A 104,701-nucleotide genomic window follows, 5' to 3' on the forward strand; every position below is an offset into this window, starting at 1 on the left:
CCCCAACGGGGATAATCATGGAGGAGCCGGATGCGATGACCCGCACGTCCGGATCTGTGAGAGGCCCATGCAATTGCGCATGGGCCTACTCGATTGTGTTTTCATCATTTTCAAAACGAGGAGAAATAACACCTATATGAGCACCAACCCTAACGTCAACAATTCCTATTACCGGCGAATCGATCTGCCAGCAGGCGATCTGCACGTATTCGCCCATGATGATTTATTCCATGCCATGGGAGCCAAAGTGCTCGAGATGGCGAACAACAACCTGCAAATTCCGAATATCCGCTATATGAGCTACACCCCTGACGCCCATGTCGGCGTAGGCACCTGCATCGGCACGACTGCCGTGTGGGGCATGCGGGACGGCTTCGTATCGCCGTCGATTGTCGGCAGCGATATCGGCTGCGGCATGCGAGTGCATCTGACCAATCTGCAAGAGGAGGACCTGCAGGACGTGAAGCTGCGCCGCAAGCTGGTGAAGGCGATCGAGAAACGCATCCCGGTCGAGAATCACGCCCGAGGCTACTTCTCCGACATACGTCTCGAGGACGTTGTGCGCAAAGGGCTTCACGGTCTCCCGGGCAAATATGTGCCGGATTCCTACACGCCGAAGAAGGCGACCTCGCTCACGCATGTGGAATGCAGCCGATTCCGCTTCGACGAGGGCGAGCTCGATCGCTTGCCGGAGCAGGTCATTCACCGCGCTCACCGGCAGCTGGGCACACTCGGGAACGGCAATCATTTTATCGAGATTCAGGCACTGCGCATCCATGAAGACAACCGGCACATCGCCGAGCAATGGGGAATCCGCGACGGGCAGGTCGCCGTCATGATTCACTCCGGCTCCCGCTCGTGGGGCGGCTCGGTCAACCAGTACTGCATCTCGCAAGTCGCGAAGACGATGAGCAAGCTGAAGCTCGGAACGGCCGATCCGAAGCTGGTCTACGCGCCGCTTGACAGCGAAGCCGGCCAGACGTACATGAACCTCATGTACTCGGCGCTGAATTACGCGACGGTGAACCGGCACTTGATGGCTTTTGCCGTGCGCGATGCCTTCAAAGAAACGTTCGGCTCCGCGGCGGAGCTGAGCACGTTGTACGATCTCATGCACAACTACGCCTGTGAAGAGAGCTTTAGCTTGAGCCCCGGCTTCGGCGGATCCGGCGAAGAAGAAGAGCTTTTCATCCACCGCAAAGGAACGACGCGTGCGCTGCCGGCCGGACACCCGGACAATCCGGCGCCGTATCAAGCAACTGGCCACCCGGCGCTCATTCCCGGCTCCATGGGAACGGCATCGTACATCATGGTCGGTGCACCCGAGGGAGCGCGCAATTACCACTCCATCTGCCACGGTGCAGGCCGGGTCCGTTCGCGAAACGCGACGAAGCAGCTCGTCACAGTCGACGAGTTTGCCTCCTCGATGCGCATCGGGCAGGACGACGAAGTGGTGCTGAACCACCGGGGGCTGGAGTCGCTCATCGATGAATCGCCGCAAGCTTACAAAGATGTAGATCAAATTATCGACAGCGTCGTGGAGGCGCGGCTCGCTTCGGTTGTAGCGAAGTGCCGTCCGCTGGCGGCCGTCAAAGGGGTGTGACACATATGACGAATATGACGAATATGAGAGTGAAATCAGCAAAGCCGCCTTTTATCGTGAGTGGCGGAGGCGCGCGGGAGCAGAGTGAGTATTTTAACTATATTGCCGTCGTTCGGAAGATTACTTCATTCCTGACAGACAGGTTCGGGAGTGAAATTCAGCTCTATTACCAGGATGACAGCCACGAAGCGTGGAATGGGCTGGAGGAGGACCTGCGCCGGGGCTATGAGGGCGTGGAGCATGCCGCAAGCTTGTTCGACCTCGTGGAAACGAATGTATTCGTGTATAACACGGACAACGATCCGAAGAACAGCGGGTACAAGATCAGGCCAGCCGTCCTCAACAACTTGTTTATCTATATGAAGCACCAAGTGGCGTTCGCCAGAGTGCCGCGTACAACGGTAAATGGACTCGGATATGAAAATCTGATATTCGCTGCATCCGATGAAGGAATGCTCAGTTTCTTGCGCGAGATGCGGGAGCGGCAGCTGTCCGACCCGAAGATCATCATCTTCACCGATACGCGGGATGGTCTGGAGCAGGAGCGTCATAAGGTCACGGTGGAGGTCAGTCGGAGCGATGTGTTCATGGAAGAGGAGCTGAAGACGCAAATTTACCGCTCCATCGATGAGTTCTTCTCCAAGGACCGCTCGTTCTTCCAAACCTATGGCATCCCATACAAGAGGGGCATCCTGCTCTACGGCAAACCGGGCAACGGGAAGACGACGCTCGTCAAATCGATCTCGTCGACCACAAACGCGCCTGTCGCCTACTGGCAAATTACCGAGTACACGAGCAGCGGCTCCATCCAAGAGGTGTTCGCGGCAGCTGTCCAGATGGCGCCGATGGTGCTCGTGATCGAGGATATCGACTCCATGCCGGAGTCCTGCCGTTCGTACTTCTTGAACATCCTAGATGGAGCGACGTCGAAGGAGGGGATCTACCTCATCGGCACGACGAACTATCCGGAGAGGATCGATCCCGCGCTCATGAACCGCGCCGGCCGCTTCGACCGTGCATACGAAGTGAAGTCGCCGAATGAAGGGATGCGCAGGGACTACTTGCTCTATAAAGGCATGAGCCGCTTCATCAGCGACGAGGCGCTTATGCATACGGCACGCCGGACGGAGGGCTTCACGCTCGCGCAGCTGAGCGAGCTGTACGCTTCTGCCGCGCTGCAAATGCACTATGAGAACGAGGTGAACCTCGAGCACCTCATTGCCGAGATGAAGTCCGATTATGACAAAGGCCGCAGCAGGGAGTGGATGACCGATGGTCAATCGAAGAAGCTTGGGTTCGTGCTTGGCTAGGAAATGCCGAAGCGCTGTGCAGATGGATGATGTCTGTGCGGCGCTTTTTCCATTGTCCGCCTAATTGTACCGAAAGCAGGAAAGCGGTTAGAAAAAGAAGAATGTAGGGAGTGATGAAGTCCAACTGATTGGGTCAGATCGGAGACCGGATATTGGAGATTGAGAAGGAGGTTCCCGTGAACATTTACGTGCTTGTGAAACAAATCGGCAAACGGAAGCCTATTATCGGAGAACATGTGCTTCAGCTGCAAGCTCGCCCAGAGACGCTGCAGCAATTTATTCAGCAAGTCGTCAAAATCAATGTCGAGCAGTACAACAATCGAACGGTAGATGAGTTGCTTCTGCATGCTTTGACCGAACAAGATATCAAAGAACAGTCGGAGACCGGGAAGGTCGGCTTCGGCGTGCGATATAACCCGAATCAGCAAGACCTGGCGAAGGCGCTCGAGAATGCGGAGCTGAGCTTTCGGGATGGATTATACAAAGTGTTCATCAACGAAACAGAGGTCGAGTCATGGGATGCGCAGCTTGCGCTTCAAGAGAATGACCGCGTGCTGTTTCTGAAGTTAACGATGCTGGCAGGCCGTATGTGGTAATGAGGAGGAGATAATCAAGATGAGGGACTTCACGAAAGAGCAGCAGGACCGAATGGCACGGTACTATGCCGATCTTCGTCAGCGGCTTTCGAAGCTTGGCAAGCGGCACCGGCAGATCGCTGAACTAATCGTTCAGGACATGGAGAACGAATATGCTTGGCACAGGCATACAGAGGACGTGATCGCGCTTCTGTGGCGCGAGGGAACGCAGCATATCGAGCAGATTTTTGCGGGGGAGGACTACGAGCTTCTGCGTTTCCTGCTCGGTGATGAACACGCCGCCATCTTCAGGCAGCTGTGGGACCGTGCGACGCAATATCCGTACAGCCAAGGCTACTATCGCCGTTCCTTCCGGACTAGCGAACAGACTTTTGTACATATGGAAAGAAACATGACGCGCTTGTGGGCGGCCATTCAGTTTAGAGCGCTGGATCAGAAGTATGAGCCTTCGTTAATCGTCTCAGACATGGCGAACTATCCGTTCCTGTGCGATTACATGGCGTACGAGCTGGATAAGGGCAATGCGGAGCTTCTGGAAAAAGCTCGTGCCATCATCTACGAGGATAATAGCGCAGGGCTGCTGACTCGCAATATTGTGAAAGGCCTGCTCATGAGCAGCAGCGCCGAAGCTCATCGGTACGTAGGAGATTTGCTGAAAGCGGCGAAGCTGCAGGAGGGCCTGCGCCAAACGATTGCCGAAAGCATGGATGAGACGAGCCGGGAAGGCTTCATCTACATCCTCGGAATCATTATTGAAGAAGAGATGTGGCGCTTCTCCTCCATCGTGAGAGCTTTCGACGTATGGACGGGACTATCGCTGGACTCGCTTAAGCCGTCGGTCATCAAGAAGTGCTTGCAAGCGGCTTATGCAGGCTTGACCGATGACCAGCTTCGCGAACAATACTTGCAAAGCGAAGACAGCCAGCTGCTGTATATCGGGCTTTGGGCGGCCGCATTCAACGAAATGGTGCAGACGGTGCAGAAGATCATCGATATTGCGGAGCATGGTGCCAAGTATCAGCAGGTGGCTGCGCTCCAGTTCGTCATGCAATGCCAGGCATCGGATTTCCAGCAGCGGATCGCTGTTTACTTCTTGGAGAATTCCGATCTGGAAGTACTCGGCTGGGCAGCGAAAAATCTGTATGCCAACAGCAATATCTATCATATCCGATACTCGGAATTGAGCGACTTGAAGCTCGGGCAAGGGTCGGAGTCTGACTGGACGCTATTCGAGAAGTTAAGACAGCTGCTGGAGCGGATGCCAGGCAAGGAGCTTACGCTGCCAAGTCATGGCCTATTCCCGGATTCGGCGCTGACCGCCAATGAAATATGCGGCAAAATGCTCTCCGTTTCGTACAACTGCGGGGATATTTCCATGTGCAAGCTGCTGCTCGGCTATCGGGATAAAATGCAGCCGGATATTCGCGGCGCGGCCCTTAGGCTCAGCACGATAGGTGATATTGAGGCTGCCGATCGGGAGCTGCTGCTTGCGATGCTCGGAGATAAAAGCGCGGAGGTCCGAGCGGTTGCCAAGTCAGCGGTGGAGCGGCTTAAGCTTACTTCTCCCGAACTGAGAACCGTCGAGGATCTGCTCCAGTACAAAGCCGGCGACATTCGCAAGACAGCGATTCAATTGCTGCAGGGTCAGCCTCAGGGACAACTTGTGGCCTCCATTGAGCGCCTCCTGTCCGATAAGAAGGAAGATAAGCGGCTTGGCGGACTGGACTTGGTGTTGTCGCTGCAGCCGAATACGGCTGAGTATGAGGCATGCACGCAGCTTGTGGGAGAGATGACGGCGCCATCTGCGCGCGAACGCGTCTTGATGGAGCAAATTATCGGAACGGACACGGAGAGCTACGGTCCTGAGAACGGCTATGGACTCTATGATCCTTCACTCGAGTTCATTTCGTTCCCGGAGCAGCCGGAGGCTTCGCCATCGATGATCGGGCGATTGCTGGGCAAAGGGCCCGATTTCAGCGGGATTACGGATATCCTAAGCTCCACGCCTGCTGAGCTGCATGCACGGTTAAAGGAATGGAGCGAGCTGATCGGCGCATATCGCGATTTCGAGTATGAAGTCGACAGCTATGACGGCGGTCGGGAGAAGCTGCTGCTCGGATCGCTCGAATGGGGGCTTCGGCCTGTGGCCGGTACAACCAGCGAACGAGAAGATCGTATGCTTGACGATTATCCGCTTGCAGAGGAATGGCGCGCGCTAGCCCGCAAGCAACAGCTGACGCCGGCTCGGTTGATCGAGCTGCAGTATTATTTGAGTCTATCTCGGCCGGATCACTGGCATCATGTGGTTACGCTTGAGGCGTTCTTGAAGTCGTTCCCGATTCTTGCGGTGAAGAAGTGGCTGAATTCCTCGGCGATCGACCAGTTTGACCGTTTGAGAGAAGGAATGCCATACTTGCGAATGATTGGGCAACTGCTGGAACTCTTGTATGACGAGTGCGATAAAGAGGCGTGCTACGACATCGTTTATAAAGCCGCGGCGGATGTTTATGAGAGCCTGAAGCAAGGAATCGCCGATCATCATAAGCCGCTTGCGATTCAGGAAGTGATTTTCCCGCAGGAGCATTCCCGCGTCTACTACCATAACGAGAGGCAGAAGATCGAATTCACGGATGTGGTCAAAGCGCAGGAGGTTAGCTTCTGGATCAGGCAACTGAAGGAGTTCTATCAGCGGGACGATAAGCGGTTCGAGGAAGGCTTCAAGCTGCTGTACCGCTACGCAAGAATCCATGAATGGGAAGCGGATGAAGTTCTTGATCTGGCTGCATACGCGAGAGCGCTGGAGCTTGGCATCATTACGGAGATTGAGCTGTATAAGGAACTGCTGGGAAGGCCGGCTGGCGTTGACCACCTGCAGTCTATGCAACGTGAGCATATCAAGACTAGCCTGACCACGTATCCAAAAGCAGCGAAAGTGGTTACCAATGTCGCTCAGCGGGTTGTCGAGATCGAGCTGAAGCGGGGAGACAGCGACACGCCGGTCAGCCGTTTGGCGCAAAAGGTGGACCGCTACGAGGGCATGCGGCACATGGTCCAGTGCCTGCTCGGGCTCGGGCAGAAGGATTCGCTCGCAAGAGGATATTTCTACTCCTGGGGCAGCAAGTCGAAGAAAGAGATGATCAGCCACCTGCTGAAGGGCTGTTATCCTGCCGCCGGCGAGGATGCCGATACGTTGAAATCGCTGCTGCAAGGGCATCAAATCCATGATCAACGACTCGTTGATGTCGCCATGTATGCGCCGCAATGGGTAAGCATCGTCGAACAATATCTCGGCTGGGAAGGGCTGGCCTCGACCTGCTGGTATTTCCATGCGCATGTCAGCGAGATGTTCACGAAGGAGAAGGAAACGATCGTCGGCCGGTATTCGCCGATCTCGCCGATGGATCTGAACGAGGGCGCCTTCGACATCGCATGGTTCCTTGAAGCGTATAAGGCGATCGGCGAGAAACGGTTCCGATATGTCTATGAAAGCGCCAAGTATATCTCTGACGGCGCCAATCACAGGCGGTCGCAGCTGTTCGCGGATGCGGTGCTCGGCAAGCTGGATGCCGAGCAGGTCGGCGCCGAGCTTTCTTCGAAGCGGAACAAGAACCATGTGCTTAGCTTCGGACTCATTCCGCTGCCGGAGGACAACAGGCAGGGCGCGCTTATCCGGCGATACGAGCTGCTGCAGCAATTCGCGAAGGAGAGCAAGCAGTTCGGCGCGCAGAGACGGGACAGCGAAGGGAAGGCGGTTCGGCTCGCGCTCGATAATTTGGCGCGCGGAGCGGGCTTCTCGGACGTGACGCGGATGACATGGCGCGTGGAGGCGGAGCAATTTAAGCAGATCGCCGTCTATTTCGAGCCTATGACGGTGGAAGACTGGCAGCTCCAATTGGCGCTGGACGCTTCAGGCAAGACGATGCTGCAAGTGGCCAAGGCGGGTAAGCCTGTCAGCAAGCTGCCGGATAAGCTGAAGAAGAACGAGACGGTTCTGCAGCTGAAGGAAGTACAGAAGAAGCTGAAGGATCAGTACAGCCGTTCGAGGGAAGCGCTGGAGCGGGCCATGGTGACGGAAGAGCCGTTCACCTTCGAGGAGCTTCGCATCATTCAAGAGAATCGGGTCATTGCGCCGCTTATTCAGGCATTGGTGTTCAAGTCAGGCGAAGAGCTTGGATACTTAACCGGGGGCGGACTTCTCGATCCGGATGGCGTGGAGACGCAGCTTGGCGATAGCGATCTCGTCTGGGTGGCTCATCCTGTGCATCTCTTTATGAGCGGCACATGGGCGCTGTATCAGCGCGAGATGATGGCGCGTCAGACGGTACAGCCATTCAAGCAAGTGTTCCGCGAGCTGTATCTGCCGAACGAGGATGAGCTGCTCAAAGGCACAACGTCAAGCCGTTATGCGGGACATCAGATTCAGCCACGCAAGGCAGCAGCCTTGCTGAAATCGCGCCTTTGGACAGTGAGTTATGAAGAAGGCCTGCAAAAGGTGTTCCATAAGCAGGATGTCATTGCCACGATGTATGCGATGGCGGATTGGTTCTCGCCGGCTGAAGTTGAGGCGCCGACGATTGAATCCGTCGCTTACTACAGCCGCCGCACCGGAAAGCCGCTGCATGTATCGGAGATTCCGCCGGTGCTCTTCTCTGAAATCATGCGCGATATCGACCTTGTCGTTAGTGTTGCTCATGTCGGCGGCGTTGATCCGGAAGCAAGTCTGTCTACAGTCGAGATGCGCGCTGCATTAGTACGCGAATTGTTGCCGCTCTTGAAGCTCGACAATGTGACCATCAAAGGCTCGCAAGCTTTTATCGTCGGAGCGCTCGGCGAATATACCGTTCATCTTGGCAGTGGTATCGTCCACCGACAGGCAGCTGGCGCACTGAACATCATTCCGGTTCACAGTCAGCAGCGGGGAAGGCTGTTCCTGCCATTCGTCGATGAAGATCCGCGGACAGCGGAAGTGATATCGAAGGTGCTGCTGCTGGCAGAGGATCGGAAGATTAAAGATCCTGCCATATTGCAACAGTTGCAGGATCGAGTTACGAATTGATACACTAGAGAGCCTTGCCGTCCCATCGGTGAGGCTCTCTTCCTTTGATGGTTGAATTTCCCGGAATGCTTTTAACGAAACACGTCATTACAGTTAATCTTGCCTTCACAGGTTGCCCTTACACTAGAAAAATGCCGCACGAAAATTTACATGTGAGCGATCCGACTAGAGGGGGCATGGAATGGGAATTCATACGTACTTTCGATCGTTGAACGAGCTGGAGCGCATCATTCGCTGCCCGGGCAAATTCAAGTTTGAAGAACATAGCGTTGCCGCGCATTCCTGGAAAGTGGTTCAGTATGCGAAGACGCTTGCGGATATCGAAGAGAAGAACGGCGCCGTCGTCAATTGGAAGAAGCTTTATGAGATTACGAGCAGCCACGATTACGGCGAAATCTTCATTGGGGACATTAAGACGCCGGTTAAGCATTCGTCACGGCAGCTTCGTCTGTTAATTCAGCAGGTGGAGGAAGGAATGGTGTACAACTTTATCGAGGAGCATATCCCATCCATCGATATTAAGCGAATTACCGAAGAAGCACTGGCGCATGAAACGGAGAAGTAATCGCATTTGTCATAGCCAAGAAAGCTAAAGCCCAGGCGGGTCAACGTCTGGGCTGAATGGTGTCTGAATGAGGCGATTAGAGCAACTTGGCGCGTTTGGTCTCGCACAGCCTCTCCAGCTGCGTGGCTATAACGACTAATTCGTGCTGCGTTTGCAGCAGGCCGATCAAGGCGCGAACAAGCACCATACGCGGACGCTCATCAGCGGTTTCCTCTTTCAACAGATGAGCTGCTTCATGGAGCTCTGCTCGGCGCGCGTTCGTTACCTGCAGCTCTTGGATGGTACTCATTAGCTTGCCGAGCGTCATGTGCAGCTGCTCATCAGCCGGAACGTGGCAGCCATGCAAGCCGCTTTCGATAAACTGCGACATCGTCTCGGCATTCAGAATCGGCTCAGGCTTCGACTTCAGAATGCCTGCAGCCATCTCGTCCATACGGTCGACGACAAAGTTTGCCATCCGATTGTAATCGAACGGGCTCGTAATAAGCGTGGTCATAATCATATATTCCTTCAAAATGCCGGCGTACAGCGAGATGAGATCCCACTTGTTCTTCTCAACCTCAGGTCCATAGACATTGACGATCATCTCTGCAAAAGAACAAAGCATCTGCGAGCGCATCTGTTTAAGAAATTTGGAGAAGGCGCCGTCTTCGTTCATGGGCAGTTCATAGAAGTCCTTTATGCTGTACTTAAACTCCAGGAAGAACTCGAACTGGCGATGCGACTGCCGAATGAATCGTTCTCGCGGCGACAGCGACAGATCCGACTTGATCCGATCCGCTTCATCGAACATGGCCTGCGCCCGGTTCCGATACACCTCCACGAGCAAGTCTTCCTTCGATGCAAAAATTTTATATAAAGAACCTTTGGCAATACCGCAGTCGTTGGCGATATCTTGGATAGAAGTGGCAGCATAGCCCTTCTGCGAGAAGATCTGCATGGCTGATCCGATAATTTTATCTTTAAGCAAACTCAAAGTGATTCCCCTCTTCAAAAAAGGATTGACAACGGACTGTCTGTTGATGATATTATATGTCGTGACCGATGAGTTTTCAACAAAAACGATTGGTCACGAATCAAGAGAGAAGAATTACAGGGAGAGAAGGTAGAACGATGTCTCAACAAACAGCAACGGCATCATCAGCCGAATTCTCGATCAAGAGCATTATTGCCCCGCTTTTGGCCGTTATCGTCGGTATGATTATGGTTATTCTAGACAGCACGGTCGTTAACGTAGCGCTGACCAAATTCCAAACGGAGTTTAACGCGACGATTAATACGGTGCAATGGACATTTACGGGGTATACACTCGCACTGTCGGCGGTTATTCCGCTTGCCGGCTGGATGACCGATAAATTTGGCTCCAAACGCATATTTCTCATTACGATCACGCTATTCACGATCGGTTCCGTTCTTTGCGGAACGGCACAATCGGTTGAACAGCTGATCATTTACCGCGTCATTCAAGGTCTTGGCGGCGGTATGGTTATGCCGATTGGTATGGCGATTATTTTCCGTCTTGCTCCTCAAGATAAGCGCGGCTCGATTATGGGCATGCTAGGCATACCGATGCTGCTTGCTCCTGCACTTGGTCCGATTCTGTCGGGCTGGCTGATTGAAGCTGTATCTTGGCACTGGATCTTCTTGATCAACTTGCCGATCGGTATTGTCGGTCTTATCGTAGGTTCGAAATATCTGCCGAAATGGGAGTCCAATAAAGCGCCGGCTCTGGACATTGTCGGGATGATTCTGGCACCAATCGCATTCGCATCCCTGGCATACGGCGTAAGCGAAGGCGGCCGTGTAAGCTGGTCAGCCGAGAACACGCTCTGGGGTCTGATCGGCGGCGGTATTGCTCTGCTTCTGTTCATCTTCGTTGAGCTGCGTCACAAGCAGCCGCTGCTTGAGCTGCGCGTGTTCCGTTCTTCGGACTTTACGCGTGGCGCGCTGCTGGTCTGGATCGTTCAAATCGCTCTGTTTGGCGCGATGATTCTGATGCCGGTATTCTTGCAACAGATCCGCCACTACACGCCGCTTGAGACAGGTATTATTATGCTGCCGCAAGCCATTGGTTCCATGATCTTCATGCCAATCGGCGGTCGTCTGTTCGACAAGATCGGCGCGCGTCCGCTGGCGCTGGTCGGCTTGCTGCTCGTCGGAGGCGCGATGTTCCTGCTGCATAACATCACCCTCGATACGAAGCTCATCATGATCCTCATTCCGCTGTTCATGATCGGCTGCGGCATGGGTCTGTCGATGATGTCTCTGAACACACATGTATTGAACTCGGCGCCGCGTCGTTTGGTGACGCGCGTTACGCCGCTTACGACAGCGGCTCAGCAGGTTGTGACTTCGTTCGCAGTTGCCGGCCTTACTGGCTACATGACAACACGCACGACAGATCACATGAAGACGATCGGTGCCAACGGAAATCCGCTTGATGCTGCGGTCAACGCGTTTCACGATACGTTCTTCCTGTCATTCTGCATTGTGTTGTTCGGTATCGTGTTCAGTTTGTTCCTTCGCAAGCCGAAGCCGCAGATTGAAACTCCGGCTCCAGGTGCAGAGCAAGTGGATAAAGCAATGATGATGGGTCACTAATTATTGGATTGTGTAAGGTTGAGCAGAAGAGTTTCTCTTCTGCTCAACCTTTTTTGCTATCCCCGTGAGGCGCTTTTGCCGTATAATCGAAGTGATTAATAACCAATTATTGGAGCGCGGCTAACGCGATTGGAGGCGGAAGAAATGGGGCTGTTTTCCTTCTTGAAAGGCCAGTTTATTGAAGTCATCGAATGGGTGGAGGATACGAATTCGATCGTATACCGGTTCCCTGCGTATGATAATGCCATTAAGATGGGTGCACAGCTGACGGTCCGCGAAGGCCAGGCTGCCATCTTCTTGAATGAGGGCACGATCGCAGACGTGTTCGGACCGGGCATGTATAAGCTCAGCACGCAGAATATGCCTGTATTGACGGCGCTTAAAGCATGGAAGCATGCCTTCAACTCCCCGTTCAAAGCGGATGTGTATTTTGTAAATACGACGACGATTACCGATCAGAAGTGGGGCACGTCGAACCCCATCATTATGCGAGATAAAGAAATCGGCGTGATTCGCGCCCGGGGCTTCGGCAATTATTCGTTCCGAGTGACCGATCCGGCCCTGTTCATGAAGGGCATCTTCGGGGCAAAAGGAGAATTTCATCCCGACCAAATCGGCGGCTATTTCAAAACGATGATTGTGTCAGGCGTGAGCGATCTGCTTGCGGAATCCGATGTGTCGGTCATTGATCTGGCAAGGCAGTACGATGAGCTGAGCGCGCAGGCTTCTGCCAAGCTGCAGCTGAATTTCACGGCGATCGGGCTTGAGCTGACGGCGCTTGTGATCGAGAACATTTCGCTCCCTGAGGATGTAGAGAAGATGATCGACCGCAGATCGTCGATGAACATCGCGGGCAATCTGGATCAGTATGTGAAGTTCCAATCTGCCGAAGCGATCCGGGAAGCGGCGGAGCACGGAGGCGACGGTTTGGCGGGAGCGGGAGTCGGACTCGGAGCAGGACTCTCGATGGGCCAGTTGTTCACGCAATCGCTTGCTGGAGCGGCGAAGCCGGCTGAGACGCCGGAGGCGAAGGATGCAATGGCGAGCGAGGCGAAAGAAGCGAAAGAAGCGGTTCCCGCTGGGCAGGAGCAGGCTGGAAGTACGGTGCCATGCAGCAACTGCAGCCATCCGCTCGGGGAGAAGGATAAATTCTGCTCCGAGTGCGGAACTGCGCGTCCGGAGCTCATCTTCTGCGGAGAATGCGGTACGCCTCGGAAGGCTGGAATGAAGTTCTGTACCAACTGCGGCACTAAAATGTAAAGGATGATTCGATTATGGCGACCAATGAGTCCTTGAAGGCCGATGACCAATCGACGTCCTTTCCATGTCCTTCGTGCGGCGGCAAGATGCAGTTCGATGTCGACAGCCAGTCGTTGAAATGCGTCTATTGCGGCAGTGAGGCTGCGATTGAGGCAGAAGCTGGTGTAGAACCGGTTGAATATGAGCTTGATTTTGACGATGAGCATGATGCTCATTTGACGGATTGGGGCGTGGAGCAGCAGGTCGTCAAGTGCGACAGCTGCGGCGGCGAAATGCTGCTGCCCGAGAGCCAGACCGCGCTCGTCTGCGCGTTCTGCTCCTCGCCGAAGGTGCTGCCGCAAGGGGCGGCGGACAGTATCCGTCCGGAGTCGCTCATTCCTTTTCAGATTAGTAAGGATGAAGCTGTGACGGCCTTCAATGTGTGGCGGAAGCGGCGATGGTTCATCCCGAGCGCTTTTAAGAAGCAATCCGTTACTTCGAGCGTGAACGGGGTTTATGTCCCTTTCTGGACATTCGATGCGGAGTCGTATTCGACTTATCGGGTGGAGATCGGTACGTATCACTATCGGCATGAGACGCGCACAAGAGTCGTGAACGGCAAGACGGAGACGTATACGGAGCAGGTGCGCTACACCGTATGGCATTGGAGCAGCGGCGATTACGACCGTGTGTTCGATGACGTGCTCATCCCTGCCTCTGGGCAGTATGACAGCAAGCTGCTGAAGAAGCTGAACGACTTCGAATTGGAGGACCTGGTGCCGTACAAACCCGAGTATCTGAGCGGGTTCATTGCGGAGCGATACACCGTCTCGCTGAAGGAAGGCGCGCAGCAGGCGGATGAATGGATGGCTTCGGCGCTCCGAAGCGAAATTCGGGGACAGATCCACGGCGACGAGGTTCGCAATTTGGATATCGATACGAGGTATTCGAACCGGACGTATAAGCATATTTTGCTGCCGGTGTGGAATGCGAGCTATATGTACAAGAACAAGTCGTACCGGTACATGGTCAACGGCGAAACCGGCGAAGTCATCGGCCGCGTGCCGCGAAGCGCGTGGAAGATCACGCTGTTCGTGCTGTTCTGGGTCGCGGTAGCGGTGGGTATTGTTATTGCGGTGATGGGCGGATCGGGCTCGCCGCAATAGAGCCGGCGCGCGCCCCCTGCACGCTAAACGGTTGCCACGGGGGCTATCTGGCCGCAAGAGGCGATTTTGGAACGCTCACGGTTGCTGCGTCGGCTATTTGTCGATGTTGATAGCGAATTCGGCTGTTTTGGATCAAATAAGCGCTATGGCAACCGTTTAGATTTTAAGAAGGGCTGTTTCTGGGCAAATAGGCGCTGTGGTAACAGTTAGAAGCACAAAAAGCACAACCATCACAGGTTGTGCTTTTTCTCTATTAGTTTACCGGCGCAGCTTGGCGAGGTCGAACTCGGGGACGAGTCCTTCCTTGGCGGCGCGACCGAGCAGTGCTTCAACCGCTGCGTAACCGTCTTCGCCGAGATTCGCGGAGAACTCGTTGACGTAAAGTGCGATATGCTGCTTTTGCACATCGGGAGACATCTCTTGCGCGTGCTCCATGACGTAGCCTTGGGACACCTCGGGATGCTCCCAAGCATATTCAACGGAATCGCGAATCCAAGTCGTGAGCGACTCGATGTCGAGCGAGCGGCGGGCGATGATGGCGCCGAGCGGAATCGGCAGGCCTGTATCGGCTTCCCACCAGCTGCCGAGGTCGGCGAGCAGGTTCAGGCCGTAGTTCTGGTACGTGAAGCGGGCCTCGTGGATCACGAGGCCGGCATCGATCGTGCCTTCCTTGACCGCAGGCATAATTTCATGGAACGGCATGACGATGATTTCCATCTGGCCGCCGGCCACTTGCTGTGCTGCCCAGAGGCGGAACAGCAGGTAGGCCGTGGAGCGCTCGCTTGGTACTGCGACACGTTTGCCTGCAAGCGAAGCTGCCGTCGTGGAGCCGTCCTTGGTCAGGACGAGCGGACCGCAGCCGCGTCCGAGTGCGCCGCCGCAAGGCAGAAGCGCGTAATCGTCGAGCACCCATGGGAGTGCGGCGTAGGAAATCTTCAGCACTTCCGGGCCTGTCCGGTTCGCGGCGAGATTGTTGGTGATGTCGATATCGGCATAGGTGACGTTAAACTCCGGCGCACCTGGAATAAGCCCATGAACCAGGGCGTGAAAAACGAACGTATCGTTCGGGCAAGGCGAGAACGCTATATTCATCCTAAGAGCACCTCCGCAAGAAATGTACTAGCTTGTTCGAGCGCACGCAGCGCATCGCCGATGCGCCACGCATCGCGGTCACGCGGGCCGACCGCGTTCGAGATTGCGCGCAGCTCCAGCGCGGGAACCCCCGCTTGCTGCGCTGCTGTTGCGACGCCGAAGCCTTCCATCGCTTCGGCGGCCGCGCCGGGCACGCGCCGCTCATGCTCCGCAGCGGTGGCGGCGGTGCCCGTCGCCGTTGTGACCGTGAGCACAGGACCCGTGCTCACGGTCAGGCCGGCTTCGCCGCCGAGCTTCGCCGCCAGCGCGCTCGCGAGGCGGGCGTCGGCCGCAATGCGGGATGAGCCGAAGCCGAGCTCATCCACGCTTGCGAAGCCGTCCGGGGTCTCGACCCCGAGATCGGCGGCGATGATGTCGGTCGCGACGACGAGCGACCCGATAGGCGCCCGCCCAGGGAAGCCGCCCGCGATGCCGGCGCTGATCACGAGGCGGTACGCCCAAGCGCCGGCCCCCGTGCCCGCCGAGGCCAGCTTCGCGGCGGTGCCCGCCGCTGCTGCGGCAGGGCCAACGCCTGCAGCGACGACATCGAACCGGTCGTTGCCCTGCAGTCCGCGCAGCACGGCGTCCCGCTCCGCATCGACCGCTGTCACAATCAGAACGCGTCCAAGACAACTGGCAGTGCCTGCGATTTGCACAACTTCTTCACTCATTTGTAAATCCTCCTTCCAAGAAACACGAAACGGTATAAACACTTCCTTTTAATTGTACCGCCCTCATCGGGCAAGTTCAAATTGCGGAGGCTCCCGCCGGGTCGATCCCTCTAAGGAACCGTACGAGCACTATTTCGCCGAAAGCTCCATTCATGAATTTCTAAGGAACCGTACAGGCCTTATTGGGACAATCTTCAGGGAAAAAGGACCAATTTGAGACGAATAGTGTTCATACGATTCCTTAGCGCTCCAAATCGACTCAAAAGGCCGAATAAGGTGCTTTGAGTTCCTTAGCCAGGTGGGCGAGCGTGCTGAGCGTGAGGCATGTTAAGTGGATATGGGTTAAAAGCGTGCTGATAGAGTGCGCGAGTCGTGCTGCAAGCGTAAACTAGCCGCAAAGCGCCGACTTGAGCCGCAGCGCCCATAAGAGTAAGCTGGGAAGGTGATATTAAGGATGAGGTGACAGAATGAAAGCTTTAGTGTTTCATACATTCGGCGGGCCGGAGGTGCTGGCGCTGCAAGAGATTCCTGATCCGGAGCTCAAAGCAGGCACAGTAAAGGTACGCACGGGGGCGATCGGTCTGAACTATGCCGATATTTATCGCCGCCGCGGCAATTACCACTTGGTCGGCCAGCCGCCATACATACTCGGCTACGAAGGAGCCGGCGAAATCGTTGAAGTCGCATCGGATGTGACGGGCTTTGGGGTTGGCGATCGGATTGGCTTCGCCGATGTGCCGCATGCGAATGCAGAGTTCGTCGTCGTACCGGCTGACCGTGCGATTAAGCTGCCAGACGGCATCAGCTACGAGGCTGCCGCGTCCGTGCTGCTGCAAGGATTGACGGCACACTACCTCGTGAACGACAGCTACAAGGTGCAAGCCGGCGACATGGTGCTCGTCCATGCCGCGGCAGGCGGCGTCGGCCAACTTATGATCCAGCTGTGCAAAGCGAAAGGCGCGCGAGTCGTCGGTTTGACGTCAAGCCCGGCAAAGCGCGAAGCGGCGCTAGCCACAGGCGCCGACGAAGTATTCCTATATGGCGACGACTGGGTGAGCAGCGTGCTGGCATGGTCTCAGCAGCAGCAGGCTGAGGGCGTCGATGTCGCCTACGATTCCGTCGGCTCGACGCTGATGGATAGCTTCAAAGCCGTGCGCATGCGCGGCACGGTCGTCTTCTTCGGCATGGCGGGCGGCGACCCGCAGCCTGTCGATCCGCGCATGCTGATGGACACGAGCAAGACGTTGACGGGCGGCGATCTGTGGAACCATGTGACGACGGCGGAGGAGCGGAATCGCCGGGCGGGTTCGCTCTTTGCGGACATGCTTGAAGGCAAGCTCCAGCTCGTTGAACCGAAGACGTTCCCGCTTGCAGACGGTGCAGAGGCGCATCGATACTTGGAGAGCCGGGCGAGCACAGGCAAAATTTTGCTTATTCCGTAAGTGTGCTACAATGAAAGCACCTATTAAATCACGCACAGGAGATGACAACTATGAGCGAACAGATCAATATGAATGAGCTTATCTCGTTTATCGCAGGCAAGACGAAAGCGGATCCGGCCAGCATCGAGCAGGTGCTGAAGCATGAGCAAGCGTACATCAACAACGCGCCTGAAGATAAGAACGGCGAAGTGAACATCGACAGCGACGAGCTTGTCGACTACATCCTTAGCCGTCCCGGTCACAAGCTGGACGAGCCGACTGTCGAGCAAATTCTCGATGCAGAGATGGACTACTTGATGGACAAAGGAATTGCAGGCTACGCCGACTAATTCGTCCACCTGCAGAAGCATACGAAACATAAGGGACGCGTCACCTTCCGAGGTGACGCGTCTTTTCTATTTATTTCCACATACTTGCACGAATGCCGTTCCTCTTAGCGCTTGGCAAGCACATACATGAAGTAGTAGATTGCTAGATTGTCAGACAAGCATAAAAGCCGCTAAGGGGGACCCGTTCGATATGCCGCATACAGCGTTAGCCAATTGGTTCAGAGAGAGATATAAAGAAACGATGGGAGATGAAGATTGGCATTGGCGGGCTCCGCATCCGCTCGCTTCACGGCCTTCGAAGCGGCCCGCGCCTGTATCGCAAGCGGGACATGATCCTGCACCCAGCCGCGCTGCGTCCGCATCCCCGCGAATTGCGATCGTCGGAGCAGGCCTTGCCGGGCTTACGTGCGCCTACCGGCTTCAGCAAGCGGGCTATTCCGCGACGATATTCGAAGCGGATCATCGGCGCTTTAGCGGGCGCTGCGATTCGAAGCGGGGGGTTTTTGACGAAGGGCAAGTGATCGAACGGGGCGGCATGCTGATCGATACGGGGCATATGGCGCTGCGCGGGCTTATTGATGAACTGGGTCTGACGACGACGGATCTGATCGCGTCTCAGGCGGCGGGGACGGAGCCCCTTTACTATTTTGATGGACAGCCTTATACCCTTGAGGAGGCAGCCGCGGATTTCAGACAGGTCATTCCGAAGCTGAACGCGGATGTGCGGCAGGCGGGATTCCCGGCAACCTACAATCAGTATACGGCAAGAGCGCTTGAGCTGGACCAGATGTCGGTTATCGACTGGATTGAAGAGAGCGTCCCTGGGGGCACAAAGTCAAAGCTCGGGAGGCTGATCGATATCGCCTGCAATATCGAGTATGGGGCAGAGTCTGAGGAGCAGAGCGCGCTGAATTTTATCTATCTGCACGAACAGGTGGGGGAGGACGATACGTTCTCGGTCTTCGGCATATCGGATGAGCGGTTTCAGGTCAAGGGCGGCAACGACCAGATCGTGCACCGGCTCGTGGACAGGCTCGCGCCCGGCAATATTCGCAGAGGCACTCGGCTGATTGCGATTGAGGAGCGGCTGGACGGGACGTATCAGCTCACACTTCAGGACCGGGCGGGAATCTATAAAATCGAAGTAGAAGTGGTCGTGTTGACGCTGCCTTTCTCCATTCTGCGCAGCTCGGTCGATTACAGCAAGGCTGGCTTTCGTCCGTTGAAAATCGCGGCGATTGAAGAGCTCGGCATGGGGGCAAACAGCAAGCTCCATCTGCAGTTCAAGGAGCGCTACTGGACGAAGCTTGGCTACAACGGGGATACGATCGCGGACACGGGGTATCAAAATACGTTCGACGTCACTCGCGGTCAGGCCGGCGAGTCGGGCATTCTCGTTCAGTACACGGGCGGCCATGTCGCGGAGGGCATGCATCTGGGATCGCCAATCGAGAGGGCGCATCAATTCCTGCAGCAGCTCGAGCCGTTGCTTCCAGGCATCTCCGCGCAGTGGAACGGCAAGGCGGCACGCGATCATTGGGTGCATAATCCGTTCTCGCTCGGCTCCTACTCCTATCGCAAAATCGGTCAGTTTACGAAGTTCGCAGGCATCGAAGGCGAGTCGGAGGGCCAGCGGGGGAATTGTTATTTTGCCGGGGAGCATACCTCGGTCGTCTATCAAGGATATATGAACGGGGCGGTCGAGAGCGGCGAACAGGCTGCCGATCGCATTAAAAAAGGCGTCAGCCGGTCCATATAGGTCCTAAGCTGACGCCTTTCGTCTATTTATTCGTGCTATGCTGCTTGTTGGCGAGCTGCTTGGCCGGATTCTTGCCTTTCTTATTATGCTCGGCCTTATTCTGCGTGTCATTCAGCTTGTTTACAAAATCACTCGTTTGATCCACAGGTGTCCCTCCTTCTAGGCTCAGGTGCGCATATAGTCTGCCCATCTGCCGGCAGTAAACATGCAGGTTCGGCAGTCTATCCGGCTGCGGTTACGGTATAATACAAGTAGCTGTTGAAGTCCGCCGAACCAGCGGCTTCTTCTGCATGATTATCTCCCTCATAGTGGATATTTCCAATATAGAACGGCTCTTTGAGCAATATTTGCAAGCTATAATGGAAAAATCCACCCACTCCCGTCCGGTATAAGCGGAAATCGCGCTTTTAGCCGATAATGAATGGATAAATTCAATATAGCCGGGCAAAATCGCCGAAATCGGCTCAAATGATTGGAAAAATCCAATATAGCAACTCAAACTCAAACTCAAACTCAAACTCAAACTCAAACTCTAACTCAAACGCTGCCTGCCATTATTCTACTTTTTGGAAAAGAGGGTCTATCACTCGTGAATCCAGACGCCTTCATGTGGGACTTGCCCACAATGCTTGTCCTGTTCGTGCTCGGCCTTGTCGCTTCCACCTTCGGCGCTATCGTCGGGCTTGGAGGCGGCGTTATTCTCGTGCCCGCGCTGCTGCTGCTCGGCCCGTCTATGCTCGGCATGGATGTCGATACGACGCTCGCGGTCGGCGTCTCCCTCGGCGTACTCGTGTTCACGTCGCTGTCGTCGACGCTGACGTTCATGCGCGAGGGCAAGACGGACCTCCGCAGCGCGCTCTTCTTCGCCATCTCTAGCGGGCCGATGTCGATGGCTGGAGCAAGTCTTACCTCGCTCTTCAACCCGGACATGTTCCGCCGGGCGTTCGGTATCTTCATGCTGGTCATGGTCGTTCTGATGCTACTGCGCAGCCGGATCAAGCCGTATCGGGGGCGCTGGCGCTACAACCGCTTGTACGTCGATGACAGCGGGACTGTCAAGCACTACGGCTATAACGCGCTTCCTGCGCTGCTTATCGGCGGCATAGTTGGGCTTGTCGCTGGGCTGCTTGGCATTGGCGGCGGCGTGCTGCTTATTCCGGCCATGCTGCTGCTGTTCAGCTTTCCGCCGCATATTGCGACAGCGACCTCGATGGCTGTAATTTTCATCTCCGCCTTGCTCGGCAGCGCCGTCCACCTGTACCGCGGGGAGTGGGACTGGGTGCTCGTCCTATCGCTGGCGCCGGGTGCGCTCATTGGCGGTTGGCTAGGCGCAATCATCTCCCGCCGGATCGGCGGTGTGCTGCTCGTGCGGATTATGTGCGCGGCTTTGCTGTTATTTGCCTGCCGCATGATCATTACATAGGGGAGGGCTCTTATTTCATGGCTTCGATAATCGGTGTAAGTTTGCTGCAGCTCGCGCCTTATGTGCGTTATGTGCACTACAATGAGGGCGACGAGCACTACCGTGTACCTCGGCGAGTGATCTATGACTATGAATTCATCTATATTACGCGAGGCAGCGCGCTCTTCACGCTTGGCGAGGAGGAGCTTCTGCTAAAAGCAGGCGACCTGCACGTTATTCCTCCGTTCACCGTGAATGCGTGCCGAGTTACGCAAGGCGGCTCGTTCTCGTATTACGCCTGCCACTTTGATCCGCTCTATATGGGAGAGGAGCAGGATTTCTCTGATGATATCTACGTCAGCGTCGATTATGCCAATCTGCCCGAAGTGCCGGTGCAGGAAGAGCTGCTGGAGCGTCCTGTTCTGCGGTTCACGGACTTCGAGCTGCCGCCGTATGTGCACTTCGGCGCAGCGCGTGAAGTGACCGAGCGGTTCGCGGACCTGCTTGCTTTGTTCAGCACGCGGCCATTCGGCTACCAGGCGCGGATGCGCGCTTGCCTGCTCGATATTGTCGGCCTGCTGCTCGAGGAGACGCATACGGCGGAGGGGATCAAGCAGGACAGCCCGCATAAAGCGATGATCGCCGAGATGATCGGGCTGATGCAGCGCGGCGATGCAGACCAGGCCGAGCCCGATATCGACGGCGTTGCCCGCAGCTATGGCATGACGCCGAAGTATGCGCGGACGCTGTTCAAGCAAGCGACCGGGCTGTCCTTGACCCGCTATCTAGCGACGCTTCGGATGGAGCGGGCGAAGGAGTTGCTGCGCAGGGGCGGTCTGTCTATCGCCGAGATCGCCGCGCAATGCGGCTATGACGATCTCCATTACTTCAGCCGCCTGTTCAAGAAGCTGGAAGGGATGCCGCCGCGAGCCTATGGAGATTCGCTGCGCGGATCATCGTCCTTACTATTTTCATCGTCTCCATCGTCTTCGTCCTCTTCGTCGTCGTAGTTGGGTTCTTGTCGCCGTTTGTGCAAAAAGAAGCGCTTACGCTCCAAATACATCACCAACCCGGTTGATGTAGGATGAACCTAATAGAATCTTGAATTTTGAATCTGGATTCAATTCTCCGGGAGGGTATCAGCCGATGAGCAAACGGTATGAAGCAGCGGTTTACTATTTTCCGAACTATCATGTGGACCCGCGGAACGAAGCTTGGCACGGCAAAGGCTGGACGGAATGGGAGCTGACGAAGCGGGCAACGCCGCGGTTCGAAGGGCATGAGCAGCCGAAGGTGCCGCTGTGGGGTTACGAGGACGAGGCAGACCCAGCCGTGCTGGCACGAAAAATCGACGCCGCGGCTGATCACGGCATTGACGCGTTTATTTTCGACTGGTACTGGTACGAGGATGGTCCGTACTTGGACCGCGCGCTGGAGAAGGGATTCCTTGAGGCGCCGAACAGCGACCGCTTGAAGTTCGCGCTCATGTGGGCGAACCACGATTGGATCGATATTCACCCGGCTCAGCGGAGCAAGCCGCTCAATGTGCTCGCGGAAGGGACGGTCAGCCGGACGGCGTTCACGCAGGCAACGGATCATATGATTCAGACGTACTTCAACCGCTCGAACTACTGGCGCGTCGACGGCAAGCTCTACTTCTCGGTGTATGAGCTGATGAGTCTCGTGAAAGGTCTTGGCGGCATCGATGCGACGAAGGAAGCGCTGGACGACTTCCGAGATCGCGTGCGCGCGGCGGGACTTGGCGAGCTCCATCTGAACGGGGTCGTATGGGGCGTGCAGATTCTTCCGGGCGAGGAGCGCATCTCGAATCCGGCAGAGATGATTACGGCGCTTGGCATCGACAGCGTATCCTCGTATGTTTGGATTCACCATCAGGAGCTGCCGGTGTTTCCAGAGACGCCTTACGCAGAGATTGCGGAGAAGTCCGCCGAAGATTGGGAGAAATTCAGCGGCGCCTACGGCGTGCCGTACCTCCCGAACGTGACGATGGGCTGGGACTCATCGCCGCGCACGGTACAATCCGATGTCTATGAGAATCTCGGCTACCCGCATATGGGCATGCTGTCCGGCAACACGCCGGAGCTGTTCCGGCAGTCGCTTGAGCGGATGAGAGCTTTCCTGGACCGGGACATCAACGGGTTCAAGGCGTTCACGATCAATGCCTGGAATGAATGGACCGAAGGCAGCTATTTGGAGCCGGATACGAAGAACGGCATGGCCTACCTGGAAGCGGTCAAGCAGGTGTTTGGCTGATTGTAAAAAGGAGCGGGCACACTTGGTGTGCCCGCTCCTTTTGTTATCGTAAGTGATTCCCGCCCCGGCCGTTTACCACTTCGGACTTTGGATAAGTGCAAATAGGCACTTATTAAAGGTGGAATCACGGTAATGCGCCGGTATAAGTGCAATAATGCACTTATTTTCGGCAGAATAAGCGATTCCGCCGTGGTAGGCCAGAAATTAGTGTATATTTGCACCTATTCCGGGAGAAAGGAGACTAGGCAAGTGGAATAAGTGTATTTTTGCACTTATACGCGAGTATTCTTAGGAGCCTTCACTCAATCCAGCTCGCCTCAAGCAGCACCGCCTGCAGCTCCTGCTCCCCGTCGAGCAGCAGCGCGCTCGCTGCCTCGTGATCGTCAGCCTGCAGCGCAGCTTGCAGCTTCGCCATCAAATCGGCTAACCGGTCGGCGCCGATGTTGGAGGCGACGCCCTTCAGCGTGTGGACATGCAGCACCGCGTTCTTCACGTCGCCGGCTGCGATAGCTTCGCGCGCCTCTCGCAGGCCGATCGCGTGTTTGTTCGCGAACAGCCCGATGATCTGGCGGTACAACGCTGTGTTCCCGCTTAGCCGCCCAATCGCGGCGGCTTGGTCGAGATGCGGCGCAGCTTTGGCGGCCGCAGCTTCCGCCGCCCCGGCGGCCGTTTCTTGCTCCCGCGTCCGCTGCATATGGCGCTGAAGCATGCTGTACAGGTCGATCGGATCGAACGGCTTCGTCAAGTACCCGTTCATGCCGACCGACAGCACCTCGTTCTCCACGCCTTTCATTGCGTCGGCGGTCATGGCAATAATCGGGACTTCCGCGCGGCCTGCCACCGACTGGCGAATCGCCTTGGTCGCTTCGTAGCCATCCATCACCGGCATTTGCAGATCCATCAGAATCGCGTCATACCTTCGCTCTGCCGCATATTGCACGGCAATTTCGCCGTTATTCGCGACGTCGACGCCAATGCCGACTTCGCGGAGCAGCTCTCTGGCAACGAGCTGATTAATCTCGTTATCCTCAACGAGCAGCACGACGGCATCCTGGAGCGATGCGAATTGAATCGAGTAATCCGTCGTCGACCGCTTCGACGCAAAATGCGGCTGAAACAGCGTAATGATCTCGTTATAGAGCTGGGATTGGCTAATCGGGTGAAGCAGTGTTTTGGCTATGGCAGCCGACTGTGAAGCCATTTGGAGCTCCGCCTCATGGTAGGCGCTAATTAAGATGATCGATTGGCTCGGCGAAGTGAACATAGCGTGGATTGTGTCCGCAAGACGGAGCACATCCGTACCGCTCAACCTCCAGTCCAGCAGGATCAAATCATATATGCCGCCGCGGGATATATTTTGCAACGCATCCTCTGCACTTTGCGCAGTGCTGACGACGAACTGGAACTGCTCCAGCTGGCTGCACAGCACCCGCTGCATTTGGCTGTCGTCACAAATAATAAGGACGCGCAGAAATGTCAGCTGCGGACTAATTTCCTGTGCGGCAACGGCGGGAATTGCAGCTACCGTGAACGGCGCCTTGAATGTGAAGCTGCTTCCGCTGCCAACCTTGCTCTCGACATCAATTTTCCCTCCCATGAGCTCCGCCAAATTTTTGCTGATGATAAGTCCGAGTCCGGTTCCTCCGAATTTCCGTGTTGTGGTCATATCGGCCTGTGTAAACTCTTTGAATAAGCTGCCAAGCTGTTCTTCGTTCATTCCAATGCCGGTGTCGCGAATGTTGAAGGACAGCACCGACGTCTGATCCCGCTGCAAGATTCGATTGACGGAGATCGTAATTTGCCCCTGCGACGTGAACTTGATCGCATTATTGGCCAGATTGAGCACAATTTGGAGTACCCGGAAAGGATCGCCGACGAGCATCTGCGGCACATCGGGATGTACGAAGAAGTGGAACCGCAGGCCTTTCTCATTGGCCTTAAAGCTCATCATGCTCGATACATTGTACAGCACCTCGTACAGGTCGAACTCGACCTTTTCCAGCACGATTTTGCCAGCTTCAATCTTGGAGAAGTCCAGGATGTCATTTACGATGGTGAGCAAGCTCTTCGCCGCCGTTATGATCTTGTCGATGTAGCCCCGCTGCTGCTCGTCGAGCCGCGATTGCTGCAGGATATAATTCAGTCCCACGATGGCGTTGATCGGCGTCCGGATCTCATGGCTCATCTGCGCGAGAAACTGGCTTTTGGCGCGGCTGGCGGCATCGGCCTCCTTGCGTTTCTGCAGATCGGTAATATCGATCGCGTTGCCGATGATGTCTGTGAGCTGTCCGTTCTGAATGACCGGCTGCAGGGTGATATGTACGGCAATTCCAGCCATCATCGTCTCGTAGGAGACCGTCTCGTCGTTCGAGAATTTGGTGTGATTCTGGTCCAGAAAATCAATGAAGTCGTCTTTGAAAAGCTCGGTTTCGGCAAAAGACTTGTTATGCAGCATCGATGGCAGCAGTCCGATCTTCTTAAGCAGCTGCCCTTCCGCGAGATTGTAGTAGTACGTACCGTGCTTCGGCTGGAAGCGGAACGTAAGTCCGGGCTGCATGCGCAGCATGCCGATCATGTCTTGTTCCACTTGCGTGATGCGATTGCGGTTGTGGTGGTTGTGGACTAAGTAGTAGAGAAAGCCCGCGATTAAGAAGGAGTAGCAAGCTTGGCTGACGATGTATGCCCAAACGGTTTCTAGGGTGATTTGGCCTGCAAGCCATAGCACGAAGTAGTAGTAATTGAGCAGAAACAGGGAGCCGACGATCCACTTGACCCCGTATGATTTGATGCGAGTGAACAGATAGCCGGTACCGAAAGCAGCGGAGAAACCAATCGCCATCTGCACCAGATTAAGCGAGCCTTCCTTCAAATAACGTCCAATATAGACGACGATGAGCTCCGCAATGGCCCCGATTGGACCGCCGAAATAGGAGGCCAGCATAAGGGCGATGCCACGCATGTTCAGCGGTGTATTATTGGTCGTCGTAATGCTGAAGAACAGCAACATAACGCCCAAAAGGCCGAACACGGCGCCCGCTGTCAGCTTATATTTCCAGGTTGGTTGCGGATCACGTTCATCGCGAATGAAGAAGGGGGAGGCAAAGAAGAGATAGACCGACAAAATAGCGAAATTGAGGATAAGGTCCCTAAGCAAGCGCGATCACCTTCCGATTCTGTTGTCCTATCTAATGTAACGCATAACGGGATTAGCTGTATAGGACTATGTTTACAATTGATGGCAGATTTGATCGCAAGGAAGGAGCTGTTATCGATAAAAAAACCCTTCGCGGTGAAGGGATTTTGGTTCGAGCGTGTATAGGTTAGGAATTAGACTAAGAAGCTCTTGCCTGTGCTTTGCGCGCAAGCAGGAAGTAGAGCAGGAGCGCGCTGACATCCAGCGCAGCGATGATGATGCCCATCGGAATCGCCGTTCCGCTGCCGGCAATGCCGACGAACGGCGCAACGATCGAGCCGAACATGAAGGACATGAGCCCTTGCAGCGCCGATGCACTGCCGGCCGATTGCCCTTGACCCTGCATCGCGAGCGAGAAGCCCATCGTCGACACTATCCCGACGCTTGCGACGACGAAGAAGAGGGGGATAAGTACGAGCACCAGCTGGGCGTGAGCGAGCAGCATCGCAAGCAGGACGACGCCGCCAACCGCGGCGATGCTAAGGCCAGTGACGAGCAGCTTCACTTCGTTGAAGCGGCCAGCGAGGCGTCCCGCCAATTGGCTGGCGAGAATGATGCCAAGCCCGTTAATGGCGAAGCAGAGGCTGAACATCTGCGGCGATACACCGTAGATGTCCTGCAGCACGAACGGCGAACCGGAGATGTAAGCGAACATCGCCGCCATGACGAAGCCTTGCGCGAGGGCGTAGCCCATGAACACGCGGTCGGTGAGCAGGCGGCGGAACGTAATCACCGTGTTCAGTATGCCGCCTTTGGCTCGCCGCTCACGCGGCAATGTCTCTGGCAAGCCGAACAGTACGGCGACGAACATGATAAGTCCGATGGAGGCGAGTACGACGAACACGCCTTGCCAGGTCGTGAAGTGCAGCAGTTGCCCGCCTACAATTGGCGCGGCAATCGGCGCGATGCCGTTGACGAGCATGAGCAGCGCGAAGAACCGCGTCAGCTCTGGGCCGGTGTACAAGTCGCGCACGACGGCGCGCGCGATAACGATGCCCGCCGAGCCGGCGAGCCCTTGGATGAAGCGCAGCACGATGAATGTGCCGATCGACGGCGCGATAGCGCAGAGCAGCGAGGATACGGCGTACAGGATGAGGCCGGTCAGCAGCGGCCCTCTGCGGCCGCGCACGTCGCTGACCGGGCCGGCGAAGAGCTGGCCGATCGCGAGCCCGATGAGGCACGCCGTCAGGCTGAGCTGCGCGAGCGATGTGCTCGTATGCAGGTCGTTCGCGAGCTTCGGCAGCGCAGGCAAATACATATCGAGCGACAGCGGTCCGAACGCGCTGAGCGAGCCGAGCACCGCTGCGGTCCACAGCCGCCGGGAACGGGGCATGGCCGCAGGCAGGCTGGTAGCTTGATCGTTTATCATAGAGCGGATGATTCCTTTCTTTGTTGCGATTTTGTTGCATGAGATGACCTTAGAAGCCGGCCGATTATAAGATGAAACCCATTATAGAACCGCCCCCAAAGGCTGTCAACGAACAAGCCCGGTATTCTGGCGAACGGGTGGAAGCCCAGGAGGAATGAACCAACTGCGAAGCTGGCATACTATCCAAAGATAGGCAAAGGGAGGCATTTTTATGATCAATTGGCATTGGCGATCTATGCGAAATACGGGGCTCGCGGCAGTCGTGCTGCTGTCACTTACGGCATGCGGCAAGAACAATGATTCGGGAAACAATGTAGCGGAAGCTCCGGGCAAAACGACTCTGCTCGATTCCATCAAGTCCAGCGGTGAAATCAAGATCGGGACGGAAGGCACGTATGCGCCGTTCTCGTTTCACGATAAAGACGGGAAGCTGACCGGCTTCGATGTGGAAGTTGCGGAGGAAGTGGCGAAGCGAATCGGCGTGAAGCCGAACTTTGTGGAGACGAAGTGGGACGGCATGCTGGCGGGGCTTGATGCGAAAAGGTTCGATATGGTCGCCAACGAAGTGACGATTCGGGAGGACCGCCAGGCGAAATATGATTTCTCCGACCCGTATATCGTTTCGAAGGCGGTCCTCATCGTGAAGGACAGCAACAACGATATTAAGAAGCTGGCTGATTTGAAGGGCAAAAAATCAGGCCAATCCCTCACGAGCGACCTTGGCGATATTGCGAAGGGCAACGGAGCGGAGATCGTGCAGATCGACGGCTTCAACCAGGCGATCGACCTGCTCGTGTCGGGGCGGATCGATGCAACGATCAATGATAAGCTGAGCTATCTGGATCTGAAGAAGCAGAAGCCGGATGTACCGATCAAGGTCGTCGATGAGACGAATAACGCGTCGCAGAGCGGACTGCTGTTCCATAAAGGCAATGGGGAGCTGGTGACCGCAGTGAATAAAGCATTGTCGGATATGAAGGCAGACGGGAAGTACCTGGAGATATCGACCAAATATTTTGGCGAGGATGTATCGAAGTAGTGAAGGCGGTTAGTCCTTATGAGTGATCATTCAGAGCGGCTGTGGCAGATTTTTACCGATTCGTTTCTGCCTCTGCTGCACGCGGGAGTTGCTTTTACTGTACCGCTGACGCTCATCTCGTTCGTGCTCGGCCTGCTGCTCGCACTGGTGACTGCACTCGTGCGCCTTTCCGACATCCCCGTGCTGTCCTGGATCGCGCGCTTCTATGTGTGGATTATTCGCGGTACGCCTCTGATTGTGCAGCTGTTTATTATCTTCTACGGGCTGCCGAGCCTTGGCATTCTCATTAACGCGTTTCCAGCAGCGGTGATCGGCTTTACGCTTAGCGTCGGCGCTTATGGCTCCGAGATTATCCGGGCGGCGATCATCTCGATTCCGCGCGGGCAGTGGGAGGCAGCGTACTCGCTTGGGCAGACGAGGCTGCAGGCGCTGCGCCGGATTATTTTGCCGCAGGCTGCGAGAGTGTCTGTACCGCCATTGTCGAACTCGTTCATCAGCTTGGTGAAGGATACGTCGCTGGCGGCAACGGTGACGGTCATCGAGCTGTTCGCGAAGGGGCAGCAGATAGTGGCGGCGACGTATGAGCCCATGCTCATTTATTGCGAGGTGGCGCTGATCTATCTCATTCTGTGTACAGTGCTTGCGGTGCTGCAGCGCAGACTTGAGCGGTATTATGAGCGGTTTGATGTGAGGTAAGAAGGAGGCGGGTGGCGAGCAATGGCGATGATTGAGGTGCGTGGCCTGACGAAAACCTTCGGAGAGGTGGCTGTGCTGAAGGGCATCGACTTAACGCTGGAACGGGGCAGCGTGCTCGTCATTATTGGGCCGTCCGGCTCCGGCAAGTCGACGCTGCTGCGCTGCTTGAACGTGCTGGAGACGCCGAGTTCCGGCACGATTGCAATCGGCAATGCTGGCATTGCATTCGCGGGCGGCACTCGGGTGCGACAGGCGGATGTGCTTCAGCTGCGGCGGCAGTCGGGCATGGTGTTCCAGGCGTATCATCTGTTCCCGCATATGACGGCGCTTCAGAACGTGATGGAAGGGCAGATCACATCGCTGCGCCGGCCGAAGGAAGAGGCGCGGGAGAGGGCTATGCGGCTGCTCGCGAAAGTCGGGCTCGAGACGAGAGCGGACTCGTACCCGCACCAGCTATCCGGCGGTCAGCAGCAGCGGGTGGGCATTGCGCGGGCGATGTCGATCGATCCGCAGCTGCTCCTGTTCGACGAGCCGACCTCGGCGCTTGACCCGGAGCTTGTGCGGGAAGTGCTGAAGGTCATCCGCGAGCTGGCGCAGGAGGGGCGGACGATGATTGTCGTCACGCACGAAATGAAGTTCGCCCGCGAGGTGGCGGATCGGATCATTCTAATCGATGAAGGCGTCATCGTGGAAGAGGGACCGCCTGAGCAGCTGTTCGGCAGCCCGAAGCAGGAGCGGACGAGGCAGTTTTTGTCGCGAATTATGGGCGACTGAGCGGAGTCGTAGTGGTAATAAAGCAAGTGTAAACGGGAGCGGTATTTGTTGTTGCGGCAGAGCGAGGGCTCTGCCGCTTTTTCGTGTGTTGCGCGGCCGTGAGGGTGGGTGCTGAGAGAGCTTATATGGTCTCTCGCAGTTGAAAATGCGAGAGAAAGAAGCTGAGAGAGCCAAAACGGATTTCTCGCAGTCGAACCACCGGGAATAGGTTGCTGAGAAATCCAATATGGCTCTCTTAGCACCAGAAGTAGCTGGAATGGCATGTTGCGGTGAGCTGAGAGTCGGAAAATCCGTCTCTCAGGAGCAGATTCGCTGGAAAAACTCGCTGAGAGTCGGAAAACCCGACTCTCGCTCATCCGCCATCGACGAAACAGGTCACTGTGGAGCCTGAGAGTCGGAAAACCCCCAACCTAGGCGCTAGGCACCTATACACACCGTACAACTATCAATCAGAGATAGATATCAATAATTGATAGGAGATGGTTTTCATAGAGTTAGGGATATTGACCAGTACGAGCCATCCGCCGTGTACATATAAATACAGTACATCACTGCTATAGCAGGCAGTCGCAGGGAGGGAATCTATGAAAATTGCAGCACGAGGAAGGTAGCCATCCCGCAAGCTTAAGAAGGTTCCGAAAGGAGAATAGAAGATTAGAGAATCTTGAAAAGAGGGTAAAGCATGCACGACATCATGGACATTCTCACCGTATGTATATTCTTCCTGACGATCGGCTTCATCTTCTGGAAACCGAATATTAACGAGGCGATACCGGCGACCGTTGGCGCCGCGCTGGTGATGCTGACCGGCACCGTAACGCTCTCCGACCTCGGCGCAATTACAGAGACCATAAGCGGTGCCGCCATTACCATCATCGCGACCATCGTCATGGCGATCGTTCTTGAAAGCTTCGGCTTCTTCAATTGGGCAGCCGAAATCCTCACCCGCTCAGCCCGAGGCTCCGGCATTCGCTTGTTTTGGCTGACGAACCTGTTCTGTTTTCTAATGACGCTCTTCGTCAACAACGACGGCAGCATCCTCATTACCACCCCAATCCTGCTCATGATGCTGAAGAACATAGGGCTCAAAAATCACCAGAAAATCCCTTATCTGCTCTCCGGCGCATTGATCGCCACCGCATCCAGCGCTCCGATTGGCGTCAGCAACATCGTCAACCTCATCGCGCTCAAGATCGTCCACATGAGCCTCTACATGCAAGCGGCGATGATGTTTGTTCCGGCATCGATCGGGCTGCTGCTGCTCGCTTTCCTGCTGTTCGCCGTCTTTTACCGCACATTGCCGAAGAAGCTGCCCGAAATACCTTCATGGAAGCTGACACCCGGAGGCCATCCGCTCATGGGAGAAGCGCCGCCGAAGGCATACCGCGCCAATCTTATGCGAGGTATCTTGATCTTCGTTTTTTGCGTCAGAATTAGCCTGTTCGTTGCTTCATATCTGCATTTTCCGATATCGGCAATGGCTGTAATCGGCTCCGTGCTCCTGCTTGGATGGCGCTGGTTCCACCTCAAGGTACCGCCAATCGATATGCTGAAGAAGACGCCTTGGTATATTTTGATCTTTGCTTTTAGTATGTACGTCATCATCTATGGACTCAGAAATATCGGCCTGACCGAGTGGCTCATCCACTTCCTGCAGCCCCTTGTTACCGGCAGCCTGCTGCATGCGAGCGTGTTGATGGGCGGCCTGCTCAGCGTCTTATCCAATATGTTCAACAACCATCCGGCTCTCATGGTCGGCACGCTTACTTTAACGAATATGGGACTCGATCCTCTAACGCTGAAAGTCTCCTATCTTGCAAGCGTAATCGGAAGCGACGTCGGCTCGCTCCTGCTGCCGATCGGTACGCTGGCCACGATTATGTGGATGCACATCATGAGGAAAGGCGGCGTGAAGATCACCTGGGGCCAATATGTGAAAGTGACGATAGTGGTGATTCCGATTACGGTGCTGTTTACGCTGGTATTGCTGCACTACTGGGTTTCGTGGATATTTTGAACAATTCTATAAACAATTCTAAAACAGTGAGGGGGTACTAGTTTGAATGACTTCAAGTCGTTAATCGGTAACAAGGTCGTGATAGAAGTGTCGGGCAAGCGGATGCTGCCGGGCAAGCTGATCGACGTCGGTTCCGACATGGTTGTCCTCCTGCATCAGCTGCGGTATCTCTATATTCCGCTGGCGCATGTGCACAATCTGAAGGTGGATTTCTTGGGGGAGGAAGGAAGTGAGGGCAGCGACCAGGCTGACGAGCCATCCGTAGGACTTCAAGTGGAAGATATGAATGTAGCGAAAATATTACAGGAAGCCAAGGGTCTCTTCGTCGAGATTTATGTCAGCGGCAACAAGTCGATTCACGGGCATTTGAACGGCATTATGAATGATTATTTTACACTCTACTCGCCCATTTACGGCACGGTCTATATCGCGACGCACCATATGAAGTGGCTGATTCCGTATCCAACATCGCATGTTCCTTATGCCAAGTCGACAGGCACCATTCCGGCAGGACAAACACAGTCAAATAGTGCCAAGACATTGGGCGAGCTATTCAAGAAAGAGGAGGGCAAAATGGCGGTCATCGACCTGAGCAGCGCCTCCGAGAGAATCGGCGTCATCAAGCGCATAAGCGGCAGCGGCATGATCAATTTGATCGACGCAGAAGGCTATAGCACGCTGCACAATATCGTGCATGTGAAGACGATGGTTGTTCCGAAGTAGGGAGTTTGGGAGTTTAGGAGGCGGAGGGTATCATGAACGTCACGGCCCCACGCAAAAAAAGAGACCTTCGGTAGAAGGCCTGAAAAGAGATTCATGCACACCATAGTTTATGTATACGAGAGAGAGAAGGCGTGAGGAATTTGTCCGCGCAGACAAGCTTGCGTGACCAAAAATAGATAGATGCCGCGGGGCTGCTGAGAAAGCAACCTTTTTTGTGCACTCGTCCTTTCGAACTATGCATTTTCTCTTCCAAAGGCCTATATATTTTAATCATAAGACGAGAGGTGTGAGGTGCTGAAGGGATGCTGCATATTGTCGCCTGCATTAAGCAGGTGCCGGATACGAAGATCATCAAGATGAATCCGAAGACGAATACGATGGATCGTGCCAGCGCTCCGGCGATTCTGAATCCCTATGATGCGCATGCGGTGGAGGAAGCGGTTCGATTGAAGCAGCGCTACGGGGGCATCGTGTCCGTCCTGACGATGGGACCGCCGCCGGCTGTCAAAGCGATTCGCAAATGCATCGAGATCGGCGCAGACGAGGGCTATATGATTTCGGATCGGGCGTTCGCCGGCGCGGACACGCTGGCTACAAGCTACGCATTAACGAAAGCGCTTCAAAAAATCGGCAAGGAGCAGCCGATCGATCTTATTATTTGCGGCAAAATGACGATCGACGGCGACACTGGCCAAGTCGGACCTGGCATTGCGCGTCGACTAGACATTCCTCCTCTAACGAGCGTGAAGAAGATTGTTGAGATCGACAAGGAGAAGGGCATTGCGATTCTCCACCGCAAGCTGGAGGACGGCTATGAGGTCGTCTCTTCCACGCTGCCATGCTTGTTCTCCGTCGAGAAAGAGATCAACGAGGTGCCTTATTCATCGATGCCGAATATGCTGCGGGCGGCACGGTATAATCCGCATATTTGGTCGGTGAACGAGCTGGAGGATGTGGACCGTACTCAGCTGGGCCTTAAAGGCTCGCCTACGATCGTTTCCTCCGTCTGGGCGCCGCAGAAGCCGCAGGGCGGGCATATGCTCGAGGGCACAACGGGTGAACAGGTGAACCAACTGCTCGGCATTCTGCTTGCGAAGAAGGAATTGTTCGAAGCCTAGATAGGAGGCGAATCCTCTTGAATTTCGATGATTACCGCGGAACGTGGGTGTTCATGGAAGTGAAGGACGGCGCGATAGCGTCCGTCTCGCTGGAGCTGCTCGGCGCGGGCAGGCAGCTGGCGGATAAGCGGAGCAGCGAGCTCGCCGGCGTTCTGATCGGCGATGGCGTGACGTCGCTCGCGCAGGAAGTGATCGAGTACGGGGCGGACGTCGTGTACGTCTACGATGCGCCGATCTATAAACATTACCGCACAGAGACATATATGAAAGCGCTTTTAGCGTGCGTGGAGAAATTTAAGCCGGAGATCTTGCTCTACGGTGCGACCTCCACCGGCAAGGACCTGGCAAGCGCGGTGGCGACGGACCTGCCGACCGGTCTGACGGCGGATACGACGCAGCTCGATGTCGAAGAGGACACCGGCCTGCTGCTGGCGAGCCGTCCGGCTTTCGGCGGCAACATTATGGCGACGATTCTATGTAAGAAATACCGGCCGCAGATGGCGACGGTGAGGCCGAAGGTCGTGCGCGCTTTGCCGCGCGATAAGGAGCGTACGGGCGTTATCTTCGAGGAATCGATACCGATCCATGAGGACGATATCCGCACGAAGGTGCTTGAAATTGTGCGCAATACCATCCAGACGGTGCGCATTAGCGAGGCGGACATTATCGTGTCCGGGGGCAAAGGGATGGGCAGCGCGGCAGGCTTTCAGCTCATTCACAAGCTGGCGGAGGTGCTCGGCGGAGCGGTCGGCGCAAGCCGGGACGTTGTTGAAGCCGGCTGGGTCGGCCACCATCATCAGGTCGGACAGACGGGCGTAACGGTGACGCCGAAGATTTACTTCGCCATCGGCATATCAGGCGCCATCCAGCACATCGTCGGGATGCAGAACTCGGGGCTCATCATCGCGATCAACAAGGACCCGAATGCGTTAATCTTTCAATCCTGCCACTACGGCATTGTCGGTGACGCGTTCGAGATTATCCCGCTGCTCATCGAGCAGTTCAGGGGCGCGCTCGGCAAGCCGGCGCTGGCGACGTAGACGAAGGGAGAATTCACGATGCCTGAGAAGTTCGATTGTATCGTCGTCGGCGCGGGGCCGGCGGGCATTGCTTGCGCCTACGAGCTGGCGAAGGCCGGCGTCAAAGTATTGCTGCTCGAGCGGGGCGAGTACCCCGGCTCGAAGAACGTGATGGGCGGCGTGCTGTACCGGCAGATGATGGAGGACGTGATTCCGGAGTTTTACAAGGATGCGCCCGTGGAGCGCCCGATTGTCGAGCAGCGCTTCATGATGATGGATAAAGAATCGGCCATTACCTTCGGCTACAAAGGGCTGGAGTGGGCGCGCGAGCCATACAACAACTTCACCGTGCTGCGGGCCAAGTTCGACCAATGGTTCGCAGGCAAGGCCGTCGAGCAGGGTGCGCTGCTGATCAACGAGACCGTCGTTCTCTCCTGCATCGTCGAGAACGGTAAGGTGGTCGGCGTGCAGACCGACCGCCCGGACGGCCAGCTGTATGCAGACGTCGTCGTGCTTGCCGACGGGGTGAACTCGCTGCTGGCGAAGTCGCTCGGCTTCCACAAGGAGTTCAAGCCCGATGAAGTCGCGCTCGCGACGATGGAAATCTTGAAGCTCGATAAGAAGGTGATCGAGGATCGGTTCAATCTCGAAGAAGGGCAAGGCTGTACGATCGAGCTGTTCGGCGACGCGACCAAGGGCATTCTCGGCACAGGGTTCCTCTACACGAACAAGGATACGCTGAGCCTCGGCGTCGGCACGCTGCTCTCCGGCATGATCAAGCATAAGCTGAAGCCGCATCATCTGCTTGATTATGTGAAGAATCACCCGATGGTACGCCCGTACGTGCAAGGTGCGGAGCCGCAGGAGTATCTCGCCCATCTCATTCCGGAGGGCGGCTACCATTCCATGCCGAAGGTCGTCGGCGAAGGCGTGCTCGTTGTCGGCGATGCCGCGCAGCTCGTCAACGCGATTCACCGCGAAGGCTCGAACATGGCGATGACGTCGGGCCGTCTGGCGGCTGCCGCCATTGTGGAGGCGAAAGCGGCGGGCGATTTCTCGGAGGCGTTTCTGGACCGTTACCGGAAGGAGCTGATGGCGGGCTTCGTCGGCCAGGATTTGAAGAAATACAAAGACTCGACGCACCATTTTGACAAATTCCCGCAGTACTTCGAGCAGTACATCCCAATGATGAACCGCGCGATGAGCCAAATGTTCACCGTCGACGGCACCTCGAAGCGGGAGAAGCAGAAAAAAATATGGCGGGATCTCGGCTCAGCCAAGGAGAAGGTGAAAATCGCGCGGGATATGTACCGGGCGTGGAAGGTGATGAAGTGATGAGCGATGAGGCGAAAGCGCAATCCATTGAAGAGAAGCAATATTTGCTCAGATTCAACGCGGATACGAAATCGCATCTGACCGTACTTGATGCCGAGGTGTGCATGACCAGCTGTCCGGACAAAATCTGCACGATCTTCTGTCCGGCAGAAGTGTACAAGTGGGAGGAAATCCGCATGCATGTCGGCTACGAAGGCTGTCATGAATGCGGAAGCTGCCGCATCGGCTGTCCGCACCAGAATATTAAATGGGAATACCCGAAAGGTGGTCACGGAATCGTTTTCAGACTGGGGTGATAACGATTGTTCGAGGTCGGCGACTATGTGGTGTTCTTGCTGGACGGTGCTAAAGGGACGATTGTAGAAGTAGGATTGGATGGCTTTTGCCACATTGCATGGGAGGATCGCTTCGTCAGCTGGGAACGGGAGGAGTTGTTAGAGAAAATTTAATAATTTGGAAGCCATTGGTACTGCCTCGTGCAGACAATGGCTTTTTTACTTTAATTTACATAAATTTGTCGAAAGTAAGCAGGAATATGGGCGGTTTTTGTCGAAATTGTCGCTATCGGCTCGGAAGGGGGCAGGTAGTATGATCCGTACTCAAGGTTTATCAACTCGCTTCATGGTCAGCGGAATCGTCGTATTATCTGTTCTTATCACCGTTGTGATCAGTTTAATCACAAGCTATCGCAGCGAGAAGAACTCACTTATTTCAATGAGCTTTCAGATGAATTCCATGTACGCGAGCAAAATCGCAGGAACCGTCAACGAGCTGTTCATCTCGGAGAAGTCCAGCATGAAGGCGAATGCGGAGCAGGTCGCGAAGCATTGGGCACAGCCGGAGATGGACGAACTGACGGCATATATCAAGCGTTCGAATTCGATGTTCAATACGATCATCGTTATCGATAAGGACGGGATCATGCGCAGCATTTCGCCGGAGATGTCGCCGCCGCTGATGGGCAAGAAGATCACGTCGCAAGGTACGCTGCAAGCGCTGAAGGAACGGAAGCCGCTCATATCCGAGCCTTATATCAGTGCGGCGAATGCGCTCGTTGTGCTGGTCAGCCACCCGGTATATGACGCGAAAGGCGAATATCTGGGCTTTATCGGCGGCACGATTCGGCTGCATGAGTCGAATTTGCTGAATGCTATTCTTGGTCAGCAGGCTGGGGAGGGCGGAGGCGTGGGGGCAAGCGCCGGTGCGAGCGCAGGTACGAGTGCAAGTGCAATTGCAAGTGCGGGTGCGAGCGCAGGTACGAGTGCAAGTACAAGCTCAAATGCAAGTACAGGAAATGGCTCGTATTCTTACGTTGTCAGCTCCACCGGGGCGTTGTTGTATCATCCGGATAAGAGCCGGATCGGTCAGCACGTGCTGGAGAATCCGATCTTTTCGGATTTGGCGGCAGGCCGGAGCGGCACCAAGCGCATTACGAATACGTTAGGCGTCGACATGCTGGCCAGCTATTCCTATATCGAAGAAACGGGCTGGGGCATCGTTTCCCAGACGCCGACCTCCATCGTGCTTGAGGACGCGAAGCGCCCGATGGTGCATATCGCGACTTATGTCGTCTCGATCATGCTCGTCATCTTGATCGCCATCTATTGGCTGATCGGGCGGATGTCGCAGCCGCTCACGAAGCTCGCGCAGTATGCTGTGATGCTCTCCACGACAAAATCGCTGCAAGCGGACGTTCCGCGTATACATACGTGGAACCGTGAAGCGAATGCGCTGCATCGCGCCTTCGTCATGGCGTTCAGCCGGATTCGGACGCAGCTCGATCATCTGTCGCTGGAGGCGCAGACCGATGCGCTTACCGGACTGAACAACCGCCGGACGATGGACAAATATATCGGCACATGGCTGCAGCGGGAAATTCCGTTCACGATCATGCTGCTGGATCTCGACCATTTCAAGCAGGTCAATGACAACTACGGGCACGAGAAGGGCGACGAAGTGCTGAAGTTTCTCGCTTCGAGCATGCGTGCGCTGTTCGAGGAGAATCATATTTGCTGCCGCTACGGCGGTGAAGAGTTCGTTGTGCTGCTGCCGGAGGCGGACGAGGGTGAGGCGTTACGCTACGCGAGTCAGCTGCGCCGCTTCATGGCGGAGACGAACAGTCCGGTGGGCAGGCCGGTAACGCTGTCGATCGGCATTGCGCGGTACCCCGACATCGCGCAGGATGCCGAAATGCTGTTCCGCAGCGCGGATGAGGCGCTGTATCGCGCGAAGCATCTAGGACGCAACCGGATTGAATCGGCTAGCAATGCGGTGGTTGTATCTTAGCGAGGCTTGAAGCGTGGCGTAGAGCTTGCGGCATGCTCCCGGGGGCGTATCTATATTGGATTTATCCACTGAAGAGAGGCTTAATCAGCGAAAAATGCAGCCTATAATGGAAAAATCCACTCATTTCTGCTGGTAAGCGGCACTTTAAGCCTATTCAGTCAAAAATGAATGGAAATATCCAATATAGCTGCCTCAGACCGCTGTTTTTAGTCGAAATGAGTGGATAAATCCAACATAGCGATTATAAAGAGGGCTGACCAATAGTTGATGGTCAGCCCTCTCTGTTGTACCGTACTCCCCGTACTCTTCCAGCCCCGCTCGACCCCTTGCTAAGGAATCGTACGGTGCTTATTCGGTGATTTATCGTCCATTCGACGCTCTAAGGAACCACAGGAAGCTTATATGGTGTTACACGTCAGAAATTTCTCTCTGAACTGGCAAATAGCGTGTGTGGAGTTCCTTAGCTATCCCTGGCCGCCAATTTCGCCCGGATAGTGTCGCTGGAGTTCCTTAGAGTTGGGCGGCACTGTGATGGCTGCCTAGAATATGCTTCGCGACCTCGGCGGGTCTCGGCGGATAGTAGAGATAGCCCTGAATCTCATGGCAGTCGTTCTTCTGCAAGAACGAGAATTGCTCGTTCGTCTCGACGCCCTCAGCAATGATGGTCAGCTCCATATGCTTGGCCATCAGCAGCATCGCCAGGATAATCGCCTCATCCTTCGGCTCATTGCCGATACCGTTCACGAAGGAGCGGTCAATCTTGATCTTGTCGACAGGGAGCCGCTTCAAGTAGCTTAGCGACGAATAGTGCGTGCCGAAGTCGTCGATCGATACCCGGACGTTGTCTCCCCGCAGCTCCTGCAGCACGGCGGCGTTGTTGTCGTGCATCGCCATGTTCTCGGTGATCTCGAGCTCCAGGTAAGCGGGATCGAGCCCGGTCTCGGCGAGGATCGCTTTCACTTGCAACGCCAGGTCGTAGCGCGGCGAGAACTGCCGCGCCGACAGATTGACGGCGATGGTGACCGGCGGCAAGCCGGCGTCCTGCCACGCCTTGTTCTGCGCGCAGGCGGTGCGCAGCACCCATTCGCCGATCGGGACCATGAGCCCCGACTCCTCGGCGATCGGAATGAAGATGGCCGGGGAGATCGGGCCGATCTTCGGGTGATTCCACCGTAGCAGCGCTTCGAGGCCGGCGATGCGTCCGGTCGCGATCTCGATCTGCGGCTGGTAATAGATCTCGAACTCCTGATGGTCGAGCGCGCGCCGCAGACTGTTCTTGATGTACATCTTTTGCTGCATGTCAGAGCCTAACGTTTCGTCGTAAATCCGGTATGTATTCTTGCCTTCTTCCTTCGCCTGATACATCGCCGCATCGGCGTACTTCATCAGCGTATCGGCATCCTGGCTATGATCCGGGAAGATCGTAATCCCGATGCTCGCAGTGACGAAGTGCTCCACCTGCTGCATCGTAAACGGTTCATAGAACAGGTTCATGAGCCGCTGCGCGAGCTGATGCACCTGTTCGATATCGCTTAGCGCGGGCAAAATAATCGTAAACTCATCGCCGCCGATCCGCGACAGTGCCTCGCCTAGAATAAGAGGTTGTTGCAGCCGCTGACCAACCTCCTTCAGCAGCATATCGCCGTAGGAATGACCTAGCGTGTCGTTGATCAGCTTGAACTGGTCGAGATCGATGAAGAATAGCGCGAACCGCTCCTTGCCGCTCGTGTGGGAGGCGACAAACTCATCGAGCCGGTCGTGAAAATACATCCGATTATGCAAGCCCGTCACCGAATCGTGGAAAGCAACTCTGCGCAGGTTCCGCTCGCTTCCCTCCAACAGGAGATATTGCTTGCGCAGCTCGTCCTCCGCAACGCTCAGCTTCTCGAAGGTGGCGGCTAGCTGCGTATTGGCAGTCGTCAAGTTATTCGTCCGCTCGATCACCATCGCTTGGAGCTTATGTTTCTGTGTGAGCTGCAGGTAGATAATATAGATGAGCAGGGCGCAGCCCAGTGAGCACAGCAGTCGCAAAATACGGATTCTCGTATCGATTAGCGCGAGCTTCGCCGCGTTTGGCACGGCTGCCAGCTGCCAGGCACCTTCGCCCAAGCTGACTTCCGTCAGCTGGGGAGAATGATTGAACAGCGCGCCGTCTCCGAATATCGTTTGTCCGGCAGCTTTTACCGCAATCTTGATTCCTTTGTTCTCTTTCGTAAGGCCAGACTCGGCTAGAATCGGCGGCACATCCAGCACGACCGAGACGAATCCCCAGAACCTGCCGTTTAGAAAAACAGACTGTCGCGTCAGAATGCCAAGGCCGCCCTGAGTCAGCTCGAATGGACCGAAGACCGTCATCTGGTCGATGCGTTTCGTCCGCTCGGCATTTTCGCGAATGGCCGGGCTTTCATGCGTAAACAGGTTCATGCCAATAATGCTTTCGTTGTTCTGGAGCGGGTAGACGTATTCGGCGATACCGTCCGGGTAGACGGATAAATTGCGGATGCCTTGAATCGGTTGGATAAAATTAGCGGCGAACTCATCGAACTGCTTATGACTGAGCGTATCGTTGTTCATGAGCGATGTATCGACGAATGCCTTCAGCCCGTCAGAGAGCAGCATTCTGCGCTCGAGTGAAAGCGCGAGTGAGGAAGCGTTGGCAGCAAGCTCGATGGACGCATCGTGATTGAGATCCTTGTGCATCCAATGGCTGTAAAAGTCTGTGATCCAGTAGAAAGTGCCGCCAAGCAGGATGGAGATGATTACGATTAGAAGCCATATTCTGCGCGGAGTTTTATAACGCAGTGGGGCAGATTGAGGTAACGTATCCATTATGTAACCGCCCCTTCGAAATTCATCAGTACCATACCAACCATTCGGCATTAATCGACAATCTCCTTCCTAATTCGGTATAATTGACTGTCGCAAATTTGATAAATTATTGCAAAAGCACCAACATAGAGCTGGTCCAATTCGATTATGACAGATATGAATAGCCTAAAACCGAGAGGAAGAGATCGTTATGAATAGATGGCACCTACTGCCTAAGGTTGATCTGCACGTTCATCTGGATGGCAGTCTTCGTCCGGACACTGCGATGGCAATTGCTGCGGCAGAAGGTATTGAGCTGCCTGCCAGCGATGAAGCAGGGCTTATTCCGTACATGCAGGTGGACGATGAATGTCGCAGTCTGCCGGAGTATCTGAGCAAGTTTGATTTTACGACACAGTTCATGCAGTCGGGCGCGGCGTTGGAGCGGATTGCGTACGAGACGCTAGCGCAGGCGGCATCCCATAACTGTCGGTATATTGAGGTGCGTTTCGCGCCGCAGCTGCATCGCCGCCGGGGACTTGCGATGGATGAAGCGATTCATCATGTCATCGCTGGGATGAAGTGTGCGGAGCAGCAGTTCGACATTGTTGGACGGGCTATTGCGATCTGCATGCGTCATCATGAGCGGAAGGACAACCTTGAAGTCATCGAGGCCGCTGCAAAATTCGAAGGGAAGGGGCTCGTTGCCGTTGATTTGGCCGGCGATGAGGCTTCATTCCCGCCTGAGCTGTTCCGCGAAGTGTTCGCGCTGGCGCACAAGCGGTCATTGCCGGTGACGATTCATGCCGGGGAAGCGGCAGGCGCTCAGAATGTCTACGAAGCGGTGAAGAATCTGGGTGCTTCGCGTATTGGGCATGGGGTGCGGCTGCGGGAAAATCCAGCGATTCTCCAAATGATTCTGGAGCAGCGGATTCCGCTTGAAATGTGCCCGGTGAGCAACATTCAGACGAAGGCTGTAGCCGACTGGGGCGTCTATCCGATCCGCGAGTACTTCGAGAAGGGGCTGCTCGTGACGCTGAATACGGACAACCCAAGCGTCTCAGGCACTGACATTACAAGGGAGTACCGGATTGTGTCGGAACGGTTTGACTTCACGGACGCTGAGCTCGCTGCGATTATTCGCAATGGAGTGAATGCAGCGTTTCTTGAGGACTCGGCGAAGCAGCTGCTGAAACAGCGGGTAGAGCAGGATTTGGCCGCACTCGGCATAAAATAAATGCGATCATCCGTTCGCCATATGGAAGGGTTTTACTGCATCATATCGAACTAGTAGGAGGATGGCTGGAGCTTGATGAGGTCGTTGGAACTTTTGAAACCTTTGAAGCTTTAGACGCCATACCACAGATCGAGGAGGCAGTCACGTCATGGGAAAACGGGTAGTACTGTTAATCGGCACGAATAAAGGGCTCTTCCAATATTCCGCAGACTTGGAGCGTAAGAATTGGGAGCTGAAAGGACCTTTCTTGTCAGGCTGGGAAGTGTACAGCGTGCTTGGCGATAGCCGAGGAGAAGGCGAGAGCGTCAATCGGATCTTTGCGGGGACGTCGCATGCGGCGTACGGTGCATCGATTCGGGTATCCGACGATTTCGGCGAGACCTGGCGGCAAATTGAGGACAGCCCTTCGTATTCGCCGGAGAGCGGATTCTCTTTGAATCGGATCTGGCAGCTGATTCCCGGCGCGGCTGATGAGCCGAACACCGTGTATGCAGGTGCGGAGGAAGCGGGGCTCTTCGTGAGCTATGACCGCGGCGAGCATTGGCGCGAGCTGCAAGGCTTGACGCAGCATCCGACCCGGCCGAACTGGTTCCCGGGTGCAGGAGGCATGTGCTTGCACACGATCATCATCCATCCGACGAATAAGAAGCGGATGTGGGTAGCGATGTCGGCAGTCGGCGTATTCCGGACGGATGATGGCGGCGAGACCTGGCAGGCACGCAACGTAGGCTTGTCGCGTGTGCCGACTGGACAGCCGGAAGACGAAGTGGGCCGCTGCGTGCACAAAATGGTTCTTGATCCGGCAAATCCGGATGTTCTCTATATGCAGGAGCATGGCGGCGTATTCAAATCCATCGATGGCGGCGACAGCTGGTTCGCGATCGAGGAGGGGCTTACGCTGCAGGACGGCGACGCGCCGTTCGGCTTCCCGATCAGCGTTTCGCCAAGCGGCGACCTGTTCCTCCTGCCGCTTGAAAGCGATGAGCGGCGTATGATGAAAGGCGGCAAGCTGCTCGTATATAGCATGCGTCCTGGCAGCAATAGCTGGGAGCCGATCGGCGATGTCATACCGGACGAGGTGCGGCATGTGAGCGTGCTGCGCGACGCAATGACTGTGGACGGGCTCGATCCGTACGGCCTTTATTTCGGCACGACGTCCGGCGAGATCTTCTGCTCGCTTGATCGCGGCGTGACGTGGGATCGGCTGCCGGGGCAGTTCTCGCGTATACTCACCGTAAAAACTTGGATCATTGAGGAGCAATGAGCGTGGGCGTGCGAATTACAGTAACCGTACCTATGCTGCTGAGTGACTGTACGAAGGGCCGTTCCGCTTTTGAGCTGGAGGCCGACACGCTGCAAGGCGCGTTGCAGCTGCTCGTGGCGGAGTATCCGCTGCTCAAGGTGCATCTCTACAATGAGCACGGCGAGGTACGGAAGCATGTGCTGATTTATTACAATAATGATAACATCGCCTGGCTCGATAAGCTCGACATTCCGCTCGCGGCAGGGGACAAGCTGCGCGTGCTGCAGGCCGTGTCAGGCGGCTAAAACAAGAGAAGGGAGCCATTCAACGTGGAACAATCACCATCACCATCGATGCGATCGGAATCGGAAACGGAACCGGGATCAAATAACGCAGGCGAGCGAGGCGATGAGCGCACCGGCCAGCGGGAGCGCTACTCGCGGCAAATGCTGTTCCCGCCGATTGGCGCCTCGGGGCAGCAGAAGATCGCAGCCGCCATAGTTGTCGTGGTCGGCATGGGTGCGCTCGGCACCGTCATCGCCAATCACATGGCGAGAGCCGGCGTCGGCAAGCTGCGCATCGTCGACCGCGACTACGTCGAGCGCAGCAACCTGCAGCGGCAAATGCTGTACGACGAAGAGGACGTCCAGCATTTGCGGCCGAAGGTCGTCGCTGCCGAGCGGAAGCTATCGCGCATTAACAGCGATATCGCCATCGAGCCGGTCGTCTCGCATGTGACCGCCGATAATGCCGAAGCGCTGATCGCTGGCGCCGACCTGGTGCTCGACGGCACGGATAACTTCCAGACGCGGCTGCTCCTGAACGATGTCTGCTTCAAGCTCGGCATCCCGTTCATCTATGGCGGCGCTGTCAGCTCCAACGGCATGACCGCGGTGTTCATCCCCGGTCAAACCTCCTGCTTGCGCTGCCTGCTCGGTTCCGGCGACACCGGCAGCGGCGGCGACACCTGCGATACCGTCGGCGTTATCTCGCCGATTATCGACATTATCGCCTCTCTCCAAGCAGTCGAGGCGCTAAAGCTGATGGTGGGCGCGACCAGTGCGACGCGCCAAGGCTTGCTCTCGCTGGAGATTTGGCAGCATCAAATGATGAATCTGAAGCTGCCGCCGCAGAGGGCGAATTGCCCGACCTGCAGCCTGAAGCAGTATCCAACGCTCTCGCAGGGGGATAACGAAGCCGATCATCGCCCCGTTACATTGTGCGGCCGCGAAACCGTACAGATTGGCGGCAATCGCGCCATCGATCTTAAGCTTATGGCCGATCGTCTCGAACGCTCCTGCACCGTGACGCGCAATCCGTATTTGCTGAAGGCGGAGCTGCCCGAAGGCGAGCGTCTTGTCCTGTTTCCGGACGGACGCGTGCTCGTCCAGGGGACGGAAGATATCGCCAGGGCGCAGTCACTTTACGATCGCTACATCGGATCTTAATTTTATTTTTTGGTAAATGCGTATAGAAGAGGTCTCGTCCGCTTATAATAGCAGAGGGCAAGCGTTTTCCCGGTACGAAATGCAGGTACTCGAGACCCAACAACCTCATTGCTTTTCAAACATAGTTATGCTAATATGATCTTAGTCATGAAAGAACCTGAATTCACATATTGAAAAGGGTTGTCATTTTGTGCGAGATGGTACCTTTTTCAATGTGTGATTTTTTTATTTGTCGTAAACGAATAAAAAGTACATGTTAATTTAATTTTTTGGAGGTAATTCCACATGCAACAAGGAACAGTTAAATGGTTTAACGCTGAGAAAGGCTTCGGTTTCATCGAAGTTGAAGGCGGCAACGATGTATTCGTACACTTCTCCGCAATCGTAGGCGAAGGCTTCAAGACTCTTGACGAAGGCCAACGCGTTGAGTTCAACGTAGTTCAAGGCAACCGTGGTCCACAAGCTGAGAACGTTGTAAAACTGTAATAGTTTTATTACGATCAATGAAACTGCCCTTAACTTAGGTTAAGGGCAGTTTTTTTATGCATCATTTCTTATTCGTAATATCGAGTTAGCTCGACAGGGATGTTATTTCGCATGAAGTAGGTGTCGATCGACTCGCCCTCGTCAGGCTGCTCATTATGCAGCAATAGTTGAACCGCGAACTCATTCGCCTCGGTTTCGTAGCGCCCCGCAACGAAGAAGGAGCTCTCGTCCAGAAAGAAACGGCTGATCCCCCGGTGAAGCTGATCATGCCCAAGCTCATGTGCGCAGACAGCCCGCTGCCATACTTCGGAGAGGTTCTGGTTAATCGCAATAAACCGGCGCCGAAGCGTTCGAAGGTAGTAACCTCGGCAGCTTTCCGGCAGGTCAAGAAACTGAACGTGTACCTTCAAATGAGCTGCCAGCTTGAACGGGTCGGCAGTGCCATGTTTACGAACAAGCTTGCAGACAATCTGTTCAATGCTCATCCTACTCCCCCAAATTAGCTTTCTGAACTAGGCTTGCTCCGTTTATTCATCTTCTTGGCATCCCAGAACATGCCCTCCATGTAGCCCAGAACGCGCGCCTTGTCTTCCGCGGAGAGGGGAACGCCGTCAAACATAACCTCCTGCTGATTCAGGAAGGTTTTGAAATCTCTGACGTCCTTCCGCGTCGCAAATTCCGGAATCGCAGCCGTTCCATCGCCGATCGCATCGAGTGAAGTCGGATTCTCAGAACGACCGAGCAAATAGTCGACCGTTGTATGCAGCACATCTGCAAGGTCGCTAAGCATCTCATTATTCGGCGTGCTGTAGCCCGTCTCATAGTTGGATATTGTCGTTTTCTTCGCGTTTACAAGCTCCGCTAATTGCTCTTGTGTATAATTCATCGCTTTGCGCCGCTGCTTTAAACGATCCATTAACACATATACCGACCACCTGTTCGTATGTAAGTTCAAGTATATTGTACTACACCGTAGGGAAAAAGCAACATTATTCAAGTATCTCAGATTATTGGATTGACATTCCAAGAATATGGAACTACGATTGAGTTATCCAAGTAAGTTGGACTACGATGCTTTATCACAAGAGGAGGGGAACTATGTTGTCTATACTGTTCGAGCTGCTGGGAGGGTGGGATAAGGCGCTGCACGTATTAGTCGTAATCATGATTGCGGAATATTTTACAGGCATGCTGGTCGCAATTAGGCAGAGGAAGGTCAATGGTGATGTGATGGGCTGGAGCATCGTTCGTAAAATCTTGATCCTCTTCGTCGTTGGACTAGCCGCTCTGCTTGACGGGTGGAATGAACAGGGTCCGCCGATCTTTCGTATGGCTGCGATCTATTTCTATTGCGGGCGTGAAGGGCTTTCGCTGCTTGACCAATTAGGTGCTAATGGCATACCGCTGCCTCGGGTGCTGAAGGACTTTCTGAAACAGCTGAGTGAACAGAAGAGCGAGCGGAACAGCCGGAAGTCCAGGCTATAATTGCTGCTTGCCGCTGGACAAGCTTATGCTACAATAAAAGAACAAATGTTCGAAATTTAGTCCGTGGTTACAGGAGAATGAGATGCCAAACAAAGTTCAGCTGTCGGTGCGATCGCTCGTCGAGTATGCGTATTTAAGCGGAGATATTGAATCGGGCTTCCGGACGACGACCTCGCTGACGGAAGGGACGAAGGCGCATCAGCGCATTCAGAAGCAGTACGGCGAGCAGGATGAGAAGGAAGTGTACGTGAGCGTGGAGATCGAGAAGGACGGTCTCTTCTTTGTCATTGACGGGCGCTGCGATGGGCTTCTTGCCGCGAGCGAAGAAGACGGCCTTCTCACGGTAGACGAGATCAAGTCGACGTCCGGCAGGCTGCCGGAGCTGCTGGAGCACACGTACCCCGTCCACTGGGCACAGGCCAAATGCTACGCCTACATCATCACGCGGGACCGCGGCCTCGACGAAATCACCGTCCAGCTGACTTATGTGCAGGTAGACACCGAGGAGGAGCGGCGGTTCCAGCAGCGTGCGACGGCGGCCGAGCTGGAGCAGTTCGTCCACGAGATGATCAGCTGCTATTATACCCGCGCCAAGCAGCAGCTGCAGCACGAGGAGAAGCGCGATCGCAGCATCAAGGAACTGGCGTTTCCTTTTCCTGCGTATCGGGAAGGACAGCGCAAGCTTGCGGGGGCGGTCTACCAATCGATCGCGAGCGGGCATAAGCTATTTGCCAAGGCGCCTACAGGCATCGGCAAGACGATCTCGACGATCTTCCCGGCGGTCAAAGCGATCGGGGAGGGCGTGCTGCAGCGCGTTCTTTATTTGACGGCAAAGACGATTACGCGGACGTCGGCGGAGGAAGCTTGGGCACTGCTTGAGGCGAAAGGGCTGCATATGCAGGTCGTCACCCTCACGGCGAAGGAGAAAATCTGCTTCCAAGAGGAAGTGCGCTGCTCCAAGGAGCACTGCCCGTACGCGGATGGCTACTACGACCGGATTAACGGGGCGTTGCTCGACCTGCGCACGAACGAGACGCGCATCACCCGCGAAGTGATTGAGACTTATGCGCGCAAGCATACGGTATGCCCGTTCGAATTCGCGCTTGATGCGGCTTACGGGGCGGATGCCATGATCTGCGACTACAACTATGTCTTCGATCCCCGCGTCAACCTGCAGCGGATGTTCGAGGAGCGGAAGAAGCGCACCGCCGTACTGATCGATGAAGCGCATAATCTTGTCGACAGGGCACGCGAGATGTACTCGAGCACGCTCGATAAAGCGGAATTCCTTGAGGTGCAGCGCGCCTATAAGAGCAAGCCGAGCTTCACTGCGCCTGCCGTGCATGCAGCTGCCAAAGCGGTGAACGATTACTTCATCGCGCTGCGCAAGTCCATCGGCGAGCAGAAGCAAGAGGTGGCCAAGGAGCTGCCCGAGCAGCTGGTCGGACTTATCGAGCAGTTCAGTAACGAGGCGGAGCGCGAATTGCTCAGCTCTAACAGTGGAGAGGCGAATCCGCAGCTGCTGGAGCTGTATTTTCGCTGTCAGAGCTTCGTTCGTATCGCCAAGCTGTACGACGAGCGGTACGTCACGTACACGGAATGCCAGCGCAGCGATGTGCATATGAAGCTGTTCTGCCTCGATCCGTCGCATCTGCTGCGCACGATGAGCAAGGGCTACAGGTCGATCGTGTTCTTCTCGGCGACGCTGACGCCGCTGCACTATTACATGGACATGCTCGGCGGCGACGGCGAGGCGGATTATTCGGTCGTGGTGCCGTCTCCGTTCACGTCGGAGCAGCTTGAAGTGGGCATCAGCCCGCTGTCGACGCGCTATCAGGACCGGGAGCGGACCATTGACCGGGTCGTGGAGCAGATCGGGCGGCTGACGGAGCAGAGGCAGGGCAATTATCTCGTGTTTTTCCCCTCGTATGCGTACATGAATGAGGCGGTAGAGCGGTTCTTATCAGCTAATCAGGATAAAATAGAAGCCGGGAGCATGAGAGCAATCGTGCAGGGAACGCGGATGTCGGAGGAGGAGCGAGAAGGGTTTCTGGCTGCTTTTCAGGCGGATACGCAGGAAACGCTTATAGGATTCGCCGTCATGGGCGGGATTTTCTCGGAGGGGATCGACCTTGTCGGAGACCGCCTGATCGGCGTTGCGGTCGTCGGCGTCGGGCTGCCGCAGGTGGGCCTCGAACGCGATATTATGAAGGCGTATTTCGATGAGACCGGGCGAAACGGCTTCGAGTATGCGTTTCTGTTTCCCGGCATGAATAAAGTGCTGCAGGCGGGCGGTCGTCTCATCCGGTCCGAGCAAGACCGTGGAAGTCTGCTGTTGATCGACGACCGCTACCTGCAGCCCCAATATAATCGTCTGCTGCCGCAGGAGTGGCTGAATTACCGCGTCCTGCGCCGCTCAGACAAGCATTACACGGTAGATCCATACACCTTCGACCCGCGCGGCTGATCGCCCGTATCGTCAGGCTCCAGCGTAATGCCGATACTGTCAAAATCCAGCTTCGCCGATTCGATCGGCATCGCCAGCAGTCCGACTCCGCGGTCGGATTGGCCGACTCGGAACGTGCCTGCGCTCTTGCGGACGCCGTCCTTAATGAGCCAGACCTGATACGCTTCGCTGCCGCTGGTCGTCGCTGCTCCGAACAGATAGACGACGAACTGCTTGCTCTGTCCGTTGTCGACGATACAAGCGACGCCGGAGGATTTGCCGGCGAGCATGCCTGTAGCTTTAAGCGAGACAATCTCCGTTATTTGCGCGGCCGATACATTCAGCGCCTGCTCCACGGGGAGCGGAGCGCTCTGCTGCTCGCTGCGAAGCTGCCAATTCCACGCCCCCATGAGCACGAGGCCGGCTACGGCTGCTGTCAGTAATGCGGGAGTCAGCCTGCGGAATACGCTGCTGCTGCTTCTTCGCAGCGATGTATAACGCAAGGAGCGGCCATTATCTGCCGGCTGCACGACAAGGGCTGCATCCATAACCTGCTGCTTCAGATCAGACGGCGGTTCGATTTGTTGAATATCCGTAGGAAGCGCCTCCCATACCGTGCGCAGTTCCTCAAGCTCTTGCTGGCAGGCTTCGCAATGAGGGAGGTGAAGTTCGAAGGCGGCTTTCTCCTCTGCTGTGCACGCATCCGATACATATTCGAGGCAAAGCTCGCATATAGACGGCTGCTGTTCTCTCTTCTCCATCACAATCCCTCCTCCTCTGCCGGCAAATGTCTGCGTAATATTTTTAACGTTTGATGTAAACGGTTCTTAACGGTGCCAAGCGGCTGGTTATAGGCGACGGCCAGCTCACTTAAGCTGTAGCCCTGCCAATAGAAATGCTCCAGCAGCATAATTTGCTGCGAGGACAAGTGCCGATACGCGCTGCGGATCTGCTCCTTGAGCGACTGCCGTTCTGCTCGCTCCTCAGGTGTTGGGGCGGCTGAATCCGGGATACGTTCGAGTTCTTCGGGCTCGAAGGGAAGGATCGGAGCATTCTGCCGTCGCTGCTTGCGCAGCCAATCCGTCGTTATGTTGCGGGTGACGGTGAGCAGCCAGCTCGTGAACCGGCCCTTCTCCGGATTGTAGTCCGAGTCGGTCGTCCACAGTCTTAGGAAGACAGACTGAACGATATCCCTTGCGGCGGGTTCATCCTTGAGCGCCTTAATCGCAAAAGAATAGACGAGCCCCGCATAGCGGTCGTATAGCGTGGACAGTGCTTTCTGCTGCTTGCATTTGATGAGCAGCATCAATTCATAATCGCCAAGATTGTGCATGTGAGCTGGCCTCCCGGTCAGACATCATAGAGAATAACCGTGACTGATTGTTAGAGTTTTCCTTCCTTGAATTTTACCACTAATTCTCGAGAAAAAGCTGTCTTGGTACGCGATAAGTGCGAATATACACGTAACAGAAGATGAATCACTCAACGGCGCGGGAATAGGTGCAAAAATGCAACTATTTTCGACTAAATAGACGGTTTCACCGAATTGAGACAGAAATAAGTGGCTTTTTGCACTTATTCCGGATGAAACATCGTGAAATTGCAAAATAGATGCATATTTGCACTAAACAGGAACGATTGCACGCTGATTCGCGAACTCTCCGACAGGGGACTTCTACGAACGGAGGGTAACCATCCCAAGAGAGGACAGTTACCCCATGTGAACATTTATTTTGCGACGATGATCGTCGCCTGCATGCCGGGATGCGGCGCGCAGTGATATTCGAACGAGCCTTCATCGTTGAAGGTAATGACCTTGCCTTCGTCCTTGCCGAGCAAATCGGTGTCGAAGATGCCATCGTCAGATGTCGCTGAATGCTTCACATCGTCCCGGTTAATAAACTTGACCGTGTCACCCGGGTGAATCGTCAACTTATCCGGCGAGAATGAAAAATCCTTAATTTCCACGACATACTGCTTGCTCTGCGGCTTCGTGTCCGTGCTGCCGGCCGCCGGTTTGTCGGCTGGCTTCGTAGTCGACGGCTTATCAGCAGGCTTCGTTGTATCCTTGGCCGGAGTCTTGCCGCCTTTGTCGTCGCCAGGTTCGGCCTTGGAGCCGCCGCCCTTGTCGTCGCCAGCATCGCTCTTCGAATCCGCTCCGCTCACATCGCTCGCTGCTTCGGCATTTTTCGAATCAGAACCGCCGCTGCTTCCTGCATTCCCGGCAGTCGTACTGTCGTCCGATGCGGCTGGCGAGCTGGAATCGTCAGTCGCGCTAGCCGAATCCCCGCCTGCCGAGTTATCCGCCGTCTGCGTCGTTGCCGTATTCGTCGTGGTCGCCGAGTCGTCTGCTGCTATATGGCTTTGATTTTGAGAATTTTGCTCTGCTGCCGAATCTTTCTTGCCGCATGCAATCAGGCTCAATGCGACAACAAGCAGCAGGCATAGGAGGAAGAAGCCCTTTCGACGACTGACGGGTTTCCTATTCATGAGTTTCCAGGGCATATGCATTCACTCACTTTACAATAATTTGGCCAGTCATGAACTTCTTGTGCGGCTCGCAATAGTAATCGTAAGTGCCCGGCTTCGTCAGCGTAATCGTGTGCGATTCGCCTTTCTTCATAAGCGGCAGCTTGAAGCTTCCGTCTACGGCAACTGCGTTGTGCTCCATATCATCGAAATTCGTGAACACGATTTGCGATCCGGCTTCGACTGTAAGCGGACCTGTGCCGAAGGAGTAATCCTTGATATCGATGTGATACGTCTTCACTGCAGGCGCTGCTGCTCCTGCCGTCGTACCTGTGAATTTCGCTGGATCAACCACGTACCAGACGTTGCCCACGCCTTGCCCAACTGCGTCGCCGTGCTTCACATCCTTGATGAAGTAGTACAGCGGATAGCCTTTGTACGTCGTTTGCTTGCTGCCGTCAGCGCGTGTAATCGTTCCGAAGTCGGAGCTAGCTACGCCAGTCGGCGCGCTGCTTCCTTTCGCGAGATATGCCGGCCAGTTCGCCAAGCAAGTGCCTTCGCAGACGCTCTTATTCATTGTATCTTTGTCAAAATAGTACAGCGTGCGGCCATTCTCGTCTGTCAGGTAGTTGCCGAGCGTCGCGGAAGTGCCGACCATAGCGGCATAGTCTTGTTTCGCTACGAACCAAACGACGCCGACGGCTTCACCGTTCACGTCACCAGCAGCCATATCTTTGGCAAAATAGTACAGCGGCCAGCCTTTATACGTTGTCTGCTCCGTACCATCCGCACGTTTATAGACGCCGAAATCGTCCGCGTTCATCGAGGACGGAATTTGCAGCTTGTCGGCGTAGAAGATCGGCCAAGCGGTCAAACATTGACCTTGGCACGACTCCAGATTCGCAGCATCCTTCGTGAAATAGTAGAGCGTGCGGCCTGCGCTGTCAGTCAGGTATGTGCCGAGCTTCGCGTTCTTGCCAAGTCCGATGCGCGTGCCGCTAGGCTGCACAGCGGTTTTAGCAATGACGCCGCGGTCTTGCAGCTGCGCGAACAGCGTCATGCCCGCAGGTGTCTTTCCATTGAGGGACTCGATCAGTGCTGTTGCGATATCGTTGTTCGTCAGCATCGATACGCCTGCGATTTGCGTGAGACCCTTGCCCGCCGCAAAAGAGATCGTATCCGCATACTTGTAATCCGTGCCGGACTTGTAACCAAGCGCCTCGAGCAGCACTTTGTAGAACTGCTGCGCGCTGATCATCTCAAGCGGATCGAACTTGCCGCCGCCGATGCCGTTCCAGCCGAGCTCCGCGTGTGCTTTCAGGTAAGCGAGTACGGGCTTATTCGCCGTGCCTACTTGTGTAGCGTCCGCGAAATTATCCGTGCCTGTGTAAGCAAGCGCATCCTGCAGCTTGCCTTGAAGGCGCAGGGAGATGATTGCGGCCTGAAGGCGCGTGGACATTTTGCCCAGATAGTCGTTCGATACGCCATTGCCGTCGCCAATAAGCAGGCCGAGCTTCGCAGCTGCTTCGGCATCGGTTGCCGCAACGTTCATCTCTTCCTCTGCGGAAGCACTAAGTACGGGAATCATCAAAGATAAGCATAAGGTGAATGCAAGCAAAAAAAGCCCAAACCTCGTTCTCTTCATTCGTCATATCCTCCTTTAAAGTGGCTGTCATTAGGAGGTAACGATGGAGAGCCCATATCGGTTTGAGCTGAAATTGATTATTTTTAAAAAAAAGTATTCGGTGGTCTATGCTAGCGGTTTCTCATATACGTTTATCCAGAAGCCATCAATGACGCTGGCGCCGCGATGCGCGTAGCCGTTATTGAGGAATAGCTTCTTGGCTCCGAGCTGGTTGGTGAGGGCATCAAGATAGATATGCCGGAAGCCGAGCTCTTTCGCCCTCTCTTCCAGTTTCGTCAGCAAGCGCTGGCCGTAGCCGTTCTGCTGATAGTCGGGATGAACGCGCAGCCGTTTGATCTCCGCCGTATACTCATCGAGTTTCTTCAGCCCGCCCATCGCAACAACAACCCCATTGGCATTCGTCCCGACGATAAAGTCGCCGCCGCTGCTGAGATACTGCTCTTCAATCTGAAATATATCATGGTAATGCTCATGCGTTGGCTCTACACCTGCTGCGGATATGACAAGCAGATGCAGCTGCCAGATGTCATCATGGTCGGCTTGGGAATAGCGTCTAATGTGGATCAAGGGGCATCGCTCCTTTTCCGAGACAATCTTTGAAAACTCTAAACGTATATGTAATATAATCTAACACAAAGACAAGCCTTATTGATAGGATTTTATAGTTCGTCCGCGAAAAATTGGGGTTATTCGCTGTGTTCAGCTATATGTGTGAGGTTTATGTAAAAGATAATGGGATTGAATAGCGGATGCTTTTGCTCAATAATGAGAGAAAGCGGTAAAAGAGAAGGAGCTGAGGACGACATGAAGGTGGTCGTTGTTTCGGATACTCATATGACACGGATGGCGAAGAAGCTGCCGGAGCGGCTGGTTGAGGAGCTGATGAGCGCGGATGCCATCCTGCACGCAGGTGATTGGATGACGCTGTCGGTGCTGGAAATGCTAGAGAGCTATGCCCGAACAGAAGGCGTGGCGGGCAATAATGACGGCAGCGATATCATCGCGAAGCTCGGCTGGCGTAAGCTGCTGGAGATTGAGGGCGTGCGGGTCGGGCTCGTTCATGGGCATCAAGGGACGGGCGGCCGGTCGGATACGGAGCTGAATGCGTATCGGGCTTTTGCAAAGGATCAGGCTGACATTGTTGTGTTCGGCCACTCGCATGTTCCTCTGAAGAAGGAACTGAACGGGGTGCTTATGTTTAACCCGGGTTCGCCTACGGATAAGAGAAGGCAGGCACAGTACTCGTTTGGCGTATTAGTGATCGAGGGCGGCAAGGTAAAGTCGGCGGAGCATATTTTCTACGATAACAAGAACTGACGTATAAGAGGGGAATGGCTTACGATGAGCGCGGAGCAGCAGAACTTGCGCAATGTCGGCATCTTCGCCCATGTTGATGCGGGGAAGACGACGACGACGGAGCAGATGCTTTATCTTAGCGGCCACATTAGGTCGCTCGGCAGCGTAGATACGGGAACGACGCAGACGGATTGGCTCGATGTCGAGCGGGAGCGGGGCATTTCGGTGCGGGCTGCGGTGACGCGGCTGACGTGGAAGGAGACGCCGATCAATCTGGTCGACACGCCGGGGCATGTCGATTTTCTATCTGAAGTAGAGCGGTCGCTGCGAGTGATGGACGGCGCGGTGCTGATCGTTTCGGCGGTAGAAGGCGTGCAGGCGCAGACGGAGATTATTTGGCAGGCGCTTCGCGACCTTAAGATCCCAACGCTGATCTACGTGAACAAGCTGGATCGGATCGGCGCGGACCCATTGGGAGTGTTGGGACAGATTCATCGGCTGATGTCGCCGCAGGCGGTTCCGATTATGGCGCCTGATGGAGCGGAGGCGGAATTTAGAGGGTCGGTTTCGGTGGTGGACGAGCAGTCAGTGGAGGGGACGGTTACTCAGGTTGAGTGGGCGGAGCCCTATCGCCGGATACTGCTTGAGGCGGTGGCGGAGCAGGACGAGGATATGCTCGAAGCTTATTTGGACGGGCAGTCGATCGGCAGGGATAGGCTTACGGCTGGGCTGATTGATGGCGTGCATCGATGCGCATTGTACCCGGTGCTGTTCGGGGCTTCTGGCCGCGGCATTGGCGTAGAGGCGCTGATGGATGCGGTTGTGGCGTACTTGCCGGGACCATCGGGGAAGGAAGGGGATGCGGTGTCGGGTGTCATCTTCAAGATGGAGCGGGACCCCGTCATGGGCAAAATCGCATATGTGCGGTTGTATGGCGGCGTGCTCCGCAACCGGGATACGGTTCTGAACTACAGCCGCGACTTGCAGGATAAAGTGACGCAGATCCGCCGGGTGAACGGGCAGAAGACCGAGGACATCGGCGTGCTGAAGGCGGGGGATATCGCCGCCGTCTATGGGTGGAGCCGCGCGCGGATTGGCGATATCATCGGCAATCCCGAAGCTGTTCCCGGCGAGATGAAGCTGGCCGTGCCGCTGCTGACGGTGCAGGTGCATTGGCAGAGCGCCGCGGAGTACCCGGCGGTCGTGGCGGCTTTTCAAGAGCTGGCGGACGAGGATCCGCTGCTCGACTTGCAATGGCTTCAGGATGAGCGGGAGCTTCATCTGAAGGTGATGGGCCCGATTCAGATGGAGGTGCTGACCTCCATTCTGCAGAGCCGGTTCAAGCTGGCGGTGAGCTTCGGCGCACCGTCCGTTATCTATAAGGAGACGCCGGCATCGGCGGGCGAAGGGTTCGTCGCGTATTTGGCGCCGAAGCCATGCTGGGCGATCCTGCGGTTTGTTATTGAGCCGGGCGAGCGGGGCAGCGGGCTTGTCTATAAGTCGCTGGTGCGAGGCGAGCGTCTGCTCGAGAGCTACCAGAACGAGGTGGCGCGCCGGGCTCCGGAGGCGCTGCAGCAGGGCTTGCGCGGCTGGGAGGTCACCGACCTGAGCGTGACCTTGGTGGAGGGGGAGCATCATGTGTGGCATACCCATCCGCTTGATTTTGTCATCGCGACGCCGATGGGCATCATGAACGGGCTCGCGAATGTCGGCACGAAGCTGCTCGAGCCGATGCTTCGATTTAGGTTATCCGTGCCGGAGGAGTACGGAGGCAAAATCATGAACGAGCTCGTCGTCATGCGCGGCGAATTCGATGCGCCGTCGGTGCGGCAGGAGCGCATGGAAATCGAGGGGCTGCTGCCGGTGGCGACGACGCTCGATTTCCCCGCGCGGCTCGGCGCCATGACGAAGGGGCGCGGCACGCTCACGACCTTCTTCGCCAGTTACCGCGAATGCCCGCCGGACGTCGACGTGTCGCGCACGCGCCGCGGCGTCAATCCGCTCGACGAGGCGAAATTCATTCTCGCGATGCGGAATGCGCTGAGCGGTTAGCGTGTGGGCGCCGTTCCGGCGCTGAGAGCGGGAAAAGCCGCTCTCAAATACCAAAAAGGGTTAGTTTTCCGTGCAAACCCGACTGAGAGACGGAAAATCCGACTGTCGAGGTGCGCATCGGGCAATTTCGTGCGTGAGAGTCAGGAAATCCGACTCTCAGATCGGCAAAGGCGAGTGAGTTTTTTCGTGCGAGCCCAACTGTGAGGTGGGAGCACCTGCGCGAGCGCCGGACCACGCACAATACAAAAAGGCTTAGAGTCAGCATGCCTGACTCTAAGCTTTTTTCAGTTTCACGCGTTATGCCGGTCGCCGCGCGTTGTTGGGGACGAGACGACGAGGAACTCCGCCGCCTCGTCCGAGAGATTCCGCACTTGGTGCGCCGTAAGAGGTGGAACCTCTACGCCTTCCTGCGGCGCGAGCTCAACTGCCTCGCCGCCCACTTCAACTGTCAGCGAGCCCGACAGGACAAAAAAGAACTGCCGCGCTTGCTCGTGATAGTGGCGCACCTCGCTCGTGCCCGCAGGCATGCGCTCGTGGATGACGCTCAGTCGCGCATCCTTCACGAGATGCCAGCCGTCGCACGCCTCGCCCCACACATAGTGCTCCGCGCTACTCTTACTGACCTTCATACTGCTACCACCACGCTTCCCATGCTGCTTACTAATCGCTGTCTAGCCCAGCCAGCTTCACCGGCACTGCCTCGACAGCCGCCACACAAATCAATACCCGCGCTGGTACTGGCGCGGGATCCACTCGGCGGCATCGGCGCCCTTCGCGGCGGTCGCTTGCAGCGCATGCAGCGCCCAGTACGGGTCGCGCAGCATGCCGCGCGCGACGGCGACGAGGTCGGCATGGCCATGCGCGAGCGTCGCGTCCGCCAGCTTCGGCTCGTCGAGCAAGCCGACGGCGATGACGGGCACGCCCAGCGCGTCTTTCATCGCGCGGGCCAAAGGCACTTGATAACCGGCATATATCGCCGGTTTAATCGAACCGACCGGCGCTTCGCCGCCGCTCGATGCATGGAACATATCGACGCCCGCGTCCTGGTAGCGCCGGAAGATCTCAATGCCCTCTTCGACGGTATAGCCCCCGTCAGAGAACTCCGCAGCAGATACGCGCATAATGAGCGGCATATCTGCCGGCATAACGCTCTTCACGGCGGCGATAACTTCGCAGCCGAATTTGGCGCGGTCCTGGCCATACTCGTCCTCGCGCTTATTCACCACTGGCGAGTGGAACTGGTGGATCAGGTACCCGTGCGCGCCGTGGAGCTCAATCGTATCGACGCCTGCTTCTACGGCGCGGCGTGCAGCTTCTCCGAACTTCACGACAAGCGCTTCGATCTCATCCACACGAAGTGCGCGAGGTTTGCGGTACGACTCGTTAAAAGCAATCGCGGATGGCGCGACTGGCTCTGCCGCATCCTCAGCCTTACGTCCAGCGTGGGCAATTTGGATACCGATTTTGGCACCATGACGATGCACTTCATCAATAATCCGGCGATAAGCCGGAATTTGCTCATCCGACCATAAGCCGAGGCAGCGGTCCGTGATGCGGCCGTTCGGCTCAACGTCGGTCATCTCCATAATAATAAGTCCCGTGCCGCCAATCGCGCGGGAAACGTAGTGTACATAATGCCATTCGTTTGGAGTGCCGTCCTTCGCATCCACCGAGTATTGGCACATCGGCGCCATTACGATCCGGTTCTTCAAATTCAAGCCTTTCCATGCAAAAGGGGTTGCTAAGCGATTCATCTCTCTCCACTCCTCTATGATCAACCTTTGTTTTCACCCATGCAGGCGTGACACATAGCTTCATTTTAGAAAATTTCTTCCAGAAAAAGCAACCATTTTGCTAGGAATTACTTCTTATACAACAAAAAGGCCAAGCTCCGGGGCAACCTGTCGGTGCCTGAACTTGGCTTAATGTCTATCCTCTTACGGACTCAACACAACGCTCGAATAAGCGGGAATAACCACCTTGCTGCCCTCGAGCTTCGCCGACTTGTCGGTTGCAAGAAGCAGCTTCTTGAACACAGTCGGCTGCGACTTTGTTGCTGCAAGAAGCTCGACCGTTTGCGGCTCGCCTGACACGTTATGCAGGACAAGCAGCTGTTTCTCTTTCTCTTTCCCTTTTTCTTCTTCTTTCTCTTCAGCTGATCGCAAGTAGGAGACGACAGATTCATTGTCCGTCTCATAGGAAGCGATCGTACCGCTTCTAAGTGCAGGCTCCTGCTTACGCCAGGAGAGAAGTGTGCGATACGTATTGAGCAGCGAATGCGAATCTTTATCCTCGGCATCCACCGCGATATCGCCTTGATTGTTCGGCTCCCACGTTGTAACGGATGAATTGTCCGACTTGCTGCTCCACGGGAATGGCTCGCGGATTTGCTCATCCGGCTTATTCCCCGTCATGCCGAGCTCCTCGCCATAGTAGATGAACGCATTGCCGGGCAGCGTCAGCAGCATGGCCGCCGCCATGCGAGCGTGATTGACGTTGCCTTGAAGCGCCGTCATAACCCGTGCCTGATCGTGGTTGGTCAGGAATGGCGCATCCGTGAACGCGCCGCCGGAGTTTTTGCTATAGAATTCATGCACGCGCGATAGCGTAAAGCCGATATCCGTCGCCTTTTCAGAACCTGCAACCGCAATGATCTGGGCTGCCAGGTCGAAATTGAACGCTGAATTGAGCGCCTTGTCCAGATAAGGTCCAACGATGGCCGTCGTATCCCATACTTCCCCGACAAGGTAAGCGTTCGGATTGACTTCGTTTAAGCCGGCGCGGAACTGCTGCCACCAGGCTTGGTTCTTCCGCTGAACCGATTTCGAGTTCGCGGTTGTTTTGAAATCGCCGTAAATATGTTTGGCCGCATCGAGCCGGAAGCCGTCAACGCCCTTCTTCAACCAATACTGACCGACCTTGATCAATTCCTCGCGAACATGCGGATTGTCGAAATTCAAATCCGGCATCCCATCCCAGAAAATACCGAGGTATTGATCGCTGCCGACCTTGTGCCAAGGTGCGGGCCCAGCCGCCCCATCGGCAGGGACATCGCCGCCGAGCTTGCTTGCCCATACGTACCAATCCCGATATTCGCTGTTTGCCTCGGATTCCGCGTTTTTGAACCAGGGATGCTCTGAGCTCGTATGATTCAGGACGAGATCCATGATGACGCGAATGCCCCGCTTGTGGGCTTCGGCGAGCAGCCGCTGGAAATCCTCCATCGTGCCGTATTGATTATTGATGCCGTAATAGTCCGTGACGTCATAGCCGTGATAGCTTGGGGATGGATTAATTGGCATAAGCCAGATGCCATCCGCACCGAGCGACTTCACGTAATCGAGCTTGGAAGTGACACCGTTCAAATCACCGATGCCATCGCCATTGGAGTCTGCAAAAGAGCGGACGAAGATTTCATAGAAAGCATTGCTTGTCTGCTTCGCCTTCCCATCCCCGCCTCCAGAAGAACAAGCCGATGTCAACAAACAGCCTGCTGCAAGAACCGCAGCTAACATGGTACCTGAACGCCGCCGGATCATCCTTTGGAAGCACCTGCTGTCAGGCCGCTCACAAGGAACCGCTGCGTGTACATGTACAATGAAGTGATTGGGATAGCGACGAGCACGCAGCCTGCCGCGAACAGCGTGAATTCCGTACTATTGTAGGAATCGACGAGATTCCATAAGCCGACGGCAAGCGTCCATTGCTCCGGCGAGCGCAGAATCGCGCGTGCGAAGATGAAGTCCACCCATGCCCCCGTGAACGTCATCAATGAAATGTACGTAATGATCGGACGCGATAGCGGCAGGATAATGCGCATGAAGATGGTCATTTCGCTTGCGCCGTCGATTTTAGCCGCTTCCTCGAGACTGCGCGGAATCGTGTCGAAGAAGCCTTTTGCCACGAACATACCTAATGCCGAGCCAGCCGAATATACGATGATAAGCGCCCATTTCGTATCGAGGAGGTTAAACGTATTCAGGAGAACGAAGATCGCCATAATGCTCAGGAATCCTGGGAACATGCCGAGCACCATAATCGCCATCATCATCGCTTTGCGTCCTCTGAACCGGAAACGGGAGAAGGCATAAGCGGTTAACAGCTGAATGAGCGTGCCGATGACCATGCTGAGCGTTGCCACCTGCAAGGTGTTCCAATACCAGTGCGCATACGGAATATAGCGGTCCGCCCGAGCCCGGAATAGATCGCGATAATGATCAAGCGTCCAAGTCTGCGGAATGAAATGATCGCTGAACAGCGAGTTGCCGACCCGGAAGGAGGAGAGAACCGTCCAGAGCGCCGGGTAGAGCGACATGACGCCGATAAATGCGAGCAAAATATAGCTGATAAGCAGTCTCGGTTTCATTGAATCATGTCCTCCTCTTTGAACGATCTGGTGCGGACGAACATCGTAATGGACAGCGCCGCAATAAACAGGAACAGCAAAATCGAGATCGATGCTGCGATATTGTACTGGTTGAAATCGAGTGTCAGCTTGTACAGCCATGTCACGAGCAGGTCCGTCTTGCCGGCGTTATTATACGCAATCGTTGCTGGACCGCCGCCAGTAAGCAAGTAAATGACGTTGAAGTTGTTGATATTGCCTGCGAATTGCGTAATAAGCAGCGGTGCGGTCGCGAACAGGATGTACGGCAGCGTAATGTTGCGGAATTTCATCCAGCCGGAAGCGCCATCCACATCGGCAGCCTCATACAAATCCTTCGGAATCGTCGTCAAGATACCCATTACGAGAATCATGGAAACCGGAACGCCAATCCACATGTTCACGACGATAACCGATACCTTCGCCCAGAACGGATCGTTAAGCCAAGGCAGGCCTTGCAGACCGAACGCCTCAAAATATTTGTTGATTGGACCGAATTTCTCATTCAGCAGGTTCTTCATGATAAGCAGCGATACGAACTGCGGAATCGCATAAGGAAGAACGAAGAGCAGACGCCAGAAGCCTTTGAACTTGATGCCTTCCTGATTGATCAAGAGCGCAACGAGGATCCCGCCAAAATAACAAGTAACCGTCGCTGTAATCGCCCAGATGAATGTCCAGGTCATGACGCCGACGAAGGTGTTGCTCCATACGCCGAGAGTAAAGAGCTTATGGAAGGTGTCAAAGCCGACCCAGTCGACCAAATTTTTAGCAGGTATATGATTGGGCGACGAATAGTTGGTAAAAGCGATAAGCGATGTAAACACGATCGGCATGACCGTGAATACAAGCACGCCGATAATCGGCAGCGCGAGCAGCATCCAAGGGAATAAGCCGTTCTGAAGCGGTCTTAGGCTTGCGCCTTGCTCACGTCTGCGTCCGATGGTTACCGCGTCGCGAATATTCAATACATAAATGAAGATAAAGACAAGCAGTGCGATCCCGGCAAGAACGCCGTGAATCAACATAAAGATGGAATGATCGCCCGGAACGAGCTTCGACATCTTGCCAACCTTCTCGAGATGAACGCCTTTATCGCCTAGTGTAATAAGCCCCTTCAAATAAGAGGGAAGTTTAACGACTGTTGTATAAATGATAGCGGCATGCGCGAGAATCATAACCAAACCCTTGACGTATTGCCGATTGTAGAGCTGCCCGAGCCCCATGAACAGCGCGGATAGCCATCCAGCCGCTCTTGCGTGTCGATTCAAGCTGATCCGACCCCTTCCTTAGTAAGCCATCCACCCGCCGTAGCACGGCGGGTGGATGGTTTTGGTTTCTATTCGTTATAGGTTATTATTTCGATGTTGCGCTTGCGTCTTTCATTTTCTTGGACCAGTCGTCCATTGTTGCTTTCGCATCCGCTTTGTCGTTCCACAGGGAAGTGAGAACCGCTTCCTGCGTGGACCAGAATGCGTTCATTTCAGCGATCTTCGGCATTGGCGTGGAGTTGTTGAACTGCTTCAGGAACACGCTTGCGAATGGATCGCTGCTTACTTTCTCGTTATTAATAACATTGTTGTTGGAAGGCAGCGTGCCGAAAAGCTCGAAGTTGCGCAATTGATATTTCTCCGAAGAAACAAGCTCTGCGAACAGGTTCGCAGCTACCGGATATTTGGAGTACGCGTTCACGTAGAAGCCTTTAACGCCGGAGAATGGCATCATTGGCTGACCGTTTGGCAGCGTCGGGAATTCAGCAACGCCAAGGTTCTTCACGCCGTTCTTGAACTCTTGCGTCTGCCAAGGACCGCTAACGTTCATCGCAAGCTTGCCGGAAGTGAACAGGCTTGTCTTGATATCGCCTTTGATATCGCCTGCTTTGATTGGCAGAACCGCATCCTTCAAGCTGGAGAAGAACTTCGCCGCTTCAACGCCGCCTTCGTTATTCAGACCGATATCATTCGCATCCGTGCCGTCCTTGCCGAATACATAAGAGCCGTATCCGCCGAAGATGCCCCAGCTCCAGTAGCCGTTGCCAGCTTCCCACATGTAGGCGTATTTATCGTTCTTCGCATCGTTATACGTCTTCGCGAAGTTGATCACTTCATCCCATGTTTTCGGTGCTTCGCCGTTTGGCACGAGGTCTTTGTTATAGAACACAGCTGTTGTCTCGACGTTCATCGGGTAGCCGTACAGCTGGCCGTCGATCGTTTGAGCGTCGACTGCTTTCTGCGAATTGTTCGCCTTCGTCTCTTCCGCGAATACTTCGTTCGGCAGAACAACGCCTGCTTGAACTGCAGAGCCGAGACGGTCATGAACCGCGAGGAATACGTCTGCGCCTACGCCGGCAGGACCGTCCGTAGTGATCTTCTCGATCGATTTGTCTGGGCCAACGTCTTGGTATTCCACGTCGATGCCGTACTTCTCTTTGAATTCTTTCGCAGCTTCTTCGATCAATTGCTTTTCGGAAGCGGAGTACCATACGACGAGCTTAGCGCCCTCTTCCGGCTTCAGCTCTTCTGTAACTGCATTCGTAGAGTTAGCCGCGTTATCCGTTGTATCCGCAGCGTTTGTGGTGTTCGCGTTCGTGCTCGTGTTCGTTGTCGTGTCGGCAGCCGCGTTGTTGCCGCCGTTGTTCTCGCTGCTTGCTCCGCAAGCGGACATGACGACCGACATCGCAAGCACCGAAGACATAATCATTAGATTCTTTTTGTTCATGAAACTGGACCCCTCTCAGATTCTGAAATTTATCTGTAGTGTAGCGCTTCCCGTCTGTTCTGCTAGATCGCTCCGACTCTAAGTGGTCACGCACATTGTTGTGCAGGTGATGACGCTTTCATATTTGCGCAAACGTTTGTACAAATATGCAAAAAAAGAGAAGGAATCCTCTAGCAAAACACCTTGTAAGCGCTTTAAACATATCCTCATAGTACTCGAATCACTTAGAATGGTGCAACGTTTGCACAATTCAAATTCCGTCATTTTATTCATAAAATCCTGTATTATCTCGTGTATACTAACAAAATTGGGGTTTTATGCAAATTGTTCATTTGTGCTCATAGTGGCACAATAAAGCGCATTCATTTGTGCCATGTTTGCGCGGCTTTGCACAATGTTGTATTCACAATACGCGTTGATATAAAATTAAATTAAGAGATTAATGAGCAAAGGACGATCCACTTATGGCAGTAACGATAAAAGATGTGGCCAAAGTAGCTGGCGTCTCCCCCTCGACAGTGTCCAGGGTCATGGCGAATCATCCGCGAATCAGCGCCGAAACAAGCAAGAGGGTTCGTGAGGTGATGGAGGAGCTGGGCTATCATCAGAACATTATGGCTAAGAGTCTCGTATCCAAAACAACGATGACCATCGGAATCGTGCTTCCTCGTCCAGCTGATGAGATGCTGCTTAACTTCTTCTTCTATGAATTTATCCGCGGCGTGCTGGCTCAATTAACACGCGCAGGCTATGACTTGCTGATGGCAGGCAGCGGCAATGAGCGCGAAGAGCTGGAATCCGTTACGAGGCTTGTTCGCAGCGGCCGCGTGGACGGTTTGATTTTGCTTCACTCGCGAGTCGGCGATCCTATCATTGAGCTCTTGCATCGGGAGAAGATGCCGCATGTGCTGCTAGGACGCAGCATGGAATACGAGGATGTGCCGTCTGTTGATACCGACAACCTCCAAGCAGCTTACGATGCGACGATGCACTTGATTGCGCAAGGACAGCGGCGAATCGGATTCGTCAGCGGACCATCGCATCTGGCACTCTCGCAAGATCGGATGGCAGGATATAAGAAAGCGTTGTCCGAAGCCGGACTGCCCTTTAAGCAGACTTGGGTCGTTGAAGGTGAATTTCTGCTTGAAAGCGGCTATCGCGCCATGGCCTCCATTATGTCTCAGCCCGAGCCGCCAACCGCGCTTGTCGTCATCGATGACGTCGTCGCTTTCGGCGTGCTGAAGGGCTTGACGGAACTCGGCTATCGCATCCCACAGGATGTTGCGATCGTCAGCTTTAATAACCTGCAGCTCTCCGAGCTTACGATGCCGCCAATCACGAGCATGGACATCGGTACCTATCAACTCGGCTATACCGCTTCCCAGATGGTGCTGCGCATGATCAGCCAGGAGCCGATCCTCACGCGCCAAATCATCCCGCATCGTCTCGTCGTACGTGAATCCTCACTGCAAACCATTTCGCCTGTCAAATGATAGCCTGAATTCCTCCACGCGCGAATCCACACAGATGCGTCACAGCAATTGCGTCCCAAGTTCGGTATAATAGCACCATCTATCGAAGCAAGGCAGGGATCTATTTCATCATGATGAACACGCATTTGATCAATCACACAGTCACCGCGGTGACCAGCGCCAGTCAGCTGCTTCAAGAGGCCGAAGCCTACCTGAGGCAGTATGGCAGCGAGCTCGCCATTGCGGATAAGGAGATCGCTGCAAGGCTGAGCCAAATCGCGAGCGAAATCGAGGCGACCGGCACTTATACGCACACACCGGAAGAGCTTGCCTATGGTGCGAAGCTCGCTTGGCGTAACAGCAACCGCTGCATCGGGCGGTTGTTCTGGGACTCGCTGATCGTGCAGGATGCGCGAAGCGCGCAGACCGCGGCCGATGTTGCCCGGGCTGTGTTCAGCCATATGGAATATGCCACGAACGGCGGCAAAATCTTGCCGACGATTACGGTTTTCAGTCCGACACTCGACCCGGACAAGCCGCGCATTCGGCTGTGGAATGATCAGCTGGTTCGTTATGCGGGCTACGAGCGAGAGGACGGTACCGTACTCGGCGATCCGGTATCGCTCGAACTGACACGAGTGTGCCAAGGGCTCGGCTGGCGCGGCCGAGAGACGGCTTTCGACGTGCTTCCGCTTGTGGTGCAGCTCGGACAAGAACCGCCGGAGTGGTTCGAGATTCCCGTTGAGCTCGTCCTCGAGGTGCCGCTGACCCATCCGGAGCTGCCTGCTATAGAGCAGCTTGGGCTGAGGTGGTACGGCGTTCCTTTTGTCAGCAACATGCGGCTTGAAATCGGCGGCCTTCACTATACGGCGGCGCCATTCAACGGCTGGTATATGGGCACGGAGATCGGCGCGCGCAATCTGGCGGACCCATTCCGTTACAACATGCTGCCGCAGGTCGGGGCGCTGATGGGACTCGATACGAGCCGGGAATCGACACTGTGGCGCGATCGAGCGCTTGTGGAGCTGAACGTAGCGGTACTGCACTCTTTCAAGGGTAAAGGGGTCACGATTGTCGATCACCATACGGCGAGCAAGCAGTTCAGCTTGTTTGCGGAGCGGGAGCGGCAGAATGGCCGCATTCCAACCGGACGATGGTCATGGCTCATTCCGCCGCTGTCTCCGGCGACGACGGCTGTTTTTCATACGCGATATGAGGATTTGGAGCAGAAACCGAACTATTTTTATCAGAAAACGCCTTACGGCGAGCAGTAAGAAGTACATGAACGGCTTCGGAATGTGGTACGATAGGAATGCCGGATTTTTACATGAGTGAACATGCAGCCGCCGCCGAGATGGGGAGACGGCTTCGTTTCATTTCGAACGGGTAGGCTTGTAAACATAAATGAGGTGGATGTATTGGCAGATTTTGAACAATTAGGTATTGGCAAGGAGCGGGCGCAATCGCTTCGGAATGAAGGGATACACGAGGCGACGCCGATCCAGGAAGGCGCAATACCGGTCATTCTGCAGGGAACTGACGTCATCTGTCAGGCGCAGACGGGAACGGGCAAGACGCTCGCGTTTTTGCTTCCGATGCTGGAGAAGATTAGAGCGGACCGCGATCAGCTTCAAGGTCTCATCTTGACGCCGACGCGCGAGCTGGCGCTGCAAATTTCGACGGAGCTGAAGAAGCGCCTTGCGACGCGGGAGGAATTCAGCGTGCTTGCGGTGTATGGCGGTCAGGACGTGGAATCGCAGCTGCGCAAGCTGAAGCGTGCGGTACATATCGTGGTGGCAACGCCAGGACGGCTGCTGGACCATATTCGCAGAGGGACGATTTCGCTCGGTTCGGTTAAGATGCTCGTGCTCGACGAGGCGGACCAAATGCTGCACATGGGCTTCCTGACCGAGGTCGAGGAAATTCTGAAGCAGACGCCGTACCGCAAGCAGACGATGCTGTTCTCGGCGACGATGCCGGCTGGCGTCCGTTCGCTCGCAGCGCGGTTCATGATTGAGCCGAAGGATATTACAGTTCGTGCGCCGCAAGTGACGCTGAAGGCGATTCGCCAGTTGGCGGTGGAAGTGAGCGCGAAAGGCAAGGAAGAGCATCTGAAGCGGCTGCTGCAGGAGCATAACCCGTATTTGGGCGTTATTTTCGTCCGGACGAAGAAGCGCGCGAGCGCGGTGAATGAGTACTTGCAGGAGAATGGTTTCGTGAGCGACGAGCTGCACGGCGACCTGTCGCAAGCGAAGCGCGAGCAAGTGATGAAGCGGTTCCGCGAAGCGAAGCTGCACTTGCTTGTCGCGACGGACGTAGCGGCGCGCGGTCTTGACGTTGAAGGCGTGACGCATGTGTTCAACTATGACATTCCGGAAAATGCGGAGGGCTACATTCACCGTATCGGCCGTACGGGCCGCGCGGGCGAAGACGGAATTGCGATTACCCTTGTGTCGCCGCATGATCGTCTGGAGTTGGCTGCCATCGAGAGAGGCATCCAGCAGACGATCCCGCGGGAGAACAGCCGCGGCGGCGTAGCTGTTGTTCGCGAAGCGATCAAGCAGGCTGACAAGCGCGAGCGCGGCGAAGGCAGCCGCCGCGGCGAAGGCCGAAGCGGCAGCGGTGAAGGTCGCAGAGGCGCAGGCGGCGGCCGTTCGGGCGGACGCTCAGGCGGAGCGGGCCGCGGCGGTCGCGGCGAAGCCGGAGCAAGTCGCAGCGGCCGCGGCGCAGCAGGCGGCGAGAAGCGTTCCACAGGCGGCGGAGCCTATGGGGCCGCGGCGAAGCGCGGCGCGGGTCGCGATGCGGCGCGTGACGCGGAGTCGCCGCAATGGGGCGCGGCGGCGAGATCGGAATCGCCGCGCGGCCGTGGCGGCGCGGCGGGCGCACGCAGCGGCGGCGGCGAGTCCGCTGCGCGCGGCGGGCGCACGCGCTATAGCACGCCGGCGCGCGAGGAAGGCGCAGGCGGCAGCGCGCGCGAAGCTGGTGCGGGCCGCAGCCGCGGCGAAAGCGCGCGGGGCCGCGGAGCGGGCAGTTCTGCGCCGCGCGGCGGCAGTGCGCGTGCGGGCGGCGCGCCGCAGTTCCCGGGCAGCGGCGAGCGCGGCCGCGGCGGTAGTGCCGGCGGTCGCTCCGGTGGCAGCGGCGAGCGGAGTCGCGGTGGCAGCGGCGGTGGTCGTCCAGGCGGCGGCGGTCGCTCCGGCGGGGGCAAGCCAGGCGCAGGCGGTCGTCCGCAGCGCGGTCGGTCGCGCTAACGGTTGGAAGTGAGCTTCAAGGCAAGGCACAAGTGAACGTTACGGTGCCTTGTCTTTTTTTGTGAAGAAGAGCGCATTATGGATAAATGGAAAAATCCAGTTATTTCGGTCGGAACGCTGCAATCGCGTTTAAATAACTGGAAAAATCCAGTTATTTAAGATTCTAAAGGCCGGTTGCCGAAAGGAGCAGTGGATATGGCTTATTTAGTGAAACCTTCGACAGAGCTGAAGGAAGCGTACATGACGTTCTACCGGGAATGGAACTTGAGCGGGGAAGATATTGTGCCGTGGGTGGTCAGTCTGGATCCGAGCGATTTTGACGCTTATGTTCGTCACCTGAACGAGGCTTGTCTAGAGGAGAAGGTGAGCGAAGGCTGGGTGCCGCACTCGACGTACTGGCTGGTCGACGACGAGGGCAAAGTGGTCGGTGCAGCCAACATCCGTCATAGGCTCAATCAAAAATTACTCGAAAGCGGCGGTCACATCGGCTACGGCGTCATCCCGTCCGAACGGCGCAAAGGCTACGCGACCCGGATCCTCGAGCAAGCGCTGCAAGAGACAGATGCGCTCGGCATACGTGAGGTGCTCGTCTGCTGCGACGACGGCAATATCGGCTCGGAGCGGACGATCGTACGCTGCGGCGGCCAATACGAGTCCAGCTTCACCGAGGCGCACGGCAATGTCGTGAAGCGGTTCTGGATCACGCGCAGCGGCGCGTAATTTCGGCGGTTCTGCAGCTGAAAGCGGGAAAACCCGCTCTCGGAGTGCATTGAACCCACAATGGACAAGCGAGAGAGGGGAAATCCTCTCTCGCCGTATGAAAAGCGGCAAATCCGCCGAAAACGGCTCCTGAGAGAGGGAAAACCCGCTCTCGGAACATGCAGGACCCTATAAACTTACGTGAGAGCGGAAAAACCCTCTTTCACAACGACACTGTATCCGAGTTGGCGTCCCCGGTTCGCCCAGATCTGCATCCCCGGCAGCTGAGAGAGCCAATATGGCTCTCTCAGTAGCAAAACCGCCGTAAAACCTAGCTGGGAGATCCAATACGACTCTCTCACGCAGAACCGGAGCCCCAAACTAGCGTCTTTGGCAGCTGAGAGACCCAATATGGCTCTTTCAGTAGCAAAGCCGCCTCAAAACCTAGCTGAGAGATCCAATATGGCTCTCTCACGCGGAATCGCAGCCTCAACCAGCACGGGTCTCCAATGCCGTCAGGTAGCCTGCCTTTATTGCCGCCCTCCATTTTGCTACACTGGTACTCGTGCAGCTTATGGCAACTTCTCATAAGGAGGACAAATACAGATGGCCAAGCTTCGTCCATACATTTATTCCGATAACGCAAGAGAGCAGGCGAACTTCTACGCGGAGGCGCTCGGGGGCGAGATCCTGAGCATTCAAACATACAACGAAATGCCCGGCGCGGCCAAAGACGGGAAGGATGGCGTGATGCATCTCGTGCTGCAGGCTGCCGATCAGCTATTCTATATGGCGGACACCGGACCGGTCGAGCGCGGCAACGGACTTGATCTGACGCTGGAGTTCGAGACGGATGAAGAGGCAGGGTCCGTGTTCAACAAGCTGGCGGAAGGCGGCAAAATCATGATGCCATTCGAGCGCATGTTCTGGGGCACGATGTTCGGCCGAGTGATGGATAAATTCGGGGTACGCTGGCAGATTGCAACGCAGGCAAGCGGCCATTAAGCAAAGAAGAGCCGTTCACGAAGAGGCGAAATGCCTCCGAATGGGCGGCTCTTTATTATCTAGTCCACGTCGGCAATCTTCCACGCGCCATTCTCCTGCACGAATACGATGCCGCGACCACCTAGCTTCTGACCATTCGGGTCGAACAAATACGTGAACGTCACCTCGGCAAGCAGCGCGTTGCCCGGACGATCCTGGAATGACGCGATCTTCACGCCGGTAATGAGCTGCTGCCCGATCGCTTCGAAAGCCGGCCATACAAGACGATCCTTCGCGAACAGCGTCTTCAACGTCGTCAGATCGCGGCTGTTCATAGCGCTCACATAGGCGTTAATGCTTTTCGCAGCGGCGAGTTTCCGCGAATCTGCAGCGTACTTCTCCGGAGATAACAGGAGCGGCTTCACGGTTAAGTTGGCACTGCGTACCGTCTGCGTCCAATCGACGGCGCTGCCGAACGCCGTCGCCGTGGCGCGCAGAGGCAAGTAGACCGCGTTATGCAGCAGCACCGGCTTCGAGCCTGCGCCGCTTAGCGGCTTCCCGTTCACCCAGACGGAGAGGCTGCTTCCGTTGTTAGCAGCCCATACGCTTTTGCCCGGCTGAACCGCCCCGAGCAGCGCCGCCTTGTGTTCGGCGTCCCACATGACCGGCCATTCGAGCGCGTCGGCTAGTGCCCTCATCGGCAGTAGCATGACGCCGTTCTGAACGACCGGCTGCAGCCCGGCGCCCGTCACTGGCACCCCGTTTATCGAGAGCATAGGCTTGGATGGTGCTGTGATTGTCACTTCCTTCATGCTCGCTAGGCCGCCTGTGTCGTAGTAGAGCCAGCTTTTGCCGAGGCTTACCGGTTTAAGAGAACCATCGAATGCCTTCCCATAAGCAGGCATCGTGAAGGTCAAGTCGTAACGTCCCTGCATAATCGGCGCTTCATAGATGAGCAGCGCTTGGCGGGAAGGGTAAAGTACGCCGTTCGCCGAGGTCAGCCCGCCGCCAAAGCTCCCATTCTCATTAGCAAAGATGCGAATGACGCCTTGCTCGCTGGAAGCATCGTTGCCTTTGATGTGAATGGACTTCCCAATCTGCGGGTTCGAAGTGCTGTAGTAGGTTTGGTCCGGCTCTACGAGCAGGCTGTTCAGTTCTTTCACAGCTGCGGCGTCCTGAGCCATGTAGTTACTGCCACCATAGTCGAAGTAAAGCTTATCTGCTCCGCCAATCAAGATGATGAATGTGCCGCCATCCGCTAACGTGACGTTGATTTTGGTCATAAAATAGACATTTTGACTGTCTATCGACGCTGATTCCGTATCCGGCTTGGCCTTGCTGAGCAGGCGCTCCATAATGACGGCGACCCTCTCTAACGAAGGCTGGTCTTCCGTGCGCGAGCCGAATAGGGGCACATAGACCATATCGGAATGCCTCATATGAACAGCCTGAATATCTTGCGTCTGAAAGGTGATAACGGAGTCTGGATCGTCATCGACAACGGTTGGTGCAGCTATCGCAGCGGGCAAGGCGAGTGCGCCGCTCCCTGCCAGTAGAATAGCAGCCAAACTAAGCTTTCGTAGGCTAGCTTGAATCATGCAAGAAATCCTCCTCACAGTGGTCTTGTTACTGTATAAGACTTTCGCTGCTGTGAGAAGGTTGCAAGGTAAGGGAAATTCCATCAACCTGCAATCCCTCTTATAAAAATCATCTAAATCCTCGCGTAAGCAGTTGTTGCCCCGTTGAAATTAGTATACGCTTGAGAAAATAGCTTGAATCGTAAGAAACGCGAACGTTATACATAGATAGATTCTTGGCGGGAGGTATCAACCATGTTCGAGTGGAAGCGGCTGCTCCGGTTTAACCGCTACATTGGAAAGGGTAATGAAGAGATTGACTATCAATGGCCAGCTTCGAAGTTCCCTCTTGTCAGCATACGTACAAGCGTAGGGAAGAGTAAGCCGAAAATCGCGGTCGGCGTCATCGCGGTCGGCGATATCGCGATTGGACTTGTTGCGGGCGGTGCAATCTCGCTCGGCGTTATTTCCGTTGGTGCAGTCGCACTTGGCGGGCTGCTTACACTAGGTGCAGTAGCGATCGGGAACGGTCTGGTCGGCGGTGCAGTAGCGATCGGCGAGCTTGCCATCGGTGCGGTCGCAATTGGACAATCAGCGGTCGGCGCGGTAGGGATTGGCGAATATGCGCTTGGTGCTGTTGCGCTTGGCGAGCATGTTGCCGGGGCAGTTGCCATTGGTGAGCGCGTTTACGGCATTGTCGCCATCGGGGAGCATGGCTTCGGGCTCGTACCAATCGTCGGTGACTTCATTCGATGGGTCGTCGGCTTGTTCCGCTAAGTTTTAACAGATTTGGCCGTTGTGCTACAATGGGCTGAGACATCATGTGCGTGAAAAGGAAGGTAAAACGATGGATACCATTAATATTTTAGGCGTTTCGTTCTCGAAACGGACGATGGATGATACAGTGAAGCTGCTGCAGAAACAGCTCGCAAGCACGGACAAGCCGTTGTTTCATCTGATTACGGCCAACCCGGAAATCGTAATGGCGGCGCGGAATAATCCGCAGCTGAGAGAGATTGTCGAGGAAGCGGACCTCATTACGCCGGACGGCATTGGCATCGTACTCGCTGCCAAATGGCAGGGCGAGCATATACCGGAGCGGGTAACAGGGTATGATATGCTTGTGAGGCTGCTCGAAGGAGCGAAGCAGCAGCCATTCTCGCTGTACGTCGTCGGTGCGGATGAAGAGACGAACGCCAAATCAGTCGAGATCATTAAGGATCGCTATCCTGGCGTTACGATCGTTGGCCGCCATAACGGCTTCTTCAATGCGGAGCAGGAAGATGCGTTCGTCGCCGATATCGAGCAGAAGCGCCCGGATATGGTCATCGTCGCGCTTGGCGCACCTGGAGCGGAGAAGTGGATCTATAAGCATAAGAGCCGCATTAAGGCGAAGATTGCTTTCGGCGTTGGGGGCAGCCTCGACGTTATCGCCGGCAAAGTGAAGCGCGCGCCGGTTATTTGGCAGAAGCTCAATGTAGAGTGGCTGTATCGGTTGCTGAAGCAGCCATCCCGCTGGCGCAGACAGCTCGTGCTGCCGAAGTTCGCGCTGACCATTGTGACATCGCGTAAATCGCGATAATTAAGAAGAGAGCCCTTGAGCGCGAGCGCAAGGGCTCTTTTTTGCATCCCCCGAGTTGTCACAGATCGTTTTCAATCGGTGTGATTCCAATCACATCGGCATGCCGGCTGTTCCCGCTATACTTGAGTCATAAACAACAGCAAGACTTACAAGAGACTCAACAAGCTTATGAAAGCGGGGAATAAGCCATGCTAAATGATAAAACGATCCAAATTATTAAGTCGACGGTACCGGTGCTCGAAATCCACGGAACAGCGATTACGAAACGATTCTACGAGCTGCTATTCAGTAACTATCCAGAGCTGCTGAACCTGTTCAATCATGCGAACCAGCGTCAAGGCAAGCAGCAGACGGCACTTGCGAATGCGGTCTATGCCGCAGCGCTGCACATCGACAAGCTGGAGATGATTCTGCCAGCCGTGAAGCAGATCGCACAGAAGCATCGGAGCCTTGGCGTGAAGCCGGAGCAATATCCAATTGTCGGTCAAATGCTGCTGAAAGCAATCAAGGAAGTGCTGGGCGATGCGGCTACGGACGAGATTCTTGGGGCGTGGGCGGATGCTTACGGTGTCATTGCAGGAGTCTTCATCGAAGTGGAAGCGGGTATGTACCAAGCTGCAGAACAGCAGGAAGGCGGTTGGGCGGATTACCGTGCATTCCGTGTGGAACGGAAGATCGTCGAGAGCGAAGTCATTACGTCCTTCTATCTGGTGCCGCAGGATGGAGGAGCGATCGCGACTTTCGAGCCAGGGCAGTATGTGAGCGTGAAGCTGGACATTCCAGGCGAAGCGAATACGCATATCCGTCAATACAGCCTCTCGGATGCGCCAGGGAAGCCGTACTACCGCATTTCGGTAAAAAGAGAGGATACGCTGCAGAACAGACCGGCAGGCAAAATATCCGTGTACCTGCATGAGCAAATTGGTGAAGGAGATGTGCTCCATCTGTCGGCACCAGCCGGCGCCTTCACGCTGGATCAGCAAGATGAACGTCCGCTTGTCCTGCTCAGCGGCGGGGTTGGCCTGACGCCAATGGTCAGCATGCTGAAAACGATCGTCACCGCCAATCCGAAGCGGAGAGTCATCTTCATTCATGCTGCACAAAATGGCGACGTTCACGCCATGAAGCAGCAAGTAGATGCGCTGGCAAGCCTTCACCCGCAAGTATCCAATTACGTTGTCTACGATAAGCCGACGATGAACGACCGGTCACTGCAAGCTTTTGACAAAGAAGGCTACATCGATCTTCCGTGGCTGAAGAAAGTGATCCCAACAACGAATGCGGCATTCTACTTCTGCGGTCCAGTACCATTCATGCGGATGATGAACAGCACGCTGAAGGAATTTGGCGTCGATGCTGCGGACATTCACTATGAATTCTTTGGTCCTGCAGGCAGCTTGGAGGCAGAAACGGAAGCTCAGCCGCAGCGCTAAGCCTTCTTCTGCCCGCGCAGCAGCCGGTTTATCGTCTCGCGCCGAAGTCCGATCAGCTGGCCGATCTCGTCCTGCGTGAGCACTTCAGTCAATGTGGCCGGCGCGATAAATTGCTGGAACCAAGCCGCAAGCTTCCGCAGCTTCTCGGCTGGGGTCACCTCGGTCAGCTGATCGATACGCTGCTGCATCATCCGAAGTTTATTTTGCAGCTGGAGGGCAATCTGGTGGCAGCGTTCGGCATCCTGCTCCAGCGCCTGGTACCAGGCGGCTTCAGGCAGTACGTCGACCTCGCAGGTCACGAGCGCGACAGCCGAGCCATTGTAGGGATTCGGGCTTATCAGGGAGTGATGAGGAATCGTCTCCCCTGGGACGATGATGTTCACGATGAATTGCGAGCCGTCCTCGTGGACGCGTACGATTTTTAACATCCCGGATTTCAGATGATATAACGGTCCGGTCTCGCCCTGACGGAACAGCATTTCGCCTTTATGTAGAATCATAGCGTTTGTCTCCCGTATCTCAATAAACGAATCGCCCCCATCTTGCCGGTTATGGCAGGCTGAGGGCGATTGCTCGTTCTAGGCGTTCGTCGGCGGAACGAAAGTCCGCGCTGCAAATTCATTATCAAGCATGAAGAACGCGTTGCTGTCTTGGTCAATACGCTTCAGCTTGTTAATGATGCTGTCGAACATCGCTTCTTCTTCGACTTGCTCGTCAATGAACCATTTCAGGAACTGAATAGTCGCATGCTCGCGATCGTTCAGGGCGAGGTCGGACAGGTGGTAAATCCGCTTCGTCACTTCCTTCTCGTGGTCGAAAGCATGCTCGAACGCATCGAGAATCGATTTATATTCATTGGTAGGCGTGCCCATGCCTGCTAGGGTGACACGTTTCCCGCGATCGTTGAGATACTTGTACAACTTCATCGCATGGAAACGTTCTTCTTCGGCTTGAACAATAAAGAAATTGGCAAATCCATCGAGGCTTTCTCCGGAACAGTAAGCGGCAATAGCCAGGTATACGTGCGCGGAGTAGAACTCGAAGTTCAGTTGCTCGTTCAAAGCTTGGCTGAGTGTTTCGTTGATCATCGGCCGCACCTCCCTCTTCAAATTAGTTTGTATAAAAGAAAAAGAGACGAAGCGTGAGCCCATCTTACAGGAGCTGACAGCTTCTTCCCCTATCGTACCATACAATGCCATATTATCCTATCCGGTGCTTTAGCTTCTCATACAGTTTCTCGGCGGAAGGCGCGACAACGACCTCAGTCTTCCCGATCATCACCATGCACTGCTTGGAGCACATCCTGCAGCTGCCCAGACAGTCCTTCTTCTTCTGCTTCAGATCAGGGAACTCGTGCTTCAATGCTTTGAATACGGACTTCGAACCGTGTTTGAAGTTTCTGCAGCAATACTTGATCTTCTTCATGTCGTGACCGACCTCTTTCGAAACCGTGGTAAGAGCTAACAATATAATGATAGTAATTCTCATTCTCACTGTCAATTCCTTTTTGCGAGGGGCGGTCCCCCTTTCTTTACTTCATCTGTTCCCTGCATTATGATTAGGAACATTACAAAGCAGTATGCATAGAAGGAGCTAGAAACGATGAGTTTGAATGGACAACAGCGTTCGAATATTCGTCCAGGGATCACGGTCGATATTGTGCTGAAGAAGGACCAGGCGAGCGGGCGGACGACGCGCGGCGTGGTGAAGGATATTTTGACCAATTCCCCGAATCATCCGCATGGCATTAAAGTTCGGCTGCAATCCGGCGACGTTGGCAGAGTAAAAGCGATTATTGAAGGGTAATATAGATGATCCGCTATTTGCAACCGTACAGCAAAATGAGTAGGATTAGAGGAAGTAAGCCTGTTTACGTTATCTAGGTAAAGGAGCCGCTTCTTCATGACTCTTCCGCATTCGTTCTCACTTCCTCATCTTGCATCGATTTTTATCACGCTGTTATCAGGCATTGCAGTTATGTTTCTAAGGCTGCGCGCAAGCAATCGGCCGACAACGATGCGCAAAATCATCATTCCGCCGATCGGCATGTCGACCGGCTTTCTTATGTTCGTCGTTCCGATCACGCGAGTGCCGTGGTCGTGGGCGCTTATCGCTTTTGCCGTTGGGGCGGTCTTGTTCGCATATCCGCTGATTCGCACGTCGAAGCTGGAGCGGGTGGGCGACGATATCATTCTCAAACGGTCCAAGATGTTTATCTTCATCCTGCTGGGCCTCTTGATCATTCGTCTGCTCGTACATGATCTGGTGGAGCAGCATATTACGATTCCGCAGACCGGCGGACTCTTCTTCATTCTCGCATTTGGTATGATTGTCGTGTGGCGCGTTGCCATGCTTCGAGCTTTCATTCAATTAAAAAAAGTGGGGGTGATGACGGATGCGCATGCCAGAAACGATCGGACTTCTGTTTGAAGGTTGTATGGCAGGCGATACGGCAGCGGTTACCGAGCTGCTCGATAAGGATGCATCACTTGCAGCGGCGAGCTGGGGATACTTCACGCCGCTGCATTTTGCTGTGCGCGGAGGGCATGACGAGCTTGTGGAGCTGCTTCTTCGCTATGGAGCCGATGCTTCGGAGCAGCCCTGCCTCAGCTGGCAGGATTCCCTGCTGCAGAAGGCGCAGGACCGCGGCCATGATTCGGTTGTAAAGCTGCTGCGAGAGCATTTGCAGCGCACGTTGAAGGTGGAGCCGATTGGCGAGAAGCTGGCTGCGCTTATTCGCGATCGCAAGCTCAGGGAGCTGCTCGAATTGCTGGAGCAGCACCCGGAAGCGATCCATGCGAGCGACGAGCGCGGCAATACGCCGCTGCACTGGGCGGTTATGACCCGTCAGCTGGAGCTGATTGACCGGCTGCTGATCATGGGAGCGGATCCGCTTGCGAAGCGGGGAGACGGAAGTCAGCCTGCGCAGCTAGCGCTGGAGGGCGATTACTTCTATCGCGCGAATCGCAATCTGCCGCAAGACGCTAGTCGCGATACCAGCTTCCTGCTCGGCTATCTCATTGGCCGAGGCGGCGTGCCATGCGATCTCTTCCTAGCTGCCGCGACTGGTGATGCTATGCGAGTTGATGAGCTGCTGAAGCAGAACGAGGCGCTGGCGAATTCGCGGGATGCTTCCGGGCGATCTGCGCTCTACTATGCTGCGAAGCGTGGTTATGCGGAAGTGGTGAAGCGGCTGCTTGCCGCGGGAGCCGATCCGAACGCGGCGGAGCGGGATGCGGCGCGCGGAGCCGCATTGTATGCTGCGGTTAGAGGCAAGCATACGGCATGCGTGAAGCTGCTGCTTGCGCATGGTGCCGATCCGAACGCAGAGGTGGAAGCGAGCGGAAACGCCGTCTACGCGGCGCTGCAAGAGGGCAATCAGGAGCTGATCGAGCTGGTCTATGCGTACGGCGGCAATGTGACTTTGACAGGCGCGTGCGCGCTCGGCCGCATCGATCTGGTCGGCGAGCTGCTTGCAGCGAATCCGTCGTCTATAGATGGCGGCGATTACGGGCCGCTTGCGCAGGCGGCGAGCTGCGGCTTCACGGCGATCGTCAAGCTGCTGCTTCGCCATCAAGCGCCGCTGAGCGAGCCGTGGTACGCCAGTAACTATATGCATTACGCCTGTTCGTACGCAGATGCGGACATGGTGAAGCTGCTTCTCGAAGGCGGCGCAGACCCGAATCACACGAACTGGCTCGGCGTCAGCTACCTGCACTTGATTGCGCTGCAAGGCAAGCTGGAGCTCGCGGAGCTGATGATTGTTCATGGCGCCGACTTGGGGGCTGTCGACAAGGAGCATGAAACAACCCCGCTCGGCTGGGCGGCCAAATACGGGAAGAGCGACATGGTGTCTTACCTGCTGCAGCAAGGCGCCGAGGCAGAGCCGGCTGGCGTGCCGCAGTGGGCGACGCCGCTGGCATGGGCGCAGCGCAGAGGCCATCAGGCGATTGCGGAGCAGCTGCTCGCTCACCGTTCGGCGGCTGTCTAAGAGAGTTGACAGTAGCGGCGGCAGCCTGATATTCTAGCTACACCAATTGCATGCAATTTAATTGCCAACAACTTGAGAGAGGGAGACAGCGATGGATAAGAGTGACCTGCTTACGCTCGATAATCAGCTGTGCTTTGCCCTTTATGCCTGCGCACGTGAAGTGACGAAGCTGTATCGCCCGTTTCTGGATGAGCTCGGCATCACGTATACCCAGTATGTAACCTTGCTTGCGCTATGGGAGAAGGACGGAGTGCCCGTGAAGGAGCTCGGCGCCAGACTGTATCTGGATTCCGGCACTTTAACGCCGCTGCTGAAGAAGCTGGAAGCGATGAGCCTCATTCGCCGCGAACGCGATCCGGCCGATGAACGCAGCGTTCTCGTCCGCCTGACGGACGAAGGGCGGGCAATGAAGGAGCAGGCCGTAACCATACCGGAGCGGTTCTTCTGCCAGATGAACCTGCCGCTGGAGGAGTTCACCGCCCTGCGCGATCAGCTCCGCAAGCTGACGAGCGCCGTGCATGAGAGCACATGCGGCACGCAGGAGTCATAGATAAAGAAAACCACATGGTTACCGCGGGTGCGGGGCGATGTGGTTTTTTTGTTTATCGCGGGTCATTTTGCTAGGGTAAGGAACCGTACAGCGCTTATTTGCCGATTTTTCAACCCTTCGCAGCGCTAAGGAATCCCAGTAACCTTATTTGGTGTCACGCGCCCTCATTTCCGCTCAAAACGAGCAAATAAGGTGTGTGGAGTTCCTTAGAATTCTGTATTTCTGTATTACAGTTGATTGGGGTACATTTCCATATTAGTGGAGGCGAAATGATGACCAAACTGCAAAGCGCTCCGTTAAACCAGCTTTCACTAGAAGAGCTGATAAACCGGTTCGAGCTTTCGCCAACCAGATTGGATAGAATTTTCCAGCATGTCGGTAATGAGCGTTTCAATGCTTCTACTGCTGTTGGTCTTTTGCATGGAAGACAGATTTTTTGTTTCCCTTGGATTGGTGAGGCTAAAAATATTCTTAGTTATCGACTTGGTTTCAACTCCGCCCTCATAAAACAGCAGAACGGTATTACGATCATTCCAGTCCAAAGCGCTTCAGTTGTGGAAGAGTTTGCGGATGAGGTTATTTACTTAAATTAAAAAAGCCACAGGCGAGCCCGCTCGCTTGTGGCTTTTTTGCGTTCGAACTACCCTTCCCACCACGACATGTTCGCGTTGGACGAGAGAGCGGGACGGCGAAGAAGCTGGTGCCGCCGGGGATACGCGAGATGTAGAGCTTTGCCGCTGCCGACACTCACGCTGCCCGTATTCAAAATAAATAAAATGCCGTTCTTCTCCGCATCCGCTTCTGGCCCTCCGACGACGCCGGGCGAGGTGTAGGCGTTATTTTGCTGCATGTAGATGGGGTTGATGTGCTCTAGTAAATGGCGCTAGCATTTCACTTGTCCTAGGGAAGTACGGGGTTTATGAAAAGATGCCAATTCCCGGCGTACAACCGCCGTTTCCATATAAACAGAGAAGACATAGAGTAAAGAAGCATAAATGTCGCCAAGGGGAAGATGACATGAGTGAAAGTAGAAAACAAGGTTCCAAGGGAAGAGATGAATCGCTTCCCCCGCGATGCGGAAGAACCAGACCAACCAAAAAACGCAACCGTCCGCCAGCGTGCCCAAAGCCCCGCCCGGCAGCTCATAAGGGGGTATTCTCCGAACGCAAGTTTTTGAACATTGTGACGACAGACGAGTTTGTCGCGCTGCCATCGCAGGATGCATCGAACAAGTCCGTCTATTCCTATGCAATTGTCAATGACGGAGAAGAACCGGCGGTTGTGAAGCTTGAAATTGGCCCCAATGGAATCGATTATGCGACGGATATGGAAGGAGTTGTGGAGAACGAAAGCATGGGCATTGTTGTGCCTTCGCGCTTTTTACGTTATATGCGCGTGGCGGTGAAGTCCCAGCAACCGGGCAAGCCGACAGTGCTCTGCATTTATTTTCAAGCTCAAAATATGAAGTAGCTGGTGTATGAAGGAGTGTGAGGCCATGCCTAACTTTTCGAGCTTTAACCCGAATCCGGACAACCTGCGGACGCTGATCTTCGGTCAGGATGGGACGCAGACGGCGAGAGCTGTGGCAACGGATACGGAAGGTCGTATTCTCAACATTATTATGGATGGTACGATTACGAGCATTTCTGGCGTTACGATTTCCGGCGGTACGGTGTCGGTCGGCGCGATCGACAACCTGTTGAACGGTACGATTACAAGCGTAATGGGTGCAACAATTACAGCAGGAACGCTGACAGCGGTAACAAACCTGCTAAACGGTACAATCACAAGCGTGATGGGAGCGACAATCACGGCAGGAACGCTGTCAGCAGTGACGAACTTGCTTGACGGTACAATCACAAGCGTGATGGGAGCGACAATCACGGCAGGAACGCTGTCAGCGGTGACGAACTTGCTTGACGGTACGATCACAAGCGTGATGGGAGCGACAATCACGGCAGGAACGCTGTCAGCGGTGACGAACTTGCTTGACGGTACAATTACAAGCGTAATGGGCGCTACGATCACGGCAGGAACGCTGAGCAGCGTCACTTCGATTTCGCAGAAAACGTTCGTGGAACAGGCGAACTCGGCGCTGGTAACGGACGATACGTTCACGCCTCTTAGCGCGGTAACGACAAGCGTGCTCGGCACGTACTCGTTCTTCGTTTATAATCGGGGGCCAGGTGCGAACAACGCGGATGCCCGCGTAGAGATCAGCGCAGACGGCTCCAACTGGTACACCGATGTCGTTTCAACGACAGGCATTGCCGTCGGCAGCGTAGACGTACTGGTACCGCAGCGGTTTCTCAAATATACACGTCTTGCGTATCGTTCTTCTGCGGCCGGTAACGCAACGACAGTGGATGTATTCTTCAACGGTCAAGGCACTTAACCTAGGAGTGTGATTCGATGCTGCTCGGCATCCATGTACTCGCATGCAATGAGGAAGACGTTCTGGACCGCTGCCTTCGCAGCGTGGAAGGGCTGGCGGATGAGCTTGTCGTCACGGACACCGGATCAACAGATCGGACGCTTGAACTTGCAAAATCATACGGCGCAAGAGTGGTGCAGCATGCGTGGACGGATGATTTTGCAGCGGCGCGAAATGCCGGGCTGGACGCGGCGCGTACGGTTTGGGTGCTTGTACTGGATGCGGACGAGCATATTGCGGCTGGCGCAACGCGGCTGAAGCTGCGGGAGCTGCTGCGGCAAGCGGATGGCGATGCCTTCCGCGTCGCGATTCAGAGCCGATATGGCAGCGGGGAGAGCGAATCGCTTAGGCATGAAGCGGTTCGTCTCTTTCGTGCTGACTGCGGGTTCCGGTACACGGGCGTCATCCACGAGCAGCTTGTCCGGCGGTCAGTGTCCGGGACGATCGCTGGGGTGGACGGTCGCCAATGCGGGCTTGCTTTGCTGCATGACGGATATTTGCCCGAAGCGATCGCTCGCAAAGGAAAAGCGCAGCGCAATCTAAGGCTTATCGAGAAGACGCTGCGCCTCACGCCGGACGACCCGTTCCATCTCTACAATAAGGGCGTCACGCTCTGCCAATTGAACAAGCCAAAGGACGCCTGCGCGGCGTTCGCTTTGGCTTATTTGTTTGCGCCGAGCGAGGTGCCGTACCGGCCGACGCTGGTGCGCGATTATGCGAAGGCGCTGCTGGCGCGGGATCGCGCCGACGAGGCAGCTGCGCTGCTTCACCGGGAAGTCGACCGTTACGGCGACTATCCCGATGTGCAGCTGCTCTACGGCGACAGCTTGATGCGCCAGCATCGCGTGATGGAAGCGCGCAGCGCCTATGAGGCGGCGCTGGAAGCGGGGGCGGCGGGGTCTGCCGCCGCCCGCTATGTGGTGGAGGCGGGCGCGGGGAGCTATCGCGCCCGCTGCGGGCTCGCTGCCGCGGAGGCGGCGCTCGGCCGCGCCGATTCCGCGCAGCGGTTGTTTGAAGCGGCGGCGGGCGAAGCGCCGCGCTATGTGGATGCCCTGGCCGGCTGGGCGGAGCAGCTGCAGGCCGCGGGCAAGAGCGATGAAGCCATCCGCGCGGCGATGGCTTCATGCGTGGGGCTTGAAGCGCCGGAGCTGTTGGCGCTGCAAGCCCGGGTGCTGGGCGGCATCGGTGCGTATGCCGCCGCACTGCCGTTGTGGCGCGAGGCGGGACCGCTCACGCCGGAGGAAGCGCGCGCCTATGCGGCATGCCTCATTGGCGCAGGGCTCGTGCGCGAAGCGCGGGCCGTGCTGATGGCCGCGTGGGCGGCTGGCTGGTCCGCCGCGGAGGAGCTCGCGGCAGAGCTGAGCATGGATGCGGCGCTGTGCAGCTGGAGCTTGGGCGAGCTGGTGGAAGTGAGAGAGCCGTCGTGTCCGTGGTCTCCGGCGTTGCTTGCGGTAGACCGGTTGTTGGCGGGCGTGGAGGGGGCGACAGCTGAACTGTTGATTGAACCGATGGCTGATCCGTCAGCAGCAGTGCAGCAGCTGCTCGGTCGTGCGCTTGAGCTTGGCTTGCTGCCGCTTGCGGGGCGGCTTAAGGAGCTGGATGCATCGCTTGGAGAACGGTATGCATATGCGCTCTATAAGAACGGCTATACGCATGCCGCCGCAGGCTTGCTGCTGCAGGCGATGGAACAGCGGCAGCTCGCGCCGGAGGAGCTGTGCTGCTTAGGCGAGCTGCTGTATGGGAAGCGGCTCTATGGAGAAGCGCTCGCGCTGTTCGAGCGGGCGATTGCGGGAGCGGCTGACTTGTCGGCGGAGCTTGCCGTAACGGCAAGGCTTGGAGCTGCCGCATGCTCGTTGTCGCTAGCGATGGAGGCGTTGCTCCCATGGGCGGGCGCTCAGCATACGCTTGGCGGAGGCTGGCCGAATGCCGACTTGGAGCATGTCCAGTCGGCGTTGATACGCGTGCACGCCGCGGGCTGGCGAACGCCGTTCACTGGCGCGCAGAGGAGGCGGGCGAATGTCCTCGAAGCACAAGAAGAAAGCTAGCGGCGGCCTCATATCGCTCTGCATGATTGTGAAGGACGAAGCTGCGAGTCTGCCCCGCTGCTTGCAAAGCGTGCAAGGCATCGTCGATCAGATCGTCGTTGTGGATACAGGTTCCTCCGATAATTCGGTTGCAATCGCGAAACGGTACGGCGCGGAAGTGGTGCACGCGCGGTGGACGAATGATTTTGCGGCGGCTCGGAATACAGGGCTTGCCCGTGCTGCGGGCGAGTGGGTTCTGTTTCTCGATGCCGATGAGGAGCTGGATGCGGGAACGGGCGGGCAGCTGCGGATGCTGGCGCGGGAGCGGGCAATTACGGGCTATTTTCTAAACATATGGAACTATATGGGCGACAGCGGTTCGGATGGAGCCACGATCAACCCTGTGCTGCGGATGTTTCGGAACGACAGGCGATATCGGTTCGAAGGGCGGATTCATGAGCAAATCGCCGGACCGATTACGCGCCATACGCCGGATGCGCGGTTTCATCTAAGCGATGTTATTATTCATCATTACGGTTACAAACGGGAAGTCGTCATCGCCAAAAACAAGCTCGAGCGCAATCGCGAACTGCTCGAACGTGCTGTTGTTGAGGAGCCGGAGAACCGGTTTCATTGGTATAACCTTGGCGTGGAGTATTTCCGCGGCCGTGCGCTGGAGGATGCGCTGCGCGCGTTCCGGCAGGCGAGGGACGGGATCGATTATGCGAGCATCAGCTATGCGCATCTGCTGGTGAAGCATGAAGTGCAATGCTTGCAGGCGCTGCGGCGATGGCAGGACTCGCTGGCGCTGGCCGAGGAAGGGCTGGCGTGGTACGCGGATTACCCGGATCTATGGCATGCCAAGGGGATCGGTCTTGCAGCGCTTGGGAAGCGAAGGAAGGCTGCGGAGGCTTTTGCCGCGGCGATTCATATTGGGAAGGCGCCTGCGATCTATCATACGGAGGATGGCATGGGCTCGTACCAGTCGGCGTATTGGCTCGGCAGTATGCATGAGGCAGAGCTGGATTTCGAGACGGCAGCACACTGGTATGCAGAGGCGGTGCGGTTCCGGAGCAGCTTGCTTGCTCCGCTGTACCGGTTATGCCATATGATGCGCATTGGCGGTGACGAGGAGCGGCTGGCGGAGTTCGTGGAGCAGCGGTTCACGCTCGATTCGCCGCAGGCGTCGCTTAAGCTGGCGGATGTGATGCGTCGGAGCGGGTGTTATAAGGCACTGCGGATTTGGTTGACGCGGAGACTAGCTGACGCTGAGGCAACAGAGCGGGCAATGCTTCAGCCATGGCTCTCGGTGGCGGAGGATTGCGAAGCTCTTGCTTGTGGCAGCAGTGACGACGATGGTGGTCTCTCGACGGGGGCTGCGGGTTCGCTCGGGCAGGCGTTGGCATGGCTCGGCATGGCAGAGCAGTCGCCTTTCCCGGATGTTGCGCTGGAATGGCTGCCGCTGCTCATTCGAAGCGGAATTGCGGAGGGCCCGGTTCGAGACGTGGCTGGTGCGCTATTGGATCTAAGGCCGGATGGAGAGGGTCCGAGTTCAGGGGCGGCAGGCGTACGTTATGCGGCACACGCGCTATGCGCCTTGGCGGATGGGCATTTGGCGGAGGTCCAGAAGACGGCAGATTACACGCGCGCGGCTCAAGAGATGCGGCTGTTATTGCCGGCTCAAGGCGAGGGGGATCGCTGAAACGATGGTCATCGGAGCTTATGAGCGGGAGGATACAGAGGGGCGACTGCCGGTGTCGCTCTGTATGATTGTGCGCAATGAGAGCCGGTTTCTGGCGGATTGCCTACGCACTGCCGCCCCGTATGTGGCGGAGATGATTGTCGTCGACACCGGCTCGACGGACGATACGATAGCAATCGGCGAGCGGCTCGGCGCACAGGTAATGTCCTTTGCGTGGGCGGATGATTTTGCAGCTGCGCGAAATGCTTCGCTGGCGGCGGCCCGGCAGCCGTGGATTCTTGTGCTCGATGCCGATGAACGGCTGGAGGTGCATTCAGTCGAGGCGTGGGCGGACCTGCTTGCAGATGAGGCGAGCTGGGGATATTTTGTCGCGCTGAGTAGTTGGGTTGGCGGAGAGGACGGCGCGGTTGTGACCGACGCGGTGTGCCGGTTGTTTCGGAATGACGAACGGATTCGGTTTCGCGGCGTCATTCACGAGGAAGTCGCAACGAGTATCGCGGAACATGGCGGAGATGGGGCGGTAGGATTCGCTGATGCGACTGCTACTGCGACTATGGCAGCGGCAGCGGGGATTTCAATTTGGCATGAGGGCTATCGGGATGAAGTGGTGGCGGAACGCGACAAGTTCGTGCGCAATCAGCGATTGTTGGAGCTGGCGTTAGCACGGAATCCTCACGATCCTGTGCTTCGGTACGCGGCGGGAACGGAGCTGTTCGCGGCTGGCCGGTATACCGAGGCGTTGGAATGGCTGGAGCCGCTTGCATCGGAGCAGAAGGACGCCGCCGACGGTTATAGTTCGGATGTGCTGCTCAAAATCATCCATGCGTGCCGAGCCGTCGGCCGCCTGGCAGATGCCGCTCGTTATGCGGAGGTAGGCGTGCGAAGGTACGGGGATTTTGCGGATATGCATGATGCCAGGGCGGAGGTCATGCTGGATCTGGACGACGCGGGCGGCGCATTGGATAGTGCTTGGGCGGCAGTTTCGGCGGGACGCGCGCCGGCGTATTATTCCACGGTGGCGGGAGCGGGGACGTACCGCTCGTTCTGTTTGGCAGGAGCAGCTCTTGAGCGGAAGTATCAGTTCGAGGAAGCAGCGGAGGCATACACTTCGGCCATTCGGGAGCGGCCGAATTATGTGCCGGCTTGGCAGCGACTGCTTCTGCTCGGGAGTCTGGAGCCGAAGCTGCGTGTTTGGTGGACACGGGCGGCATTTGCGATGCGGTCGTATGGTGACCGGGCAGCCGTAGCGGCACTTTGCACCGGCAAAGCATTCGCCGACATGCTGTGTGATTTGCGTCTGCCGGAGGAAGCCGAGCGGCTGTGGTCGGCAGTCTTCTCGGAGGCAGGTGTGGAGCCGAGCGTCCTTGTCCAAGGGATATGGCAGGCTCAGCGTGGGGACTTTGTTGGAGCCATGAGGCTGTGGAAGCTGTGCGCTCGAGAAGGCGGTGGAGCTGCGGAGCTGGCGAACCTATATATAGCGGCAGTTGATGCGGGAGCTCTAGCGGCGGCTGTACCAACGGAAGCGACGGCGGACAGCAAGATGATGGACAGCGCGATGGCACGCGCGCTGCTGCGGCTCGGCGCATGGCCGGCGTGGCTGCGCCTGCACGCCGACCATGCGCCGTGGGCGCCGCCGCTGCTGCTCGCGGCGCTGCAGCGCGACTTGCCTGCGGCGCTGCGCGGGCGGCTTCGCGCCGCCGCAAACCACCGCCTCGCGGCCGGATGGACCTCGGCCGCGGGCGGCAGCTGGCGCGCGGCGGCGGATGACTTCGCCGCCGCAGCCGCCGACAAGGCAGCGCGCCCGTGGCAGCAGCGGGCTGCGGCTGCCGGGCTCGCCGCCGCATTCGCCGCGCAGGCGCGTGCCGCGGCGAATGCGGCAAGCATAGCCGGCGCAAACCTGCCGGCCCTGCACAGCGAAACCGCGCTGCCGCTCATTCTCGGCACGGCGGTGCTCCCGCCAAGGTAGCTGCTCTTACTCTCTTGCTTGTTGCTGTTGCTCTTTCTTAACTCTCTGTTCTCGGTTGTTAATGCACTATTGCTCTTTCTCTCCTTTTGATCCGCTCATCCGCTCAAAGAAACGGCCCCACCGCCTAATGATAATTAGGCAATGGAGCCACTGAGTTTTAGTCTGATTTTGGCTGATCCGATTCTTTGGCGGTCTTGTGCTGCTTGTTGAAGGAGGCGAGCTCGATGTACCTGCCGATGAAAGCAAGATCCTGCTCGTCGAGCGCCTCCAGCAAATGGTCGAATTGGGAAACTACTTCCCGCTTTATGCAAAAAAAAGAGGCCGACTCCTTGTGATCGTTCCGAGGCGTCGGCCTTTCTTCACCGGTCATGAGCCAATCAACTGAAGTATTGAATACCAGGCTAATGGCATACAAATTTTCCGAAGAGATTGAGACACGGCCTTTCTCCACTTTGCTAAGAGCGCTTTTCGTCATGCCGCTTTGGAAACCTAGCTCTTCCAGCGTCATACCTCGTTTGGTACGGACTTCCTTTATTCTTTCACCTAAACCTTTTCTCAGATCCGACACGATATAGTCACCCCTCTCTTTAGTGTACTAAAAGCTACAAGCAAGGAAAACGAATAATTATTGGTAATATCAAGAAGATAACTGTTAATTATAGGACACTTTTTCTGTTGACATGTATCATTAAAGATACAATAATATAGCGGTAGACTCCCAAGTGAATAATATCATTCAAGACACAATTCTGGCTACGACTACTATAGTCCTATGGTCTAAGGGATGGCGATTTGTCTGGTGCGCAAAAGGCCGATTACCGCGTTCGGGTGGGAAATTAAGAGGAAGCTGGTCGAGATGAAGCTCGATCAACGCGCTTTCTGCCAGCTGTATGATATTCCGGAGAATCGTCTGGGAGAGCTCATTACTGGCGCGCGAAAAGCAGTCCGTTATCGGGAGAAAGTAGAGCGGCTGCTGAACATCCGATTTTCGGAGCAAAGCGAATAAATATACGATTTTTAGAGATATACGGTATTCATAGGAAAGAGGTTTACTGTATGAGGCAGACGAACGACAGGGAGTGGGAGGAAGTAAGCGGCGCCCTCTTCGAGAATAGCAGACGGCAGTATATCGATCAGCTGCGGAATCAAGTTGAAACGCTGCGTTTACTGATGGAGCAAGCAGCGGAAGAGGCGGAGCTGGAGCAGCTTAGAAAGTTCTATCATATCGTACATATGATCAAGGGAAGCGCGCCGATACTGGGTCTGGCACGGGTTGGCGCGATTGCGGCCAGAATCGCGGAATGGTGGGAATGGACGGGGCGGGATTATGCCGCCTTCGGAGAAGGCGTCCTCTACCAGCGCTATCGCCAAAGCCTTGAAGGCTCGCGTTATTTGCTGGAGCATCTGTGGCTGGAAGCGGAAGGCTGCGCGGATACGTTTGACTGGGGCAAGCAGCAGAGCACGGGGGACTTGTCCGACTATCGCGCTTCTAATGGCGGGCGCATTCTGGTCGTCGAGGAAGATGCCGTGCTGCGCCGCTATCTGGCCGATCGTCTAACGCTGGAAGGGTATGAGGTGCATTGTGCCTCCGATAGGGAGACGGCGCTTACCCTGCTGCAACGTTATGATTTTCAGCTTGTTACGCTTGAGCTGATGCTGGACCTGGAGCCGGAGCCTCGGAGCCGACATGGACTTCTTACATCAATCAAGCGAGAGTTCGGCTTGGAATGGATACCGATCATCGTGCTGTCCGGCAACGGCGATGTACAGGATAAGATTAACTGCCTGCAAGCAGGTGCGGATGATTACTTGACGAAGCCCTTTCAATATGAGGAGCTGAGCGCGCGGATTTACAGAAGCATTGCGAAGAGCCGGGCATATGAGTCGATGGCGTTTCAAGATCCGTTAACGGGTCTGTATAACCGTCGGTATTTCGATAGGCAAGTCCAGATCGAGGTCAACCGTGCGCAGAACCGCTTGGGCAATATTACGCTTGTTCTAATTGATATTGATCATTTCAAAGCGATTAACGACAATTACGGGCACTCGACCGGTGATTCGCTGCTGCAAAGCTTCAGCAGCTTGCTGAAGGCAAGCTTCCGTCAGGCGGATATCGTCGCGAGGTGGGGCGGCGAGGAATTCATGGTCATCATGCCGAATACGACGGAGTCTGAGGCCGAGCAAGTGATTGACTCGATTATGAGCAAGGTGCGGGAGAATCCGGTTCTGCGGGAGGCAACGGCTGACTACTCCATCACGTTCTCTGCAGGCGTCGCGCAATGGGTGCAGGATGTCACCATTGAAGATTGGATTATGTTAGCTGATTACGCGCTGTATAAGGCGAAGCGGAACGGACGGAACCGCTTGTCCAGATATTCCCGGAAGCGGCGAGGTGGCGTGGAGCAATAGCGATGGATATGAAAGCGCTGCAGGTTCTGTGCGAGACAGGCAGTGTTGCATGCTCTACGATTAATTCTACGACTGACCAGACGGACGGTACTTCTAGTTCGCGAAAGGTCAGTCGTAGTTTTTTTATTCGGGTCTAGTATCACCAAACAATATGGCCAGTCACATCCCAACTCGCCCGAGCTGATCCTCCAGCAGCTCGCCCCAACGGCGCTGCCACTTGGCCAGATCGAAGGCGGCAGCGGTCCCGCGCGCATGCATCGCTAGCTCCCGGCGAGCGGATTCATCAACCAGCAGCTGCTTCACAGCGCGGTACAGCGCTTCTTCCGTCGGTGGGACTCGAAGCCCGTTATAACCGTCAATGATCAGGTCGTTCAGCCCGCCGACATTAGTGGCAACGACTGCGACACCGCAGCTCATCGCCTCGAGGCAGGAGAGGGACGTGCCCTCTGAATAGACGGTTGGAATGACGGCGACATCCGCCGCTTGATAAGCATCGCGAACCGCGTTGAAAGCATAAGTGCGGTGTACGATTCGATCACGATGCGGATGGCTGACTAGCCAGGTTTGAAAAGCGACCGCAACCGGCGTCCCCGCAACCAGCTCCCCGGCAAACTCAACGGTCAGCGTTGGAAGCTCCCGCAGCAGGCGGTCCGTTATGAGCATCATCGGCACGATGCCCCGTTCGTAGCTTAGCCTGCGGGGGTATAACAGGCGGAGCGCTGGGGCTTGCTCACCCGATCCATCATCCTGCACTTCGGATTCTTCCTGTCCCGGTCCTTGACCCTGTCCCTCCAATGGCTTAAACCAAACTGTATCCACCGCATTCGGCAGCAGCACGAGCCGTTCGGCATCGTCATAGGAGCAGCAAGCACGGCAGTACGTCTGAAAATGCGAATCAACGCTCACGATCCGATCGAGCCCGCTCACCGCACCTTGAATCATGACGGCAACGTCGGCTTTTATGGACTCGCTCATGTCATGCCAATCCCAGTTGACGCCATGGCAAATTCCGATACTGCCTGCACGGTAGCGGATCGGATGCCACAGGCAGCTGCCGTAGATGACAAGCCCCTCGGCATCGGCGGCCATCCGCTCGAAAGCCCCGGCGATATCATTCAACTCGTACTTATATCCGCGAACGAACACGCCGAGATAGGTCGTTTCGAAGCTGTTGAAGTACGACAGCTGATGCACGACCGCTCTCCAGCCGCGGCTCTGAATGACGCCGCACAGGTCATAGATGTATCGCTCAAGCCCCCCGCCAAAAGGCCTCGAGTACGCTTCGCCCTCCGCATATCCGTTCAAATAGCTGTGCGTCAGAATCGTCACGGTCCTCATGTCTGCGGCTTCACCTCCTCGTCCTCCTGCCAGCGTACAAGGTTCGGCTGTGGATCAAGGATGGAGGCATACTGGGCCAAGCTGCCCCACTGCCCTTGCGGATCGAGCTTCATATAGCGATCATATTTGGCGCGGCGCGACGCTTCATCGCCGGCCCAGCCGTAGTGTTTCACTCGCAGCTCAGAGCCGATCCCTTGCAAAGCAGCGCAGGAGAGCGGCAGACGCGGCACATGGTGATCCCAGGCCGGATAGAAATACGAGTACTGCGGCATGTAGCGCACAAGCATCATCGTATGGCGCTTATGCAGCTGCCACAGCGAATCATCCCGGTAGTAGGCGAGCGATCCCCAGAAGTCGTACATGCGGAAGCCGACCCAATCGTATCGATCTTGATCAATGAGCTGCCTGAGCTGCGTCTTCGCTTTCTGTTCGAAAAATTCATCCGCATCGATCGCCAGCAGCCAGTCGGGCTCAGTCTGAATGGCAGCCGCCCAGAGCAGGTACCGAAGCCTCGCTTCCTGCCCGAACAGCGGCTCTCGAAGCTCGACAAGCCGCTTTACCTTATCGAAGGAGCGGCAAATTTCCGGGGTTGCGTCACTGCTGGCATCATCGACGATGACGATTTCATCGACAAACGTGGACAGATCGGCGAGCGCGGCTTCCAAGTAGCGGTCCGCTTCATTGCGCACCTGCATCATGGCCGTCAGCTTGTTCCCGGTCCTCTTGCGCAAAGGTCTATTCATGCGTAATCCCCCTCCGCCAGCCGCTGCGCCTGCCCGTCGACGGCAGCCAGCTCCGCAATGGATTTCAGCGGATCGGCGCCGTGCATCGCCGCCTGCAGGATGGCGTGAACGGCTTCATGCCGCTTGCCCTGCAGCGCGAGCGCCGTGCCTTCGAGCAGCTTCAGCTTCGTGTGATCGGCGACAGTTCTCCGGGTTTCGCCAAGAAGGTTCAACGCGGCGTCCGGCTTGCTGCAAGCCGAGTACACATCATAGAGCAGGGAGCGGACAAGCCCGCGGTCATCGTCCTCCTGAAGCGCTGCGAGCGACTCCGCCGCACGCTGATAATCCTCGTTCATCCGCAGCAGCAGCGCCGCGGCAAGGGCATCCTTCCCCTCTTCCTGCAAAGCGGCCATTGTCGCGTAAGCCTCACGCTCCGCGTCCGACACCGCAGTAATTCCATAGGTGGCGATAGCATCGCAGGGCTTTCCGAGCTGCAGCCGAATGACCGAGAGGAAGCGGAAGTATGTCGTGACAGCCGTGTCCTCGCTAGCGAACACCGCCTGCTCGAAGGCTAGCTTCGCCCAATGCTCCGCCTGCTCATGCTTGCCCAGCAAGTAAAGATACACGGCTTGGAAAAAGGATTGCATCGCAGAGGGCCGCAGCGTCTTCAGCTGCTCCTCGCGAAAATCCTGCCTCCGCTGCAGCTGCAGCTTCGCCAGCGAATCGATCGGCTTGCCGCTGATCGCATCGACGGCAGCGGCATCGGCAATCGCGTCGGAGGCGAGGTCGAGCCCGTCGCGGATAAAGACGCGGCTGCGCCGGAACCACTGCTCGAGGTAGAGCGGTTCCGAGCTCGCCACGATAAGTGTCGCCGCGGCGCACAACGCGTCGCGACAGCGCAAATAAGCGTCGTCCCCGAATTCCTGGGACTCGGGGAGGAGCGCGATAAGCGCGGCCGGTGCACGGCCGGCAATTTCATAGATCCAGCACGGATGCGTAACGATCGCCGCGGTTTGCGGCCAAGGCAGCGTGTGCAGCTCATCCAGCGTGATCGGAAGCAGAGAGGAGGGGGCGCCGGACAGCCCGGCTGGTGTCGTGACCACATAGACGGACCGTTCGCGTCCTGCGGTTTCCAGTATCGTCTGGTAAGGAAACGCCTCCCATGCACAGTGCGGAAATAACACAATCGTGTCGATCATTGTTTGCAGATCCCACCGTTTCTGCTATAGGATAGGGCGGCCTAATGAAGCTCCTCATCCATTGTATGGGACCGGGGTGGGCAACATTCCATTCGGCGGGTTGTCCAATTGGCACGGCATCTAGGCTGCCTCGCAGTTTCTATATTGGATTTATCCACTGTAGAATGACTTAAATCTTCGAAATTGCAACCTATAATGGATAAATCCACTCATTTCTGCTCGAAATGAGCTTTTTAAGCTCTTTTCGCCGAAAATGAGTGGAAAAATCCAACATAGCCAAGTAAAACGGCGGTTTTCGGGTGAAATGAGTGGATATATCCCACATAGCAAAACCGATCGAGCAGTTTGTCGGTTTGAATCCGAGTGCCCGCCGCAACCGAAACGAGAAGAGGCCCTCCATCGCTGGAGAGCCTCGTTCACGGTCATATCATGGATTCGAACAGCAGCAACTTAAGCTTGCTTGCCTGCTTCGAGCTCGATCGAAATTTTTACTTCGTCGCCGATCAGCACGCCGCCTGTTTCAAGCGCTGCGTTGTATGTCAGGCCGTACTCGCTGCGTTTGATTGCGCCTTTTGCGCTGAAGCCGGCTTTCTCGTTACCCCATGGGTCTTTGCCGCTGCCTTCGTAAGTCACTTCGAAGGTTTCCGGACGCGTTACGCCGTGCAGGCTCAGGTCGCCTGTTACATCGTATTCGCCGTCGCCTGTGCGAACGATCTTCGTTGCTTTGAACGTCAGGTTCGGGTGCTCTTCTGTGTTGAAGAAATCGCCCGTGCGCAGGTGGTTGTCGCGGTCGGCGTTGCGTGTGTCGATGCTGCTCAGCTCAACAGTGAATGCAATGCTCGCGCTTGTCAGATCTTCCGGATTTGCTTCGATTTCAGCGCTGAAATTGTGGAATGTACCTTTTACTTTTGCGATCATCATATGACGAATCGTGAAGTCTACCGAGCTGTGTGTTGCATCAACGACCCATTTGGATACGGACATGAAATGAAACCTCCCAAGGTTTACTTACTTTTAATAATAAGCTTTACTATCTAAAGTAAGTGTAGCCGGAGTGCCATATCGTTGTCAACAGAAATATCTTGAATTTAAAATAATTATTTCGCCTCAGGATAAGGGAACAGGTCGATCATGCTCACCGTCTGTCCGCTCTCGTTGGTGAACACGACATGCTCCCGCCTGAAGCCGCGCGGACTATCCAGTCCGCAAGCGGCAGCGAGAGAGAACAACCCTTCCCGCAGCTGCAAAATATAGTTCATTACCCGCCACTGCTTCTCCTCAGGAGCGAGCGCAGCCTGGTACTTGGAGTCCGTCGTCGTAATGCCTGTCGGACATTTGCCGGTATGGCACTGCAGCGCCATGATGCAGCCGTTCGCCATCATGAAGCCGCGCGCGGAATTGACGCAGTCCGCGCCAAGCGCGAGGGCGATTGCCACTTTATCCGGCGTCACGAGCTTGCCTGAGGCGAAGATGCGGATGCGGTCGCGCACGCCGAACTTGCGCGCCGTATCGTCGAGGATGACGAGCGCTGCGTAGAGCGGCAGCCCCATGCCGTCGGCCATCGCTTTGAACGTCGCGCCGGAGCCGCCTTCCGAGCCGTCCACCGTAATGAAATCGGGGTACGTGTCAAGCAGCTGCATCGCTTCGAACAAGGGCTCGAGCCGCTTCGGATCGCCGACGACGATCTTGATGCCGACCGGCTTGCCGCCGGCCTCTTGCAGCGAGCCGATGAAGCGGATGGCTTCCTCCGCGTTCGTCAGAAACTCGAACCGGTTGGGCGAGTTGACCGTCTTGCCGACCGGAACGAGACGCGCCGCAGCAACTCTCTCCGTCACCTTGGAGCCTTCCAGATGGCCGCCGCGGATTTTGGCACCTTGATGGAATTTGAGCTCGAACGCTTTGATATTCGGCACGGCAGCTTTGCGCTTGAACTCCTCGATCGAGAACTTGCCCGTGTCATCGCGGAAGCCGAACAGGCCAGGGCCGATCTGCGAGACGACGTCGACGCCGGTAGCGAGATGCACGTCCGCGACGCCGCCTTCGCCCGTATTGATCCAGGAGCCGCCCGCCATGCGAGCGCCGCTGCCCGTGGACTGAATATAATGCTCGCCGACCGCGCCGAAGGAGGTCGCCGAAGCGCCGAACAATCCTTTTAGCCGCCACGGCTGTTTACGGTTGGGACCAACGATAATGACGTCGTCATCATGGAGCAGCCAGCGCTTGACGTTCTCCTCGATGAATTTCTCCTGCCGGGTGAACAGGGTCTCGTTGGTGATGACATACCGCTTTCCTTGTACGAGCTCGTCGTTATCGACCTTCAGCTCGCTCGTCAGCTTCGGGAACATCGTATTGGAGAGGTAGAAGCCTGGCTTCTCATAGTCGCGCCGGCCGCCGAAGGATATGAGGTCGGTGCGGTATTTTGCCGCGTAGACGAGACCTACAAAGTCCGCACGGGAGAAGGGCTTTCCTTCGGTATCGCTGTCGAACCAGTATTGACGGAACTCAGGGCCAAGCTTCTCAAGCAGATAGCGAATCCAACCGAGAAAAGGGTGCGAGCGCAGAATGGAGTGCTTCGCTTTCCTGGAGAGGGAGTACATGTAACCGAAGAAAATGATGATGGGCAGCACGACAATAATAAGCAGTGCGGAAACCAGAATTGTAGTCACCATGGTAGGGCAGCCTCCGAATGAGATTTTGTAGGGACCATTGCCAGTTTTAAGTATACCATGGGCTTCCAGATTTTAACCGCCGGAGGACCGTCAGACGAGCGAAATATAAAAGAGCCGCCAGTTTAAGCGACTCTTCATCCATCTATGTATTCGCTATGCAACTTTCTGAACGTCTCCCGTAGACGCTTAAATATACGATTGGGTATCGCTGTTTAGCACGATTCTAGCATATTTTCCCTAATTTTGATAGAACCGCAAAAGACTCCAGCCCCCGCACCGCGAGAGCTGAAGCCTGTCAAGCCAATCGTATTAGTACTGCGAGATGTTGCTTGCCCCGATTACCGTAATCGTCGAGATGCCAGGTCCGGTCCAGCCGACAGCGAGGTTGTCGCCGCCTCCGCCGTCTTTGTGCAGTACCTCAAAATAATACGGCACGCCTGCGGTTAACGTAATCGATACGGACTGCTGCGACGCGTTCTTGTTCCATTCGCGAACGCCGGTGCATTCGTAGACGGAGGCGATCATCGTTTTGTTCGACGGGCTGTTGTTTGTGCTCAGCCACAGCTGCGATGCATCGTCGCTCGCGATGTAGAACGTATACGCGCCGCTTGTTGTTGGCGTAATGTAGCCGCGAATGCGGTCGCCATAGTTGTCCCCGTAGTTGGTCGGACCTTCAAGGCTCGTTAGTGTCGCTGTTCCGGTCGGTGTCGTGCCAGTCGGAATGCTGCTGACCGCTGTGCCGGAGATGCTGGTCCAGTACTCCCATACTACGCTGCCAGAGCCGCCTGAGCCACCGCTTCCGGCAGTGTCAGTCGTCATGTTAACTGCGCTGCTTGCTGCCGAGACATTGCCTGCGGCATCCTTCGCTTTGACCGTGAACGTGTACGCTGTGCTTGCGCTCAGCCCGCTCACCGTGAACGAAGTGCCGGGCGTCGAGCCGGCAAGAGTCGAGCCGTTGTAGACGTCATAGCCGGTAACGCCGACTTGGAAGGCGGATATTGCCGCTCTCCCCTAACGGTTGTCACAGCGCCTAAATGGCACCATACGGACATCTCTATTTTCTAACGGTTGTCAGCGCGCCTATTTGGTGATTTTCTGCTCAAAATGAGCCCATTTGCAGGAAATAGCCGCTGTGACAACCGTTAGAGCAAGCATGGATGCCCAGAGAGGCTGCGTTTGCAAAAAAACAGGATCAGGGGAAACCCGCCCTTCACCGCCGCTTCACACCTCGAGAGTCGGATTTCCCGACTCTCAGCTCGGCTTCGTTGCATTTTCGCGCGTGAGAGTCGTGTATTCCGACTCTCAGCTCATTCTCGCTTTCGTTCGCGGTGAGCAAACAAACCAAAAAACCACATTGCTCCGCGTTCAAGGATAGCAATGTGGCTTTTCTACTTTAATGGCTTCTCGGAGGTGTCGCGATCTCTCCCTGCACCGCGTCCGGCTGGCGTTTGCGGCTGCTGAACTGGCTCTCGTACAGGTCGGCGTAGAAGCCGCCTGCCGCGAGCAGCTGCTCGTGCGTGCCTTGCTCGATAACCGTGCCGTGATTCATAACCAGAATGAGGTCGGCATCGCGAATCGTCGAGAGGCGGTGCGCGATAACGAAGCTCGTTCTGCCCTGCATCAGCTCATTCATCGCACGCTGGATATGGATCTCCGTCCGCGTATCGACGCTGCTCGTCGCTTCGTCGAGAATGAGGATCGCCGGATTCGCCAGAATGGCGCGGGCGATGGTGAGCAATTGCTTTTGACCCTGGGAGATGTTCGATGCTTCTTCATTCAGCACCGTATCATATCCGTCAGGCAGCGTGCGGATGAAGTGGTCTGCGTAGGCCGCTCTTGCAGCTGCCACAACTTCTTCTTCGGTTGAACCGGTTCGTCCGTAGGCGATATTGTCGCGGATCGTGCCGTTGAACAGCCAAGTATCCTGAAGCACCATGCCGAAGAGATTCCGCAGATCGCCGCGCTTCAGATCCGTAATATTGACGCCATCGATCGTGATGCTGCCGTTATTGATCTCATAGAACCGCATGAGCAGGTTGATGAGCGTCGTTTTGCCGGCGCCTGTCGGACCTACGATCGCAATCGTCTGACCGGAACGGACGTGAATGTCCATGTCCTCGATGAGCGAGACGTCTTCCTTGTAGCGGAATTGCACATGGTTGAAACTGACGTCGCCGCGAGGCTTGATGGCTCTGCCCGCAGCTGCGTCAGATTCCTTCGCTACAACCGCAATCGGGTTCGCAGCTTCCGGCACTTCTTCCTCCTCGTCGAGCAATTCAAAGATCCGCTCTGCCGAAGCGACGGTCGACTGAAGGATATTCGCGATTTGGGCCGTTTGCGTGATCGGCATCGTGAATTGGCGCGAGTAGGAGATGAACGCTTGCACGTCGCCGATCGTAATCGTCTTGTGCAGAACGAGAATGCCCCCTGCCACGCTCACGAGTACGTAGCCGATGTTGCCGATGAAGCCCATGATCGGCATGATCATACCGGAGACGAACTGCGCTCTCCAGCCGGATTCGTACAGCTCCTCATTCACGCTGTCGAACTTCGCCACAGACTTGCGTTCATGGCCGAATGCCTTGACGATATTATGACCTGTGTACATTTCTTCAACGTGACCGTTCAGTTGGCCAAGCGCTTTTTGCTGACCTTTAAAATAAAGCTGCGAACGCTTGGCGATCATCTTGATCGCGACGAAGCTGAGCGGCAGCGTCACGATGGAGATGAGCGTCATGAGCGGGCTGATCGTCAGCATCATGACGATAACGCCGATGAGCGTGACGACGGAAGTAATGATCTGCGTTAAGCTCTGCTGGAGCGTACCGCTGATGTTATCGACATCGTTGACGGCGCGGCTTAGAATTTCGCCGTGCGTACGTGAGTCGAAGAACTTCAGCGGCAGGCGCGCCAGCTTCTCGTTGACGTCCTTGCGCAAGCCATAAACGGTTTTCTGCGCAACGCCAGCCATGACGTACTGCTGAATGTAACCGAAGATGGCGCTTATGATGTAGAGAGTGCCGAGCAGGGCAAGGATTTGCCAAATGTAATGGAAATCGATCTCCGCGCCAGGTGTACCCTTCATTTTGCCGATTAAACCTTCAAACAGCTTCGTTGTTGCCTTGCCCATGATCTTCGGACCGATGATCGAGAAGACAGTGCTAAGTACGGCTGTCAGCAGAACGATAAGCAGGGAGAAACGGTAAGGACGCAAGTAACCGGCCAGTCTGCGCAACGTACCTTTGAAGTCCTTGGCTTTCTGGACGGGCATGCCCATCATCCCGGGGCCGCCTCGACCTGGGCCGAACCCGAAGTTGCCAGGGGCGGGACCGCTTGGGCGTTGACCGCCGGGACCGCCGCTTGCCGGACCTCTTTGCTGTTCACTCATGCGATCTCCTCCTCTGACAGCTGTGACGTTACGATTTCACGATAAACCGTGGATGTTTGCAGCAAGTCCTTGTGCGTGCCAATCGCCGAGATTTGACCGTCGTCGAGGACGATGATCCGGTCGGCATCCATAACCGTGCTGACGCGCTGAGCGACGATCAGTACCGTTGCATTCGTTGTTTCGCCGCGCAGTGCCTCGCGCAGCTTGGCGTCGGTCTTGAAGTCGAGCGCCGAGAAGCTGTCGTCGAACAAGTAGATATCCGGCTTGCGGACAAGCGCGCGGGCGATAGAGAGCCGCTGCTTCTGACCGCCCGAGACGTTCGTGCCGCCTTGCGCGATCGGCGAGTTGAAGCCGTCATTCATCTCGGAGACGAAGTCGTACGCTTGCGCAATGACGGCCGCATGACGGATTTCCTCGTCGCTCGCGTCTTCTTTGCCGAAGCGGATGTTATCCGAGATTGTGCCGGTGAACAGCACCGCCTTCTGCGGCACAAGGCCGATCATGGAGCGGAGCCTGTCTTGCGTCAGCTCGCGCACATCGACGCCGCCGATCGTAATGCTGCCGCTCGTCACGTCATAGAAACGCGGAATCAGGTTGATCAGCGTCGATTTGCCTGAGCCGGTACCGCCGATGATGGCCGTTACTTCCCCCGGGTTCGCTTGGAAGGAGATGTTCGAGAGTGCGGCGATCTCCGCGCCTGGATAATGGAACGAAACGTTGTTGAACGCGATTTGGCCGCGAGCAGCGGACACAGCCTTCGATGCTGCTGGATCGTTAATATCCGGCACCATGTTCAGCACTTCATTAATACGAGCCGCCGATGCGGAGGCGCGCGGAATCATGACGAACATCATGGAGGCGAAGATCAGCGCGAACATGATCTGCCATGCATATTGGATGAAGGCCATCAAATCGCCGACCTCCATATGGCCGCTGTTGATGCGCAAGCCGCCGAACCAAACGATGGCAAGGCTCGCGAAGTTCAGTACGAGCATCATCGTCGGCATGAGCGATGCCATAATGCGATTTACTTTGATCGACGTATTCGTCAGATCGGTGTTCGCGTCATTGAAGCGGGCTTGCTCGTGCGTCGTCCGGTTGAAGGAGCGGATGACGCGGATACCGGTCAGATTTTCGCGGAGGACGAGGTTCAGCTTGTCGATCTTCGTCTGCATCACCTTGAACAGCGGAACGCCGCGGCTGACGATAGCAAAGATTATAAGAGCAAGAATAGGGACGATGGCAATGATAACAAGCGAGAGTGTTGCATCCTTGTACAGCGCCATAATGATACCGCCGAAGCACATCATCGGCGCCATGACCATGACCCGCATCATCATCATAAGGACTTGCTGGACTTGTGTAATATCGTTCGTTGTCCGTGTAATGAGGGAAGCCGTGCCGATCTGGTCGAACTCATGCAGCGAATATTTCTCTACATGGCTGAACACGCGGCTGCGCAGATCGCGCCCGAAGCCGCCGGCCGACTTGGCGGACAAGAAGCTGGCGCCGATGGAGCACAGACCGCCGCCGAGCGCGATGAGCAGCATGAAGCCGCCGATCTTCCAGATGTACGGATTGTCGCCTTGCACGACGCCTTTGTCGACGATGTCAGAGAGCAATGTCGGCAAATACAGGTCGGATAGCGACTGCAGGAAAACGAATAGAAGGACGAAGAATACGAGCACCCAGTAGGGCCGCAGCATACGCAGCAATTTCAACATAGCGATTAGTCACCTTCTTTGGAATTAGTAGTAAATGTAGATAATTACCCGCTGTCCCGGCTCAGCTTATTGAAGCACGACTGGTCATCCTCGGGACTCTCGGGATTCTCAGTCTCGAAGTACGCAGTCGCTTCGTCGATCAGCTCCACCAGGAGCTTGGCACGCTCCTCGCCAAGATGCGCGATGAGGCCGGCTAGTTTCTGTTGCAATTTCACTTCAGCCATTTGGGTTAGGCGTGTGCCTTCCCTCGTCAGCTTGATTCGAACAGCCCTGCGGTCATTCGGGTCGGTCTCTCGGTCGACGAGCCCTCTTGCGGCTAGGACATTGAGCGTCTGGGTCATCGTCGGGGAAGCGACATTCATAAGGCTGCTAAGCTCGGAAGCCTTCAGCCCTTCGGGCTGCTCGCGGGTCGCCCTGCGAATGAAGAATAGTGTCATCGTCTCGGCAGGCGTGCAGTTCTCGATTGGCCGACGGTTGTTCCATGAGATGTTCCGTAACCTGCGAAAAGCGCGCATCAACTCATGGGGAGCGTGGCAGTCGCGTTCTTGTTGTTCATCATGCTCGGACATGACTTGTACCTCCTCCTATTGATTTAATTTAGTTAGCTAACCTAAGTATATTTATTTTGCTTAACGAATGTCAATAATCCTATTTATAAACACGATAAAAATTGTGTATGATAGTAGGATAAGATTCTGCTAGGAGTGTTGATTGCAATGGAGAACAAGACATCATCCTCTAACTTTATTAAAAATATCGTGGCTGACGATTTGAAAGCCGGTAAAGTGAAAGAGGTTATTACCAGATTTCCGCCCGAGCCGAACGGTTACCTGCACATCGGACATGCCAAGTCGATCTGCCTGAACTTCGAGCTTGCGGACGAGTACGGCGGCAAGACGAACCTGCGTTTCGACGATACGAACCCGGTGAAGGAAGATACGGAGTATGTGGAATCGATTCAAGAGGACGTCAAATGGCTTGGATTCGAGTGGGATGATCTGCGTTTCGCATCGGATTATTTCGAAGAGCTGTATCAGCGTGCTGTCCTTCTTATTAAGAAAGGCAAGGCGTTCGTGTGCGACCTGAATGCGGAACAAATGCGCGAGATGCGCGGTACGCTGACGGTTCCAGGTCAAAATAGCCCTTACCGCGACCGCAGCATCGAGGAGAACCTCGATCTGTTCGCTCGCATGCGTGCAGGCGAATTCAAGGACGGCGAGCGCATTCTTCGTGCGAAGATCGATATGGCTTCGCCGAATATCAACCTGCGCGACCCTGCGCTGTACCGGATTGCGCATGCGCATCACCACCGGACGGGCGACGCATGGTGCATCTACCCGATGTACGATTACGCGCATCCGATCAGCGATGCGATCGAAGGCGTGACGCATTCGATCTGTACGCTGGAGTTCGAGGATCACCGTCCGCTGTACGATTGGGTCATCGACGAGTGCGAAATGTCCTCGCAGCCAAGACAGTATGAATTTGCCCGCCTGAACGTAACCAATACCATTATGAGCAAACGTTACCTGAAGGCGCTCGTCGACCAAGGCGTTGTCGAGAGCTGGGACGATCCGCGCATGCCGACGATCAGCGGTCTTCGCCGCCGCGGCTTCACAGCGGAATCGCTGCGTGCGTTCTGCCGCGAGATTGGTGTTGCTCGTGCATATAGCGTCGTGGATGAGCGGATGCTGGAGTTCTTCATTCGTGAAGACTTGAAGCTGAAGGCACCTCGTACGATGGCAGTACTGGCACCGCTGAAAGTCGTCATCACCAACTATCCGGAAGGCCAAGTGGAGATGCTTGAAGCGGAGAACAATTCCGAGAACGAAGAGATGGGCAATCGTTCGATCCCGTTCTCGCGCGAGATCTATATCGAGCAGGACGACTTCATGGAGAACCCGCCGAGCAAGTACTTCCGTCTGTTCCCGGGCAACGAAGTTCGTCTGAAGCATGCTTACTTCATTAAGTGTGAAGAAGTGATCAAGGATGAAGCGGGCAACGTGGTCGAGCTGCGCTGCACGTACGATCCGGAGACGAAGAGCGGCACAGGCTTCACGGGCCGTAAAGTAAAAGGCACGATCCACTGGGTGGAAGCGTCGCAAGCGGTGCCGGCTGAGTTCCGTTTGTTCGAGCCGCTGCTTATCGATAACCCGGAAGAGGCGGACAAAGAGTTCCTGGAGCGCATCAATCCGAACTCGCTCGAAGTACTGCAAGGCTTCGTTGAGCCGAACATGAAAGAAGCGCAAGGACAGGACAAGTTCCAATTCTTCCGCCACGGCTACTTCAACGTCGATCCGAAGCATACCAGCGAATCGAAGGTTGTATTCAACCGCATCGTGTCGCTGAAGAGCTCTTTTGATCCAAAAGCTTAATACGTATGAGAGAGACCGTTCCCGGGCTGGTGAGGCTTGGGGGCGGTTTTTTGTTTTGTCCCTCGGGAGCGCAATTAACATCATAGTCTGCGACTTGGCAGCTGTATAGGTGCGGCAAAATTATAGTTATTTTCTACCGGACGCTGGCTGAGGTTGAACGTTATGATAGAGCTTAATAGGGAGATATGGGGAAGGTGTGACGACTGACGATGTGCAGAATTCGGATTGAGTGTGAGGACGTGTATTTAAGAGAGTTTGAAGCGGCTGACTTAGAAGCGTTTCATTCGCTGACGTGGCAGCCTGAGATTTATGAGTATTTGCCCGGCTGGAACGTATCCTTGGAGCAGCGGACGGATTGGTTCATGAACTATGAGCTACCGGAGAATGCTGAGTTTTTTCAAGCGGTCGCTGACGGTCGGGATGTAGGGGAGCTTCGTTTGCGATTGGCGATTATTCTGAGGGAGACGGGGGAACTGATCGGCTGGTGTTGCTCAGGGATCAAGGACGAGCTGCCGCCGCAGAATCGCGAGGTTATGTACGCCATCTCCCGGGACCATCGGGGCAAGGGTTATACAACTCAAGCTGCGCGAGGGATGATCGGCTATTTGTTCGCGCATACGAATGTGCAGGTATTGAATGCGGTCGCGCTGCTCGGGAATGCGGCGTCGAACAGGGTTATTCGGAAATGTGGGTTTGAAGGTGTTGGGAAGATTGAGATTGACGGTGAAGCGTACAAGTATTATCGGCTTGAGAAGCGGGATTGGTTGGGACGGTCGGACGAGTGA

The 104,701-nt window shown here is 55.7% G+C and carries 91 protein-coding genes and 1 pseudogene; 57 read left to right on the plus strand and 35 right to left on the minus strand.

Annotated elements, in window-relative coordinates:
• Positions 1–136: 136 nt before the first annotated feature.
• The 5 genes and pseudogenes from A8990_RS05725 to A8990_RS05745 all read left to right on the plus strand — a co-directional run.
• Positions 137–1,603, plus strand: a complete 1,467-nt coding sequence (locus tag A8990_RS05725; protein ID WP_116188067.1) for an RtcB family protein — start codon at positions 137–139, stop codon at positions 1,601–1,603.
• A gap of 5 nt (positions 1,604–1,608) precedes the next feature.
• Complete coding sequence (locus A8990_RS05730) at positions 1,609–2,913, plus strand: ATP-binding protein (protein ID WP_116188068.1); 1,305 nt, start codon at positions 1,609–1,611, stop codon at positions 2,911–2,913.
• Between the two features lie 176 nt (positions 2,914–3,089).
• Positions 3,090–3,509, plus strand: coding sequence for a hypothetical protein (locus A8990_RS05735; RefSeq protein WP_147306779.1), 420 nt, complete (start codon positions 3,090–3,092; stop codon positions 3,507–3,509).
• 19 nt (positions 3,510–3,528) lie between these two features.
• Entirely contained in the window at positions 3,529–8,565 is a 5,037-nt protein-coding gene (locus A8990_RS05740) for a DUF4132 domain-containing protein (RefSeq protein WP_116188070.1), read from the plus strand.
• 181 nt (positions 8,566–8,746) lie between these two features.
• Positions 8,747–9,109, plus strand: a pseudogene (locus A8990_RS05745) (YfbR-like 5'-deoxynucleotidase); the annotation flags it as partial.
• A gap of 97 nt (positions 9,110–9,206) precedes the next feature.
• Here A8990_RS05745 and A8990_RS05750 read toward each other — a convergent pair.
• Positions 9,207–10,106: a TetR/AcrR family transcriptional regulator gene (locus tag A8990_RS05750; RefSeq protein ID WP_116188071.1), complete on the minus strand. Its 900-nt coding sequence runs from the start codon at positions 10,104–10,106 to the stop codon at positions 9,207–9,209.
• A 137-nt stretch (positions 10,107–10,243) separates the two neighbouring features.
• On the opposite strand from A8990_RS05750, the gene A8990_RS05755 reads away from it, so the two are divergent.
• The 3 genes from A8990_RS05755 to A8990_RS05765 all read left to right on the plus strand — a co-directional run bounded on the left by A8990_RS05755 (position 10,244) and on the right by A8990_RS05765 (position 14,136).
• Positions 10,244–11,731, plus strand: coding sequence for a DHA2 family efflux MFS transporter permease subunit (locus A8990_RS05755; protein ID WP_116188072.1), 1,488 nt, complete (start codon positions 10,244–10,246; stop codon positions 11,729–11,731).
• Positions 11,732–11,875: 144 nt separating this feature from the next.
• Positions 11,876–12,991 carry an SPFH domain-containing protein gene (locus A8990_RS05760; protein ID WP_116188073.1) on the plus strand — a complete coding sequence of 372 codons (1,116 nt, stop codon included), beginning with the start codon at positions 11,876–11,878 and terminating at the stop codon, positions 12,989–12,991.
• Positions 12,992–13,005: 14 nt separating this feature from the next.
• The gene (locus tag A8990_RS05765) at positions 13,006–14,136 is read left to right on the plus strand and encodes a TFIIB-type zinc ribbon-containing protein (protein ID WP_116188074.1); all 1,131 of its coding nucleotides are present in this window, start codon (positions 13,006–13,008) and stop codon (positions 14,134–14,136) included.
• Between the two features lie 258 nt (positions 14,137–14,394).
• On the opposite strand, the gene A8990_RS05770 is transcribed toward A8990_RS05765, so the two are convergent.
• Positions 14,395–15,228, minus strand: a complete 834-nt coding sequence (locus A8990_RS05770) for a 1,4-dihydroxy-6-naphtoate synthase (protein ID WP_116188075.1) — start codon at positions 15,226–15,228, stop codon at positions 14,395–14,397.
• Positions 15,225–15,938, minus strand: coding sequence for a futalosine hydrolase (locus tag A8990_RS05775; RefSeq protein WP_116188076.1), 714 nt, complete (start codon positions 15,936–15,938; stop codon positions 15,225–15,227). The genes A8990_RS05770 and A8990_RS05775 overlap by 4 nt, the downstream gene beginning before the upstream one ends.
• Before the next feature lie 467 nt (positions 15,939–16,405).
• On the opposite strand from A8990_RS05775, the gene A8990_RS05780 reads away from it, so the two are divergent.
• From A8990_RS05780 to A8990_RS05790, 3 genes are all read left to right on the plus strand, one after another.
• Entirely contained in the window at positions 16,406–17,380 is a 975-nt protein-coding gene (locus A8990_RS05780) for a quinone oxidoreductase family protein (RefSeq protein ID WP_116188077.1), read from the plus strand.
• Between the two features lie 50 nt (positions 17,381–17,430).
• Complete coding sequence (locus tag A8990_RS05785) at positions 17,431–17,709, plus strand: hypothetical protein (RefSeq protein ID WP_116188078.1); 279 nt, start codon at positions 17,431–17,433, stop codon at positions 17,707–17,709.
• A 190-nt stretch (positions 17,710–17,899) separates the two neighbouring features.
• Positions 17,900–19,468 carry a flavin monoamine oxidase family protein gene (locus tag A8990_RS05790; RefSeq protein WP_245995860.1) on the plus strand — a complete coding sequence of 523 codons (1,569 nt, stop codon included), beginning with the start codon at positions 17,900–17,902 and terminating at the stop codon, positions 19,466–19,468.
• Between the two features lie 22 nt (positions 19,469–19,490).
• Here A8990_RS05790 and A8990_RS05795 read toward each other — a convergent pair whose 3' ends face one another.
• Positions 19,491–19,613: a DUF4023 family protein gene (locus A8990_RS05795; protein ID WP_116188079.1), complete on the minus strand. Its 123-nt coding sequence runs from the start codon at positions 19,611–19,613 to the stop codon at positions 19,491–19,493.
• Between the two features lie 444 nt (positions 19,614–20,057).
• Between A8990_RS05795 and A8990_RS05800 the strand changes: the two genes are divergently transcribed.
• From A8990_RS05800 to A8990_RS05810, 3 genes are all read left to right on the plus strand, one after another.
• Positions 20,058–20,891 carry a sulfite exporter TauE/SafE family protein gene (locus tag A8990_RS05800; protein WP_245995861.1) on the plus strand — a complete coding sequence of 278 codons (834 nt, stop codon included), beginning with the start codon at positions 20,058–20,060 and terminating at the stop codon, positions 20,889–20,891.
• A 17-nt stretch (positions 20,892–20,908) separates the two neighbouring features.
• The gene (locus A8990_RS05805) at positions 20,909–21,880 is read left to right on the plus strand and encodes an AraC family transcriptional regulator (RefSeq protein ID WP_116188080.1); all 972 of its coding nucleotides are present in this window, start codon (positions 20,909–20,911) and stop codon (positions 21,878–21,880) included.
• A 136-nt stretch (positions 21,881–22,016) separates the two neighbouring features.
• Positions 22,017–23,144 carry a glycosyltransferase WbsX family protein gene (locus tag A8990_RS05810; RefSeq protein ID WP_116188081.1) on the plus strand — a complete coding sequence of 376 codons (1,128 nt, stop codon included), beginning with the start codon at positions 22,017–22,019 and terminating at the stop codon, positions 23,142–23,144.
• 298 nt (positions 23,145–23,442) lie between these two features.
• Here the strand turns inward: A8990_RS05810 and A8990_RS05815 are convergent, their stop codons facing one another.
• Together A8990_RS05815 and A8990_RS05820 are read right to left on the minus strand one after the other, a co-directional pair.
• Positions 23,443–26,298 (minus strand): response regulator, encoded by a 2,856-nt coding sequence (locus tag A8990_RS05815; RefSeq protein WP_116188082.1) that lies wholly within the window; start codon positions 26,296–26,298, stop codon positions 23,443–23,445.
• Between the two features lie 178 nt (positions 26,299–26,476).
• The gene (locus tag A8990_RS05820) at positions 26,477–27,706 is read right to left on the minus strand and encodes a multidrug effflux MFS transporter (protein WP_116188083.1); all 1,230 of its coding nucleotides are present in this window, start codon (positions 27,704–27,706) and stop codon (positions 26,477–26,479) included.
• A gap of 211 nt (positions 27,707–27,917) precedes the next feature.
• Here A8990_RS05820 and A8990_RS05825 point away from each other — a divergent pair, with 211 nt between their 5' ends.
• The 11 genes from A8990_RS05825 to A8990_RS05870 all read left to right on the plus strand — a co-directional run bounded on the left by A8990_RS05825 (position 27,918) and on the right by A8990_RS05870 (position 38,713).
• Positions 27,918–28,745, plus strand: coding sequence for an amino acid ABC transporter substrate-binding protein (locus tag A8990_RS05825; protein WP_281272486.1), 828 nt, complete (start codon positions 27,918–27,920; stop codon positions 28,743–28,745).
• Between the two features lie 18 nt (positions 28,746–28,763).
• The gene (locus A8990_RS05830; RefSeq protein WP_116188084.1) at positions 28,764–29,441 is read left to right on the plus strand and encodes an amino acid ABC transporter permease; all 678 of its coding nucleotides are present in this window, start codon (positions 28,764–28,766) and stop codon (positions 29,439–29,441) included.
• Positions 29,442–29,468: 27 nt separating this feature from the next.
• Complete coding sequence (locus A8990_RS05835; RefSeq protein ID WP_116188239.1) at positions 29,469–30,215, plus strand: amino acid ABC transporter ATP-binding protein; 747 nt, start codon at positions 29,469–29,471, stop codon at positions 30,213–30,215.
• Between the two features lie 682 nt (positions 30,216–30,897).
• On the plus strand, positions 30,898–32,232 hold the full coding sequence (locus tag A8990_RS05840) for an arsenic transporter (RefSeq protein ID WP_116188085.1): 1,335 nt from the start codon (positions 30,898–30,900) through the stop codon (positions 32,230–32,232).
• A 42-nt stretch (positions 32,233–32,274) separates the two neighbouring features.
• On the plus strand, positions 32,275–32,955 hold the full coding sequence (locus A8990_RS05845) for a DUF2642 domain-containing protein (RefSeq protein WP_116188086.1): 681 nt from the start codon (positions 32,275–32,277) through the stop codon (positions 32,953–32,955).
• A 302-nt stretch (positions 32,956–33,257) separates the two neighbouring features.
• Complete coding sequence (locus tag A8990_RS05850; RefSeq protein WP_116188087.1) at positions 33,258–34,073, plus strand: electron transfer flavoprotein subunit beta/FixA family protein; 816 nt, start codon at positions 33,258–33,260, stop codon at positions 34,071–34,073.
• A gap of 17 nt (positions 34,074–34,090) precedes the next feature.
• Positions 34,091–35,113: an electron transfer flavoprotein subunit alpha/FixB family protein gene (locus tag A8990_RS05855; RefSeq protein WP_116188088.1), complete on the plus strand. Its 1,023-nt coding sequence runs from the start codon at positions 34,091–34,093 to the stop codon at positions 35,111–35,113.
• An 18-nt stretch (positions 35,114–35,131) separates the two neighbouring features.
• The gene (locus A8990_RS05860) at positions 35,132–36,427 is read left to right on the plus strand and encodes an FAD-dependent oxidoreductase (RefSeq protein ID WP_116188089.1); all 1,296 of its coding nucleotides are present in this window, start codon (positions 35,132–35,134) and stop codon (positions 36,425–36,427) included.
• Entirely contained in the window at positions 36,427–36,723 is a 297-nt protein-coding gene (locus tag A8990_RS05865) for a ferredoxin family protein (protein WP_090575002.1), read from the plus strand. The genes A8990_RS05860 and A8990_RS05865 overlap by 1 nt, the downstream gene beginning before the upstream one ends.
• Before the next feature lie 6 nt (positions 36,724–36,729).
• Positions 36,730–36,876: a hypothetical protein gene (locus A8990_RS31410; RefSeq protein WP_165911157.1), complete on the plus strand. Its 147-nt coding sequence runs from the start codon at positions 36,730–36,732 to the stop codon at positions 36,874–36,876.
• A 139-nt stretch (positions 36,877–37,015) separates the two neighbouring features.
• Entirely contained in the window at positions 37,016–38,713 is a 1,698-nt protein-coding gene (locus tag A8990_RS05870) for a sensor domain-containing diguanylate cyclase (RefSeq protein ID WP_116188090.1), read from the plus strand.
• Positions 38,714–39,223: 510 nt separating this feature from the next.
• Here the strand turns inward: A8990_RS05870 and A8990_RS05875 are convergent.
• Complete coding sequence (locus A8990_RS05875) at positions 39,224–41,542, minus strand: bifunctional diguanylate cyclase/phosphodiesterase (protein ID WP_181909419.1); 2,319 nt, start codon at positions 41,540–41,542, stop codon at positions 39,224–39,226.
• A 190-nt stretch (positions 41,543–41,732) separates the two neighbouring features.
• Here A8990_RS05875 and add point away from each other — a divergent pair, with 190 nt between their 5' ends.
• The 5 genes from add (at position 41,733) to A8990_RS05900 (ending at position 45,935) form a co-directional block, all read left to right on the plus strand.
• The gene (gene add / locus A8990_RS05880; RefSeq protein WP_116188092.1) at positions 41,733–42,758 is read left to right on the plus strand and encodes an adenosine deaminase; all 1,026 of its coding nucleotides are present in this window, start codon (positions 41,733–41,735) and stop codon (positions 42,756–42,758) included.
• A gap of 148 nt (positions 42,759–42,906) precedes the next feature.
• Complete coding sequence (locus tag A8990_RS05885; protein WP_116188093.1) at positions 42,907–44,022, plus strand: WD40/YVTN/BNR-like repeat-containing protein; 1,116 nt, start codon at positions 42,907–42,909, stop codon at positions 44,020–44,022.
• A 2-nt stretch (positions 44,023–44,024) separates the two neighbouring features.
• Positions 44,025–44,306: a MoaD/ThiS family protein gene (locus A8990_RS05890; protein WP_181909420.1), complete on the plus strand. Its 282-nt coding sequence runs from the start codon at positions 44,025–44,027 to the stop codon at positions 44,304–44,306.
• 24 nt (positions 44,307–44,330) lie between these two features.
• Positions 44,331–45,449, plus strand: coding sequence for a ThiF family adenylyltransferase (locus A8990_RS05895; protein WP_342772798.1), 1,119 nt, complete (start codon positions 44,331–44,333; stop codon positions 45,447–45,449).
• Between the two features lie 285 nt (positions 45,450–45,734).
• Positions 45,735–45,935, plus strand: coding sequence for a cold-shock protein (locus A8990_RS05900; protein ID WP_090575021.1), 201 nt, complete (start codon positions 45,735–45,737; stop codon positions 45,933–45,935).
• Between the two features lie 68 nt (positions 45,936–46,003).
• On the opposite strand, the gene A8990_RS05905 is transcribed toward A8990_RS05900, so the two are convergent.
• Positions 46,004–46,420, minus strand: coding sequence for an ImmA/IrrE family metallo-endopeptidase (locus A8990_RS05905; protein WP_245995862.1), 417 nt, complete (start codon positions 46,418–46,420; stop codon positions 46,004–46,006).
• Positions 46,421–46,434: 14 nt separating this feature from the next.
• On the minus strand, positions 46,435–46,851 hold the full coding sequence (locus A8990_RS05910) for a helix-turn-helix domain-containing protein (protein ID WP_425463885.1): 417 nt from the start codon (positions 46,849–46,851) through the stop codon (positions 46,435–46,437).
• Between the two features lie 182 nt (positions 46,852–47,033).
• On the opposite strand from A8990_RS05910, the gene A8990_RS05915 reads away from it, so the two are divergent.
• Positions 47,034–47,420, plus strand: a complete 387-nt coding sequence (locus A8990_RS05915; protein ID WP_181909421.1) for a phage holin family protein — start codon at positions 47,034–47,036, stop codon at positions 47,418–47,420.
• An 82-nt stretch (positions 47,421–47,502) separates the two neighbouring features.
• Positions 47,503–49,887 carry a helicase C-terminal domain-containing protein gene (locus A8990_RS05920; protein WP_116188098.1) on the plus strand — a complete coding sequence of 795 codons (2,385 nt, stop codon included), beginning with the start codon at positions 47,503–47,505 and terminating at the stop codon, positions 49,885–49,887.
• Here the strand turns inward: A8990_RS05920 and A8990_RS05925 are convergent.
• The 5 genes from A8990_RS05925 to A8990_RS05945 all read right to left on the minus strand — a co-directional run bounded on the left by A8990_RS05925 (position 49,848) and on the right by A8990_RS05945 (position 54,547).
• Positions 49,848–50,627, minus strand: a complete 780-nt coding sequence (locus A8990_RS05925; protein WP_116188099.1) for an anti-sigma factor — start codon at positions 50,625–50,627, stop codon at positions 49,848–49,850. The genes A8990_RS05920 and A8990_RS05925 overlap by 40 nt on opposite strands.
• Positions 50,627–51,199, minus strand: coding sequence for an RNA polymerase sigma factor (locus A8990_RS05930; RefSeq protein ID WP_116188100.1), 573 nt, complete (start codon positions 51,197–51,199; stop codon positions 50,627–50,629). The genes A8990_RS05925 and A8990_RS05930 overlap by 1 nt, the downstream gene beginning before the upstream one ends.
• Positions 51,200–51,594: 395 nt before the next feature.
• A complete protein-coding gene (locus A8990_RS05935) occupies positions 51,595–52,371 on the minus strand; it encodes a cupredoxin domain-containing protein (protein ID WP_181909422.1) in 777 nt (258 codons plus the stop codon).
• Between the two features lie 10 nt (positions 52,372–52,381).
• A complete protein-coding gene (locus tag A8990_RS05940) occupies positions 52,382–53,980 on the minus strand; it encodes a plastocyanin/azurin family copper-binding protein (RefSeq protein WP_116188102.1) in 1,599 nt (532 codons plus the stop codon).
• A gap of 105 nt (positions 53,981–54,085) precedes the next feature.
• Positions 54,086–54,547, minus strand: a complete 462-nt coding sequence (locus A8990_RS05945; protein WP_181909423.1) for a GNAT family N-acetyltransferase — start codon at positions 54,545–54,547, stop codon at positions 54,086–54,088.
• 237 nt (positions 54,548–54,784) lie between these two features.
• Between A8990_RS05945 and A8990_RS05950 the strand changes: the two genes are divergently transcribed.
• Positions 54,785–55,297 (plus strand): metallophosphoesterase family protein, encoded by a 513-nt coding sequence (locus A8990_RS05950; RefSeq protein WP_116188104.1) that lies wholly within the window; start codon positions 54,785–54,787, stop codon positions 55,295–55,297.
• A 24-nt stretch (positions 55,298–55,321) separates the two neighbouring features.
• On the plus strand, positions 55,322–57,328 hold the full coding sequence (locus A8990_RS05955; protein WP_116188105.1) for a GTP-binding protein: 2,007 nt from the start codon (positions 55,322–55,324) through the stop codon (positions 57,326–57,328).
• A gap of 290 nt (positions 57,329–57,618) precedes the next feature.
• Here A8990_RS05955 and A8990_RS05960 read toward each other — a convergent pair whose 3' ends face one another.
• The 6 genes from A8990_RS05960 to A8990_RS05985 all read right to left on the minus strand — a co-directional run bounded on the left by A8990_RS05960 (position 57,619) and on the right by A8990_RS05985 (position 64,430).
• Positions 57,619–57,957 (minus strand): cupin domain-containing protein, encoded by a 339-nt coding sequence (locus A8990_RS05960; RefSeq protein WP_116188106.1) that lies wholly within the window; start codon positions 57,955–57,957, stop codon positions 57,619–57,621.
• 90 nt (positions 57,958–58,047) lie between these two features.
• Positions 58,048–59,082 (minus strand): NADH:flavin oxidoreductase/NADH oxidase, encoded by a 1,035-nt coding sequence (locus A8990_RS05965; RefSeq protein ID WP_116188107.1) that lies wholly within the window; start codon positions 59,080–59,082, stop codon positions 58,048–58,050.
• A 183-nt stretch (positions 59,083–59,265) separates the two neighbouring features.
• A complete protein-coding gene (locus A8990_RS05970) occupies positions 59,266–60,867 on the minus strand; it encodes an alpha-amylase family glycosyl hydrolase (RefSeq protein ID WP_116188108.1) in 1,602 nt (533 codons plus the stop codon).
• Entirely contained in the window at positions 60,864–61,694 is an 831-nt protein-coding gene (locus tag A8990_RS05975) for a sugar ABC transporter permease (protein WP_116188109.1), read from the minus strand. The genes A8990_RS05970 and A8990_RS05975 overlap by 4 nt, the downstream gene beginning before the upstream one ends.
• The gene (locus A8990_RS05980) at positions 61,691–62,983 is read right to left on the minus strand and encodes a sugar ABC transporter permease (RefSeq protein WP_245995863.1); all 1,293 of its coding nucleotides are present in this window, start codon (positions 62,981–62,983) and stop codon (positions 61,691–61,693) included. Before A8990_RS05980 ends, A8990_RS05975 begins: the two co-directional genes overlap by 4 nt.
• A gap of 85 nt (positions 62,984–63,068) precedes the next feature.
• Positions 63,069–64,430, minus strand: coding sequence for a sugar ABC transporter substrate-binding protein (locus A8990_RS05985; RefSeq protein WP_116188110.1), 1,362 nt, complete (start codon positions 64,428–64,430; stop codon positions 63,069–63,071).
• Between the two features lie 464 nt (positions 64,431–64,894).
• On the opposite strand from A8990_RS05985, the gene A8990_RS05990 reads away from it, so the two are divergent.
• The 5 genes from A8990_RS05990 (at position 64,895) to A8990_RS06010 (ending at position 70,854) form a co-directional block, all read left to right on the plus strand.
• Complete coding sequence (locus A8990_RS05990; RefSeq protein WP_116188111.1) at positions 64,895–65,923, plus strand: LacI family DNA-binding transcriptional regulator; 1,029 nt, start codon at positions 64,895–64,897, stop codon at positions 65,921–65,923.
• 149 nt (positions 65,924–66,072) lie between these two features.
• Positions 66,073–67,176: a nitric oxide synthase oxygenase gene (locus A8990_RS05995; protein WP_425463886.1), complete on the plus strand. Its 1,104-nt coding sequence runs from the start codon at positions 66,073–66,075 to the stop codon at positions 67,174–67,176.
• A 135-nt stretch (positions 67,177–67,311) separates the two neighbouring features.
• The gene (locus tag A8990_RS06000; protein ID WP_425463887.1) at positions 67,312–69,150 is read left to right on the plus strand and encodes a DEAD/DEAH box helicase; all 1,839 of its coding nucleotides are present in this window, start codon (positions 67,312–67,314) and stop codon (positions 69,148–69,150) included.
• Between the two features lie 195 nt (positions 69,151–69,345).
• The gene (locus A8990_RS06005) at positions 69,346–69,870 is read left to right on the plus strand and encodes a GNAT family N-acetyltransferase (RefSeq protein WP_116188113.1); all 525 of its coding nucleotides are present in this window, start codon (positions 69,346–69,348) and stop codon (positions 69,868–69,870) included.
• Between the two features lie 585 nt (positions 69,871–70,455).
• A complete protein-coding gene (locus A8990_RS06010) occupies positions 70,456–70,854 on the plus strand; it encodes a VOC family protein (RefSeq protein ID WP_116188114.1) in 399 nt (132 codons plus the stop codon).
• 59 nt (positions 70,855–70,913) lie between these two features.
• Here A8990_RS06010 and A8990_RS06015 read toward each other — a convergent pair whose 3' ends face one another.
• The gene (locus A8990_RS06015) at positions 70,914–72,431 is read right to left on the minus strand and encodes a stalk domain-containing protein (RefSeq protein WP_181909424.1); all 1,518 of its coding nucleotides are present in this window, start codon (positions 72,429–72,431) and stop codon (positions 70,914–70,916) included.
• A gap of 234 nt (positions 72,432–72,665) precedes the next feature.
• Between A8990_RS06015 and A8990_RS06020 the strand changes: the two genes are divergently transcribed.
• The 3 genes from A8990_RS06020 (at position 72,666) to hmpA (ending at position 75,425) form a co-directional block, all read left to right on the plus strand.
• On the plus strand, positions 72,666–73,187 hold the full coding sequence (locus A8990_RS06020) for a hypothetical protein (RefSeq protein ID WP_116188116.1): 522 nt from the start codon (positions 72,666–72,668) through the stop codon (positions 73,185–73,187).
• Positions 73,188–73,257: 70 nt separating this feature from the next.
• Entirely contained in the window at positions 73,258–73,992 is a 735-nt protein-coding gene (locus A8990_RS06025) for a WecB/TagA/CpsF family glycosyltransferase (protein WP_116188117.1), read from the plus strand.
• A gap of 188 nt (positions 73,993–74,180) precedes the next feature.
• Positions 74,181–75,425, plus strand: coding sequence for an NO-inducible flavohemoprotein (gene hmpA / locus A8990_RS06030; RefSeq protein WP_116188118.1), 1,245 nt, complete (start codon positions 74,181–74,183; stop codon positions 75,423–75,425).
• Here hmpA and A8990_RS06035 read toward each other — a convergent pair.
• The 3 genes from A8990_RS06035 to A8990_RS06045 form a co-directional block, all read right to left on the minus strand.
• The gene (locus A8990_RS06035; RefSeq protein WP_116188119.1) at positions 75,422–75,925 is read right to left on the minus strand and encodes a Crp/Fnr family transcriptional regulator; all 504 of its coding nucleotides are present in this window, start codon (positions 75,923–75,925) and stop codon (positions 75,422–75,424) included. The two genes, hmpA and A8990_RS06035, sit on opposite strands and share 4 nt — an antisense overlap.
• A gap of 78 nt (positions 75,926–76,003) precedes the next feature.
• A complete protein-coding gene (locus A8990_RS06040) occupies positions 76,004–76,510 on the minus strand; it encodes a ferritin (RefSeq protein WP_116188243.1) in 507 nt (168 codons plus the stop codon).
• 115 nt (positions 76,511–76,625) lie between these two features.
• Positions 76,626–76,850: a DUF1450 domain-containing protein gene (locus A8990_RS06045; RefSeq protein ID WP_116188244.1), complete on the minus strand. Its 225-nt coding sequence runs from the start codon at positions 76,848–76,850 to the stop codon at positions 76,626–76,628.
• A gap of 183 nt (positions 76,851–77,033) precedes the next feature.
• Between A8990_RS06045 and A8990_RS06050 the strand changes: the two genes are divergently transcribed.
• From A8990_RS06050 to A8990_RS06070, 5 genes are all read left to right on the plus strand, one after another.
• Complete coding sequence (locus tag A8990_RS06050) at positions 77,034–77,231, plus strand: YwbE family protein (protein ID WP_116188245.1); 198 nt, start codon at positions 77,034–77,036, stop codon at positions 77,229–77,231.
• A 96-nt stretch (positions 77,232–77,327) separates the two neighbouring features.
• Positions 77,328–77,855, plus strand: a complete 528-nt coding sequence (locus A8990_RS06055) for a CcdC family protein (protein WP_116188120.1) — start codon at positions 77,328–77,330, stop codon at positions 77,853–77,855.
• Positions 77,821–79,416 (plus strand): ankyrin repeat domain-containing protein, encoded by a 1,596-nt coding sequence (locus A8990_RS06060; RefSeq protein ID WP_116188121.1) that lies wholly within the window; start codon positions 77,821–77,823, stop codon positions 79,414–79,416. The genes A8990_RS06055 and A8990_RS06060 overlap by 35 nt, the downstream gene beginning before the upstream one ends.
• 91 nt (positions 79,417–79,507) lie before the next feature.
• Entirely contained in the window at positions 79,508–79,966 is a 459-nt protein-coding gene (locus A8990_RS06065) for a MarR family winged helix-turn-helix transcriptional regulator (protein ID WP_116188122.1), read from the plus strand.
• Between the two features lie 272 nt (positions 79,967–80,238).
• The gene (locus A8990_RS06070; protein ID WP_116188123.1) at positions 80,239–80,559 is read left to right on the plus strand and encodes a hypothetical protein; all 321 of its coding nucleotides are present in this window, start codon (positions 80,239–80,241) and stop codon (positions 80,557–80,559) included.
• A 47-nt stretch (positions 80,560–80,606) separates the two neighbouring features.
• On the opposite strand, the gene A8990_RS31415 is transcribed toward A8990_RS06070, so the two are convergent.
• On the minus strand, positions 80,607–80,816 hold the full coding sequence (locus tag A8990_RS31415) for a hypothetical protein (RefSeq protein WP_181909426.1): 210 nt from the start codon (positions 80,814–80,816) through the stop codon (positions 80,607–80,609).
• A 167-nt stretch (positions 80,817–80,983) separates the two neighbouring features.
• Between A8990_RS31415 and A8990_RS06075 the strand changes: the two genes are divergently transcribed.
• From A8990_RS06075 to A8990_RS06095, 5 genes are read left to right on the plus strand one after another with little or no spacing between them, the layout of a single operon-like run.
• A complete protein-coding gene (locus tag A8990_RS06075) occupies positions 80,984–81,436 on the plus strand; it encodes a DUF6385 domain-containing protein (RefSeq protein ID WP_147306780.1) in 453 nt (150 codons plus the stop codon).
• Between the two features lie 25 nt (positions 81,437–81,461).
• Positions 81,462–82,361, plus strand: coding sequence for a DUF6385 domain-containing protein (locus A8990_RS06080; RefSeq protein WP_116188125.1), 900 nt, complete (start codon positions 81,462–81,464; stop codon positions 82,359–82,361).
• A 17-nt stretch (positions 82,362–82,378) separates the two neighbouring features.
• A complete protein-coding gene (locus A8990_RS06085; protein ID WP_116188126.1) occupies positions 82,379–84,445 on the plus strand; it encodes a glycosyltransferase family 2 protein in 2,067 nt (688 codons plus the stop codon).
• On the plus strand, positions 84,417–86,126 hold the full coding sequence (locus A8990_RS06090) for a tetratricopeptide repeat-containing glycosyltransferase family 2 protein (RefSeq protein ID WP_116188127.1): 1,710 nt from the start codon (positions 84,417–84,419) through the stop codon (positions 86,124–86,126). The genes A8990_RS06085 and A8990_RS06090 overlap by 29 nt, the downstream gene beginning before the upstream one ends.
• A gap of 4 nt (positions 86,127–86,130) precedes the next feature.
• Positions 86,131–88,092, plus strand: a complete 1,962-nt coding sequence (locus A8990_RS06095) for a glycosyltransferase (protein ID WP_181909427.1) — start codon at positions 86,131–86,133, stop codon at positions 88,090–88,092.
• A 157-nt stretch (positions 88,093–88,249) separates the two neighbouring features.
• On the opposite strand, the gene A8990_RS06100 is transcribed toward A8990_RS06095, so the two are convergent.
• A complete protein-coding gene (locus A8990_RS06100; protein WP_147306781.1) occupies positions 88,250–88,660 on the minus strand; it encodes a helix-turn-helix domain-containing protein in 411 nt (136 codons plus the stop codon).
• Positions 88,661–88,948: 288 nt separating this feature from the next.
• Here A8990_RS06100 and A8990_RS06105 point away from each other — a divergent pair, with 288 nt between their 5' ends.
• Positions 88,949–89,098, plus strand: a complete 150-nt coding sequence (locus tag A8990_RS06105; protein WP_342772799.1) for a hypothetical protein — start codon at positions 88,949–88,951, stop codon at positions 89,096–89,098.
• A gap of 50 nt (positions 89,099–89,148) precedes the next feature.
• Positions 89,149–90,501: a GGDEF domain-containing response regulator gene (locus A8990_RS06110; protein ID WP_116188130.1), complete on the plus strand. Its 1,353-nt coding sequence runs from the start codon at positions 89,149–89,151 to the stop codon at positions 90,499–90,501.
• Between the two features lie 159 nt (positions 90,502–90,660).
• Here A8990_RS06110 and A8990_RS06115 read toward each other — a convergent pair whose 3' ends face one another.
• The 6 genes from A8990_RS06115 to A8990_RS31420 form a co-directional block, all read right to left on the minus strand.
• Entirely contained in the window at positions 90,661–91,839 is a 1,179-nt protein-coding gene (locus tag A8990_RS06115) for a glycosyltransferase family 4 protein (protein ID WP_116188131.1), read from the minus strand.
• The gene (locus tag A8990_RS06120; RefSeq protein WP_116188132.1) at positions 91,836–92,582 is read right to left on the minus strand and encodes a glycosyltransferase; all 747 of its coding nucleotides are present in this window, start codon (positions 92,580–92,582) and stop codon (positions 91,836–91,838) included. The genes A8990_RS06115 and A8990_RS06120 overlap by 4 nt, the downstream gene beginning before the upstream one ends.
• Positions 92,579–93,760: a hypothetical protein gene (locus A8990_RS06125; protein ID WP_116188133.1), complete on the minus strand. Its 1,182-nt coding sequence runs from the start codon at positions 93,758–93,760 to the stop codon at positions 92,579–92,581. The genes A8990_RS06120 and A8990_RS06125 overlap by 4 nt, the downstream gene beginning before the upstream one ends.
• A gap of 450 nt (positions 93,761–94,210) precedes the next feature.
• Positions 94,211–94,744 carry a YceI family protein gene (locus A8990_RS06130; RefSeq protein ID WP_116188134.1) on the minus strand — a complete coding sequence of 178 codons (534 nt, stop codon included), beginning with the start codon at positions 94,742–94,744 and terminating at the stop codon, positions 94,211–94,213.
• Between the two features lie 113 nt (positions 94,745–94,857).
• On the minus strand, positions 94,858–96,429 hold the full coding sequence (locus tag A8990_RS06135) for an FMN-binding glutamate synthase family protein (RefSeq protein WP_116188135.1): 1,572 nt from the start codon (positions 96,427–96,429) through the stop codon (positions 94,858–94,860).
• 309 nt (positions 96,430–96,738) lie between these two features.
• Positions 96,739–97,248, minus strand: a complete 510-nt coding sequence (locus A8990_RS31420) for a PA14 domain-containing protein (protein WP_181909428.1) — start codon at positions 97,246–97,248, stop codon at positions 96,739–96,741.
• Between A8990_RS31420 and A8990_RS32460 the strand changes: the two genes are divergently transcribed.
• Positions 97,247–97,390 carry a hypothetical protein gene (locus tag A8990_RS32460; RefSeq protein ID WP_281272487.1) on the plus strand — a complete coding sequence of 48 codons (144 nt, stop codon included), beginning with the start codon at positions 97,247–97,249 and terminating at the stop codon, positions 97,388–97,390. The genes A8990_RS31420 and A8990_RS32460 overlap by 2 nt on opposite strands.
• Before the next feature lie 432 nt (positions 97,391–97,822).
• Here A8990_RS32460 and A8990_RS06145 read toward each other — a convergent pair whose 3' ends face one another.
• From A8990_RS06145 to A8990_RS06155, 3 genes are read right to left on the minus strand one after another with little or no spacing between them, the layout of a single operon-like run.
• Complete coding sequence (locus A8990_RS06145) at positions 97,823–99,817, minus strand: ABC transporter ATP-binding protein (RefSeq protein WP_116188137.1); 1,995 nt, start codon at positions 99,815–99,817, stop codon at positions 97,823–97,825.
• Positions 99,814–101,541: an ABC transporter ATP-binding protein gene (locus A8990_RS06150; RefSeq protein ID WP_116188138.1), complete on the minus strand. Its 1,728-nt coding sequence runs from the start codon at positions 101,539–101,541 to the stop codon at positions 99,814–99,816. The genes A8990_RS06145 and A8990_RS06150 overlap by 4 nt, the downstream gene beginning before the upstream one ends.
• A 44-nt stretch (positions 101,542–101,585) precedes the next feature.
• Positions 101,586–102,110 (minus strand): MarR family winged helix-turn-helix transcriptional regulator, encoded by a 525-nt coding sequence (locus tag A8990_RS06155; RefSeq protein WP_116188139.1) that lies wholly within the window; start codon positions 102,108–102,110, stop codon positions 101,586–101,588.
• Positions 102,111–102,257: 147 nt separating this feature from the next.
• Here A8990_RS06155 and A8990_RS06160 point away from each other — a divergent pair, with 147 nt between their 5' ends.
• Together A8990_RS06160 and A8990_RS06165 are read left to right on the plus strand one after the other, a co-directional pair.
• Complete coding sequence (locus tag A8990_RS06160; protein WP_116188140.1) at positions 102,258–103,916, plus strand: glutamine--tRNA ligase/YqeY domain fusion protein; 1,659 nt, start codon at positions 102,258–102,260, stop codon at positions 103,914–103,916.
• Positions 103,917–104,125: 209 nt separating this feature from the next.
• Complete coding sequence (locus A8990_RS06165) at positions 104,126–104,701, plus strand: GNAT family N-acetyltransferase (protein WP_116188141.1); 576 nt, start codon at positions 104,126–104,128, stop codon at positions 104,699–104,701.

Origin of the sequence: Paenibacillus taihuensis, assembly GCF_003386535.1 — a bacterium.
GTDB classification, from domain to species: domain Bacteria; phylum Bacillota; class Bacilli; order Paenibacillales; family Paenibacillaceae; genus Paenibacillus_Z; species Paenibacillus_Z taihuensis.

Excerpts from the sequence above, each read along its gene's own strand:
- A8990_RS05725 (WP_116188067.1), top strand. The coding sequence starts at position 137 with ATGAGCACCAACCCTAACGTCAACAATTCCTATTACCGGCGAATCGAT.
- A8990_RS05730 (WP_116188068.1), top strand. The coding sequence starts at position 1,609 with ATGACGAATATGACGAATATGAGAGTGAAATCAGCAAAGCCGCCTTTT.
- A8990_RS05740 (WP_116188070.1), top strand. The coding sequence starts at position 3,529 with ATGAGGGACTTCACGAAAGAGCAGCAGGACCGAATGGCACGGTACTAT.
- A8990_RS05755 (WP_116188072.1), top strand. The coding sequence starts at position 10,244 with ATGTCTCAACAAACAGCAACGGCATCATCAGCCGAATTCTCGATCAAG.
- A8990_RS05760 (WP_116188073.1), top strand. The coding sequence starts at position 11,876 with ATGGGGCTGTTTTCCTTCTTGAAAGGCCAGTTTATTGAAGTCATCGAA.
- A8990_RS05765 (WP_116188074.1), top strand. The coding sequence starts at position 13,006 with ATGGCGACCAATGAGTCCTTGAAGGCCGATGACCAATCGACGTCCTTT.
- A8990_RS05770 (WP_116188075.1), bottom strand. The coding sequence starts at position 15,228 with ATGAATATAGCGTTCTCGCCTTGCCCGAACGATACGTTCGTTTTTCAC.
- A8990_RS05775 (WP_116188076.1), bottom strand. The coding sequence starts at position 15,938 with ATGAGTGAAGAAGTTGTGCAAATCGCAGGCACTGCCAGTTGTCTTGGA.
- A8990_RS05780 (WP_116188077.1), top strand. The coding sequence starts at position 16,406 with ATGAAAGCTTTAGTGTTTCATACATTCGGCGGGCCGGAGGTGCTGGCG.
- A8990_RS05785 (WP_116188078.1), top strand. The coding sequence starts at position 17,431 with ATGAGCGAACAGATCAATATGAATGAGCTTATCTCGTTTATCGCAGGC.
- A8990_RS05790 (WP_245995860.1), top strand. The coding sequence starts at position 17,900 with ATGCCGCATACAGCGTTAGCCAATTGGTTCAGAGAGAGATATAAAGAA.
- A8990_RS05805 (WP_116188080.1), top strand. The coding sequence starts at position 20,909 with ATGGCTTCGATAATCGGTGTAAGTTTGCTGCAGCTCGCGCCTTATGTG.
- A8990_RS05810 (WP_116188081.1), top strand. The coding sequence starts at position 22,017 with ATGAGCAAACGGTATGAAGCAGCGGTTTACTATTTTCCGAACTATCAT.
- A8990_RS05820 (WP_116188083.1), bottom strand. The coding sequence starts at position 27,706 with ATGATAAACGATCAAGCTACCAGCCTGCCTGCGGCCATGCCCCGTTCC.
- A8990_RS05825 (WP_281272486.1), top strand. The coding sequence starts at position 27,918 with ATGATCAATTGGCATTGGCGATCTATGCGAAATACGGGGCTCGCGGCA.
- A8990_RS05830 (WP_116188084.1), top strand. The coding sequence starts at position 28,764 with ATGAGTGATCATTCAGAGCGGCTGTGGCAGATTTTTACCGATTCGTTT.
- A8990_RS05835 (WP_116188239.1), top strand. The coding sequence starts at position 29,469 with ATGATTGAGGTGCGTGGCCTGACGAAAACCTTCGGAGAGGTGGCTGTG.
- A8990_RS05840 (WP_116188085.1), top strand. The coding sequence starts at position 30,898 with ATGCACGACATCATGGACATTCTCACCGTATGTATATTCTTCCTGACG.
- A8990_RS05850 (WP_116188087.1), top strand. The coding sequence starts at position 33,258 with ATGCTGCATATTGTCGCCTGCATTAAGCAGGTGCCGGATACGAAGATC.
- A8990_RS05860 (WP_116188089.1), top strand. The coding sequence starts at position 35,132 with ATGCCTGAGAAGTTCGATTGTATCGTCGTCGGCGCGGGGCCGGCGGGC.
- A8990_RS05865 (WP_090575002.1), top strand. The coding sequence starts at position 36,427 with ATGAGCGATGAGGCGAAAGCGCAATCCATTGAAGAGAAGCAATATTTG.
- A8990_RS05870 (WP_116188090.1), top strand. The coding sequence starts at position 37,016 with ATGATCCGTACTCAAGGTTTATCAACTCGCTTCATGGTCAGCGGAATC.
- A8990_RS05875 (WP_181909419.1), bottom strand. The coding sequence starts at position 41,542 with ATGGATACGTTACCTCAATCTGCCCCACTGCGTTATAAAACTCCGCGC.
- add (WP_116188092.1), top strand. The coding sequence starts at position 41,733 with ATGAATAGATGGCACCTACTGCCTAAGGTTGATCTGCACGTTCATCTG.
- A8990_RS05885 (WP_116188093.1), top strand. The coding sequence starts at position 42,907 with ATGGGAAAACGGGTAGTACTGTTAATCGGCACGAATAAAGGGCTCTTC.
- A8990_RS05900 (WP_090575021.1), top strand. The coding sequence starts at position 45,735 with ATGCAACAAGGAACAGTTAAATGGTTTAACGCTGAGAAAGGCTTCGGT.
- A8990_RS05905 (WP_245995862.1), bottom strand. The coding sequence starts at position 46,420 with ATGAGCATTGAACAGATTGTCTGCAAGCTTGTTCGTAAACATGGCACT.
- A8990_RS05910 (WP_425463885.1), bottom strand. The coding sequence starts at position 46,851 with ATGGATCGTTTAAAGCAGCGGCGCAAAGCGATGAATTATACACAAGAG.
- A8990_RS05915 (WP_181909421.1), top strand. The coding sequence starts at position 47,034 with ATGTTGTCTATACTGTTCGAGCTGCTGGGAGGGTGGGATAAGGCGCTG.
- A8990_RS05920 (WP_116188098.1), top strand. The coding sequence starts at position 47,503 with ATGCCAAACAAAGTTCAGCTGTCGGTGCGATCGCTCGTCGAGTATGCG.
- A8990_RS05925 (WP_116188099.1), bottom strand. The coding sequence starts at position 50,627 with ATGGAGAAGAGAGAACAGCAGCCGTCTATATGCGAGCTTTGCCTCGAA.
- A8990_RS05930 (WP_116188100.1), bottom strand. The coding sequence starts at position 51,199 with ATGCACAATCTTGGCGATTATGAATTGATGCTGCTCATCAAATGCAAG.
- A8990_RS05935 (WP_181909422.1), bottom strand. The coding sequence starts at position 52,371 with ATGCCCTGGAAACTCATGAATAGGAAACCCGTCAGTCGTCGAAAGGGC.
- A8990_RS05940 (WP_116188102.1), bottom strand. The coding sequence starts at position 53,980 with ATGAAGAGAACGAGGTTTGGGCTTTTTTTGCTTGCATTCACCTTATGC.
- A8990_RS05950 (WP_116188104.1), top strand. The coding sequence starts at position 54,785 with ATGAAGGTGGTCGTTGTTTCGGATACTCATATGACACGGATGGCGAAG.
- A8990_RS05955 (WP_116188105.1), top strand. The coding sequence starts at position 55,322 with ATGAGCGCGGAGCAGCAGAACTTGCGCAATGTCGGCATCTTCGCCCAT.
- A8990_RS05960 (WP_116188106.1), bottom strand. The coding sequence starts at position 57,957 with ATGAAGGTCAGTAAGAGTAGCGCGGAGCACTATGTGTGGGGCGAGGCG.
- A8990_RS05965 (WP_116188107.1), bottom strand. The coding sequence starts at position 59,082 with ATGAATCGCTTAGCAACCCCTTTTGCATGGAAAGGCTTGAATTTGAAG.
- A8990_RS05970 (WP_116188108.1), bottom strand. The coding sequence starts at position 60,867 with ATGATCCGGCGGCGTTCAGGTACCATGTTAGCTGCGGTTCTTGCAGCA.
- A8990_RS05975 (WP_116188109.1), bottom strand. The coding sequence starts at position 61,694 with ATGAAACCGAGACTGCTTATCAGCTATATTTTGCTCGCATTTATCGGC.
- A8990_RS05985 (WP_116188110.1), bottom strand. The coding sequence starts at position 64,430 with ATGAACAAAAAGAATCTAATGATTATGTCTTCGGTGCTTGCGATGTCG.
- A8990_RS05990 (WP_116188111.1), top strand. The coding sequence starts at position 64,895 with ATGGCAGTAACGATAAAAGATGTGGCCAAAGTAGCTGGCGTCTCCCCC.
- A8990_RS06005 (WP_116188113.1), top strand. The coding sequence starts at position 69,346 with ATGGCTTATTTAGTGAAACCTTCGACAGAGCTGAAGGAAGCGTACATG.
- A8990_RS06010 (WP_116188114.1), top strand. The coding sequence starts at position 70,456 with ATGGCCAAGCTTCGTCCATACATTTATTCCGATAACGCAAGAGAGCAG.
- A8990_RS06015 (WP_181909424.1), bottom strand. The coding sequence starts at position 72,431 with ATGATTCAAGCTAGCCTACGAAAGCTTAGTTTGGCTGCTATTCTACTG.
- A8990_RS06020 (WP_116188116.1), top strand. The coding sequence starts at position 72,666 with ATGTTCGAGTGGAAGCGGCTGCTCCGGTTTAACCGCTACATTGGAAAG.
- A8990_RS06025 (WP_116188117.1), top strand. The coding sequence starts at position 73,258 with ATGGATACCATTAATATTTTAGGCGTTTCGTTCTCGAAACGGACGATG.
- hmpA (WP_116188118.1), top strand. The coding sequence starts at position 74,181 with ATGCTAAATGATAAAACGATCCAAATTATTAAGTCGACGGTACCGGTG.
- A8990_RS06035 (WP_116188119.1), bottom strand. The coding sequence starts at position 75,925 with ATGATTCTACATAAAGGCGAAATGCTGTTCCGTCAGGGCGAGACCGGA.
- A8990_RS06045 (WP_116188244.1), bottom strand. The coding sequence starts at position 76,850 with ATGAAGAAGATCAAGTATTGCTGCAGAAACTTCAAACACGGTTCGAAG.
- A8990_RS06055 (WP_116188120.1), top strand. The coding sequence starts at position 77,328 with ATGACTCTTCCGCATTCGTTCTCACTTCCTCATCTTGCATCGATTTTT.
- A8990_RS06060 (WP_116188121.1), top strand. The coding sequence starts at position 77,821 with ATGCGCATGCCAGAAACGATCGGACTTCTGTTTGAAGGTTGTATGGCA.
- A8990_RS06065 (WP_116188122.1), top strand. The coding sequence starts at position 79,508 with ATGGATAAGAGTGACCTGCTTACGCTCGATAATCAGCTGTGCTTTGCC.
- A8990_RS06070 (WP_116188123.1), top strand. The coding sequence starts at position 80,239 with ATGACCAAACTGCAAAGCGCTCCGTTAAACCAGCTTTCACTAGAAGAG.
- A8990_RS31415 (WP_181909426.1), bottom strand. The coding sequence starts at position 80,816 with ATGCAGCAAAATAACGCCTACACCTCGCCCGGCGTCGTCGGAGGGCCA.
- A8990_RS06075 (WP_147306780.1), top strand. The coding sequence starts at position 80,984 with ATGAGTGAAAGTAGAAAACAAGGTTCCAAGGGAAGAGATGAATCGCTT.
- A8990_RS06080 (WP_116188125.1), top strand. The coding sequence starts at position 81,462 with ATGCCTAACTTTTCGAGCTTTAACCCGAATCCGGACAACCTGCGGACG.
- A8990_RS06085 (WP_116188126.1), top strand. The coding sequence starts at position 82,379 with ATGCTGCTCGGCATCCATGTACTCGCATGCAATGAGGAAGACGTTCTG.
- A8990_RS06090 (WP_116188127.1), top strand. The coding sequence starts at position 84,417 with ATGTCCTCGAAGCACAAGAAGAAAGCTAGCGGCGGCCTCATATCGCTC.
- A8990_RS06095 (WP_181909427.1), top strand. The coding sequence starts at position 86,131 with ATGGTCATCGGAGCTTATGAGCGGGAGGATACAGAGGGGCGACTGCCG.
- A8990_RS06105 (WP_342772799.1), top strand. The coding sequence starts at position 88,949 with ATGAAGCTCGATCAACGCGCTTTCTGCCAGCTGTATGATATTCCGGAG.
- A8990_RS06110 (WP_116188130.1), top strand. The coding sequence starts at position 89,149 with ATGAGGCAGACGAACGACAGGGAGTGGGAGGAAGTAAGCGGCGCCCTC.
- A8990_RS06115 (WP_116188131.1), bottom strand. The coding sequence starts at position 91,839 with ATGAGGACCGTGACGATTCTGACGCACAGCTATTTGAACGGATATGCG.
- A8990_RS06120 (WP_116188132.1), bottom strand. The coding sequence starts at position 92,582 with ATGAATAGACCTTTGCGCAAGAGGACCGGGAACAAGCTGACGGCCATG.
- A8990_RS06125 (WP_116188133.1), bottom strand. The coding sequence starts at position 93,760 with ATGATCGACACGATTGTGTTATTTCCGCACTGTGCATGGGAGGCGTTT.
- A8990_RS06130 (WP_116188134.1), bottom strand. The coding sequence starts at position 94,744 with ATGTCCGTATCCAAATGGGTCGTTGATGCAACACACAGCTCGGTAGAC.
- A8990_RS06135 (WP_116188135.1), bottom strand. The coding sequence starts at position 96,429 with ATGGTGACTACAATTCTGGTTTCCGCACTGCTTATTATTGTCGTGCTG.
- A8990_RS32460 (WP_281272487.1), top strand. The coding sequence starts at position 97,247 with ATGTTAACTGCGCTGCTTGCTGCCGAGACATTGCCTGCGGCATCCTTC.
- A8990_RS31420 (WP_181909428.1), bottom strand. The coding sequence starts at position 97,248 with ATGACGACTGACACTGCCGGAAGCGGTGGCTCAGGCGGCTCTGGCAGC.
- A8990_RS06145 (WP_116188137.1), bottom strand. The coding sequence starts at position 99,817 with ATGAGTGAACAGCAAAGAGGTCCGGCAAGCGGCGGTCCCGGCGGTCAA.
- A8990_RS06150 (WP_116188138.1), bottom strand. The coding sequence starts at position 101,541 with ATGTTGAAATTGCTGCGTATGCTGCGGCCCTACTGGGTGCTCGTATTC.
- A8990_RS06155 (WP_116188139.1), bottom strand. The coding sequence starts at position 102,110 with ATGTCCGAGCATGATGAACAACAAGAACGCGACTGCCACGCTCCCCAT.
- A8990_RS06160 (WP_116188140.1), top strand. The coding sequence starts at position 102,258 with ATGGAGAACAAGACATCATCCTCTAACTTTATTAAAAATATCGTGGCT.
- A8990_RS06165 (WP_116188141.1), top strand. The coding sequence starts at position 104,126 with ATGTGCAGAATTCGGATTGAGTGTGAGGACGTGTATTTAAGAGAGTTT.